We start from the raw sequence: 115,343 nt of genomic DNA on the forward strand, positions 1-115,343 counted from the left end.
CCAGCATCTCGTGCTCCCGGAGCATTTCCTGCCCTTCCGGCGCCCTGAGGAAATAGTCGAATATCGGGGCGGCATAGAGGTCGGCGAGCGACATGGTCTCGCCTGCGAGCCATGGCGCCGTTCCCATAATTTCGGAAATCGCCTTGAGGCAGGTCCTTGCTTTCGGCAGCGCAGCGGCGATTGCGTTCTCGTCAGCGGCCGCGCCGCTCGCCGGCTTTGAGACGCGTTCCACGTAGACTCCCCAGACCAGAGTGGGATAGGCGTAGTTGTCGGCGATACTCATCAGCTGGCTGCAGCGGGCGCGCTCCCGCGGATCGAGAGGTTGAAGCCTCCTCCCGTCGAACACGTCATCGACGTAGCGCGTTATCGCGCCGGTCTCGTAAAGCCTGAAGCCCTCATATTCGAAGGCAGGGATGCGACCGAAGGGATGCCGCTCCAGATAGTCCTGTGGCGGGCCATCGCTCGCGAAGATGTCTACGGGGACGAGTTCGTAGTCCGTTCCCTTCTCGGCCAGCGCCAGCCGCACGATCCGCACGTAAACGCTGTACTCCGCTCCGAACAGGCGCGGCCTTCCGGTCATTGCAGCCCTCCCCGTTGCCTGAAGATTTCGACCTGATGATGTAGCACCACTTCCAGGCATCAATGTGCGGACGCGGCAGCCGGCTGTCACTCCGAAAGGAAAAAGCAAAAGAGTCAATGTGAAAGCGATGGACGGGCGGCTCAGGATACCGCAATTTATGCGCGTCTGACGAAGCAGAATCGGAGAGTTCATGCCCCTCAAATATCTGACCGCCCTATTGGCGCTTGCCGTCCTGTCGGGGTGCACCAGCACCGGCGGAAACAACACGACCTATGCTCAGTGGTACGGGCCGAATCCCGTTCCCAATTTCAGCGCCGCGAGCCCCGGTGGTGTTCGCGTAGGCTATTAAGCACCCGGACCGGCCAAGGACGCTCGCGGAATTGCGCAGCGGCCGATGTTCTTCAAGGTGTGGGTGAACCGGTTCCCTGACGGAGGCGGCGCAGTCGCAGCGCCTCCGTTTTTGCCGTGCGAGCCGGCGCCGCCGTTTGGCTCGCAATGGAATTGGCCGCGCAGAGGTGACACTCACCTCGGGAGGTGACACTCACCTCGGGAGGTGACACTCACCTCGGAGGCGGCGATCACCTTGGAGGTGACGATCACCTCGGAGGTGACGATCACCTCGGCGGGACGAGACCTTGATAGTAATCCCCGTCACCGCCGACCACCCGGTCCCCGGTGTGCGAGCACGCCGCCAGCGTGGCGAGTGCGAGCAACAACACGATCTTGCGCATAGGCCCCCGTACCTTTTCTAACAGTTTGACGGCCATTGATATTCTGCCATTCGCGCAGGATCAATTCCCAACCGCGCAATCCACACGGTCCTGCGGCAGCGCTTCTTACACCATCCGGGCTCCTACATCGGTCCCGAGAAATCGGAACCGATTGTCGGAGGCGCGATGCCGCATGCAACGTCTCATCAGCGCTTCGGGGGTATCAAGCCGGGATAGTATTGCCCGTCCCCTCCATAATACCGTTCGGCGCTGGGCGTCGCCGTTTGTGAGCACGCGCTGAGAACGAAGACCGCCACCAACATTCCGATTGCCCGCATAGAGTATGTCCTTTCGCATATAGATTTCCGCAACCGGGTCGCGCCGACGCGCTGCATCGGCTCTCCGTTGCACCTGCAATTGTATATGCGATTCAACCGCCGATGAACACGATTCCGTGATCTCTACCATCAAGTGCAGCTCCCGTATTCCCCCAACCGGCCCACTTGGGTGTCGAACCGGTCAGGTACCGCAAGCCGGTCGCTATGATGGCTGCGCCCGGAGTGAGCGTTGCCGCAGCGGTGCCGACCGCCAGGACGTCACGGGCACGGTGCGCGGGCGCCTCTCGTGAGGCATGCAGCGACAGCCCTCTTGCGATGCGACGGAAGCGGGTTCGTGCGCCGCATTTGGGGCTTCGATTGATGCGTGTCGTTCTTAAAGCCGCTATAGACCTGAGCGACATGCTTCAGAGAGGCGTCGGGGGTACGACGCCGCTATAGTATTGGCCTTCTCCCGTATAGTACCGTTCGGCGCTGGGCCTTCCTGTTTGCGAGCACGCGCTGAGAGCAAAGATCGCCAACAACAATACGATCGCGCGCATAGACTTACGTCCTTTCGTGAGTGAACTTCTTCAATATGACTTTTATGAACTAGATTTTTTCCGGCGCAGAAGCCGCGCCGGTTCTCGGTTACGGCTGCGATTGTACATGCCGTTCAACCGACGGTACACAAAATTGCGCAATGTTCAGCCCCGCAGCCCTCGAATCGTTACGATTTTCCTAAAATCCGATCACCCGATTTCACCTGCTCGCAAGCGCAGTCTGGCACAGGAAAGGATTATCATGCCCGAGGACTGACAGGATGACCCAGGTCGTTACCATCTCCGCGACGACGGCGGCCTATGCGGCGGATGCATTGAAGCCGCCCACGCGCTTGCGTGGCGATGGACCTGCCGACGAGGCAATCACACTGCTTTGCGCGCGCGGCCAAGAGCAGGCGCCGGTCCCGAAGGTCAGAAGCGCGCTGCCGCTGCACCTCATGCTGATCGCTGCAGAGCGCCGTCTGCCGCAACAGACGCAGGCCGAAACGCTGCGCCGCTATCTCGAAAACGCCGAGAACGAGGACGAGGACGGGGGCGGAGGCGATCGCCGGCGGGAAGACAAGCCTGCCGGCGATGAACAGGAACTGGACGAAATCACCGAAATGCTCGACCGGCTCGTTCAGGGATCCTGAGCCGGTCGACGCGCTTTCCTGTCAGTGTTCTATTGATGGCTGTGGCCGGAGTGAGCGTTGCCCGCGGCGGTGCCGACCGGCAGGACATAGTCGACCTCCCCCGCCTTCTCGAAGGTGAGCGTCACGGGCACGGCATCGCCTTCGGCAAAGGGCTTCTTCACCTCCATGAACATGAGATGCAGGCCGCCGCTCTTCAGCTCGACGGTTCCGCCGGCGGGAACGGCAATGCCGTCCTCGAGCTTGCGCATTTTCATGACGTCGTTCTCCATCGTCATTTCATGGAGTTCGACCCGGCCCGCGGCCGGGCTCTCGACGGCAAGCAGCCGGTCGTCGGCACTGCCGCCGTTCCTGACCACGAATCCGCCGCCGCCGACCTTGGCGCCGGGCAGCATGGCCTTCACGGCTCCGCCCGAGATCTCGAGATCGCCGAGCCTCACCGTTTTGGGCGCGGACTGATGATGCCCTCCGTGACCGGAATGCTCGTCGCCCGCCGCCATGGTGACGGTGATCGTCGGCGCCGGATGCTCGAGGGAATGGGCGTCCTCGCCCTCCGCCGCCACCTGATCCCAGACCACCTTGCCGTCGGCGCCGCAAAGCTGCGTCGTCGGAAAGGCAAGCACGGTCTCCTTGTCGAAGCCCGCGAGTTTTCCGCGCACGACGAAGGTGTCGTAATGTTCGTCGGGAAGGTTGCCGCCTTTCCAGCGAATTTCCAAGGGACCGGAGGAAACCTTGGTGCCGTGATCGTCATAGGTTTTCCGGTAGTCGCCCTTGATGATCTCCAGCTCCCAGCCGGGCTTAGGCTGGGGCTTGGCAAAGACGAATCCCTCCGGCAGCTGCACCCGCACTTCGGTCGTCGCCTTGCCGTCGCAGCCATGCGGCACCTGAAGCGTGGCGTTGACGGTCGTTTCGGCCGGCGCGCTGCCCGTCTCGAATGTCGCATGCGCATGGGCGAGCCCTGTGGCGGCGAATGTGAGGCCGGTGGCAAGCAAGGAAAGTCTGATCGTGTTCATGTCGTAATCTCCGAACCACGTGCCGGAACGCGGCCTTCGTGGGTCAATGCCGCATAGCGGCGCAAGAAATTCTGGGTTGGATTCGAGGAGATTTACGGCTGGGCCGGCGGGCCGCGCGGTGGCGGCAGCAGGCGCAGGGGCAGAAGCACCGCCTCGGCGGCGACGATCGGCGTTCCGGCAGTCCAGTCGCCGTTTTCGGCCGGCAGGCTTTCATCGGGCGCCGCCGGCAGGAGCACGGAGGCGGCGAGCCGGCAGGCTTCGCAAACGGGAGCAGATGACGACGACTTGCCGTGGCCGGCGTCATGATCGACGCCGCCCGTGCCGAAGCAGATATCGGCGAAGGTGCCGTCGGGGAGAAGATATTCGCCGGAAATCGCCGGGCCGGCCGCTTTCGCAAGGGCTGGCTTATGGGCGAAGGACAGGAATAGGAGTGCGAAGGCTGCGAGCAGCCGCATCGCAATTCCCCATTTCCGCTCGCGCCCTGTCATGGCCACCTCTCTTCGGTCTTCCCTATCCGCTGCCCAAAGAAATTGCAAAGGCCGATTTTGCCGCACTTGTCGCGGAGGATGAAGTCAGGGCGACAAAAATATGTTTGGTCGCGACATAGGCCCTTGCCAAAATCCGGCCTTCGCCGTTATCTGGATTCGACCTCGTTGGGAGAAACCGGTTCGATCCGGTGCCGAAGGAGCAACCGCCCCGGAAACTCTCAGGCCAAAGGACCAGCAAGGTGCCGGTAGGACTCTGGAGAGAAGCGTTCGCGCTCGCCGAAGGGATAACAATCTCAGGCAAAGGGACAGAGGGGGCTCGAATTTGTCGGCGCATGACGCCGGTATTGTGAGCCGGCGCGAAAACGCGCCAGACCTGGAGGCCGGACTTGGAAGACGTTTCCACCTTGAAACACACGCCTTTGCACGCGCTGCACCTTTCGCTCGGTGCACGCATGGTGCCCTTCGCCGGTTACGACATGCCGGTCCAATACCCGGAAGGCGTATTGAAGGAGCACCTGCATACCCGCGCCGCCGCCGGCCTCTTCGACGTGTCCCACATGGGACAGATCGTCGTGCGGCCGAAATCGGGAAAAATCGAGGACGCGGCGCTGGCGCTGGAAAAGCTCGTGCCGGCGGATGTTCTCGGCCTCGCGGAAGGCCGACAGCGCTACGGCCTCTTCACCAATGCCGCAGGCGGCATTCTCGACGACCTGATGATCGTCAATCGCGGCGATCATCTCTTCCTCGTCGTCAACGCGGCCTGCAAGGATGCCGATCTTGCGCATCTCAAGGACGGTCTCGGCAGCGTCTGCGACGTGACCATGCTGACCGACCGTGCCCTGATCGCCCTTCAGGGACCCCGGGCCGGAGCGGTCCTCTGCGAACTCTGGGCGGACGTCTCGTCGATGCGCTTCATGGATGTCACCGAAGCCGACCTTCACGATGTGAGCTGCATCATCTCCCGCTCCGGCTACACCGGCGAGGATGGCTTCGAGATATCCATTCCCGCGGAAGCGGCTGTGGATGTGACGCAGCGCCTGCTCGAACATCCCGACGTTCTGCCCATCGGGCTCGGCGCGCGCGACTCGCTCCGCCTCGAAGCGGGGCTTTGTCTCTATGGCAACGATATCGACACGAATACGAGCCCCATCGAAGCAGGCCTCGAATGGGCGATCCAGAAAAGCCGCCGCGCCGGCGGTGAGCGCGCCGGCGGCTTTCCGGGCGCCGGCCGGATACTGGCCGAGCTAACCGACGGAGTTTCCAGGCGGCGTGTCGGCCTGAGGCCCGAAGGCCGGGCGCCGGTCCGCGGCAATGCCAATCTCTTCGCCGATGAGGAGGGCAGAACGGCGGCAGGAACCGTCACCTCCGGCGGCTTCGGTCCAAGCGTGGATGGACCGGTCGCCATGGGCTATGTCGACGCCGAGCACGCCGAAGTCGGCACCAGACTGTTCGCAGAGGTGCGCGGCAAATACCTGCCCATCGCCGTCACTGCCCTGCCCTTCATCAAACAAACCTACAAACGCTGATCAGGAGAACCTGCGTATGCTGAAATTCACCGAGGAACACGAATGGCTGAAGATCGATGGCGACGTCGCGACCGTCGGCATCACGGAGCATGCCGCTGGCCAGCTCGGCGATCTTGTCTTCGTGGAACTGCCGGAAGCGGGTGCCAGCTTCTCCAAGGGCGACTCGGCCGCGACGGTCGAGTCCGTCAAGGCGGCTTCGGACGTCTATTGTCCGCTTGATGGAGAAATCGTCGAGGTCAATCAGGCGATCGTCGACGATCCGTCGCTCGTCAACAGCGATCCGCAAGGCGCGGCCTGGTTCTTCAAGCTGAAGCTCGCCGATCCGGACGCTGCCAATGCGCTCCTGGACGAAGCGGCCTACAAGGAGTTCGTCGCCTGATGAGCATGCCCAAGGACTTTACCTTCACCGATTACAAGCCTTACGACTTCGCCAATCGACGTCACATCGGCCCTTCGCCGGCCGAGATGGACGAGATGCTGAAGGTCGTCGGCTATCCGAGCCTCGACGCGCTCATAGACGACACCGTGCCGCCGTCGATCCGCCAGCGGACGCCGCTTGCCTGGGGCGCGCCGATGACCGAGCGCGAGGCACTCGACAAGCTGCGCGAGACGGCGAACCGCAACCGGAAGCTCGTCTCCCTGATCGGTCAGGGCTACTACGGGACCATCACCCCGCCGGTCATCCAGCGCAATATCCTCGAGAATCCGGCCTGGTACACCGCCTATACGCCCTATCAGCCGGAAATCAGCCAGGGGCGGCTGGAAGCCCTGCTCAACTACCAGACCATGGTTTGCGATTTGACCGGCCTGGACGTCGCGAACGCCTCGTTGCTCGACGAGGCGACGGCGGCAGCCGAAGCAATGGCCATTGCCGAGCGCGTCGCAAAGTCCAAGGCGAAGGCGTTTTTCATCGATGAGAACTGCCATCCCCAGACGATTGCGCTCCTGAAGACCCGGGCGGAGCCGCTCGGCTGGCAGATCGTCCTCGGCGATCCGTTCGAGGATCTGGACGCTGCCGGCGTCTTCGGCGCGATTTTCCAGTACCCCGGTACCTACGGCCATGTCCGCGACTTCTCGGGCCTGATCGCCAAACTCCATGGGCAGGGGGCAATCGCCGCCGTAGCAGCCGATCCGCTGGCGCTGGCGCTTCTGAAGTCTCCGGGTGAAATGGGCGCCGACATCGCGATCGGTTCGACCCAGCGCTTCGGCGTTCCGGTCGGCTACGGCGGACCGCACGCCGCCTATATGGCGGTCAAGGATGCCTATAAGCGCTCCATGCCCGGCCGCCTCGTGGGCGTGTCGGTCGATGCGCGGGGCAACCGCGCCTACCGGCTGTCGCTCCAGACCCGTGAACAGCATATCCGGCGCGAAAAGGCGACATCGAACATCTGTACCGCGCAGGTGCTGCTTGCCGTCATGGCCTCCATGTATGCGGTCTTCCACGGTCCGGACGGAATAAAGGCGATCGCCCAGAGCGTGCACCAGAAGACGGTCCGGCTTGCCATGGGATTGGAGAAGCTCGGCTATACCGTCGAGCCGGATGTCTTCTTCGATACGATCACCGTCGAAGTCGGCAAGCTGCAAGGCATCATCCTCAAAGCCGCCGTGGCCGAGGAGGTAAACCTTCGCAAGATCGGCACGACCAGGATCGGCATCAGTCTCGACGAGCGTTCGAGGCCGGTCACGCTCGAGGCCGTCTGGCGCGCCTTCGGGGGCGATTTCAAGGTCGAGGAGTTCGAGCCGGACTACCGCCTGCCGCAGGAACTGCTGCGCACCAGCGCCTATCTCACCCATCCGATCTTCCATATGAACCGCGCCGAGAGCGAGATGACGCGTTACATGCGCCGCCTCGCCGATCGCGATCTTGCGCTCGACCGCGCGATGATCCCGCTCGGCTCCTGCACGATGAAGCTCAACGCGACCGCGGAGATGCTGCCGATCACCTGGCCGGAGTTCTCGGAAATCCATCCCTTCGTGCCGGCCGACCAGGCACTCGGCTATCAGCATCTCATCGAAGACCTGTCGCAAAAGCTCTGCGCGATCACCGGCTACGATGCGATCTCGATGCAGCCGAACTCGGGTGCCCAGGGTGAATATGCCGGTCTGCTCGCGATCCGCGCCTACCATATCGCCAACGGCAACGAGCATCGCGACGTCTGCCTGATACCGACCTCGGCGCACGGCACCAACCCGGCCTCGGCGCAGATGGCCGGCATGAAGGTGGTGGTCGTCAAGGTGAGCGACGCCGGCGAGATCGATATGGACGATTTCCGCGCCAAAGCGGAGCAGTATGCGGACACCCTCTCCTGCTGCATGATCACCTATCCCTCGACGCACGGCGTGTTCGAGGAGAACGTCCGCGAAGTCTGCGAGGTCGTGCATAAGCACGGTGGCCAGGTCTATCTGGACGGCGCCAACATGAATGCGATGGTTGGCCTTTCCCGCCCTGGCGACATCGGCTCGGATGTCAGCCATTTGAACCTGCACAAGACCTTCTGCATTCCGCATGGCGGCGGCGGTCCCGGCATGGGCCCGATCGGCGTCAAGTCGCATCTCGCCCCCTTCCTTCCGGGACACCCGCAGACCGACGGGCACGAGGGCGCCGTATCCGCCGCACCGTTCGGGTCGGCCTCGATCCTGCCGATCTCCTGGAGCTACTGCCTGATGATGGGCGGCGAAGGCCTGACGCAAGCGACCAAGGTGGCGATCCTCAACGCCAATTACGTCGCCGCCCGGCTGAAGGGTGCCTATGACGTGCTCTACAAGTCGGCGAAAGGCCGGGTCGCGCATGAATGCATCATCGATACCCGTCCGCTCGCCGAAAGCGCCGGCGTCACGGTCGATGACGTCGCCAAGCGCCTGATCGACTGCGGCTTCCATGCACCGACGATGAGCTGGCCGGTCGCGGGCACACTGATGATCGAACCCACGGAATCGGAAACGAAGGCCGAGCTCGACCGCTTCTGCGACGCCATGCTGGCAATCCGCGAAGAGGCCCGCGCCATCGAGGACGGCCGGATGGACAAGGTCAACAATCCGCTGAAGAACGCGCCGCATACGGTCGAGGACCTCGTCGGCGACTGGGACCGGCCCTATTCGCGCGAGCAGGCCTGCTTCCCACCGGGCGCCTTCCGCGTGGACAAATACTGGTCGCCGGTCAACCGTGTCGACAATGTCTATGGCGACCGCAATCTCGTCTGCACCTGCCCGCCGATCGAGAGCTACGCGGAAGCGGCGGAATGATGACGTGATCCGATCGGGCGCGGTTCAAGCGCCGCGCCTGCCTGCCACGTCCTGAAAGCAAAAAGCCCGGCTCCTAAGCCGGGCTTGGCCTACTGCATGTCTCCTTTAATCGTATCCGATTAAAGGACAAAAACATGCAGCAGATCAAAGTGCTGCAGCGACCTTTGCGCGTCTGATAAGACGCGCGGCGCTGTAAGCACTTCCCGGAGAAGTGCGGAGCAGCTTTCCCTCTGCAGAAAAGAAAAAGCCGCCCGGAGGCGGCCTCTTCGTGTCCTGAGAGATGCGGTTACTCGGCGCTCTCGTCCGCAGCCTTCTTCTTGGCCGGGGCCTTCTTCTTCGGCGCGGCGGCTTCTTCGCCCTCGCCGGCTTCGGCCTTGGCGGCTGCCTTCTTCTTGGAGGCCGTCTTCTTGGCCGGCTTTTCGTCGCCCTCGTCGTCAGCCGTCAGCTCTTCCTTCGAGACCTTCTTGTCGGTCACCGAAACCTCGGTGAGCAGGTGGTCGACAACCTTCTCTTCGAAAAGCGGTGCGCGCAGCGAGGCGGCAGCACCGGGCGTGTTGCGGAAATATTCGAGGATTTCCTTTTCCTGGCCGGGGAACTGGCGCAGCTGCTCGAACAGCGAACGCTGCATCTCGTCATCGCTGACCTGAACGCCGGCCTTTTCGCCGATCTCGGAGAGAACCAGACCGAGGCGGACGCGACGCTCGGCGAGCTTGCGATATTCGGCTCGCGCTTCCTCTTCCGTCGTGTCTTCATCGGCGAAGGTCTTGCCGGCCTGCTGCAGGTCGGTGTTGATCTGGCGCCAGATGTTCTCGAACTCGGCATCGACGAGGCGCTCGGGTGTATCGAACTGATAGAGTTCGTCGAGCTGGTCGAGAAGCTGACGCTTGACCTTCTGGCGGGTGATCGAGCCGAACTGGCTTTCGATCTGGCCGCGGACGATTTCCTTCAGCTTGTCGACGGATTCGAGGCCGAGCTTCGTTGCGAGCTCGTCGTTGATCTCGATCGGGGCAGCGGCAGCGACGTCCTTGACGGTGATGTCGAAGGTCGCTTCCTTGCCGGCAAGGTTGGCTGCCGGATAATCCGCCGGGAACGTGACCGTGATGGTCTTTTCATCGCCGGCCTTTACGCCGACAAGCTGCTCCTCGAAGCCCGGGATGAAGCGGTTGGACCCGAGCACGAGCTCAGCATCTTCGTCCTTGCCGCCGTCGAAGGCTTCGCCGTCGACCTTGCCGAGATAGTCGACCGTGACGCGGTCGCCATTGGCAGCCTTGCCCTTCTTCGATTCGTAGGTGCGGGCGCTCTCGGCGATGCGCTGGATCTGCTCGTTGACTTCATCCTCGCTGACGTCGACGACCTCACGGGTGACCTTGATGCCGCTTGCATCCTTGAGTTCGATCGGCGGAATGATTTCGTAGGCGACCGTGAATTCGAAATCGGCTTGGGCGTTCAGGATCTTGTCGGCTTCCGCCTCGTCCTCGGTCATCGCGATTTCGGGCTGGGTTGCCGACTTCTCGCCGCGGCTCGTGAGGATTTCCGTCGGCTTTTCACGAACGATCTCGTTGACGAGATCGGCCATGATCGACTTGCCGTAAACCTTCTTCAGGTGCGCAACCGGCACCTTGCCGGGACGGAAGCCATTGATGCGGACACGATCCTTCACCTCGACGAGGCGCTCGTTCATCCGAGCCTGCATTTCGTCGGCCGGGATAACGACCTTGAGTTCGCGCTTCAGCCCTTGAGCGAGCGTTTCGATAACCTGCATGTTAAAACCTTCACTTCACGTTGACAGTGCTCTTCCCTTGAAAGGCTAGGCGAGCACGTGAGCCGATCCATTTGCCGGGAGTGGCTTTACGCAATTCCGACCGCTTTGCAAGCAAAATGGCGCCTTGCCGGCCCTCCTCAGCGCCGAATACCGACGCGTGACTGCTATATCGTCCTGGTGCGGGTAGAGAGACTTGAACTCCCACGCCTTGCGGCACCAGAACCTAAATCTGGCGTGTCTACCAATTTCACCATACCCGCGTTCAGACGATCGCACCGCCCAAATCGCATTCCTCACAAGATTTCATCAGCGGAATGCCGCGGATATTCTTGGGCCATGCGAAAGGTTCAGGGCTCCCGAGCGCGGCGTCTCTATAACACTCGTTTTCAACGGATCAAAGGGAAAATGCTCGCGCCCATTGCCCGCTCGCAGCCCGCGCTTCGAACGGCAAGCTTGAGGCTCCTTAGCAGAGGATGCCGGCAGAAACGTGATGCCGCGTCCCGACGCGTAACAGCCACTGGATCCGCGCCATCCATTGTCGGGACGGCGGACGGCCATCCGCGTTGCGCAATCCGCATATCTTCCATGTGGACATTGCACTGCACAAATCGATTTGAGGCCACTATATTCCAATCATCGAGGCGCCGCGGTGATAGCCGGCCGGGCGCCGGCGGGAATGATCGCCCGCAGCGGGAAGTCCCGCAAAGATCCGGGCTTAAGCTCGACAGAATTCGAAGCAGCGCACTCCTCCTCCCATCGCCGCTTCGATGGATTGGCAACACTCCTCCTCCCGGTTGCCAATCGCCTTTATGACGCCCGCCGGTCCTCCTCCCCCGACGGGCGTCATTTTCCCTCAGATATCCCGGCGCATTTTGTATAACGATCCACTTGCCCATTATTTCGGCATTCTGTGATCATTCGGCGCCTGAGCCATGCATCACTTGCATAGGTGCCATTCGCGGCAGCCCCTGGTAAAATCCGGGGGTTCGGCCTATATTCCAATCATCGATCGGGCAGCGCACTCCTCCTCCCAGCGCGCCCGATACGGATTGGCGACACTCCTCCTCCCGGTTGCCAATCAGATCAAGCAACGCCCGCTGGACCTCCTCCCCCAGCGGGCGTTGTTTATTTCTGCCTCCCCCCATCGCAGTGAAACCGAGAACCGCACGGCGGCGCGCCGCGTTCTAAGGTCTGTTGAGATTCGGGATACCCGGGGCGGCTTGTTTGATTCCCTCATCCCTGTGCTCGTCACAGGGATCCAGCCAGACCAAGTCCTTGGGCTGAAACAACGCTTCCCGCGCCGCAGACGCGGCGCTGCTGGATCTCTGTGACAAGCACAGAGATGAGGAGAGGAGAGATTGCAGACCTCCGATACGTTGTTTCCTGGGCCATGCAGTCGGCAATCTTGTCCGCACCGCCCTGAACGCCGACAAACCCACGAGAGCCTCAACGCCATCATCTATCTCGCAGCAGCCGTCATAAACTCCAGATGAAATCTCAACAGGCCCTAAAAGACCGCCACGGTCCTTGGAACGGTCTGGAAATGCGCAGGAAGCCCGCATCGGCACCAAAAGGTTAAGCCGCGGTTAACGCCGTTGAAAAGCTTTGCACGTCGCGCATGGGTGCGATGCAGCATTATCTCTGTAATCCCGGCTCAAACCGATTATATTCCGGTTCATAAGATGATGGCCAGCAAGAGAGATAGAGCGCTGGCGAACGACCTAGAAAGGAATAGGATCATGAACCTCGCACGTTCTTTCAACAACTGGCGCAAGTATCGTCAGACCTGCAACGAACTCGGCCGCATGAGCGACCGTGAGCTGACCGATCTCGGCATCGGCCGCGCAGACATCCCCTACGTTGCCCGTCAGGCAATCAAGTAAGCATCAAAGCTTTCGCCAGATTGTGGCCTTTCAAACGCCTTCCGGCTCCGCCGGTGGGCGTTTTTTTATTCTGCTGGGCCGTTCTGATCTCGTGCAGTAGTCCCTGAGAAAGCAACTTAACCGATACTTGATCGATGGCGCATTTTCGAGCCGGGCGAAATGCATGCTCACGAAATGATCGATGCACTGCACAAATGCATAGCAGATGCATCTACTTTGCACTCCATCTCCCAGTTAGACAAGCGTATAAGAACCTCAACGACGCAGACAATCACTGTCGCGAGCGATCTTCTTGAGGAAACGACCATGAACCCGATTCGCATTGCAAAAAGCTGGATCAACTACCGCCGTACCGTTGCCGAGCTGGGCAGCCTTTCCAACCACGCTCTGAACGATATCGGCATTACCCGCTACGACATCCGCAACATCGCGGCTCGCTCCTTCCGCTAGTCGGATCGAGTATTGCTTGGCTTGAAGACGGCGCCCTCGGGCGCCGTTTTCGTTTCTTGGAAGCGACGGATGCCTGTGGTAGGAAGCCGCCCATGAACAAAACGACGTCCTCCCATTCGCCCATCCACGTCATCGGCGGCGGCCTCGCCGGGTCGGAAGCCGCCTGGCAGATCGCCGAAGCGGGCGTGCCGGTCATCCTGCATGAAATGCGCGGCGTGCGTGGCACCGATGCGCACAAGACCGAGAGCCTCGCCGAACTCGTCTGCTCAAATTCTTTCCGCTCCGACGATGCGACCAGCAATGCCGTCGGCGTGCTCCATGCGGAGATGCGTCTTGCGGGCTCCCTCATCATGCGATGCGCCGATCTCAACCAGGTGCCTGCAGGCGGTGCGCTCGCGGTCGACCGCGAAGGCTTTGCCGAGGCAGTCAGCGCAGCGATCGCAGACCATCCGCTGATCACGGTTCTTCGGGAAGAGATCCGGGGCCTGCCGCCGAAGGACTGGGATCTCGCCATCATTGCGACGGGCCCGCTGACAGCACCGGACCTCGCCGAGGCGATCCGCGCGGAGACCGGCGCCGATGCCCTCGCCTTCTTCGACGCCATCGCACCGATCGTCCATGCCGACACGATCGACATGGATATCTGCTGGCACCAGTCGCGCTACGACAAGGTCGGCCCGGGCGGCACGGGCAAGGATTATATCAACTGCCCGCTCACACAGGAGCAGTATGACGCCTTCGTCGATGCGCTCATTGCCGGCGACAAGGCCGGCTTCAAGGAATGGGAAGGCACGCCCTATTTCGACGGCTGCCTTCCGATCGAAGTGATGGCAGAGCGCGGCCGAGAGACCCTGCGTCACGGGCCGATGAAGCCGATGGGCCTCACCAATGCCCATAATCCGTCGGTCAAGCCCTATGCAGTAGTGCAGCTTAGGCAGGACAACGCGCTCGGCACGCTCTACAACATGGTCGGCTTCCAGACGAAACTGAAATACGGCGCGCAAGGCGAAGTCTTCCGGATGATTCCGGGGCTCCAGAATGCCGAGTTTGCGAGGCTCGGCGGCCTGCACCGCAACACCTATATCAACTCACCGACGCTCCTCGATCATTCGCTGACGCTCAAGTCACGTCCGGGACTGCGCTTTGCCGGCCAGATAACCGGCTGCGAGGGCTATGTGGAAAGCGCGAGCATCGGCCTCCTGGCGGGCCGCTTCGCCGCGGCGGAACGCAAAGGCGTGTCTCCCGTGCTACCGCCGGTGACCACGGCCTTCGGTGCTCTCCTCGATCACATCACCGGCGGCCACATCGTCTCCGACGACGAACCGGGCAAGCGCTCGTTCCAGCCGATGAATATCAATTTCGGGCTGTTTCCGCCGCTCGAGCCGGGCGCCCTGACAAGGCCGGAGGGTGCCAAACGCTTCCGGGGCAAGGAGAAGGCGCTCGCCAAGAAGCAGGCGATGGCATCGCGCGCGCTGAGCGATTGCGCAAGCTGGCTCGACCAAGCCGTCTGACGAGAGATGAGAACTCCGGTTTCAACCGGTCACTCCAGACCCTGCGCCGCGTCACCCGCTACTTCCAACTCCGATTTCGGACTGAAAGTGCCGAGCAGCCAGAGCGAAACCTCGGCTGCCTCGGCGGCCGTCCGAAACTCGAAAGCATTGTCCAGATAGGCGAAATCCGGGAAGTGGACGATTAGCCCCCGCCCACTCTCGGACGTGTTGACCCGCACCTTGCCGGGCTGAATGACGTGGCAGACATAATGCGTGCCGTGCGATTGTATGAACCCGGCCTTGCCATCGTGCAGCCGCAGGAAGATCGCCGTTCTGTCGACGGTCGAATGCAGCGCCCGGATCGCTTCGTCGGGGAATGCCCGGCCGAATTCCACGATCGCCGACCCGGCATCCGGATTGTCGGCATCGCGCTCTGCACGTGCGTTCATCCGAATATAGAACAGGCAGACGGCGGCGATCGCCACCAGGAGCAGTAACCAAAGCATTGCGTGGGTCCCTTGATAGCGACGGGATTCCGATTGAGGAGGGTCATATCCCGCGAGACTTGCGCCAGCGTGACGGCCGGGCGGCTAGCGAACGCTAAAACTCCCGGCGCCGGCTCGCCCGCCACATCCGCCATTGCCGCTGCCATTGCGGCGGCTGCAGTGACTGACGAAGGATTCGTGCTCCGGCGGCCTCCGCGCGATCGAACACCGGTTCGGCGAGGGCAACGGGAATGAACGCCGAGAAATTCCGGCCCGAGATCGCGCCTGCGCCTTCACGTGCCTTGGCGAGATGATCGCGGCCGAGGCCGCAGAAGGCGCGAACGGCCCTTTCGATCGCACTCTCGTCGGTCCCGGCAAGAAGCGTTTCCCTGTCGAGGCCCGTTGCGCTCAAAAGCTCGGCAGGAAGATAGACCTGGCCACGCCCGACATGAACCGGCAGAAGCAGCAGGAGACCGGCAACCGTCTGAGCAACCCCGGCATGGCCGGCTGCGTCTGCAGACCTCGCTGCGTTGTCGGGGTCCAGGATGAGAGATGAAAGCTGAATGAGTGCCGATGCGGTTTCGCCGGCATAACCCTCCAGCGCCGCCCTGTCCTGCATCGGGTCGTCGTAAAGATCGAAAATGCGTGCATCGATCATGTCCTGAAGGACGCGAACCGGAAGGTGATGCTCGCGAATGCAACGCAGGAGCGCTTCGGCCAGCGGATGCCCCGCGCCGTCGGACTGCTCGTTTTCGAGAGTGTCACGCCACCATTGCAGCCGGATCTCGCCCGGGAGCGGCTCCTTGACCATGTCGCGGACACGGGCGATTTCCGCGTAAAAGGCATAGAGCGCCGCGAGCGAGTGGCGCTTCTCTGCCGGAGAAAGCAGACAGGCCAGGTAGCGATCGCGGTCGGTGTCCCGCAAGGTTGCGAGAATCTGATCATCGGACTGTTGCACGCCGAGCTTCCTTCGAACGCCTCACACCGCGATCAATGCCGCGGCGACGGCGCGCGATTCCGCCAGCATCACGTTATAGGTCCGCACCGCCGCCCCGGTGCTCATCGGATCGGACGAGATGTTGGCGGCCCTGAGCGCTTCCTTCAGGTCTCCCGGCAAGGGACGGATTTCCCGGCCGGTGCCGACGAGCAGCACCTCGACGTCACGCGCCTCATCGAAGATGCGCTGGAATTTCGCGACCGCGAGCACGTCGCCTTCGGCAACGTCCCAGGCGTATATGCCGGAAGGCAGCATCAGAACCGACCCGCGATGCGACATATCGGCGAAGCGGAAGCCGCCATTGCCGTAGGCGTCGACAGGTGCGCGTCCTGGAAAGTGCGCTTCGCGCATTTCGATCCCTTTTGCCATGATCACACCGCACCCTTTGCTTCCGTCTCCGACGACGCATCCGGCTCCGCCGGGTCCTGCGTGCCTCCAAGACGATTGTTTCGGCGATTGAAGAGGATGAGCAGCGGTCCCGCGACATAGATCGAGGACACGGTGCCCACAAGCACACCGAATATGAGTGTCGCGCTGAAGGATTGGACGAGACCACTGCCTCCGAACAGATACAGCGCAACGAGAGCAAGGAGCGTCGTCACGGCGGTCAGGACGGTCCGCGACAGGGTCTGGTTGATCGACGTGTCGATCAGGACAGAGAGCGGCATTCTTCGATAGCGCACCAGATTCTCCCGGACTCGATCATAAATCACCATGGTGTCGCTCAGCGAGTAGCACACGATCGTCAGCAGCGCTGCGATGCTGGCGAGATTGAATTCGATGCCGGTCAGAACGAGGAACCCGAGCGTCAGCAGCACATCGTGCAACGTCGCGACGATGGCTCCGACGGCAAATCGCCGGCCGAACCGAAGCCACACGTAAAGCAGAACGGCCAGCACGGCTGCGGCAACGGCGAGCGACCCTGCCCGCGTCAACTCTCCGGAAACACCGGGGCCAACCACCTCGACACGCCGGAAGACATATTGATCCTCAAGTTCGGAGCGAACCAGCCCGACGGCCGTCTGCTCGGCATTGTCGCCGGCTTCCTGCGACGGGATACGGACGAGAACGTCTCGCGCCGATCCAAGTTCCTCGACTTGAACGTCTCCGAGGTTCAATTCGTCGAGACGGGCACGGATGTCGGCACCATCGGCGACGCCGGTCCGTGCTCTCAATTCGATGACGGAGCCGCCCCTGAAATCTGCTCCCATGTTGAGCCCGAGGCTCGTCAGGAGAACCAGCGAAGCAAGCGACAATGCTGTCATAAGAATAAAGACCGGATTGCGGATCGCCATGAAACGGAAATCCGCCCGGCTGAAAAATCCGGTCCGAATGCCGCGCGGCAGACGCTGCGGCAGCCGGCGGCGATACCATCCGCGAATAAGGCGGCGTGTCAGGCTGTGCGCCGTCAGAATGGTGGTGACGCTGCCGATGGCAAGCGTAACCGCAAAACCCCGAATAGCGCCCGACCCAAGATAGAGGAGGATGGCGCCGGCAATGAATATCGTCAGATTCGCGTCGACGATGCTCCTCAAGACGCGCTCGAATCCGTCGTCCAGCGCCCTTCGCAAGGGTTTGCCGCTGGTGCGCGCTTCTTCCCTGAGCCGCTCGTAGATGAGCACGTTCGAGTCGACCGCAATTCCGATCGTGAGGATGATCCCGGCAATTCCGGGCAGCGTCAGCGTGGCGCCGGTGACGGACAGGACCGCGATGATCAGCACGACGTTGACGATGACGGCAATGACGGCCACGACACCGAAGAAGCCGTAGAAGCCAATCATACAGGCTGCTACGGCAATGGCCGCGATCAGGCCCGCCGTGAGGCCGTTTGCAACGGCGTCAGCCCCGTCCTCGGGACCGACGGTGCGCTCCTCGATGACCGTCAGCGAAACGGGAAGCGGGCCGGCCCGCATCAGGGCGGCAAGATCGTTCGCCCCGTCCTCCGAGAGATTTCCGGAAATCCGGACGGCATCACCGGAAAGCGCGCCATCCAGAACGGACGTCGAGATAACCTGTCCGTCGAGCACGATCGCGAACTGCTTCCGCGGATCCGACTGCAGGAACGGCGCGACCCGCGCGGCAGCCCCGGCTGCAATCCTTGCATTGACGACAGGTTCGCTCGTTGCCGGATCGAAGCCCGGCTGTGCCTCGACGAAGTCCGGCGCCGCAGCAAAGGCGCGTCTCTCGACGAGGTAGGGTATCGGCGGATCGTCCAGCGAATAGAGGACCTCGGACCCCGCAGGCGGCCTCGTATCGACGGCCTGTTGTGCTGGCATCGAGGAATCCAGCCACTTCAGGGCGACATCTCCTCGCTGCCCGAGGAGATCCTTCAATCTTTGCGGCTCGTCCAGACCGGGGACCTGCACGCTCAGCCGGTCACCGCCGCGACGCTCTATGATCGGCACGACCGCGATGACTTCGCCGACACGCCGGCGTACGACCTCGATGGACTGGGCGACGGCATCTGAGACCCTCAGATCTATGCCCTCGTCCGTCAGGCGAAGCCGAAGCGTGTCGCTGGTCGCGCTTTCCTCGTAGACCAGTTCCTGGATGGAATTCCCGAAAAGCCCGCCCTGTCGAACGGGGGCGACCAACGCCTTCAGCGCGTCACGCGCCGCTGGTGCTTTCGTTGCATCGCGGAGACGAAACTGCAGACCCTGCCCGCTTCCGGACAGCCCCGTATAGCGGATATCCGCCTGTCTCAGCGCATCGGCGATCGTGTCGATGGTCGATTGCAGGCGCTCCGCGACGATGTCTTCGCGGCTGACCTTGAGGACGATATGGGAACCGCCCCTGAGATCGAGCCCGAGCGGCACCTGCCGATGCGGCAGCCAGGTCGGCCAGTCCGCGAGCTGCTCTCTGGAAAGGAGATTCGGCAGTGCGAAGGCGAGGCCCGCAAGGACGACCAGCCAGATGAGAATATTCTTGAACGGCGACAACCTGGGCATATTTCGAAATGCTCCATCCGCCGGTCTCTGCCGGTCGCGGCCCTTGCCCTAACCACGGTGATTTTGGCCTCGCGTCGCTCCAAAATCAAACCGTGATCAATGCCGATCGAAGGCGCGGTATGCGGGCGAAAACCGCGCACGCTTCTTCAAGTACCCGCGCCGGGGTTACTCCTTGACGGGCTCGCCCTTCACACGAACCTCGGAGACGCCGCTGCGCACGACGCGGACCTTGATGCCCTCGGCGATCTCCACTTCGAGCTCCGTATCGTCGACGACCTTGGTCACCTTGCCGACAATGCCGCCGCCGGTGACGACCTGGTCGCCGCGCCGGATGTTCTTCAGGAGCTCTTCGCGGCGCTTCATCTGCGCACGCTGCGGCCGGATGATCAGGAAATACATCACCACGAAGATCAGCAGGAATGGCAGGATGGACATCAGAATGTCGGCGCCGCCGCCCCCAGGGGCCGCCGTCTGCGCGAAAGCTTCGGTAATAAACATCGATCACTCCTTGAGTTCAAATTGCGCGCTTGCCCCCGCGGCAAACCTGCCGGAATATAGGCAAGCCGTCCCGTAACACAAATCGTCGGTACACTTCCCCGTTTCTCCTGCCTCTGGCACAAATTCCGCAGCAGGAGAACCCCCTGGTTGCAGGCTGCCGGTCTTTTCCAGCGCAAACCGCCGTGCTACCGAGAAAAACGCCGCCGGCGGCAGCTTCAACGGATTCGACCGGAGGATGAACGTCGCGGCGATTCAAGGATTTGGGTGGGCTGACGCACGCCCGTTATCGCGCGGGTCGGCCGCCCAGTTCGAAATTCAGCCTGCCGGAGATACATGAAATGCCCGAAAGCAAGATCGACGTCCTGCTCAACGAAATACAGAAGCTTTCGGCCGCGATGGAGCGCATCGCCGGACCGGCATATGCCGTCAACAATTGGCATGAGGCGGAGTGTTTCGTCTGGGCACCGGCCACGCGCCACCTGCAGCCCGTCCCGAGGCCGAATCGCATCGACCTCGCGCTCATCGCCGGCGTCGACCATGTCCGCGACATTCTCTTCGACAACACGCTCCGCTTCGCCGAAGGCTATCCGGCGAACAACGTGCTCCTGTGGGGCGCCCGCGGCATGGGCAAATCGTCACTGGTCAAGGCGGTCCACGCAAAGGTCGCCCACGACACCGGCAGCGCAATCAAGCTTGTCGAAGTACACCGGGAGGATATCGCCACCCTGCCCGTGCTGATGGAAATCCTGAAGGCGGCGCCGATGCCCGTGATCGTCTTCTGCGATGATCTCTCCTTCGATCACGACGATACCTCCTACAAGTCGCTGAAGGCGGTTCTCGACGGCGGCGTCGAGGGGCGCCCGGCAAACGTTCTGCTCTATGCGACGTCCAACCGCAGACACCTGCTTCCCCGCAACATGATGGAAAATGAACAATCCACCGCCATTAACCCCTCGGAGGCCGTCGAGGAAAAAGTGTCGCTATCCGACCGCTTCGGGCTATGGCTGGGTTTCTACAAGTGCAGCCAGGACGACTATCTGGCGATGGTCGACGGGTATGCGCAGTACTTCAAATTGCCTCTCGAGCCCGAAGCGCTGCATGCCGAGGCTCTTGAATGGGCGACGACGCGAGGATCGAGGTCCGGCCGCGTCGCCTGGCAATTCATTCAGGATCTGGCCGGTCGTCTGCGCAGACAGCTCGACACTCCTGCGTAATAGCACCTGCCGCCAGGTGGCGTGATCGCACAAGCGCCGCGCGTCTTGCCAGACACGCGGCGCTTTCGATTTGCCTACCAGCCGGACACAGCCGGTGCCATGGCTTATTCCAGATAGGTCGCAGGGTTGACCGGGGTCGCATTCTTGCGCACCTCGAAGTGAACTTGTGGCCGGGTCGCTCTGCCTGTCATGCCGGAGGATGCGAGCGTCTGGCCGCGCTGGACTTTCTGACCGCGTTGGACCTTGAGTTCGGCAGCGTTGCCGTAAACCGTCACCGTACCGTCGTCGTGGCGCACCAGAACGGCATTGCCGAGTTCTTTCAGGCTGCTGCCCGAGTAGATCACGACGCCGTTCTCGGCTGCCTTGATGGGGGTCCCCTCCGGCACCGAGATGTTGATGCCATCGTTTCGGTTGCCGTCGACATTGGCGCCATAGGCCGCGACGACCGCGCCACGGACCGGCCAACGGTACTTTCCGATGCCGGTCGATTTCGGAAGATCCTCGTTACCATCCGACCGGATGGCAACCTCCGACACGCTTTCCTTGGCGGCAGGCGCCTTGGTTTCAGTCAGCTTGCCCTGCTCCGTCGAAGCCGCCTGGGCCTCGTTCTTCTTGGCCGAAACAGAAGCCGTGACCACCGCATCGGTCGCCGGTGTTTTCGCCGAGGCACTCGGGATGTTGAGTTTTTGCCCGATGCGGATGGCTTCTGTCGAAAGCCCGTTTGCCTGCTTCAGGGCAGCGACCGAAACGCCGTTCGCCTTCGCGATACGGTTGAGCGAGTCGCCCGGCTTGACCGTATAGGCACCATTTCCACCGCCCTCGCCGGCGCTGTTGAGCTTGCCCGCCGCGACATCGCTGCGGCTTTCGCTCTTTTCACGCGATTGGGACTGGCCGGGGAGGATCGCCACCTCGCGCTGATCGGTCGGCAGCGGAGACGGACGCTTCTTGCCGCCCTCCACGTCGGCGATCGAACCCGATGCAGCCGCTTTCGCGGCGCTGCCTGCGGTACCGAATGTCGGAATAACGAGGCGTTGGCCCGGCTCTACCTGGCTTGCCGATTTTAGGCCATTCGCCTTCAGTATCTCCTTCTCGGGGACGCCGAACCGTCTGGCGAGGACCGTAACCGTGTCGCCTTGACGGACCATGATCGTCGGCGCGTTGGAGGCGCTCCAGCCCCCCTTGCCCGACATATCCTTGGCAGCCCCCGCCAGCGGCTCCGCCTTCGGGAGGGCCGCAGCCTGCGATTCGAGGGAAGCGGTCTGAACCTGCGGCTGCCGGGATGCGGCCGACGGCTCATCGAGGCTCGTTCGCTGAACGCTCATCGGCGTCGATGCGACACGGGCGCTGGATACCGGCGCGGCCGCCGTATTGTAGCCTCCGTTGCCGTCGCCGGAGGGATAGGATTGACCGAGCGCTGCGCTGTTCCCGTAGGAGGGCGCCGCACCGCCGCTCGCGACATCGCCTCGCGGTACCGTACTCGAGCCCTGCGGGATCGAACCCGTCATTATGTCGTCGGACCGCGAAAAGAGCCCGCCGAAGCGGCTGGCGTCAGAACTGCAACCGGTCGCTACACCCGCAAGCAGGATCGCCGCACAGAGACGGATCACGGACTTGCCTGCCTGGGGAGATACAAATTTACGCATGACGCTTTACCCACTCCGAACGCAACTCGCTGTAGAATGATTAAAGCGCATTAGAGTTACCGCCCGGTTAAAGGCGGCACCGTTTTGGCGAAATGCTAACCATAGCCGCGCCGGAGCGGGCGTTCTCCGGTCATACATCGGAGGTCTGCAAACTCTCCGCACCTCATCTCTGTGCTTGTCACAGAGATGAGAGCAGCGCCGCGTCTGCGGCGCGGGGAAGCGTTCTTTCAGCCCAAGGACTTGGCCTGACTGGATCCCTGTGACGAGCACAGGGATGAGGAGATCAAACAAGCCGCGGCGGGTATCCCGGATCTCAACAGGCCCTATAGCAGCTCGGAATAAAGCCGTTCGATTTCGGTCATCGGTCTCGGCTCGGGCGCATCTACCTCATAGCTGATGTTGGACGCATCCCAGGCGAAAAAGGCGCGCTCTGCCGGCGACATCGTGGTTGTGGCCGGCGAAGGGGCAATCTTGTCTTCCTCGAGAAAGACGCTGACCAGGTTCTCGAATTCGGCATCCATGTCGAGGCCGCTGTCGGCATCATAATCGAGCGACCGCAGGCCCGCGACCGCCGCTTCGCGCGTCCCGAAATAGCGCAGGCTGTTCTGATCCTCCGGGCGAAGGCCGTCATAATAGTCGATGAAGGCCCGGTAATATGCCCTGTAGTCACCGGTTTCGGCGAGCCTGCCGAACGCCTGGTGTTCGCGTGCCGCTAGTTGCGGCGAAAGACGATTGTTCCACTCGTCCTTCGTGAGAGGCGGCAATTTCTCAGGCGTTCTTTTGGCCCGGCCGAGATAGAGCAGCGCGTCGGCGGAAAGCGAAATGCGCGGTGTCGGATCGACGAAGCCCGTAGGCGGAACCGGCACCCCGCTCTCGCCCTTGTCTGCGGCACCGGTCGGGTCAGCCGAACGCCCGGCAAGATTGCCCAAGCCGTCGCCTGACGCAGCGGCAGCGTTCAACCTGTTCTCGATCTGCATATGCCGTCTCCGTCTATCGCACGACGACCGCGATGCGGAGCAAATGCACACTCCGCGCCATGTTCATGCTGTCCCGGCCTGGATCACGATGATTTCAGGTCGGGTACCTAAAGCGGGAAGCTTGCACGGGGCTGGAGCGGGTTAAAATTGTCTTAACGCACTCATCCCGCCCTAAAGGAACGACGCTACCTGTGGGACGATCGGGAGGTAAGGCGCGTCGAACAGATCTTCCCGGTCGAAGCGGCTACCGGTACGGTTGACGCGAACGATGCGGCAATGCGTTTCGCTCATCATGATCGGCACCAGCAGGGTGCCGCCCGAAACGAGATGATCGGAGAACGTCCGGGGAAGGCTGTTGAATGCGGCGGTAATGAGAATCCGGTCGAAGGTGCCCTCGCCCGGCACTCCTGCGCTGCCATCGGCCTGGCGGACGACGACGTTGCGCAGGCCCGCCTTCTCCAGGTTTTTCTGCGCCGATGCGACGAGTGTCTGATACCTGTCGATCGTCAGCACGCGCTCGGCGATCCGCCCCATCACGGCCGCGGTAAAGCCGCTGCCGGTTCCGACCTCGAGTATGCGCTGGCCAGGCTTGAGATTGAGACAGTGCAGGAGCCGGACGGCCATGTCGCAGCCCTCCATGAAGGAACCGCACTCGAGCGGAATGAGCCGTTTGGAGTAGACCTCGTCCTGGTATTGCGGCGGAGCGAAGAGCGTCCGCGGCGTCTGCTCCACAGCCTTCAGCAGCTCATGATTGACGATGCCGCCCGAGCGAAGCCGCAGCGCCATCGCTGCAAACCCCTCCTGCTGCGAAATTCGTCCGTTCAAGCGACACTTCCTTCCCGCAATGCCTGCGCGATGCGTTCCTGAGCGGCATGATCGGTCATGTCCAGTTTAAGCGGGGTTACCGAAATCCTGTTGTCGCGGAGAGCCCTGATGTCGGTGCCTGAACGGAAATCGCCGGCACGCTCGCCGAAACGGAGCCAGAAATAGGGAAAGCCGCGTCCGTCCGTGCGCTCGTCGATGCTGAGACCGAATTCGAGCTTGCCCTGCGATGTGACTTCAACGCCCGCAACGGCATCGACGGCGCAGTTCGGAAAGTTCAGGTTGATGAGCGTTCCGTCCGGCAAGTCGACACCCATCAATGTGCGGATGAGCGCCGGTGCGTGCGTCTCGGCTACATCCCAGGGAACGTCGCGGCCGACGGCATGTTGATAGGCCTGGCTGAGCGCGATCGAACGAATGCCCTGCAGCGTTCCCTCGATGGCGCCGGCCACCGTTCCGGAATAAGTGACATCGTCAGCAAGATTGGCGCCGACATTGACGCCGGAAAGGACGAGGTCGGGCTTGCGATCAAGGATCTTCTTGACCGCCATGATCACGCAATCGGTCGGCGTGCCCCGGAGCGCGAACCGCCGTTCGGAAACCGGGCGCAGACGCAGCGGCTCCGAAAGCGTCAGAGAATGAGCAAGCCCGCTCTGGTCCACTTCCGGCGCCACCACCCAGACGTCGTCCGATATCGTCCGGGCGATCCGTTCCAGCACGGAGAGGCCCTCGGCGTGAATGCCATCGTCATTCGTCAGCAGGATGCGCATTGCCGGTCTTCTTCCGCTTCTTCGTGCTTAGGCCGATTTCTCGATCCGCCGCAGGCCGCCCATATAGGGCACAAGGACGTCCGGCACCGTGATCGAGCCGTCATCATTCAGGTAATTCTCGATCACGGCAATCAGCGCCCGGCCGAGGGCGACGCCGGATCCGTTGAGCGTGTGGACGAACTTCGTCCCCTTCTCTTCTTTCCCGCGGTAACGTGCGTTCATCCGGCGGGCCTGGAAATCGCCGCAGACGGAGCAGGAGGAAATTTCGCGATAGGCGTCCTGGCCCGGCAGCCAGACCTCGAGATCATAGGTCTTGCGCGCGCCGAACCCCATATCGCCGGTGCAGAGCGTCATGACGCGGTAGTGCAGGCCGAGGCGCTTCAGCACCTCCTCGGCACAAGCGGTCATCCGCTCGTGCTCGTCTATCGAACTTTCGGCGTCGGTGATCGACACCAGTTCGACCTTGTTGAACTGATGCTGGCGCAACATGCCGCGGGTGTCACGACCTGCGGAACCGGCCTCGGAGCGGAAGCACGGGGTCAGCGCAGTGAAGCGCAACGGTAGTTTTTCACCGTCGAGAATCTGCTCCCGCACCATGTTCGTCAGCGGGACTTCCGCGGTCGGGATCAGCCAGCGCCCGTCGGTCGTACGGAAGAGATCGTCGGAGAATTTCGGCAACTGTCCGGTGCCGTACATCGCATCGTCGCGGACGAGCAATGGAGGCTGAACCTCGATGTAGCCATGCTCCCCGGTGTGCAGATCAAGCATGAACTGGCCGAGTGCCCGCTCGAGGCGTGCAAGCTGGCCCTTCAGGATGGTGAAGCGCGAGCCGGCAATCCGGGCCGCTCCTTCGAAGTCCATCAGTCCCAGCGCCTCGCCGATCTCGAAATGCTCGAGAGGCTTGTGGTTCCAGCCGGGCTTGGCGCCGACGACCCGGGTCACGACATTTGCGCTTTCGTCCGCACCGACGGGCACGTCGGCGAGCGGCGTGTTGGGGATGCGCGACAGCGCATCCGAGAGCTCGGCCTCGATCCGGCGGCTTTCCTCTTCGGCCGCCGGCAACGCATTCTTGAGGTCGGCGACTTCGGCCTTGAGCCTGTCGGCCAGCTCGCTGTTCTTCTGGGCCATCGCCGCGCCGATCTCCTTCGACGCAGCATTGCGCCGCGACTGCATGTCCTGCAACGACTGGAGGACTGCGCGGCGGCGTTCGTCAAGTGCGATCAGGGACGCCGACAATGGCTCCGCACCCCGTTTCGCCAGGGCTTCATCGAGCGCGTCTGCATTCTCACGGATCCATTTGATATCGAGCATAGTCGTTCCACGCGTTGGTTGCTGCATGACATCGGAGCCGTTGACGACGAAATCCTGCAGCGATTCAGAATGCCACAGCGCCCCTCGCGCGTCCGAAGAGCGCGGGCGCTGCAGTAACGGCGCAAGAACTCCGCGGTCAGCCCTTGGCGGGGTCAGCCGTCTCGGACGAACTTTCCTGCTCGGAGGCAGCCTCGCGCTCGAGGGCCTCGGCAGCCCTTCGCCTTTCGACGATTCGCGCCGTGTAGATTGAAATTTCGTAGAGAAGGATGGCTGGCAGCGCAAGGCCGATCTGGGAAACCGGATCCGGCGGCGTCAGAACCGCTGCGACCACGAAGGCGATCACGATCGCGTATTTGCGCTTTTCGGCAAGCCCCTGGGAGGTGACGAAGCCGACACGCGCGAGGAGCGTCGTGATGACCGGCAACTGGAACACCAGACCGAAGGCGAAGACCAGAGACATGATGAGGCTGAGATACTCGGACACCTTCGGCAGGAGCTGGATGGCGACCTGCCCTTCGCCGCCGCCCTGTTCCATGGCGAGGAAGAACCACATGACCATCGGCGTGAAGAAGAAATAGACCAGCGCGCCGCCAAGCAGGAACAGGAGTGGCGAAGCGACGAGGAACGGCAGGAAGGCAGCGCGTTCGTTCTTGTAAAGGCCGGGTGCAACGAACCTGTAGACCTGCGACGCGATGACCGGAAATGCGATCACCAGCGCACCGAACATCGCGACTTTGATCTGCGTGAAGAAGAACTCCTGCGGCGCCGTGTAGATGAGCTCGACGTTGCGGTGGCTGAGCCCGGCCCAGCTCACGGCCCACTTGAACGGCAGAACAAGAAGGTTGAACAGCTGCTTGGCAAAATAGAAGCAGACGAGGAACGCCACGAAGAATGCGCCCACCGCCCACATCAACCGCGTGCGCAGTTCGATCAGATGCTCGATAAGCGGCTGCGGCCGGTCCTCGATATCGCGGCTCATGCATCACCTTTCTTGCGCGAAGCCGCGCGCGTCTTCGACTTATTCGCAGCCGGCGCTTCGCCCGGCGCCTTGCGCGCCGGCGACTTCTTCGGCGCCGTTTCGCCCGCGGCCTTCTTCGTGACGGAAGTGCCTGGCTTCTTCGACTGCGCTCTGGGCTTGGGCGCAGGTTTCGGTTCGCTCGCCTTCGGCACGTCGGCGGCACGGTCCATCTGCCTCGATGCCGAGCTCACCGCTGCCGCCGCCACCTTTTCCGTGGCTTTTGCCGCCGTTTCGCCGACGGCGTCGGTATTGACCGGTTCGACCAGTGGTTCGGGCGTTGCGGAGGCTGGCGGTCTGTCGGGCGTGGTCGCCTTTTGCAGATCGGATTTGATCTCGTTTCCGAGCTGCCGCAGCGGGTTCATCGCATCCCGCAATGCCGCGGTCGGATTGAGACTTTGCGCATCGCTGATCGTCTTGCGCACGTCGTCGAGATCGGCTTCGCGCAGCGCCTCGTCGAACTGCCGCCGAAAATCGGACGCCATTCCGCGCATCTTGGACGTCATCCGTCCAAACGCGCGCAGCATCGGCGGCAGGTCCTTCGGACCGACGACGATGATCAAGACGATTGCGATAACAACAAGCTCGGTCCAGCCGATATCAAGCATCCGACGCGCCCTAAAAACCCGTGATGCGGGCTACCGGGTGCCTGTCGCACCCAGCCCCGTCAGCTTCCGACCGTCAGCGGACTTCGTCAGATTTGTGGTCGACGGTCTTGCCGTCGATCGATTTGTCGGCCGAAGCGACCTCGTCGTCGCCCATGCCCTTCTTGAAGTTCTTGATGCCTTTGGCAACGTCGCCCATCAACTCGGGGATCTTGCCGCGGCCGAACAGCAGCAGAACCACCGCCAGAACGATCAGCCAATGCCAGATACTAAAGGAACCCATCCACTTACTCCCTCGAGACCCTAAACAGATTAGAGCCCAGCACGTTGTCATTTTTCAGGCGCACCCCTCAGGGGACGCCTCCTCTTGGCGGACCCTAAGGTGTTGATGCGTCTTTTTCAAACACCAATATGTCGCGCTCGTTAACGGAAAGCGTGACGTCACGCAATCCTTGCGGCAGCAAATCGGCGCGGATGCGGGCGCGAACCGTGCGTTCGGACTGCGGCACGGCGAGTTCCAAAAGCTCCACGACGCCCAGGAAGCGCCGGGACACGATGCGCGCCGGAATTTCTCCACCGGTCTCGTCGAGCCGGATGCCGGAAAGACGCACGGCTACGCTCAGTGGCTGCCCCTCCGTATATTGCCCGGTTGCCACAACCCCCAGCGGCGTTTCGACATGACCGTCCCGCACGCGCGCATCGAAGACGTTTATTTCGGAGAAGAAGCCGGCAGTGAAGAGATCGCAGGGCCGGCGATAGAGCTCGTCCGCCGTGCCGACCTGCACCAGGCGGCCGTCCTTCAGGAGGGCGATCCGGTCAGCCATACGCATCGCCTCCTCGGCGTCGTGCGTTACGACGATGGCGGTCGCGCGCGTCTCGCGCAGTATGGCCAGCGTGTCGGCGCGGATAGAATCCTTCAGGCGGGAATCGAGGCCGGAAAAAGGCTCGTCCATCAGCAGCACCGCCGGCCGCGGCGCAAGTGCACGGGCCAGCGCCACGCGCTGCTGCTCGCCGCCGGAGAGCACATGCGGATACCGCTCGGCATAATGCAGAAGGCCGACCCGCTCCAGCGCGGCATCGGCCTGCAGCAATGCCTTCTTCTTCGGCAATTCGGTCAAGCCGAAACAGACGTTCTCACGGATGGTCATATGAGGAAAAAGGGCGAAGTCCTGGAACATCAGGCCGACGCCGCGTTGCTCGGGCGGAACGAAGATGGAAGGGCCGGATATTTCCTGTCCGTTCAGCAGAAGGCGCCCGCCCGTCTGCTTCTCGATGCCCGCGGCGATACGCAACAGCGTTGTCTTGCCGGAGCCGGACGGTCCGAGCAGGCAGAGCACTTCGCCGGCTTCGGCCTTGAGCGTTACGCCCTTGATCGTATCCTTGGAATGGTAACGATGGCTGATATTCTCGAATGCCAGGTTCGCTGCGAACGACACACCCGAGCGCCTCGTCATCGCGACGGCGCCGTTACGCGCATCTGAAACCATGCTTGCATTCCTCGACCCGAAGATCCCGTTCTATACCTAAAGCCGATATCCATACTCAGGATTTTTAATCGTCTTCTTCAGGCTTCGGTGTCAAGAGGCCCAGTTCTTCGAGGTCCATCTGGGTGATGGGATCCTCGTTTTCGGCAAACTCATCGTCGCCGATCGGAACCGGAATGTTCAGATGGGAAGGGACACGCCCGGACAGCAGGCCGGCCCCCTTCAGTTCCTCGATGCCGGGAAGATCGCGGATCTCTTCGAGGCCGAAATGATCGAGGAAGTCTCTCGTCGTGCCGAACGTCACCGGACGCCCGGGCGTGCGCCTGCGACCGCGGAACCGCACCCATCCTGCCTCCATGAGCACGTCGAGGGTACCCTTCGAAGTCTGGACGCCGCGGATATCCTCGATCTCTGCCCGTGTCACCGGCTGGTGATAGGCGATGATCGCCAGCACCTCCAGCGCCGCGCGCGACAGTTTGCGGACCTCCTGCTCGTCCGTATTGACGACGAAGGACAGATCCGCGGCAGTGCGGAAGGCCCAATGGTCGGCGACCTGAACAAGGTTGACGCCGCTGCCCGCATAACGGTTCTTGAGCCTCGCCATCACGCTTCCGACGTCCACACCGCGCGGCAGGCGCCCGGCGATATAGGCTTCTGAAACCGGTTGGGCGGAGGCAAATACGAGGGCCTCGGCGATCCGCTCGGCTTCCTGCTCGAGCCTCGGATCGAAAGAAAATTCTTCCTCGTAATCCTCGTCACCGGGCAGGAATTTCTGGGCTTCAGCCACGCGCCGCCTCCATCTCCGCCAAGGTTGCCGCATCGAACGGATTTGGCCCGCGCCGCAGATAGATCGGCGTGAAGGCCCCTTCCTGACGGATTTCCAACCGCCCTTCGCGCACCATTTCGAGTGACGCCGCAAAGGAGCTCGCAATCGCCGTCGCGCGCTCCTTCGGGCTTGTCATGTAGCGGATCAGGAAATGGTCGAGCGCCGTCCAGTCGTCAAGGCTCCCGACCATTCTCGCCAGGATCAAACGCGCATCGCCGAGCGACCAGACATGCCGCTTCTCGATCGTCACCTGGGTTATCGCCTGACGCTGCCTGAGCGTCGCATAAGCTGTCAGCAGGTCGTAGAGCGAGGCGTCATAATCGGACTTCCTCTCCGTGACGATGTGCTCGGGCGCACCGCGCACGAAGATGTCCCGGCCGAGGCGGTTCCTGTTCACGAGTTTCATCGCGGCGTCGCGCATCGCCTCCAGACGTTTCAGGCGGAACGCAAGCGCCGAGGCCATCTCCTCGCCCGATGGGCCTTCATCCTTTGCCGGCTGAGGGATGAGCAGGCGCGACTTGAGATAGGCCAGCCACGCCGCCATGACGAGATAGTCGGCTGCAAGCTCAATACGGATAGACCGTGCCCGCTCGACGAAGGCGATATATTGTTCCGCGAGCGCCAGCACCGAAATGCGGGAAAGATCGACGCGCTGGCTGCGCGCAAGGTGCAGCAGGAGGTCCAGCGGACCTTCGAAGCCGGCGATGTCAACGACGAGCTCGTCCTCGTGCAATCCGCGACGGGCAGACTCGTCCTGCCACAAAGGCTCCATCGGCGCCTTCGCGGAAGGCATTTCCTGCCTTTCGTCCGATTTGCTCACGACCCTGCCCTTTCAGCAACGGACCCGCCCGCCAGGCTCAAGAGCCTAGGCGAGCGCAAACATTGCGTTGAACTCCGCGCGCAGTGCAGCTTCGACTGCGTCGTCCGGTTCCCGGAAAGCGGCCTCGGCAGCCCTCGCCCGGCGGAGCCTCTCCCCGGAGAGAACCGGAACGACATCTGCCACGGCCTTCATTTCTTCCATAATGCCGTGACAATGCAAGACGAGATCAAGACCGGCGGCGATTATTCCGCCGGCACGTGCCGTCATGTCGCCGGCAAGCGCATTCATGGAGACGTCATCGGACATCAGCAGACCGTCGAAGCCGATGTGGCCCCGGATGATCTCGCGCACGACTTTCGCAGAGGTCGTCGCCGGGTTGTCCGGGTCGATAGCAGTGAAGACCATGTGCGCCGACATGGCCATCGCTTCGTCCTTCATTGCCGCGAAGGGCAGAAAATCGCTGCTCTTCAATTCATCGAGACCGGCGCTGACGACCGGCAGGTTGTGATGCGAGTCGACGAAGGTCCGGCCGTGACCGGGCATGTGCTTCATCACCGGCAGCATGCCGCCCGCCTTCAAACCTTCGCTCATCGCGCGACCGATCGCGGTTACCGTCGCCGGGTCATGCCCGTAGGCACGATTGCCGATCACGTCATGGCTGCCGGGTACCGGCACATCGAGTACCGGCAGGCAATCGACCGTAATGCCGAAGCGCATCAGGTCGAAGGCATGCAGACGCCCCATGAGCCATGCGGCACGCAGGCCGAGTTCCCTGTCCCGCCGATAGATTTCACCGATGGCCGCGCCGTTCGGATATTGCTGCACGAGCGGCGGGCGTATGCGCTGAACGCGACCGCCCTCCTGATCGATCAATACCGGGGCCCGGGGGCTGCCGATGCTGTCACGCAGGCTCGCCACCAGGTCGCGGATCTGCTCTTCCTCGCCGATATTGCGTCCGAACAGTATGAAGCCCCATGGGCGCTCGCCCGCAAAGAAGTCGCGTTCTTCCTGCGTCAGCGTGAGGCCCTTGCAGCCGGATATGAATGCTTTTGATTCGCTCATGCGAAAAGCATACTGCATGTTTCCCGGAGCGGGAAAAGTGTGTGCGGTTTCCGCTCACTTCCCGCTCCAGCCCTTTGCACAACGAGAACGGGCGCGGCATCCCTGCCGCGCCCGTTCTCGTTTCGGACTTTGCCGTGTTTATTTCGTTACCAGGCAGCTTCCGCCGGCGCTTTTGTAGCGAGAGCAAAGCGAATTGGCCTCCTCGCGCGAACCGACGGGGATCCTGACCCGGTAATACGTGCCCTTGCCGGCGATCTCTGCCTTGCGGATGTCCACCCCGCGACCGCCGATCACGCTCGCGAACTTCGAGGAGAGATTGTTGTAGCTCTTCTGCGCCTCGGCCTCCGAAGGCAGAGAGGCAATCTGGATCACGTAGCTGCCGGCGGGAACCGAAGCCGTCGCCAGCGGTGCGGCTGCCGTTTCGGTTGCCGGCTGGCTTTCCGCGGGGGCCGCGGCGGGAGCAGCCGCCTCCGGCTGAGCGGCCGGGCGTGCCTGCGGCAGCGCGGTCGTCTTTACGCTTCGAACGGGAGTGACTCCTTCGGACGCTGCAGCGAGCTGATCCGGCGGCGCGGCAGCGGTTGCTTCGGCTTGTGAACCGGCGGCAACCGCTTCACCGGACGCACGGGCCGGGATCGGCGCCGCACCGCCGGCTGCTACCGCCGCGCTTTCCGGTTGCGGAGCCGGTTCCTCACGGGGGACAAGCGTACCGTCCGGCTTGACGATCATGGTGCGGACCTTGCGCGGTGCAACGGCGGGAACCGCTTCCTCTTCATCAGTCGCATTGCCGGCATCAGCCCCCGGCAGCAAGCGGGCGACCTCGTCGTCGTCGGCGGGCGAAGCACCCGGCAACATCTCGACGTCTCCACGTCCCTCGAGCGGCAAAGTCTCCGGCGTCAGCGTCCGCTGCACCACGTCCATCGGCTCCTCCGTCGAGGAGACCAGGCTCTGCTGGAGCGGCGCCTTGCCCGAGACGCCGGCAACGCGGTCGTAAACCGCCTTGTCCTGGTTCGGCACAGTCTTGCCGCCCTTCTCCTCGGGTACGACCTTCACCGGCGCCTTGTCCGCCAGGATGATCTTCGGACCATCGCCGGAAAGCACCGCGTTGCTGCCGCCCATCCAAGCGTAGACGGCGGCGCCGCCGACGATGATGATCCCGGCAACGCTGGCGGCCAGCAGCATCGAGCGCTGAGACCGCCGGCCATAACCCTCTTCACGATATTCCTCGGCCCGAGCATGGGGCATCGCCGTCACGCGCTCGGCTTCCTGCGTTGCGCTCCGGCGCTCCGCCATCGAGCGCTGGAAGTCTTCCTCCATCGCCTTCTCGAACTCGTCGAAATCATCGGCCGGTGCGAGTGCAGGACCCGCCTTGTCCGCCGATACAGACACGGGCTCGAGGTCTGCTCCGTTCTTGGCAGCAGGCGTCGGCGCGCTGAACAGCTGCGCCATCTCGGCGTCGATATCCAGATCGTAATCGGCCGGATAAGCCGCTGCTTTTTCCTCGGTCTCGACCGGAGGGAGTTGTGGAACGTCCAGTTCGCCGATCGGTGCGACGCCGCTTTCGGTCTCGCCGATCATCGCCGGGTCGAAAGGCAAGGCTACGTCGGCGGATGGCTTTTCGGGCTCCACCGGCACAGACATGTCCCGCGCCGATACCGGCGCTTGATGGACGAATGTCTCCGGCTCGCGTGGCGCGGCCATAGCCTGCAGATACGGCTGCGCAGGCGTTTCCACGAGCGCCGGGTGCGCTACGGCGGCTTGCGTAGCGACAACGCTCGCCGGCGCCTCGGCAACCGGGCTGTCCGCAAGATCGAGGTCGAGCGCTATGTCGGCCAATTCGAGTTCGAAGTCCTCGATGTCGAAGCTCGGCTCGACTTCCGCTTCCGGCATCCTGTTTTCGGGGATCTGAGGCGCTGCTTCCGCACGCATCTCGGGCGCACGTTCAGGCGACACGCTCTGCGCGACGACCGCCGGGCTTGTGGCAGCCGCGCTTGCGACAGCGGTCTCGACGGTCGGTGTGGCAAAAGCCCGCTGCTGCGAAACGCCGCCTGACGACGCTACCGGAGTCGCGCGGCTGAACGTCGGAGTAAAGGGATAGTTGTTCTTCTTCACCGCCGCCGGAGCGGGCCGATCCTGAGTTTCGGCCACGGCCGGCGCAGCGGCTTCTGCGGCGGCAGGCACCGGAAAACGCTCGACATCGGTCAGGAGCCGGTCGGCGCCGGTGGAAGCTGACGGTTGCGACGGCAGTTCCGGGGGTGCGACGGCAATGTCCGCCAGCTCGTCGCTCTGGACCGCACCGGCGAGATCGCCGGCCATGTCGACATAGACGGGCTCTGCAAGCCCGGCCTGCTCGGCGAGTTTGCCGGCTACGGCCAGCTTGGCGGAAAGCGGCTCCTGCCAGTCGGAGAAGATAGGAACATCGCTTACGTCGGCAGGTACGGAACCCGGCTGGGCAGCGTCGGTCGCATCCGGCGACGCATCGTAGCCAAGCGACAATTCGAGCTCGCGCTCCAGGTCCACGGCCGGTTCGTCATGCGGCGCCGCGACCGCAGCCACATCGCCATTCGACGTCCATTCCACCGGGGTCTCGATCGAAGGCAACGCGGCGGCCTCGGCGACCTCCTCGGGGGCCGGAGCGACATCGGCGACGACTGCATTCTGAGCAGCCTGCTCGTCGAAGACAGAGTGCGGGCCATCGGTCGGCACTGCGGCAGACGGATGTTCGACAAGGCCGCTATCGGGCCGAACAGGCGCCGCATGGGGCGTATCGTAGCTATCGAAGGCGCGGAGGAGCTCCTCCTCGAGATCGAAGGCCGGCTCGCGCCGCATCGCCTCCTGATGGCGCTGAAGTTCCTGCAGTTGCTGAACGGCTGGCCGAGCATCGTAACCGACAATGCGGGCAAGTTCGCTCAACGGATCATCATCGGCCAATGGTTCGAATTCTGCCGGCCCGCTTCGTGCGAATTGTTTGTCTGCCATACTCTCCACTCACAACTGCCTGCGTTGAATTGCCAGTGCATTGTGGGGAATTGGTGACACGACTTACCGCATCTCATCCGGTGCAGAAGTGCCTGTGATCGACAGGCCTGACTTCAATACCGAGGCGACAGCATGCACCAGCCCGAGTCTGGCAATGCTTAATTCTCTATTCTTATCGTTAACAAAACGTAATTCCGGGTTTTCCTTACCTTTGTTCCAGTGTCCGTGGAAGACCGCGGCAAGATCATACAGGTAAAAAGCGATCCGGTGAGGCTCGTGCGAGAGTGCTGCCGCCTCCACCACACGGGGATATTCTGCAAGCTTGGCGACGAGCTGCATTTCGGTGGGATCGACGATCGCGCCGGCCGCGGCCGCGAAATCGACTGAGGACAGATCAAGATCCGGGAATGCTTCCGCAGCCTGGCGGAAAACGGAACGGCAGCGCGCATGGGCGTATTGAACGTAGAAGACCGGGTTGTCCTTCGACTGTTCCGTCACCTTTGCGAAGTCGAAGTCGAGCGGCTCGGAGCTCTTGCGGTAGAGCATCATGAACCGCACGGGATCGCGCCCGACTTCGTCGACGACGTCGCGCAGCGTCACGAAATCGCCCGAGCGCTTGGACATCTTCACGGGCTCGCCGTTGCGATAGAGCTTCACGAGCTGGCAGAGCAGCACCGTCAGCTTCGCCGTTCCGCCGGAGATCGCGCGCGCAAGCGCTTCCAGCCGCTTCACGTAGCCGCCATGGTCGGCGCCGAGGACATAGATCATCTCGTGGAAACCACGATCGAACTTGTCCTTGAAGTAAGCAACATCGGCCGCGAAGTAAGTATAGCTGCCATCGGACTTGATCAGCGGGCGATCGATGTCGTCGCCGACCTCGGTCGAGCGGAAGAGCGTCTGCTCCCTGTCCTCCCAATCTTCCGGCAGCTGCCCCTTCGGCGGCGGCAGCGTGCCCTTGTAGACGTGACCCTTGAAGGTCAAATCGTTGATGGCCGTGCGGATCCGCGCTGCACCGTTGTCGTGCAGGGCCCGCTCGGAAAAGAACACGTCATGGTTGACGTTGAGTGCCGCCAGATCCTCACGGATCATCGCCATCATCGCGTCGATGACTCGCTCCTTGACGAGCGGCACCCATTTGTCCTCCGGCATGATCCTGAGGCTCGTGCCGTACTCGTCCGCGAGCGCCTCGCCCACCGGCACGAGATAGTCACCGGGGTAGAGTCCCGCCGGGATTTCGGCGATATCCTCGCCGAGCGCCTGACGGTAGCGCAGGAATGCCGAGCGGGCGAGCACCTCGATCTGCGAACCCGCGTCGTTGATGTAGTATTCCTTGGTCACGTCATAGCCCGCAAAGGCCAGCAGGTTGGCGAGCGCGTCACCGACGACCGCACCGCGGCAATGGCCGACATGCATCGGACCCGTCGGATTGGCCGAGACATATTCCACGTTGATCTTGCGGCCGGCGCCGAACGTGCTGCGTCCGTAATCGACGCCGGCACGGGTGATGGCTGCCAGAAGCTTCTGCCAATAGGAAACCGACAGGCGGACATTGATGAAACCGGGACCGGCAACGGAGACGCCGGCAACCTCCGGATCCTGCCCGAGCTTGTCGACGATAAGGTCCGCAAGCGCGCGCGGGTTCATGCCCAGGGGCTTGGCGAGCACCATTGCGGCATTGGTCGCCACATCGCCGTGACTTGCATCACGCGGCGGCTCTACATTGATGCGCCCGAAGTCCAGCTCGGATCGCTTTTCACGAATAATCTCAATCGATTCCAGAATTCTGTTAATTCTTGCTTCGAAGTCTGTGAAAAGGTTCATCTAATCCGTCCGCTTTTTCCAGCCACACTGGAGAATGGCGCAAATTCAAAGGAGGCCGGGTCCATCGAGAACCTGCAGCCTCCACGCGGGGGCGTCACTAGCGCAAATCGGGCGTATGGTCAAACAAGCGCCTATGCACGCTTATCGCGAAAGTATCGGTCATACCGGCGAGATAATCCCCGACGTGACGCGCCCGGGCCGGCTCCGCCATACCGGCGATCTGGTCGATCCAGTAATGCTCCTTCATCAGCGACGGATCGTCCATGAAGGCCCGGTAGAGGTCCGTTACGATCGATGCCGCTCCCTGCCGTACCCGCATCACCTCCGGATGCCGATAGATGCGCGTCATCAGCAAATTCTTGATCTGGCGGTCCGTCTCGCTCATCTCATCCGAGAAGGTGGCCATGACCCTGCCCGCGCATCGCACGTCTTTCGCGCTTTCCGGCCGGACTTCACCAAGCCTTTTCTGCGCCACGGCGATGACGTCCTCCACCATGGCGGTGATCTGCCGCCGCATGATCTCATGCGTGAACCGGCTGCTTTCAAGGCCCGGATATCGGTCGTGGACCTCGCGCATCAACCGGGCGAGAAACGGTATCTCTTCCAGCATTTCGAAAGTGAGATAGCCGGCACGCAGACCGTCGTCGATATCGTGGGTATTATAGGCGATATCGTCGGCAATTGCCGCCACCTGCGCCTCGAGGCTCGCAAAGCTCGCAAGCTCGAGGTCGTGAAGCGCGCAGTAATCGAGAATCGGCTGCGGAACCGGGCCGCGGAGGCCCTGCCCGTCGGCCGTCATCAGCGGGCCGTTGTGTTTGACGAGCCCTTCGAGACTCTCCCAGGTGAGATTGAGGCCGTCGAACTCCGCATAGCGCCGTTCCAGCTTGGTGACGATGCGCAGCGACTGGGCGTTGTGATCGAAGCCGCCATAGGGCTCCAGCACCTCGTGCAGTGCGTCCTCGCCGGTGTGCCCGAACGGCGTATGGCCGAAATCGTGGACGAGCGCCACACCCTCGGCGAGATCCTCGTCCAGTTTCAGCGCCCTGGCGAGAGCGCGAGCGATCTGAGCGACTTCGATCGTATGCGTGAGCCGCGTGCGGTAGTGGTCTCCGTCGGCGGCAATGAAGACCTGCGTCTTGTGCTTCAGCCGCCGGAAGGCCGTGGTATGAACGATGCGGTCGCGGTCGCGCTGGAAATCGGAACGGGTCGGGCTCGATGCCTCGGGATAAAGTCTGCCGCGGGAAGCCCAGGGGTTCGATGCATAAGCTGCGTGTTCACCGTAACCGAAACCAAGGGCCTGCCTGTCGACTGTCATTTCACACCTGCGCGCGTCATCCCATTGACGGGACATTCAAGCCTTCATACCTATAGAAAGCGCTACAGGAAAGCGACGCCGGCCGGCGACTCCGTCCCCTCGGGGCGGAACAGCGGCTTGCGGCAAGCCTGAAGATCGCCTGTCATGGCATGCGATTATAGCGTCAGAGCGAAGACGAATCTCTCCGGTTCTTGACCCCGGCAGGAGGCAAATAAGATGCAGGAAACAGTTACGCTTTCGGATGCGGCGGCCAGACGCATTGCCGCCATTCTCCAGGCGGAGAAGGACAAGAGCGCGATGCGCGTCTCCGTCGAAGGCGGCGGGTGCTCGGGCTTCTCCTACAAGTTCGATTTGGTGGACGCGGCAAATGCCGACGATCTCATCCTCGAAAAGGACAACGCCAAGGTCCTGATCGACAGCCTGTCGCTGGTCTATATGGGCGGCTCGGAGATCGATTTCGTCGACAACCTCCTCGGGCAGTCCTTCCAGATCAACAATCCGAACGCCGTCGCAAGCTGCGGATGCGGAACAAGCTTTTCGATCTGACGCCTCGCGCTGTATAACGCCACAGCTAAAGGTAGGGCGATCCGAGCCAGAGCAATCGGTTTGCCAGACGGTTTACGAGCGGCTGCGCGCGGAGCCCTGCAAGGGTCACTTCATCCGCGGCCGCGCGTATGGCACAGACCTTTTCGCCGATTGCGCGTGCGAAGGCTTCGTCGAGTATTTCGAGGTCGAACTCGAAATTGAGGCGCAGGGAGCGGGGATCGAGATTGGTCGAACCGACATAGGCCCAGCGATCGTCGATGACCATCAGCTTGGAATGGTTGAAGGCGCCCTTTGCCCGCCAGACGCGGCAATGACCTTTCAGCACCTGGTCGAACTGTGCCGTCATCGCGCGGTCGACGAGTGTCAGATTGTTGACAGAGGGCACGACGATGTCGACTTCGACGCCCTTCCTCGCCGCCGTCACGAGCGCGCTGACCAATTCCTTGTCCGGGAGGAAATAGGGCGACATCAACCGGATATGTTTTCGCGCCATCGAAAAGGCGCCCATAAGCATCTTGTGATTTGTCTCGTTGGTATTGTCAGGACCTGAGGGAACGGCCCGCATCAGCACCGATCGCCCGTCCGGCTCCGCCGGAAGGTCGGCGAGCCGCCAGCCGTCGCCTGTCAGTACCTCCTTGCTCGAAAACTGCCAGTCTTCCGCGGCAACCTGAAAGATATCGGCGACAACGGGTCCGGTCACGCGGAAATGCGTGTCGAAAGAAGCAGCCTTGCCTGCGATTTCAGCGGCAAAGCCCGCGCGGATGTTCATGCCGCCGGCGAAAGCGACCGCGCCGTCGACAACCATGATCTTGCGGTGTGTCCTGAGATTGGCATAGGGCAGCCTCAGGCCCATGATGATATTGCCGTTGAAGACGGCGGTCGGCACGCCTCCTTCCTTCAGATAGCCCACAATGGACGGCACGGAATAGCGCGCACCCACGGCGTCGATCAGGACGCGCACGGCGACGCCGCGTTTCACTGCGGCGATCAGGGCATCGGCGAAACGCATGCCGATGGGATCGCGGTCGAAAATATAGCTCTCGATGAGAATGCTGCGACGGGCGGAGGAGATCTCGTCGAGCATCGCCGCATAGACCGCGTCGCCGCCCTCGAGCATGGTGATGTGGTTTCCCGCCGACATCGTGAAGCGCGCAACGCGGTCTCCAAGCATCTTCATTGCCGCGAAACGCTGTCCGAAACGGGCCACCACCTGATCATGCGTGACATCGAAGCGCCCGAAAGGGTCCCGCTCGGTCGAGCGCAGCAGCGAGCGCTGCAAGCCGATAGACGAGCGGCGCATCCGATTGATGCCGGCAACCGCGTAGATGACCGCACCGATGACCGGTGAGAGCAGCACAACCCCGACCCAGCCGGCGGCCGCCCGCACATCGTCTTTCGTCATCGCCGCATGGATGATTGCCGGGACGCCGAGGACGACCGAAAGCAGCGCCAGAAAATGCGGCCAGTAACTCTCTATGAACACGATCATGCGCGGGACTATAGACGGACGCGGTGCGGAATCAATTCGGCTACTTAAGGGTGAAATCTAGCGCGGGGAAGAAGCGGAAGATGCGCCGGAACGGCGGCCGCCTGATCCGGACCCATGTGGCGGATCCCGGATTTGTCAAAAGAATTTCCAGCGGCTAGAACGAACCGACCGAACGGACTCAAATCTCGTGAGATGCAAGGCTGCCCAATGAAGATTGCCACATGGAACATCAATGGCGTCAAAGCGCGTCTCGACGGCCTCGTTGGCTGGCTCAGGGAATCGAACCCCGACATCGCCTGTCTGCAGGAGATCAAATCCGTCGACGAAACATTTCCGAGAGGCGAGATCGAGGCGCTCGGCTACCATGTGGAGACGCATGGACAGAAAGGCTTCAATGGCGTCGCCCTGCTCTCCAAGGTGAGACCGGACGAGATCAATCGCGGATTGCCGGGAGACCCCGCCGACGAACAGTCGCGCTTCATCGAAGGCGTGTTCTCCGTCAATGGCGGAGCCCTTCGGGTCTGCTGCCTCTATCTGCCCAACGGAAATCCGGTAGAGACGGAAAAATACCCCTACAAGCTCGCATGGATGCGGCGCCTGGCCGCCTTTGCGGAACAGAGGCTCGTCCTCGAGGAACCGCTCATCCTGGCCGGCGACTACAACGTCATTCCGGAGGCGCACGACTGCTGGGACGTAAAGGTCTGGCGGAACGACGCTCTCTACCTGCCGGAGACACGTGCCGCCTTTCGGCGGCTGCGCAACCTTGGCTTCACCGACGCGGTGCGCGCGACCTCCGACGAGGCGCCGCTCTATTCATTCTGGGATTATCAGGCCGGCTGCTGGCAGAAGAATTTCGGCATCCGCATCGATCACCTGATGCTGTCGCCGGAGGCGGCAGACAAGCTCGTGTCGACCTCTATCGAAAAGCACGTCCGGGCCTGGGAAAAGCCGTCCGACCATGTGCCCGTAACGGCTGAATTCGCGTTCGAGACGGCCTGAGGCGAGCCGACCTTCCCTGCCCTAAGGTCGCCATCCTCGGGTCAGGCCGCACGGGACCTCAATCGTCGTCGTTCTGCAGATGCATGTTCTGGGACATCGTTATCGCTACCCGGCGGTCGTCTTCGGTGGCGAGCGAGAACGCCTGTTCCTGCATGGCCTGGAGCCAGGGCCGGTCCTTGGGGGAACATTGGCCGAGCGCCGCCGTCATGTATGCGAGACCGCGTGCGGTCTGACCTTCCTGGAAAATGACGTTGCCGAAAACGCCCATGGCGCCGGCATGACCATTCTTGCGCGCCCGGTTCAGCCATTTCTTGGCCTGCTGGACATTGACGCTTCCGCCCTCGCCCGAAAGCAGCATGCGCGCGAGCTGAAATTGCGCTTCCGCCACGCCGAAAGTGGAGGCCGCCTGGAAATACAACTGCCTGGCCTGCGACAGGTCGGACCTTACCGGGGTGTCGGGAATGCCGCGCCGGTAGTAGCCGGCAAGCGAAATCAATGCATTGACGAAGTAGCCGGTATCTTCCGAGCCGGGCTCGACGCCCTGTTGTGCGATTTCGCTGTAGATCTTGAACGCTTCGAGATCGTTCTCCGCGACCCCATCGCCATAGGCGTACATATTGGCGAGCGCCCAGCGAGAGCCCGTGTGCCCCTTTTCGGCCGCATACCGGTAGGCCTCTACCGCTTCGTCTTTCCGGCCGCTCTTATAGGCGGAAAAACCGAACTTGAAGAGCGCGAAGGGGCCCGACTCCTTGGTCACGCCGGCTCCGGGATCGAAAGCCCGTGCTGGCCCGGCCGCAGTTGCGCCAACCGCCAGCGACATGCCAAGCACCGCAACCCTAAGCGACTTCAATTCACCCGCGCGCATAACAATCAGTTTCTTTTGTTCGAGCCGGCCACGCCGACCCCATCACCGTCGCGAAGATGCTGTACGCACTGGCTCCTGCGCCCACCGGTGCTCCGGCTGCGTGCCTGAGGCCAATGCTAGGGAATATCATGACGGCACACAAACTCACTTCACCTCAACGCGGGCATGGAACTCGACTAGCCTTCGTCCCTATATCGCTGCTCTCATTTTGTGGCGGGAAATGGACATAATCGACCCGGTCCGGATAGTAGCAAACCGTAGCAGGAAATGTGTTGCTGAATCGTCACATTCACAACCGCTTATAAGCGTGGTTACCAGATACAAAAAAGGCCCGGGGAGACCGGGCCTTTTGGAGTAATTGCCGAGAGGTCAGAACCTGACCTTCAGAGAAGTTGAGATCGCCCCGACGAAGTCATTGCCAAAGTCGTAGGAGACGTCACCGCCAATCGTTTGTCCTTCGAAATCAACCGGACCGGAACTGCCGCTGGTCAGGATACCGACGACACCGGCGAGACGGATTTCCACATTTTCGGTCGGCGTATAGGAAACGCCTGTGCCGAGCGTCCAGGTATCGGTCTGCGCGCCGTATCCCTGGCTTGTTCCACGATCCCAGGTGAGGCTGACTGCACCGCTCCACTGATCGTTGAACTTGTGGCCGATGCCGCCGGTAACCGTCCAACCGTCCCGGTAAAGGAGGTCGAGGCTGGTGCACGGCGTAGTAGGCGATATCGTCGCAGGGCAGAATGTTACAACCTGCAGCTGACTCCAATCGGTCCATTTGATGGAGCCAAACGCCAACCAGCCGGGGGCGATGCCCGATTGAACCTTGAGTTCAAGCGAATCCGGCATCGAGGCCGAACCCTGAACGTCATATTTGGTGCCGGTGATCACCCGAGGTCCAACCGGAAAAGGGTTCGGAAACGCAAGCTGACGCAGATCGATGAAGCCCGATAGATCATCCAGATCCACAGCACTGTTATAAACTAAGCTCGCCCGCATCGCATATTCGGGAATTTCGTACGCGACGCCGGTGCGCCAGCCCCATCCGCTATCTTCCAGCTCGAGACGACCGACGCCGGAAAAGGTTGAAAACGGAAACGGCGCGAAGGTGTAATCCTGCACGAGCCGTTCTTTAAAGCCGCCCACTTCCTGATAGAACCCACCGCCAATAACACGGAAATAGCCGGGTCCCATTTGCCACTTATAGGAACAGGTGGCCGCATAGTTGTCGCTCTCCACCTTCGTCTCGATGTTGTTGTTGGCACCGGCCCAGTTTTTGCCGGGGTTGGTGTGGGCGCCCCAAGGCTGCGAGTAGTCCGCCATACAGTCAATACTGTCACCCAAGGCAGCCTTAATGCCGATGCGGGGCGCCCAATAGCTCTCGGTGTCGTCCGCGGTGCTTGGACGATAATTCAGGTTTCCGCCACCGAATGTCCCGCCGAGTATGTCCGTATCGGCGGTATCCGTATCCTCTACATTCTTCAGCTTACGCTGCGGATTGACATAGGTCGCCGTCGCTTCTGCCGCATAGTCCGACGGGTCGAACAAGAGATCGATATTATAGCCGCTGCGTTCAAGCCCTCCCGCCTGCGCAGCCGAGGCCACGAGCATTCCGGCAACCGCAGCCAGAATACCCTGCTTCAATCCAATTCGAGCCATCAAGCTCCTCCCCTGCATTCCAAATCATGCGACCACCCAGCTCGATGCCGCGCTTGAGGGAAGTATCCTCACGATTGCGTGAAATGGCAAACTGCAAACCCCGGGAAAGGCCCGGCGGGGACGGTCACCGGATTTACGTAAGAATTCCCATTTCTCGCCACAATTCGAGCTCCAGTAGAATTTCATTCCTTTAAGGCCAGGATTTTGATCGCCCGGAGGAACTAATTTCTATTTAAGGTGGCGTGTGTGACGCTGGAACAACAACATGGCTTTTTACGCGGAACCCTTGCGGAGCACTATTGAAACGCCGGCACGTAAAACCTAAGCGTGCATTGTCGGCCGCCCCCACCTCCCATTACCTCGCGCAGTGACCAAGCATCCGATTCGCGGCACGGGCGAGAAACTAGAAAATCCGCGGCATTGCTGCCGCGGATTCCATTTCACCGCGAACCTGCCGGGGCGATGAAGCTTCAGCCCGCTTCCGAAACGCGGGACAAAGCAACGCCGAGCGAGTCTCTTTGCAGGTCGAGTTCGACCAGCCGCTCGCGCTCGGCCTCGACCAGTTCAGGCTTGGCATTGGCGACGAATTTTTCGTTGGCGAGCTTGCCGAGGATCCGCTCCCGCTCGACGTCGACCTTTGCAATGGCCTTTTCCAGGCGCAGTTTCTCGGCTCCGAGATCGATGAGACTGCCGAGCGGAAGGCAAGCCGTCGCTTCGCCGACCACGATCTGAGCGCTGCCGCGGGGCGCCACTGACGCGTGCTCGATGTTTTCCACCCTCGCCAGACGCTTGATCGCGGAGGCGTGCCTGTCGAGCCGCTCGCTCGTCAGCGCCTTCGCCCCGACGATGACCAGTGGTGCCATCGCCGCCGGAGGGACGTTCATTTCGGCGCGAACCGAACGAATGCCGGAGACGAGGTCGATCAGCCAGTTGATTTCGTCCGCGGCCGCGTCATCCGCATAGAAGGCGGCAGGCCATTCGGCATGACAAAGGAGCGTCGTACGCTCTCGCCCGGGACCGGTCGTCTTTTCCCAAAGCTCTTCCGTCATGAAGGGCATGAACGGATGAAGCAGCTTATAGATCTCATCCAGGACATAGGCCGTGCAGGCCTGGGACTCGCGCTTGGCCGCCTCGTCGTCGCCGTTGAAGACAGGCTTCAGGAGTTCGAGATACCAGTCGCAGAACTGGTTCCAGACGAAGCGGTAAAGGGCTCCCGCCGCTTCGTTGAAGCGGTAATCCTCGATCGCCTCGCTCACGTCACGAATGGTGCGCGACAGTTCCGTCAGGATCCAGCGGTTGATCGTCAGCGACGCGGCCTCGGGGATGAAGCCTTCGCTGCTTATTGCCCCGTTCATCTCGGCAAAGCGGGTCGCATTCCACAGCTTGGTTCCGAAGTTGCGGTAGCCTGCTATCCGGGCCGGGTCGAGCTTCACGTCGCGCCCCTGAGCCGCCATGATCGCCAGCGTGAAGCGCAATGCGTCGGCGCCGTATTCGTCTATCAGCTCCAGCGGATCGATGACGTTGCCCTTGGACTTCGACATCTTCTGCCCGTTCTTGTCACGGACGAGCGCATGGACATAAACCGTATGGAACGGCTCGACTGGCGTGCCGTCCGCATCCTTCATGAAATGAAGGCCCATCATCATCATCCGGGCGACCCAGAAGAAAATGATGTCGAAACCGGTTACCAGCACATCGGTCTGATAGTATTTGTCGAGCTCGGGCGTCTCCTTCGGCCAACCGAGCGTCGAGAAGGGCCAGAGCGCCGAGGAGAACCAGGTGTCGAGGACGTCCTCGTCGCGTGTCAGGATCTCACCCGGCTTGAAGTTTTCGAGCAGGTCTTCGACATAGGCCTTCATCGGTCCTTCATGGGCGATGTAGTGCTGGATCGCCGCATGCAGCGCTTCCTCCTCGTTTCGCTCAACGAAGATCTGCCCATCGGGACCGTACCAGGCGGGAATCTGATGGCCCCACCAGAGCTGGCGGGAAATGCACCAGGGCTGAATGTTCTCCATCCATTCGAAAAAGGTCTTTTCCCAGTTCTTCGGGACGAAGTTCGTCCTGCCTTCCTTGACGGCCGCAATCGCCGGCTTCGCCAAAGTCTTGGCGTCGACATACCATTGCTCGGTCAGGCGCGGCTCGATCGGCACGCCGCCGCGGTCGCCATGGGGCACCATGTGCTTGTGGGGCTCGATATGATCCACGAGGCCGGCCTCTTCGAGCATCTCGACGATCAGCTTGCGGGCTTCGAAGCGATCCTTGCCTTCCAGCCGGTCCCAGGCGCCATGGAGCGCCGCCGGATGGTCGAGACCTTCGAGGAAATCCTCATTGTTCTTGATCGTTATCCGGCCGTCTGCCGTGAGAACGTTGACCTGCCTCAGTCCTTGGCGCTTGCCGACGTCGAAATCGTTGAAGTCATGGGCAGGCGTCATCTTTACCGCGCCGGTGCCGGTCGTCGGGTCCGGATACTCGTCGGCGACGATCGGGATGCGGCGCCCGACGATCGGCAGGATGACATGCTTGCCGACGATGCCTTTGTAGCGGACGTCATCCGGGTGCACGGCAACGCCGGTGTCGCCGAGCATGGTTTCCGGACGCGTGGTCGCGACGACGAGATAGTTGCGCGTCTCCCATTCCGTCGCATTGCCGTCCTCATCGAAGGCGACAGGATGCTGATAGGTCACGCCCTCTTCGAGCGGGTAGCGCAGATGCCAGAGATGGCCGTTGACCTCGACCGGCTCGACCTCGATGTCGGAAATCGCTGTCTGCAGCTTCGGGTCCCAGTTGACCAAGCGCGTGTCGCGATAGATCAGGCCTTCCTTGTAGAGGCTGACGAAGACCTCGATGACCGCCTCGGACAGGCCCTCGTCCATCGTGAAGCGCTCGCGCGACCAGTCGCAGGAGGCGCCGAGCCGCTTCAATTGATTGAAGATCAGGCCCCCGGACTCGGCCTTCCACTCCCAGACCCTCTCTATGAAGGCCTCGCGGCCCATGTCGCGGCGGCTCGGAAGCTGACGCTCCATGAGCTGTCGCTCGACGACCATCTGCGTCGCGATACCCGCATGGTCCATACCCGGCTGCCAGAGCACATCCTTGCCGCGCATGCGCTCGAAGCGGACCATGATGTCCTGCAGGGTGTTGTTGAGCGCGTGGCCCATGTGCAGCGATCCCGTCACGTTCGGCGGCGGGATCACGATCGTGAAGGTCTCCGCGTCCGGCTTCGCGTTGACACCGGCGCGAAAGGCGTCCGCCTCGTCCCAGGCCTTGGCGATCTTCGGTTCTACCGCTGCGGAATCGTAGGTTTTATCAAGCATTCTTTCGCCGATTTCTGGAGATTGATGTCAGCGTTTGTAAACCGGAAGGCCCGGGGCAAGTCAACCTGAACGGGGAAAAAGCCGCAGCCATCGTGCATGCGGCTTCCATCTTAGAGCACTTCCAGGAAAAGTGTGTAACGGTTTTCCGTTCGGAAGTGCGCAGGTTCAAAGACTTAGAGCACTTCCAGGAAAAGTGTGTAACGGTTTTCCGCCCGGAAGTGCGCAGATCAAAATCGCTTCGGGAAAAGTGCGCAGCGATTTTCCCGGGATTGCCACGACGGCAGAAGCAATTCCTGCCTGTCTGCCGTTTACGTCAGCGCCGGGGCCCGCGCGCAACGCGCTCGATCTCTTCGCGCACCAGTCTTTCGACCAATGTCGGCAAGTTGTCGTCCAGCCATTCCTGCAACATCGGACGCAGCATCGCCTCGGCGATCTCGTCGAACGAACGCCGGGGTCCGTTCTCGACGGCATGTGCCAACTCGTCGAAGGCGCGCGCGACCTGACGGCTGACAGCCGGGGAAACGATCGTTCCAGGCGTGCTTTCCGGCGCCGTCGCCTCGTCCGAGGCCGTCGCATGCGCGGCCGCCGGCACATCCCCGGCCACGGGAGCCGACTCGGCGTTCGCGGCCGCACTCGCCGGAATGGCCGACGAGGGGAAAGCAGCGATGCGGGACATCATCGCCGGGCTATCCGCTGGCGACCGCGCCTCCTCGGCTCCTGCTTGATCCCTCGGAACCGTATGCACCGCCTGCCGCTCCGAAGCTGCCCTCACCCTTGCCGCGACATCGGCAAGCGAAAGCGGCGCAGACGGCGGTACCGGCGCGTTGGTACGGGTGTCGACCGCGGATGGTGACGTCCGGACCGAGGAAAACTGGTCCTCGACGGATCCGAACGCATCCGCTTCGATCTCCGAATCTATCGACAGTTCGATATCGTCGCCGGCGTCGTCCTCGAAGGTCTGCCGCGCGGAGGTTCCGGCCGGACCAGGCTCGTTACTCTCTATGATCTTGCGAATGGATGCCAGAATCTCATCCATCGAAGGTTCACGTGCGACGTTGAGCTGCGCCATTTCAATCCCCGTTTGCTGCGGACGAACACGGAAAAAAGCCCTCCGTGTGCCGATTCGAACAAACCTTAAGTGAGTTCGCCGACGAAACAAACGCCGCGAATCAGCTCGGTAAATTCTTGCACAGATTTGTTTTTTTCGGCAGGGGCAATGCACTTGCGCTCTAACACAAAACGCCGCGGCCCTCAGGGCACGCGGCGTTTTGTGTCGAACTGGCTGAGGGCCGCTTAGCGCCCGTCGACGGTGCGCAGGCCGAACCACTTGTCCTTGACGGCCTCGTAATGTTCCTCGGCCCGGTATTCGGCCACCTGCAGGCCCTGGCTCCTGACTGTCAGGTGGCCCATTGCGGCGAGCAAGGCGTAGCTTGCAACCACGGCGTCGCGCTGCGCTCCGGCCAATGCCTCCTGCGCGTCGAGAACGTCCTGCTGCGAAATGAGAACGTCGAGAGTCGTGCGCTGGCCGACCTTGCGTTCTTCGACAACGCCTTCGAGCGCGAGATTGGCGGCGGCGATCTGCGACCGGCTGGCCCTGATTCTGGCGAGTGCGGACTCGAGCTGCGCATGGGCCGAAACCACGGTCTGCTGCACCGAGGCCCGCGCCGAGTCGACGAGGATTCGCTGCTGCCCCAGGATTTCCTTCGCCTGGCGAATCTGGCCGTATTCCGCACCGCCCTGATAGATCGGAACTTCGAGCCGAGCCGTGACGCTGGCCGTCGTGTCATCAAGCCCCTGACCGGCATTACCGGTGTTACGGCTCACGGCGCCCTGGAGAACGACGCCCGGCAGCATCGTGCCTTCCGCCGATTTCACCTGGTAACCGGCCGAATCGACGGCATATTGCGCCGCCAGGATCTGCGGGTTCTCCCGCAGCCCCGTCGCAACGGCCTGGTCGAGAGACCTTGGCATGGCCTTCGTGGCCGGTCCGGGCTGTCTGATGCCGGTCGGCGCTGCGCCGACGATCTGGACATAGACCGCTTCGCTCTGCTTCAGCTGCGCGATTGCAGCGACGAGCAGCGACTGTGCGTTGGCGAGTTCGGCTTCCGCCTGGCTCACATCCGTCCGCGTGCCTTCGCCCACTTCGAGGCGGGCCTGGGCGGCGCTCAACTGTTCCCGAAGGAAGGCCAGGTTCTGCCGGCGAATGGAAACGACCTGCTGATCGCGGGCTATGTTCGCATAGGACTGCGCGGCCGAAAGAAGGATCTGAATCTCATTGGCTTTCAGCGTCTCGCGGCTCGAAAACACGTCCGCTTGGGCCGCCCTGACATTGTTCAATGTCTGAAATCCATCGAAGATCGTCTGCGTGATGGAAATCCCGACCTGTCCGGAATGAAAGTCGCGGGTGCCGGTCCGTTCGGCGTCGACCCGTGAGAGCGTCCCCGTGGCGGACGCGGAAATCTGCGGCCGGTAGCCGGCCTTCGCAATCGGCACCCCTTCGTCGGTCGCGCGCAGGCCGGCGCGAGCGGCGTTGAGATCCGGGTTGTTCGCATAGGCCTTGGCCATTGCCCCGAAAATCGTCTCCGCGAGAACGGCGTGGGGCGCGAGCAGCACACTGGTCGAGACAGCCGCCCACAAGGCTGCTTTGCGGACAATCGACACCATCTTCCCTCCGATCAATCGGGGCAGCGTCGCCACCCCGCATTTTTCAGCAGACCGTTTGGCGGCCTGCACAAACACTGCAGTGAAGCCCAGCGCCACCCATGGCGGGCAAATCACCGCTTCCAGGCTCTTTTGAACTCCGGATTCGGTTCTACGACAACTGCGCACCGACCCTCTACACGGCCATTTCAAAAAGAAACAAATAATACGTTGCCGATTGGCAACATTGCAGTTTTAGCTTCAGCACTCATATGTTGAGCTACCTCAATAAGAGGCACATCAAAAAACAAAAGAACGGTCGCGGCGGAAGCCGGGAAGCGGCTTCACGGCGGTGTTGAAGTCAGCTCGCTCGGACGTCATGCCCGATTCGCGCACGTAAAGTTTCGCACGAGATGCGTTACCAAAACCTTCCACGGCCACGAGCCGGCCGCCGTCGCGAAGCTGCTCGAACAGCTCGGCAGGGAGCATCTCGACGGCACCGTCGATGAAGATGACGTCGTAGGGCGCTTCCGCCGCATATCCCTTGGTCAGATCGCCGCTCACCACGGCGACGTTGTCGTAACCGAGGCGTGTCAGCGTTGCCGTGGCCGTGGCGGCCAGGGCTTCGTCGCTCTCCAGCGCCACGACGGAACCGGCGAGAAGCGAAAGCAGGGCCGAGGCGTAACCTGTCCCGCAGCCGATCTCGAGGACCAGATCCGATTTGGAGATCTCCGCGAGCTGGAGGAGCTTTGCCAACGGCGACGGCTCCATCAGGTAACGCGGCTGGGAACCGCCGACGAGCTCGATATCGGTGTCGATATAGGCCAGCTCCCGCATCTTGGCAGGCACGAACTCCTCACGCGGGACCGACAGGAAAGCAGACAGGACTGAATGGGAGGTCACATCCGTGGTCCGGATCTGATTGTCCACCATCTTGATGCGGGCTGCTTCGAAGTTCATGATATTGCCTCGTGTCGGAATGGGCGCGGCGCCGGAAAGACCGTGCGATCTTGCGTCCGGCGGCGGCCAGCCTGTTGCCTGAAGCGCAACGCACCGATCGTATGCATGCGACGCGCCCTAGGTTGTTGTCTCTGTGCATGTCGTTGGCCCAAAACCGCTCCGCGCTTTCGGACGCATGCATAAAGCTCATAGATCGCCGCACGGCCGGTTTCAAGCGACTGCGCATCTGTGCACGCAAAAAGGCACCGCCAGCCCACATCGGGACTGACGGTCGGGACATGAGGAACCTGACGAGACGCGGGATGCGGTGGGGGGAACCGCACACACTTTTCCTCATCCCGCTCTAAGGCCTGTTGAGATTCATAGGCGAAGGTCAAGCCACTTGTCGTCTCCCCGCATGCGGGCTACGGCATACACATATCTCTTGCGCGCCGGTGCGGCGGATACTGCTCATGAAAGGGATCCCTCGGGAACCCAACCGCCTCAACGCCGCTCGGTCGGGATTGCCCCTCAACCGGCTGCCGCCACCTTCTCCCCGCAGGCGGGGAGAAGGGATATGTCGCGCCCGCTCGCTCCCTAGGGCGGACAGTGAATGCGGGGTTCAGTCGGCGCCGCTTGTCCCTTCTCCCCGCCTGCGGGGAGAAGGTGCCGGCAGGCGGATGAGGGGCGGGTGACCGCTAATGCCAATGTTAGCGCATACGGGTTTGATCCCGAGGACCCATCCGCAAGCCTCGCCACTGACGGAAATACAGATGCCGCCGCTCCGGAGTAAATCCGCGAAGGGCTGGACAACAAGAGATATGTGCATGCCGTAGCCCTTGTAGGGGAGAATATTTGGGGCGGGCTCTCGCCTCCACCTCTTCGTTCTGCCGTGGCATCGTTTTGGACATGCGAAGGTCTAGCCGTTTATCGTGCTCGTCCCAGGGATGAGGAGAGCAAACAAGCCGCTGCGGTTTGCCCGAATCTTAACAGGCCTTAGCGGGCAGGCGCGGCCTCCAGGCCGACGAGTGCGATCTTGCCGTAGCCGGCATTCTGAATGAGGTTCATGACCGTCATCAGTTCGCCGTAGTCGACCAGGCGATCCGCGCGCAGGAGCACGCGCGTTTCCGTGTTGCCGCCGGTTATCCGGTTGAGTTCGGCAACGAAAGCTTCGCGAGGCGCCTCTTCATTGCCGATGGCAAGCGTGAGGTCGGCCTTCAACGTCACGAAGACCGGCTTGTCGTCGCGCGGCGTCGGCTTTGCCACGGATTGCGGCAGATCGACCTTCATGTCGACCGTCGCGAGCGGCGCAGCCACCATGAAGATGATGAGCAGCACGAGCATGACGTCGATGAAGGGGGTGACGTTGATCTCGCTGTTCTCGTCGAGATCGCCGCTGCTCTCGGAAATTCTTCCAGCCATTTTCGCTTATCCGATTCTGGCGATCGAGTCGGGGGCGTGGGCGAAGCCGTCCTGGCGGCGCGGCGGCGCTCTGCGGGCGTGGCGATGATCGAGATCGCGGCTTACCAGTCTCTCGACGGCTGCAGCCGCATCTGCCAGGATGAGCTTGTAGCCCCCGACGGACCGGGCAAAATAGTTATAGATCACCACCGCCGGTATTGCCGCGACGAGGCCGATCGCAGTTGCCAGCAGCGCCTCGGCGATGCCCGGCGCGACGATGGCGAGGTTGGTCGTCTGCGCCTTGCTGATGCCGATGAAGGAATTCATGATTCCCCAGACGGTGCCGAAGAGGCCGACGAATGGACCGACGGACCCGATCGACGCCAGGATTCCCGTACCGGCGCTCATCCTCTTGCCGGCGCGAACCTCGATACGCGTGAGCAGAGAAGAGACGCGTTCCTTGACACCCACTGCCGGCGCAAGGTCCAGAACGGCTTCCGAGCGTGTCATTTCGTCGATCGCTGCGGCGACCATCTCCCCAGCCACGCCGGCGCGGCGCTCGAGCTTTGACTGCACCTCGGCGAGACCATTCGCGGAAACGAGCGCAGCCACGGCGCGCTTAAGGCGCGACTTGGCATAAATGAGTTCCAGCGTCTTCACGAGGAAGATCGCCCAGGTGGCGACGGAGGCGAGCGCCAGAGCGACCATCACCGCCTTTACGACGATATCGGCAGCGAGGAACATGCCGACCGGCGAAAGATCATGCGGAAGCACGGGGTTGACTTCCGTCGCGTCGCCCGCCGTTGCGTCGCCCGCTGCTGCCTCGAGCGGCGCCGGTTGCGCGCCCGGGTCATCGGCGCCGGGAACATCTGTCGCCGGCGGCTGCGCATCGACCGAAACGGACGACGGCTGTTGTACGGTCTGCGCGAGGCCGTTCGCGACCGGACCGGCAAGGAAAACAGCCAGCGTTGCCGCCAGCAACACGTTCAATTTCGGCCGGATCCGATCAGACATCTCGTTCCTCTTTTCCCGCATTCGCCCGAGCGTCACGGGCCTGCAATCGTTTTCAACCAACAGGTGGGCGCGGGATGCAAACCGCAGCCGCTTGCGCCTCCCTTGTCGGTGAAGCGCCTTCGCAACGCTCTTTACGACAAACAATGGCGGGATGACAAGATTGTGGAGTACAATAATCAAGAATATGCGGCAGATGGGGCGATGAGGAATGCGCGGGCCGTCAGGGGGGTGAACCTTGCGGCATAAAACTGCCCGTCCGCCAGTCGTAGCGGCGATGACGCTGCCAGGGGCGCTCAGTGGAGGAGAACGACGAGACGACGCGCATGCGAGGCGGCGCGCCCGGTTGTTCCTGCTCGGCATGGATCTCGACCGCCCCCGTCCGGCGCAGCGTCTCGGTGCTTATGACCAGCGATCCGCCGGGCGGGCAGCCTGCAGACGGGCGGCGGCTGGCGACGACGACCAGATCGACGCGACCGCACAGGAAGGAGAGCGATTCGGCCTTTTCGATAACAGCCACTGTCCATCCCTCTCGGCTGCGCCCGGCACACCCTGTTCCCTTTCTGCAGGCGAAGACGCCGGCTCGAGCCGAGGTCAGGAAAGCTGCTGTCCCGGCGGCGGTGTCCGGTTCCGCTGCAAGGTCGACCGGTGCCTTATGTGCGGCGATCGCAAGCGCGCGCTGCCATTGCGAGAAGATGAACTCCGGCGGACGGCTCCGATTGGTCGCGATTGCATCCGCGGTGATCAGGCCGACCAGTTGAGCATCCTCCGATATGGCGATCGATGGGCGCTCCTTCTGCGGCTCAAGCGCGATCGCGCATACACCGAGAGCGATCAGCCCCGCGCCGACGAGCGCCAGCCGCGTTCTCAGCACGCAGAGCAGGATGCCGCCGAAGGCAATAAGGAAGAACTGCACGTCGCCCATGCGACCGGTCGTCCACTCGCCGTCGAGGGATGCGACATATCTCGCGACGGTCAGCATCCAGTCCAGCCCCTGCCCCATGACCACGAGGGGGTAATATTCGAGCCCGAAGGGCATAAGCAGCATCGCGAACAGCGCGAACGGCATGATGAGCACGCTGATCAGAGGCGTCGTAAGAACGTTTGCGGCCAGTCCGTAACCGGGGAGCCGGTTGAAATGGGCAGCCGCGTAAACCGCCGTCGCCAACCCGCCGATGACGGAGGTGGCGACAGTACCGATGGCGAGGCCGGACACGACCCCCGCGCCCCCCCGGTTCCTCGGGGTTTCGCGATCCTTTCTCCTGTGGTCGCGCCAGCGGGAATAGCCCGCAACGAGGGCCAGCGTCGCCGCAAAGGACATTTGGAACCCTGGTCCGGCTGCCGCCGATGGCGTCCAGGCGAGGATGACGAGTGCGGCAAGCGCCACGTTGCGCAGGCTGATCGAAACGCGGTCGAAGAACAATGCGACGAGCATGATCGAGATCATGATCCAGGATCTGAGCGCCGAGACCGCGCCGCCGGAAATCAGGATATAGAAGAAGACCATGAGAAGAGCGCCGACGGCGGCGATCTTCTTGACGGAATATCTTTCGGCCAAGCCGGGAACGAAGCTCAGCAGGGTCCGGGCGCCGATGAGAAACGTGCCCGCCGCCAGCACCATGTTGAGGCCCGAGATCGCCAGGACGTGCGACAGGCCGGCGGCGCGCAGCATCTCGACGGCCTCGCGGCTGATCGCGCGCTCCTCGCCGGTCACCAGCGCCGCAGCGATTGCACCGGTATCGCCGCCGATCGCTGTCCGGATACGGTTGCCGATCGCCTCGCGGACCAGTGCCAGATATGCGGCCGCCTTCGCCGGCAGCGAGGCCTGGGACCGATCCGTGACAGCGCCGGCATCCACCGGCGCTCGCGGCGCGCCATAGAAATACCCGACCGCGCCTACGCCTTTGAAGTAGGCGCCGAACGCGAAGTCATTGAGACCCGGCAGAGCCGGCCCGGAGGGCGGCGACAAACGCGCCTTGCCTTCGATCGTCGCCCCGACCGGAAACGCCTCGTGACGGCTCCGCGCCAGGAGCGTCGCCCTTTCCGGAGCCCTGCGAAGACGCGGGCCGGAGGTTTCCTGGATGCGAACGAGATAGCGCCAGCGCCCCCTGTCGTCCGGATCCCGCGACAGCACGGTTCCGCGAACGGTCGTCGTAACGGGAGTATCGAGAATGACCGTGTCGCGCCTTGCTGTTTCGGCCGCGGCGAGCAGCATGCCGGCCGTAAAGAGAGCAGGCGCGATCAACAGCGGCCGCCAGTTTCGCAGGTCTCCCCGGCAAAGCACCGCAGATATGCCGAAAACGCAAAGCAGCGCTGCAAGTTTGGCAGTTCCGACGGTTTCGGGCAGCGCGAGCCATGCAAGCGAGCCGAGCGCAAGCACGACCGGGATCAGGACGAAGCCGTGGCCGTATTCCTGCTCTTCTGCAACTGCAGCGCCTATCCGGAGGGAAACCGCCGTGGCCGCCGAGCGTATCCGATGGCGAATGTGTGTCGCATGCCGGCCGGCAGGCGCCCGGCGGCCGGAGCCGATGACGGGCAAATCGCCAGTGAGAACCTGCGTCGCCTCGCTCTCGGGCCACGCGCTGCGTTCCCCATCGCGCACGACCGCTTGTGCCCCGCTCTCCCCCATTCCGCTCCGCCCGCGCCTGTTTTCGCGATCCTGCAGCCAACCATGCAATCTTGCAACTCGAAGGCTGATGCTCAAAAAAGAGGCAGACTAGATAGAATGGTACCGCATTATCAGCTTAGCGATCATTGATCTCTTCGAACGAATTGCCGTAACATGCGTTTGTTGCGTTGCCATATGCGTTTTCGCATCGCACAAGTTTGCCTTTGGTACTGCTTGGCAGTCGAAAATAAATCATATAGCAAATTCGCAACGCTCAAATTCGCGGCACAGAGCTATGCCACGATGTCACAAAAACGGAGGGTCCCATGTCAGAGAAAAGCGCGACAGTAACATTCGGCGGAAAATCCGCGGACCTGCCGGTGCGATCGGGATCAATCGGTCCGGACGTCGTGGACATCGGCTCGCTCTACAAGCAGACGACGATGTTCACCTACGATCCGGGCTTTACCTCCACGGCATCGTGTGAATCGAAGATCACCTATATCGATGGCGACGAGGGCGTCCTGCTTCACCGCGGATTTCCGATCGAGCAGCTTGCTGAGCACGGCGATTTTCTCGAAGTCTGCTACCTGCTTCTCTACGGCGAACTGCCGACAAAGGCTCAGAAGGCCGATTTCGATTATCGCGTCACGCATCACACCATGGTCCACGAGCAGATGTCGCGGTTTTTCACCGGCTTCCGCCGCGATGCCCATCCGATGGCCGTCATGTGCGGCTGCGTCGGTGCCCTTTCCGCCTTCTACCACGACTCGACCGACATCACCGATCCGCATCAGCGGATGGTCGCATCGTTGCGCATGATCGCCAAGATGCCGACGATCGCCGCGATGGCCTACAAGTACCATATCGGCCAGCCCTTCGTTTACCCGAAGAACGATCTCGACTACGCCTCGAACTTCCTGCGCATGTGTTTCGCCGTGCCTTGCGAGGAATATGTCGTCAATCCGGTCCTGGCGCGCGCCATGGACCGGATCTTCATCCTCCACGCCGACCATGAGCAGAACGCATCGACCTCGACCGTTCGCCTCGCCGGCTCGTCGGGTGCCAATCCCTTCGCCTGTATCGCTGCCGGTATCGCCTGCCTTTGGGGGCCCGCCCATGGCGGCGCCAACGAGGCGGCGCTCAACATGCTCGCCGAAATCGGCACGGTCGACCGCATTCCGGAATATATCACCAAGGCCAAAGACAAGAACGATCCGTTCCGTCTGATGGGCTTCGGCCACCGGGTCTACAAGAACTACGATCCGCGCGCGAAGATCATGCAGAAGACCACGCATGAGGTTCTCGCCGAACTCGGCCACAAGGACGACCCGCTCCTGGAAGTCGCGATGGAGCTCGAACGCATCGCCCTGACGGACGAGTACTTCATCGAGAAGAAGCTCTACCCGAACATCGACTTCTACTCCGGCATCACCCTGAAGGCCCTGGGCTTCCCCACCACGATGTTCACGGTGCTCTTCGCCCTTGCCCGCACCGTCGGCTGGATCGCCCAGTGGAACGAGATGATCGAAGATCCGGAACAGCGCATCGGCCGTCCGCGCCAGCTCTATGTCGGCGCACCGCTGCGCGACTATGTGCCAATCTCAAAGCGCTGAGCGGCGGACGAACTCGACAAGAAGCCCACCCCACCAACCGTCATCCTCGGGTCAAGCCCGAGGATGACATGTGGTGGGTTTGCGCGTAATGACTGCGGCGAGGTTCTTGCACGAACCGCAGATCGGCCTTGCGAAGGCTGAGGCCGTCTTTGAGGGGCATAGTAACGTCCCTCCCCAGTGTCACCCTCGACTCCTCCGCCGTCATCCTCGGGCTCGCCCCGAGGATCCAATCACGAGCGTCGTTGGTATCGGGAATGGAAGATCGAGCTCATCGAGAAGATGAACCCCGATTGGCGCGACCTGTATTTCCAGCTTTGATGAGCTCGCACATGGATCCTCGGGTCAAGCCCGAGGATGACATGTGGTAGGGGTTGCGCATAATGACTGCGGCGAGGGCTCTTGCACGAACCGCAGATCGGCCTTGCGAAGGCTGAGGCCGTCTTTAAGGATCATAGTAACGTCCCATCCCATCACTCTCGACTCCCCCCGTCATCCTCGGGCTTGACCCGAGGATCCAATCACGAGCATCGTCCGCATATGGCGGGCTATGTCTATATCGTCACGAACCACAAGCGCGGAACGCTCTATATCGGCGTTACGTCCGATCTCGAGCGCCGCATCTTCGAACACCGAGAAGGCTCGACGCCGGGCTTTGCGTCGAAATACGGGTGCAATCGACTGGTGTGGTATGAGGAGCACCTGCAGATCGGTACGGCCATTCAGCGCGAGAAATCGCTGAAGCGCTGGTATCGCGAATGGAAGATCGAGCTCATCGAGAAAATGAACCCCGACTGGCGCGACTTGTATTTCCAGCTTTGGTGAGCTCGCATATGGATCCTCGGGTCAAGCCCGAGGATGACATGCGGTAGGGTTCGTAAAAACTAGGGCGAGGTTCTTGCACGAACCGGCTGATCGGCTTTGCGAAGGCTGAGGTTAAGGGTCACAGCAACGTCCCTTCCCAGTCCCCTCGACTCCTCCCCGGTCATCCTCGGGCTTGACCCGAGGAAGCACTCGCCTCTCCTCATCCGGCCCGAAGGCAAGCGAGGACGATATCCGCCGCCTTTTCGCCGGGCGGCCGATCCGTTTCCATTCGCTGTTGAACGAGGGCGAAGCCGTCGAGCATCGCACGACGTTGCGCCGTATCGCTCGAAAGCCGTTCGAACCAGCGCGTCAGAACGGCCGGCCGGATCGACTTGTTGAAATATTCGGGCACGACCGGAAAATCCGCGATGAGGTTCGGAAGCGCCGCGGTCCATATCCGAATGCGGGAATGCAGGAGGCTGACGATCCAGTCGGCAGAGTAGGTGGACACGACCGGAACTCCGGCGAGCGCCAGTTCGAGGATCACCGTACCCGAGGCGGCAATGGCCGCGTCGGCTTGGGCAAAAGCCTCCCATTTCCTGTCCGCCGTTACGGTTATCTCGGGCTGGATCCTCCAGGATGCCGTCAACGCCCTCACACGCTCTTCCTGGCGCGGCACGGTCGGCAACAGGAAACGAATGCCTTCGTGCCGCTCCGCGAGTTCTTCGGCTGCTTCGCGGAAGATCGGAAGCAGGCGGCTGACCTCGCTCCCGCGCGATCCGGGCAGCAGGAGACAAGCCTTCGGCTCGCGCCGATCCTGCATCTGCTGTCTAAGCCGCTGCCGCTCCCGGACAGCGAGGACATTGCCGTCCGATGCGAGCCGGTGCCCGACATACGTCGTCGGCGGACCGCCGAGCTTCGCCATCGCTTCCGGCTCGAAGGGCAGAACCGCGAGCACGTGATCCACATATGCCCGCATGCGCGGCGCCCGCTCCGGCTTCCACGCCCAGACGCTCGGGCAGACGTAGTCGATCACGGGCAAGTCCGGCAATGCGGCGCGGACGCGTTGCGCCACGCGGTGGGTGAAGTCCGGGCTGTCGATGATCAACAAAGCATCCGGACGCGCAGCGGCGATCGCGCGGGCGGTCTGCCCAATCCGCAACAGAAGCTTCGGCAGGTTCGCCAGAACCTGCGAGAAACCCATGATCGACAGTTCGGAATAGTCGAAAAGCGACCGGAGCCCTTCGGCTTCCAGCCCCTCGCCACCAACGCCCACGAGTTCGAGCGGACCGCCCAGACGGTCACGCAGCGCCCGTACCAGGTCGGCGCCGAGCAGGTCTCCGGAAACTTCTCCGGCGATAACCGCCAGCCTGTAGGCCCTGCCCGTCATCTCCGGTCCCTGCGGCCGTCGCGCTCGATACCGAGAATGAACAGCCCGCTCCTGTCGGCCTCCTCCACGAGACGCGCGCGCTCGAGAACCAGCGCGCGTCCCGCCTCGACGGCGATGCCCGCGAGGCCGGCTGCATGCGCTCCTGCGACCGTCGACGGACCGATCGAGGGCAGGTCCGCCCGCTCGTCCTGTTGCGGCTTGCAGAGCTTGACGAGAACGCCGCGACGACGGATTGAAATCCGCCCGTCTTTCCTGAGGTCGGCCACTCTCGCCAACATGGCGTCCGTCCCTTCCGCCCCCTCCAGCGCCACCACCCTGCCGCCGACTGCAACGGCGCCCTGGCCCACATCCAGCGCCCCCAGCGCGTTGGCTGCGGCGATGCCGGCTTCGATGTCACGCCGGTCTTCGTCCGTCGGGGCATGGGCGCCGAGCCGACCGGTATCGGCAAGAAGCCCCGGAACGACCTCGTGCGCGCCGATCACATGGGCGCCACTTGCCTCGATCAATTCGATCACCATGCGCAGCACGGCGTCGTCCCCGCCGGATATCAAGGTGCGGAAAACCCGCGGCACCTTGGCCAGCGTCTTCAGCGTAGGACGGATATCGCGCCACTCCGGCCGTCGCCGCACCGCACCGGAAAGGACGACCCGGTCGATTCCCTCGGTCTCGAAAGTGCGGCTGATCGCGGCAAAGTCTCCGATTGCACAAACGGCATGGTCGAAGCCGGTCCAATCCGTATCGGCCTCACGCGAAAGCGCAATGATGAACGGGTCTTCACCCTGAAGGCGTGCGGCCTCGGCCACGTGATGGGGAAGCGTTCCGGCGCCGGCGATGATGGCGAGCCTGCCTTTTGACTGCGGCAGGCGATGAATCGCCACCGCCATCAGCCCTTGGCGCCGCGATTCGGCGACGACAGCGCGCGGTCGCTCTCCGCGGCGATGAAATCCAGGATCTCGATTGCCGGTGCGCAATCGAGATATTCGTTGCGGATAGCGGCTGCGTTCGCGCGGATCGAGCCGTCTCCTTCGAATATCTGCTTATAGCACCGCCGAACGCGATGAATCGCGGGACGATCGATCCCCGCACGGGTCATCCCGACCACGTTGAGTCCGCTCAAAACGCCGGGGTTGCCGTTGAGCATTCCATAGGGAATGACGTCATAGCTCACCGCCGACAGGCCCCCGATGAAGGCCTGACGCCCGATGCGGGTAAACTGGTGAACCGCGGAGCCGCCCCCGAGTATGGCTCGATCCTCGACGGTCACGTGCCCCGCAAGCATGACATTGTTGGAAAGGATGATGTTGTTGCCGAGGCGGCAGTCATGCGCCACGTGCGAATAGGCCAGGAACAGGTTGTTGTTGCCGACAATGGTTGCGCCGCCATGCTCCACCGTACCCGTATTCATGGTCACGCCTTCGCGGATGGTACAGTTTTCGCCAATCACCAGTTTCGTATTCAAGGCGCTGTGGTGCACACTCTGCGAATCGCCGCCGATGACGGCACCCGGAAAGAACTTCGTGCCCTTGCCGACGCTCGTATGGCCGATGACCGCGACGTGACTCAGAATTTCGACGTCATCCGCAAGAACGACATTCGGCCCGATGTGGCAGAACGGGCCGATCTTCACGTTTTCGCCGATTACCGCACCGTTCTCGATGGCCGAGGACGGGTGGATCTTCGCACTTGATGCTATCATTCTCAGGCGTCTTCCTTGCTGACAATCATCGCGCCGATATCAGCTTCCGCGACGAGTTGCCCGTCAACTTTTGCATCGCAGTGAAATTTCCAGATATTGCCGCGCTGCTTCTGCTTCACGACATGGAACTCCACCCGGTCGCCCGGCACGACGGGTTTGCGGAACCGTGCATTGTCGATCGTCATGAAATAGACGAGATTGCTTCCGATTCCCGTCTTGCGCGCACAGATCGCGCCGGCCGTCTGCGCCATGCCTTCGATCAGAAGAACGCCCGGCATGATCGGCTTCTCGGGAAAGTGCCCGGTGAAATGCGGCTCGTTGGCCGTCACGTTCTTGATCCCGATGGCCGAATTGTCGTCATCGATCTCGATGATGCGGTCCACCAGCAGGAAGGGGTAACGATGGGGAAGAAGCCTCAGGATTTCCTGTATGTCCGCCGTGCCGAGGACCGTTGCAGCCTCATTCATCCTTGCCACCCTTCTTCTTCTGCCTCTCGCTCGACCGCAGGGCCATTTCGGCGACATCGCGCAGGAAATCCCGCATCGGTCGCGCCGGAATCCCGCCATAGCGCTCGCCGGCCGGCACATCGCTCGCCACGCCGCTCATCGCGGCGATCTGCGCTCCGTCTCCAATGGTGATATGCCCGTTGACCCCGACGCCTCCGCCGATCATGACGCCGTCGCCGATCTGCGTGCTGCCGGCGATACCGACCTGGCTGACGATGCCGCAGTAGCGGCCGATGCGGACGTTATGGCCGATCTGCACGAGATTGTCGATTTTCGTCCCCTCGCCGATCACGGTGTCATCCATTGTGCCGCGGTCGATCGTCGTGTTCGCACCGATCTCGACGTGATCCTGGATGATCACCCGCCCGACCTGGACGATCTTGATCATTCCGCCCTTCGGGCCCGGTGCGTAGCCGAATCCGTCCTGGCCGATGCGTGCGCCCGGATGAATGATGACGTTGTTGCCGATCAACGCACAAAGGATGCTTGCACCGGCGGAAATGGTGCAATCCCGCCCGATCCGCACGCCCTGTCCGATCATTGCTCCCGCTGCGATGCGCGTTCCGCTTCCAATCTCGGCGCCGGCTCCGATCACAGCCATCGGCTCGACCTCGACGCCCGCCTCCAGGCGCGCCGTCGGATCGACGAAGGCTTCCGGCGCTACGCCCCTCTCGCTCGTATTATACGAGGGCCGCATGGCCCTTTCGTGAAGCAGGGTGCCGGCAAGCGCGAAGGCCGTGTGCGGCTTCGATGTCAGCAGCACGGGAATAGTGTCGGGGACGAGCGACGAAATTGCTTTGTCGCAGATGATCGCGGCGGCGCGACAGGTCTGCAACTCTTCGCGATTCTTGCGCGACAGCATATAACAGATGTCGCCCGGCTTGGCGCGATAAACAGGCGCGACCGCACGCACGGTGCGGTCGGCGGCGCTTATATCCAGCAACTCCGCCCCAATCTGATTCGCGAGGTCGCCCAGACGAATCCCCTGATGGGGCGGAAAAAACCAATTCTGTTCCATGGACACTCCAGAACGATTCTCTGGCAGTTCTGGACTGCTCTTTATCAGAACGACGAGTTGATACCGAACTTGAAGTTCTGGACCTCGTCGAAGTCTTCCTTCGCAACCGGCACGGCGTAGTCCACACGCAGCGGACCGAAGGGCGAAGCCCAGATCAAGCTGACGCCGACCGAGGCGCGCAGCGAGGCATTGTCCCCGCGTACCGATTCACCAGGACCGATCTCGACGTCGTTGCCATAGAGCGTGCCCGCATCGACGAAGAGCGCGCCGCGGAAACCGCTGTCACGCGGAAGACCCGGCAGCGGGAACGTCGCTTCCGCAGACGCCGTGAAATAGGTCGTACCGCCCAGTGCGTCGCCGTTGTTCATGCGCGGGCCGAGACCGTTGCGCTCGAAGCCGCGGATATCGTTGCTGTTCAGCTGGAACTGGTCGAAGACTTCCAGCGAACCGGACGTCTCGAACAGATGACCGGCGCTACCGGAAAGCGAACCGATGATGTCGGCCTCGTCATGCAGCGTGTAGTACCACTTGGCTTTACCCGTCAGCTTGTAGAAGTCCGACGTGCCGCCAAGGCCGGCAAACTCCTGCGTCACCGAAGCGAGGATGCCCTCGTGCGGCAGTTGAGCATCATCCAGCGTGTTGTAGGTGATGGACTGCGAGATGGACGAGCGCGTCCAGGGGCTGCCGTCGATTACACGGTCGTAGGGAGACGAGAGTTCGTCCCGGTCGCCGAAATATTCGAGCTCCGTGTAGTTATAGCGCAGCGTGGTCGACAGGTTCTCGGTGATCGGCGCGGTCACGCGCAGGCTGAAGCCCTGATCGTTGTAGCTGTAGTTGTCGTCGTCGAAGTCGTTTTCGTTCTTGAAGAGGTCGAAGCCTGCAGCGAGACGATAGCCGAGGAAATAGGGCTCGGTGAACGAAACATTGTAGGTCTGGCTGTCCTCGCCCTTGCCGGCGGCAAGACGAATATACTGGCCGCGGCCCAGGAAGTTCTTTTCCTCGATCGAAGCTTCGACGAGGAAGCCGCCGCCGTCGCCGGCGGAATAGCCGGCGCCGATGCCGAACGAACCGGTCGACTGATCCTGTACGTCGACGACGATGACTACACGGTCAGCCGCGCTGCCCGGCTGCGTCGAGATGTTGACCGAGGAGAAATAGCCGAGCGCCTCCAGGCGGCGCTTGGCGCGAGCAACCATTTCCTGGTTGAAGGCATCGCCTTCGCCGACATCGAACTCGCGACGGATAACGTAGTCACGCGTCCGGGTGTTGCCGCGAATCTCGATGCGCTCGACATAGGCGCGCTCGCCCTGGTCCACGAGATAGTCGACGGCGATCGTGTGGTTGGCGAGATCGCGGTTGCCGCGCGGCGTGACGCGCGCAAAGGGATAACCCTCCGACGCGACGCGCTTCGAAATCTCGCTCATCGTGCTCTGAATGTCCTTGGCCTTGTACACCGTGCCTTCGCGGCTCTGAACGAGACCCCTCAGTTCCTCGGCGTCGATGCCTTCGACCGTCGACTCGATATTGACCGGACCGAAGTCGTATCGAGGACCTTCCTCGATGGTGATCGTCACCGTGTATTCGTTGGTCGCCTCATTGAGCGCCGCTTCGGACGAGACCACCTGAAAATCGGCGTAGCCGCGGTTGTAATAAAACTGCCGCAGCAATTCCTCGTCGGCCCGCAACTTATCCGGATTGTAGACGTCCTTGCGCGTGAGGAACGAGAAGATGCCCGATTCCTTGGTCGCAATCACCGACTGCAGGCGGCCGTCGCTATAGACCTCGTTGCCTACGAAGTTGATCTGCGTGATCTTCGTGCGTTCGCCTTCATTGATGACGAAGGCCAGGTTGACACGGCCTTCGGCAATCGGAACGACCTGGGTCGTCACGGTCACGTCGCTCCGGCCGATGGCGGCATAGGCGTCCCTGATGGCCTGGATGTCGGTTTCGACGGTCGCCTCGCTATAGGGACCGAGCGGCTGGGTGCGAACGACACCCTGGAGCTTGTCATCCTTGATCTTGCGGTTGCCGTTGAAGACCACCTGGTTGACGAGCTGATTCTCGCTGACGGAAACGACAAGCGATCCGCCGGAAACCGTGATGCTGACATCGGAGAAATAGCCGGTGGCATAGAGCCGCTTCACGGATGCGTCGATATCGGCATTGCTGAAGCTCTTGCCGGGAACGATCGTGATATTGGCGCGAACGGTTTCCGCGCTGACGCGCGTTGCCCCACGCACTTCAACCCGATTGATGACCGCGGCTTGCGCGACTGAGGTACCAGCAACAAGTCCTACCCCGGTACCCGTGGCGACCATGCTTGCTGACAGAGCAAACGCCGACACCGCGTTCAAAAACCTTGAACCAGCTTTCATGTCAAAATCTTACCTTTTCCCAACGTCCCGCGGCAGTTTCGTGCCGACTCCGGTCACGGTTGCCGTTTTAACCGCTTTTCCCATACAAGCAAGTCAGCTCGTTAATTTCTGTTTACTTCAATTCCAACCGTGGCTTAACAGCCACTACGGCCTCTTATTATCGTAAACAAACCGTTATCGAGCAGCCGGCGAAACTCACTCGCTCCCCGAATCCTTAACGATGTCCGCTCCCGCCCAAGACTCCGCCCCTATCCGAAGAGCCAGTTGATATCGTTCCAGGCCGCAAAAACCGTCAGCATGAGCACCATGGCAAAGCCTATGCGGAATGCGAGATCCTGTGCGGCAGGACCGACCGGCCTGCCGCGCAACGCTTCGACCGCATAGAACATCAGATGGCCGCCATCAAGCACCGGCACGGGCATTAGGTTGAGCAATCCAATGGAAACCGAAAGCACGGCCGCGAAATTCAGCACCTCGGCAATGCCGAGCTTCGCCATCTGACCGGACATCTGGGCGATACGGATCGGCCCGCCGACCTGATCGGCGCTCATCCGGCCGACAAAGAGATTCGAAAGATAGTCGAGCGTGCCCGTTACGATCCGCCAGCTCTGCAGTGCCCCTTGCCCCACCGCTTCGAGAGGTCCGTAGGTCTCGACCCGGAAATTGCCGGCCTCCTGGTTCGTTCCGATGCCGATCTTGCCCTCTTCCATCTTGTTGCCGAGCGGGTCGACGGATTCGGTGCGTTGGGGCACCATCGGCAGGTCGATCGCAGCGCCCTCGCGCTCGATCCGAACGGTGATCGGCAGCTCGGGACGGACGCTAACATAGCGGCGCACGTCGTCGAAGGTGGCGATCGGCTTTCCGTCGATCGAAAGCAGCCGGTCTCCCGGCAGAACACCCGCCTTTTCCGCGGCACTGTCCGGCGCCACGAAAGCGACGACAGGATCGGCGACGGCACGGCCGTAAATGGAAAAGAGGACTGCGAAGATCGCAATCGCCAGAAGAAAATTCGCGATGGGACCGGCCGCGACCGTCGCCGCGCGTTTCCATAGCTTTGCGCCCAGGAATGTACGGCCCCGTTCTTCCGGCGCGATCGTCTCCAGCCGCCGGTAGTCGGGCGTGCTCGCCGCATCCTCGTCGCCGAAGAACTTCACGTAGCCGCCAAGCGGGACCGCGCAGAATTTCCAGCGGGTGCCGTGGCGATCGGTCCAGCCGAAGAGCTCGGGTCCGAAGCCGACGGAAAAGGCCAGGATGCGGATTCCCGACCAGCGCCCCACCAGGTAATGTCCCATCTCGTGAACGAAGACCAGCAACGTCAGGAGGAACAGGAAGGTGGGGATCGTGTACTGGAGATTGTCAAGCAGTAGGCTCATAGTCATTCCTAACGCGTCCGCTGCCACGTCCGCCAGTTCAAATTGCAAGGTCGGGGCCGTGCCGCCATAGTTCGCACCGCCGCATGATAGTCCCGCTTCGAGCCCGATATAAGGACTACACCGGCAGTCTTCAAAGACCCAGCAGAATCGCGCCGAAGGCGACTTCCCGGCCGCCCGCCAGCAGGAATTGCCCAAGCACCAGAGCCAGTGCGGCAATGCAGGCGAATATCAGCCCGTCCACCCGGTCCATGACGCCGCCGTGGCCCGGGATCAGTCTGCTCGAATCCTTGACGCCGAAGCGGCGCTTGACGAAGGACTCGAACAGATCGCCTATCTGGCTTGCGACGGACAGGACCAGCGCGATGACGGGGATGCGCAGGTCCTCGAGCGAAAAGTGAGCCATGAAAACGGTGACACCCGCAAGAACGCCGAAAATCGCGCCGCCGATCGCGCCCGACCAGGTCTTGCCCGGCGAGATTGCCGGCGCCAGCTTCGGCCCGCCGATCGCCCGCCCCGTGAAGTAGGCGAAAATATCCGTTGCCCATACGACGGCGAACACGAAAAGCATCGCCATCAGCCCGAGATAGTCCGCTCCGCGGATCGCCGCGAGCGAAATGCTCGTCAGGCCCGCATAGACGATCCCGCCCGGCAGCCACCAGCTGGTTCCCTTTATCAGTACCCAAAGCGCTGCCGCGAGCACACAGAGGGCAAGTCCCGGCAGGCTGATATGCATATAGTCGAGGAGGACGAGGCCGGCGATCACCACCTGCGCCAGCCAGCCGAGAGCATTGCCCTGAAAGTCCCGCTCGGGGAGCTTGGTGATGGTGGACCACTCGTAATAGACGAGCAGGCCGATCGCGACGGAGAGAAGCTGGAAGGCGAAGCCGCCGATCCAGGTTGCAGCAAGAACCACCGCAGCCAGAACCAACCCGGAGGCAATACGAAGTTTGAGTTCGGCCTGCATCAGGAGCCGACCGCCAGAGTCGGTTGGGTCAGTCCGCCGAATCGGCGCTCGCGGCAGGCATATTGTTCGATCGCCGCAAAGAATGTCTCGCGCGTGAAATCCGGCCAGAGGTCCGGAATGAACAGCAATTCGGAGTAGGCCCCCTGCCAAAGGAGAAAGTTGGAGAGACGCTCCTCGCCGCTCGTCCGGATGATGAGATCGGGATCGGGAATGCCCGCCGTATCGATCGTCGAGGATATCCGTTCCGCGGTAATCTCTTCCGGCCGCAGACGACCGGCAGCCACGTCCCCCGCCAGGCGGCGCATGGCTCTCGCCAGCTCGTCTCTGGCACCGTAATTGAACGCGATGACCACCGTGATGCCGGTGTTTGCGATCGTCGTCTCCTCCGCTTCGATGAGCAGAGGCAGGATATCGCCGCTCAGGTTCGAACGGTCGCCGATGACCCGGATGCGGACGTTCTCACGGTGGAGATCGGCGAGATCCCGTCGGATGAAAGCCTTGAGCAGGCCCATGAGGTCGCTGACCTCGTTTTCCGGCCGGTTCCAGTTCTCCGACGAGAATGCGAACAGCGTCAGGTAACGGATGCCGATCTCCGCCGCCGTCCTTACCGCCCCGCGGACCGCCTCTACGCCCTTGCGGTGGCCCATGGTACGGGGCAGTCCACGCGCATTCGCCCAACGACCGTTGCCGTCCATGATGATGGCGACGTGAGCCGGTACGTTAGCGGGATTGAATTCTTGCATGGGTTGTCCGGACAAAGAGACTCACCTATCCGCAGGTCAGACCTGCATGATTTCCTTTTCCTTCTCCGCGAGCAAGCGGTCGATTTCGGAAATTACGTCATCGGTCATTTTTTGGACCCGCTCGGACTGAGCACGGCTCTCGTCCTGGCCGATCTCGCCGTCCTTTTCGGCTTTTTTCAGGTCGTCCATACCGTCACGGCGAACGTGGCGGACGGCAACCTTGCTTTTTTCGGCATAGTCGTGCGCGACCTTGACCAGCGATTTGCGGCGCTCCTCGTTCAGTTCCGGCAGCGGAATGCGCAGGTTCTGCCCGTCGACGATCGGGTTGAGCCCCAGATTGGACTCCCGGATCGCCCGCTCCACGGCACCGACCATGGACTTGTCCCACACCGAAACCGAAAGCATCCGCGACTCCGGGACCGTGATGTTTGCCACCTGGTTCAGCGGCATGCGCGAACCGTAGGCTTCGACGGTCACCGGATCGAGTACGTTCGCCGAAGCGCGACCGGTCCGCAGCGACGCGATGTCGTGCTTGAAAGCAGCGATCGCCCCGTCCATCCGACGCTTGAGTTCCTTCAGATCCACACCTTCACTCATGGTTCAAGACTCCCGTTCCTATCAGCGGCCCTTGCGGGCCCCAGCAGCTTGTCAATTATCGGTCACGATGGTGGCACGGCCGCCACCCGTCAATATCTCCGTGAAGCCGCCCTTCTCGTGGATGGAGAAGACGACGATCGGAATGGCATTCTCCCGCGCAAGCGCCACGGCGGCAACATCCATAACCGCGAGGCCCTTTTCGAGAATCTCGCTATGGGTCAGGCGGTCGAAACGGGTGGCCGAGGGGTCCTTCTTCGGATCCGCGGAATAGATGCCGTCGACCTGTGTTCCCTTGAAGATCGCCTCGGCGCCCATCTCCGCCGCACGAAGCGCCGCAGCCGAATCCGTCGTGAAGAACGGATTGCCCGTGCCGCCGGCGAAGATCACGACACGGCCGAGCGAAAGATGATAGAGCGTCGCGCGCTGCGAGAAACTCTCGCAGATTTCCGGCATGGCGATGGCCGACAGGACGACGGTGTCGATATCGAGCTTGCGCAGCGACGTTGCCAGCGCAAGCGCGTTGATGACCGTCGCCAGCATTCCCATGTGGTCGCCGGTTACGCGGTCGCCGCCCTTGGACGCGACAGCGACACCGCGGAAGATGTTGCCGCCGCCGACGACGACGCCGACTTCGACACCCATCGCTCTCGCTTCCGCGATATCGGAGGCAATTCGGTCGGCTACGGCAACATCGATGCCGAACCCCTGGCTTCCCATAAGCGCTTCACCGGAGGCCTTGAGAAGAACGCGCTTGTAGATTGGCTTGGCCGACATTGTCACTCCTGAAATAGATCGGCGCGCGTGTGCAGGCATCTGGCGCACACCGGCGTAAAGGCAAAATCCGCTGCGTGGTATCAACCGCTCCGGCGGGTCCTACGCATCGACTGGAGCCGGATACACGAAGGGCACCGCGTTGTCACGCGATGCCCCCCCGTTTTCCCATTCGGGGTGAAGAAATCAACCCTTCGCGGCGGCTGCCACTTCAGCCGCGAAATCGCTCTCTTCCTTTTCGACGCCTTCGCCGAGCAGGAGACGAGCAATGCCGGCAACTTCGATCGGCGCGCCGACGGACTTTTCCGCTTCCTTGATCGCGGCTTCCACCGTCTGGTCAGGGTTCATGACGAAAGCCTGCGACAGAAGGGCGACCTCCTCGAAGAACTTGCGCATGCGGCCATCGACCATCTTTTCGATGATGTTGTCCGGCTTGCCGGAAGCGCGCGACTGCTCGATGAAGACGTTGCGCTCGCGCTCGGCGACCGCCGGGTCGATTTCGCTCGAACGGACGGCGAGCGGGTTGGTCGCGGCGACGTGCATGGCAACCTGCCGGCCGATCGCGTTCAGAGCTTCCTTGTCGCCGGTCGACTTCAACGCGACGAGCACGCCGAGCTTGCCGATACCTTCGCCTGCGGCATTGTGCACATAGGTCGCGACGACGCCGTCCTCGACCTCGAGCAGTGCCGAGCGGCGCAGCGTCATGTTCTCGCCGATCGTGGCAATGGCGTCCTTAATCGTGTCTTCAACGGACTTGCCTGTCGCCGGATAGGTCGCCTTGGAAACGGCTGCAACGCTGCCGTCGGTGCCAAGCGCGACGTTGGCGACGCCGCGGACGAGCTCCTGGAAGGCATCGTTGCGGGCAACGAAGTCGGTTTCCGAATTGATTTCGACGACGACGGCCTTGGTGCCGGAGCTGGCAATGCCGATGAGGCCTTCGGCAGCAGTGCGGCCGGACTTCTTGTCAGCCTTGGCGATGCCCTTGGCGCGCAGCCAGTCGATGGCGGCTTCCATGTCGCCATTGGTCTCGGCAAGCGCCTTCTTGCAGTCCATCATGCCTGCGCCGGTCTTTTCGCGCAGCTCCTTCACCATTGCGGCGGTAACAGTCATCTTTGTGCCTCTTGTCTGTTTGCTGGCGCGCCGACCGGGATTGGCGCAGTGCCAGAAGGGTTTGGCAGGAAATGGCCTTTCTGTGTGACATCGTGATGAAGCCACTTTAGCGATGTTCGCTGCCCACCGCGCGCGATCGGCCGGGCCATTTCCGGCTGATAAAGAACAAGGCCGTTCAGATTCTACATCACAAACGGCCTCGTCCCGATATTTCATGCGTACGGCAGCGCTTCGTCTGCCGGTCGGGCCGATCAGGCTTCGGACGCTTCCTCGAGAGCCGGCTCGACCGGAACCTCTTCGGATGCGCCGAGATCGCGGCCAGAGGCGCCCTGCTGACGGGCAATACCGTCAATGGCGGCGCGGGCGATGAGATCGCAGTAAAGGGCGATAGCGCGCGATGCGTCGTCGTTGCCCGGGATCGCGTAATCGATCTGGTCCGGATCGCAATTGGAGTCGATGACGGCAACCACCGGAATGCCAAGACGCTTGGCTTCGTCGATGGCGATCGATTCCTTGTTGGTGTCGATGATGAACATCAGATCCGGGGTACCGCCCATATCGCGGATGCCGCCGAGTGCGCGGTTGAGCTTCTCGCGCTCGCGCTCGAGGTTCAGGCGCTCCTTCTTCGTGAAGCCGGAAGCTTCCGAAGCCAAGATCTCATCGAGCTTGCGCAGGCGCTGGATCGAGTTGGAGATCGTCTTCCAGTTCGTCATCATGCCGCCGAGCCAGCGGGCATTGACGTAGTACTGGGCGGAACGCTTCGCTGCGTCCGCGATGATCTCGGAAGCCTGGCGCTTGGTGCCGACGAAAAGCACGCGGCCGCCGCTGGCGACGGTGTCGCTGACGACCTGAAGGGCGCGCGACAGCATCGGAACGGTCTGGGCGAGATCGATGATGTGAACGTTGTTACGGTCGCCGAAGATGTACGGCTTCATCTTCGGGTTCCAGCGGTGTGTCTGGTGGCCGAAGTGCACGCCCGCCTCGAGAAGCTGGCGCATAGTGAAATCAGGCAATGCCATGCCTTTGTCTCCTTTTCCGGTTGAACCTCCGCAAGGCGTCGAGCGCACCGCAATGCGCCCACCGGCGGAACGATCCGGATTTCTCCCGGAAAATCCCATGCCTTACGTGTGGAATGGCCAGCCCCTTAGCGGCAACCGCCCGAGAAATCAAGCCTTGATGTCGTTTTGGAGTCGTTTGCCGGCGCTTACTTGCACTCTTCGGTGTTGAAGACCTCGAGCTTGGCGAGTTTTCCGCTCAGGACGAAGTCTCCGTAGTCCATGGTGAGATCCCGCGTCACGCCGTTCTCGTAGAGCTTGAACGCCATGCGATAGACGGGCAGCGCGTCGCCGTTCGCTTCGTCGTTGAAATAGGTGATCGTCACCGGCCAATAGTTCTCGCCAGCAAGCTTTCCGGCCTTGCCGACATCCGCGTCGTCAGGAGCGGGCTTGCGCGGCTTGCCCACGAAGGTCGAGGTGATCAGCGTCTTGTCGCCCGAATCGGAACCATCGAAGATACGCGCCTCGAAAAAGCTCTCTCCTTTTTTCGCACGTTCGATGACTTCGAGCATGTGTTCGGTCGGAAACCGGCTGGCCGCAAGCGCCACCTGGCGCTTGTCCGGAGCGGTCAGCTCGACCTTGACGCCCGATTTATCGTCATGCGCGCTTCCGCGCACCTCCTTGTCCAGCTTCTCGTCGGTGAAGGAGCGGGTGAGGAAACGGAAATTGCCGTTCTTCATGTCCTCATAGGTGGTGGTCTGCTGATCGGTGAGGCGAACCTCCTCGCCCGTATCGACCTGGGTGACGAAGCGGAAGCTGACGGTATAGCCTTCGCAGGAGGAGCCGTTGAACTCATAGACCATGCGGCCATACATGCCGGAGATGCCGGACCGCTCAGAGGCGTCCTTCAGCTCCAGATCGTAGACGGCGCGATGGGGAACGAGGGCAGTCGCCTGTGCAGCGCCCGCCGTCATGACGACGACACAGACGCTTCCCAGAGTGACGAGACCGAAGCCTTTACGAAACATCCGTTTCCTCCTGTTGGACTCGCCGCCAATGCGATAAACAAGCTTTCGGCAGAAACAAGGCAGATCGGTTCTGGTCCACGCCTGTCACGATCTGCTTTGCATGCCGGATTTTAGCACAAAAGACAACAACGGAGCCTTTCCATGTCCGCAGAGATCGAAACCCGCCTCACCGAACTCGGCATCGTCCTTCCGCAGGCAGTTGCGCCTGTCGCGAACTACGTGCCTTACGTCGTCTCCGGGTCGATGCTCTACATTTCCGGGCAGCTGCCGATGGAAAACGGCAAGGTCGCCGTCACCGGCCATGTCGGCAAGGATGTCGATGTCGCCGGCGCGCAAAGAGCCGCCGAACTCTGCGCGATCAACATCCTGGCTCAGGCCAAGGCGGCTCTTGGCGAGCTCGGCCGTATCCGCCGCCTCGTCAAGATCAACGGCTTCGTCGCTTCCACGCCGGACTTCGTCGAACAGCACCTGGTGATCAACGGTGCCTCCAACCTGCTTGCCAATGTGCTCGGCGAGGCCGGCAAGCACGCTCGTGCGGCTGTCGGCATGGCTTCCCTTCCCTTCAACGCGGCTGTCGAGATCGACGCCGTGATCGAAATCGCGTGATCAGGGACGTCCAATGAAGGATATTTCCTGGCTCAAGGCCCAGCCGATCGCCCATCGCGGCTTCCATGACATGAATCGCGAAGTCTGGGAGAACACGCTCTCGGCCTTCGCCCGCGCGGCCGAAGCCGGTTTCGCGATCGAATGCGATCTTCAATTCGCGGCCGACAGCGTTCCGGTCGTTTTCCACGACCACGACCTGCAGCGTCTCTGCGGGATCAGAGGCGACGTGCGGGCGAAAACGTCCGCCGAGCTCGGGCTGTTGTCCATCGGCGGCACCAGGGACAAGGTGCCGACGCTCAAGCAGATGCTGCGCCTCGTCGCCGGCCGGGTCCCGCTCATCATTGAACTCAAGGGGCGGAAGGGCGACGACGAGGGCTTTGCCGCGGCCGTGCTCGAGACGCTGGAAGGCTATGACGGCCACGTTGCGCTGATGAGCTTCGACCATTGGCTGCTCAGGGACCTGAAGGAGCTGGACGCGCCCTACCCCCTCGGCCTGACTGCCGAAGGCTCCAATCCGGAGACCTTCTTCGTGCACGAGGAGGCGATGCATCTCGGGCTCGACTTCATTTCGTACCATTACGGCCACCTTCCAAACCCCTTCACGGAAAAGGAGCGCGCGCTCGGCCGCACGCTCATCACCTGGACGGTGCGGGACAGACAGGCTCAGGAGCACACATTCGCCAATGCCGACCAAATGACCTTCGAGGGTTTCGATCCGCGGGAGATCATGATTTCGTAGGCGCATGACAGACGCGATCACCATCCGCATAGAGCATTCGTTCACGTCGATACCGCCGGCGAGCTGGGACAGGCTTGCCGGCGCCTCGAAGGGGCATGCCGGCACGCCCTACAACCCCTTCGTCTCCCATGCCTACCTTTCCGCACTGGAAGAATCCGGATCGGCAACGGCGGAAACGGGATGGCTCGGGCAGCATCTCCTGATGGAGGACGCGGACGGTTCCCTGCGGGGGGCGCTTGTCTGCTACGTCAAGAGCCACAGCCAGGGGGAGTATGTTTTCGACCATGGATGGGCGGATGCCTTCGAGCGTGCCGGCGGCCGCTACTACCCGAAGCTGCAATGTTCCGTGCCCTTCACGCCGGCAACAGGGCCGCGGCTGCTTGCGGCCGAGGGGAGCGACCGGCAAACGGTCGGCAATGCGCTCGCGGCCGGTCTCAAGGAACTCACGCGCCGCCACGGTCTTTCCTCGGCCCACGTGACCTTCGTCCCGGTTGACGAGATGGCGGCCTTGGAGCAGGCGGGCTTCCTGCACCGTATGGACCAGCAGTTCCATTTCATCAATCAGGGCTATGGATCGCATGACGACTTTCTCGCCACGCTTGCCTCGCGAAAGCGCAAGGCACTGAAGAGAGAGCGCCGCGCAGCCGTCGAAAACGGCATAACCATCGACTGGCTGACCGGCAGCGACCTCACGGAAGAGATCTGGGACCAGTTCTTCGCCTTCTACATGGACACCGGCGGACGCAAATGGGGCCGCCCCTATCTGACCCGCGCCTTCTACTCACTCATCGGCGAGCGGATGGCCGACGACATCTTGCTGGTCATGGCCAAACGCGGCGGGCGCTACATCGCGGGTGCGATCAATTTCATCGGCGGCGATGCGCTGTATGGCCGGCACTGGGGCTGTATCGAGGACCACCCCTTCCTGCATTTCGAAGTCTGTTACCATCAGGCGATCGATTACGCGATCGCGAAGGGATTGAAACGCGTCGAGGCCGGCGCGCAGGGCGAGCACAAGCTCGCGCGGGGCTACATGCCGGTGACCACCCATTCCGCTCATTTCATCAGCCATCCGGGGCTTGCGCGCGCCGTAGCCGATTATCTGGAACGGGAGCGCCGGGATGTGGAAGAAACCGGCGAGTTTCTTGCGGAGCACGGGCCTTTCCGCAAAGGTGAGCGCCAGGACGACTGAGACACCGCGAACGCGTGCCAGGAAAAGGAAACGACATGAGTGCATATGACACAAACAATATCTTCGCCAAGATATTGCGCGGCGAGATACCCTCGCACCGCGTCTACGAGGACGAAGCTACGGTCGCCTTCATGGATGTGATGCCGCAGGCCGAGGGCCACGTTCTGGTGCTGCCGAAGGCACCGTCCCGCAACATTCTCGACGCCGACCCGGCCACCCTCACCAGCCTGATCGCAACTGTCCAGAAGATCGCCGTCGCCGCCAAGGCCGCTTTCGACGCCGACGGCGTCACGATCATGCAATTCAACGAGGCACCGGCCGGACAGTCGGTCTTCCACCTCCACTTCCACGTCGTCCCCCGCCGCGAGGGCGTTCCGCTGAAGCCGCATTCCGGCAAGATGGAAGACGGGGACGTGCTGGCCGCAAACGCAGAGAAGATCCGCCGGGCGCTTTAAGGCCCGTTGAGATTGGGGATTCCCGCGGCGGCTTGTTTGATTTCCTCATCGCTGTGCTCCTCACAGGGATGAGACGTTGGGAAGGCCCAGACATCGCTTCAGCCCGTAGAGATCGGGCTGTTTGCTATGTGCTCACCTGAAATCGCGGAGACGGCGTGCCGGCAGAGAAAGACTCAGGCAAAGGATCCTCATCTAATAAGGTAGCCTTGATTCAAACGTTTACGGCAATCTGTCATATCAATGCTTTAAATCGTCAAAACCCCCGCCACCAAAGACCAGCGGCCAGGGCGGCGATTGCCGTTGCAATGCCGGCGGCGGGCTTCTGGCGGGCGGCGAAAAACACGATCGCGCCTATCACGACGGAGCCCAGCCGAAGCCACAGTGGCGACTGCGCAAGAACGCCGGTCGGGTAAAGAATAAGCTTTGCGATGACCGCTGCGACCAGTGCCGTCGCCACCGCCCTCACCCAGTTCAGCGCCTCCGAATCGTCGCGCAGACGATTGCCGGCGAGGACCCCTAGCCATCGCCAGATATCGGTCGCGAGCCAGCCGGCTATCGCGATGAACGCATAGGCCCACCATCCGTCCATCCAGGTCACGCGCTCTTCTCCCGCCGCGCGCGCCATAGGCGCTCGCCCGCCCAGGCCAGCGTTCCGCCGCCAAGGCCGGCGAGCAGGATGTCGAACTCGGGTGCGATCCAGTAGCAGAGCGGCCCTGCGACGAGCCCGATGGCGAGGGCCGCGTAGACGACCGGATGGCGCGCGGAATTCCAGATCGAGGCGAGGAAATAGACCGGCGTCAGAAAGAAGAGACATCCGGCGACGATCGGCGGGAAATCGGCGACGAGCCGATAGACGATCCCGACCAGCGCCATGTTCGTGGCCACCAGCGTGATGCCGAAGCCGGCGAAGAAGGTCGCGCGATGCTGGCGCGGAACCGCATGCACGCGCTCCATCGCGAAGACCCAGGCGGTGATGGCGATGAAATGCGAAAGCACGAGAAGCAGCCATGTCGGCGTCTTCGGCGTGCGCAGTTCGGGAACGAGTGCGGCGACCATCGGCATCAAGCGCACCGACGAAAGCGTGACCGCCAGGAACGCCGTCGCAAGACTGGCGCCGCTGAGGATCGAACTCACGAGAATGACCTTTGCCGGCAGGGCCCAGACGATGCCGGTCATGAACACGACCTGCGCCGGCGGGATCCCGGCCTGAACCGTCAGCGAGCAGAAGCCCACGAAGGAAAGCATGAGGATTATGGCCGGAAGGCTGAATATCCCGCGCGCACCCGCCAGAAACCAGCCCAGAGGCGATCGCTCCTCTTCGATACGGTTTGTGGAATCCACCCGCTATGCTCCACGCTCACAAGAAAGTGCCGGGTAACTCACCCGGCACCGTCACGTCCAGTCGCGATCGCGTTATTTCTTGCGCGGCACCTTCGGAACCGTCCGCCCCCTGAGGGGAGCCGCCCCGGAGCTGCCGCCGCTCTTGTTCGAGGACTTGGCGGTCGTCTTCTTCGACTTGGCTTTCGCGCCATCTTCGGCTGCGGCTACGCTTTCCTTTTCGGCAGCCTTCTTGGGTTTCGCGCCCTTGCCGGCCGGACGCGAGACCTCGGCCTTGGGCTTTATCGGAGCAGTTTCCGGCACGGCTTCGAGCATGAGCCCCTTCGTGCCGTCTTCCTTGTTGCCGATCGTCACCTTGACGACACCGCCCTTCTTGAGCTTGCCGAAGAGGATCTCGTCCGCGAGGGGCTTCTTGATGTTTTCCTGGATGACGCGCGCCAGCGGCCGTGCACCCATCTTCTCATCATAGCCCCTCTCTGCAAGCCAGGCGATCGCATCAGGCGCAAGGTCGAAGGTGACATTGCGCTCCGCAAGCTGCGTTTCGAGCTGCATGACGAACTTCTGCACGACCTTGTGGATGACCGGGGTCGGCAGCGAGTTGAACGGAATGACGGAGTCCAGACGGTTGCGGAACTCCGGCGTGAAGAGGCGATTCAGCGCCTCCACGTCCTCGCCGGTTCGCTTGGAGGAACCGAAGCCGATCGCCGCCCGAGCCATGTCGGACGCGCCGGCATTGGTCGTCATGATCAGGATGACGTTCCGGAAATCGATCTTCTTGCCGTTATGGTCGGTCAGCGAACCGTGGTCCATGACCTGCAAGAGGATGTTGAAGAGATCCGGATGCGCCTTTTCGATTTCGTCGAGGAGCAGCACGCAATGCGGATGCTGGTCGACGCCATCGGTCAGGAGGCCGCCCTGATCGAAACCGACATAGCCGGGAGGCGCGCCGATCAGTCGGGAGACCGTGTGGCGTTCCATATATTCCGACATGTCGAAGCGCAGCAGCTCGACGCCGAGCGAGGTGGCGAGTTGCTTCGCCACTTCCGTCTTGCCGACGCCGGTCGGGCCGGAGAAGACGTAGCAGCCGATCGGCTTGTTGGGCTCGCGAAGGCCTGCGCGCGCCAGCTTGATCGACGAGGCGAGCGCCTCGATCGCCAGATCCTGGCCATAAACGACGGAACGCAGTTCCTGCTCGAGATTGGCGAGCACGGCCTCATCGTCCTTGGACACGGTCTTCGGCGGGATGCGTGCCATCGTTGCGACGGTCGCTTCGATCTCCCTTTCGGTGATCAGCTTGCGGCGTTTGCTGACGGGCAAAAGCATCTGAGCGGCACCCGACTCGTCGATGACGTCGATCGCCTTGTCCGGCAGCTTCCGGTCATTGATATAGCGTGCCGAAAGCTCCACCGCCGCCTTGATGGCATCGTTGGTGTATTTCAGCTGGTGGTAGTCCTCGAAATACGGCTTGAGGCCCTTCATGATCTCGATCGTGTCCGCGATCGTCGGCTCGTTGACGTCGATCTTCTGGAAGCGGCGAACGAGAGCCCGGTCCTTTTCGAAGAACTGGCGGTACTCCTTATAGGTGGTCGAGCCGATGCAGCGGATCGCGCCGGAAGAAAGCGCGGGCTTCAAGAGGTTCGACGCGTCCATGGCGCCGCCGGACGTGGCGCCGGCACCGATGACCGTGTGGATCTCGTCGATGAACAGCACTGCACCGGGATAGTCTTCGAGTTCCTTGACCACCTGCTTCAGGCGTTCCTCGAAGTCGCCGCGATAGCGGGTACCGGCCAGCAGGGTTCCCATGTCGAGCGCGAAGATCGTTGCGTCCTGCAACGCCTCGGGCACCTTCTTCTCGATGATGCGCTTGGCAAGGCCCTCGGCGATTGCCGTCTTGCCGACGCCCGGATCGCCCACGTAAAGCGGGTTGTTCTTGGACCTGCGGCAAAGCACCTGAATGGTCCGGTTCACTTCGGCGTGACGCCCGATCAACGGATCGATCTTGCCGGACTTGGCCTTTTCGTTGAGGTTCACGCAATAGGCCGTGAGCGCATCCTGCTGCTTCTTCGGGCCGGCCTCCTCGCTCTCGCGCGAAGCCTTCTGTTCGGAGTCCTGGTCTTCCGCCCCGCGCACCGGCCGCGCCTCGGAGCTCCCCGGCCGCTTGCCTATGCCGTGCGAGATGAAATTGACTGCATCATACCGTGTCATCTCCTGCTCCTGCAGGAAATAGGCAGCATGGCTCTCGCGCTCGGCGAAGATCGCCACGAGCACGTTGGCGCCGGTCACCTCCTCGCGGCCCGAAGACTGCACATGGATGACGGCTCGCTGGATCACGCGCTGGAAACCGGCCGTCGGCTTGGAGTCCTCGTCGTAACCGGTGACGAGGTTCGACAATTCGTTGTCGACGTAATCGGTCACGGTCTTGCGAAGCGTGTCGAGATTGACGTTGCACGCGCCCATCACAGCCGCCGCATCGGCATCATCGATCAATGCCAGCAGCAGGTGCTCGAGCGTCGCATATTCGTGATGGCGCTCGTTGGCAAAAGTCAGTGCCTGATGCAGCGCCTTTTCGAGGCTGGGCGAAAATGTTGGCACGTTAGTTCCTCATTTCTTTTCCATGACGCATTGCAACGGATGTTGATGCTGCCTGGCGAAATCCATCACCTGCGTCACCTTGGTTTCGGCGACCTCGTAGGTGAAGACGCCGCATTCTCCAACGCCGTGGTTGTGGACATGTAGCATTATGACGGTCGCCTCTTCGCGGTTCTTCTGAAAGAAGCGCTCGAGGATGTGAATGACGAATTCCATCGGTGTGTAATCGTCATTCAAAAGCAGAACGCGGTACAAACTCGGCTTCTTGGTCTTCGGCTTGGTGCGCGTGATGACGGACGTGCCACGACTGGGGCCGCCTCCGTCTCCTTCGCTTCCCTGCTGCATCCGGACCGGCATGGCGATCATTCTTGTTCATTCCTTTACAGCCGCGGATCCATTCGCATTCGGCCACGACATGCTTGCCTTTATCTAATGGTTCGTTCTTGGATTTTAAGACCGAACCCACGCACTGCAAACATATTCGCACGGCGAAACACAAGATTGATCAAATTTCTTCGGCGGCGGTGGCAACTTTCACGGGTTGCGGCGGGATCAATGAGCCGCGGCGCACGAACAGACGAAGGCCGGCCGCGGCATCCGCGACCGGCCTGTTCTGCAATAGCGATGAGGCTGATGGTCAGGCGGCGGCGGCTGTTTTGACCGCAGCGGTCGCCTTGGCAACCGGTGCCTCGTACGGCTTGTAGGCGTCCTTGGCGAGGTCGGCATACATCTCACCGATTTTCGTCGCCTCGGTGAAGAAGCCTTCGTAGCTTGCCTTCAGATAATTCGTCTGAAGCTCGAACGCTGCTTCGAGGCTTTTGGCGCTGGTAAGCTTTTCGAGATGAGCAACGCTATCCTCGAAGGACTTCTTCGAATAATCGGCCGCTTCGGTCGCAATAGCCTGGAAGCCTTTGGTCATGGCGGAGTAGCTCTTCACGGCCACGTCGAGGGCTTCCTTGCTCTTCTTGTTCGCATCGTCGAAGTTAAACATCGGGTGTCTCCTTGTGACGGCTCGGCTAGGAACTCGGTTTAGTCTATGTGCACTGCACAAAAAGTCAAGTTCAGTGTGCAATGCAATAAAACACAGTTCTTGCAACGACTTGATGAAGACCGGACGCCTCCGGACAAATTCTTCGAAAAGTATGATTTAACAGCAGAAAACCCGGCCTGATTGCTCAGAACCGGGTCTTGCAACGCGCGATTACCACCGATCCCGGTGGGATCGAGGGCTCTCAGAGATCGATGTCGAGGATCGCCATCGAGAAATTATAGGAGAGCTCGCCGTCCTCTTCGTCACGGAAGACGACACCGAGAAATTCGTCGCCGAGATAGACTTCAGCGGATTCGTCCTTCTTCGGGCGAGCCTTGACGACCATGGACTGGTTGAACGTGCGCTTAAGATAGGCCTCAAGCTTGCGGATTTCTTCGGGCTTCAAAACTCTTCTCCGTAGCCGATTGATTTGCCGCGCTTGTTGCACGGGCCATTGCCAGGTGTAAACCCATCAGAGCGCCAAGCGTTCGCCGAGAGGCGAAGAAATGCTCGCAACGCCTTGAATTTCTGCACTGAATTTTCGCGGCGTCGATGCCCGGCACAGCCGGGTTACAGGCGCCTTGATCAGATATCGAACGACGCCAGGATCTGGTCCATTTGACGCGACGGCTCGGAACAGCCGGCCTCGCCGACGACCTTCGCCGGCACCCCGGCAACCGTCGATTTGGGAGGGACCGCCTTCAGCACGACGGAACCGGCGGCCACGCGCGAGCAGTGGCCGATGTGGATGTTGCCGAGAATCTTTGCGCCGGCGCCGATCAGCACGCCGTTGCCGATCTTCGGATGACGGTCGCTGCCTTCCTTGCCGGTGCCGCCAAGCGTCACGCCATGCAAGATAGATACGTTGTCGCCGATGACCGCGGTTTCGCCGACGACGAGCCCCGTTGCATGATCGAGGAAGATGCCGCGCCCGATGCGGGCGGCCGGGTTGATGTCGGTTTGGAAAACACTGGAGGAGCGGCTCTGGAGATAGAGCGCAAAGTCTTTCCGGCCGCGGTTCCACAGCCAGTGAGCCAGACGGTGCGTCTGTATGGCATGGAAGCCCTTGAAATAAAGCACGGGCTCCATGAAGCGCGTGCAGGCCGGGTCGCGGTCGTAGACCGCCTGTATATCGACGCGCAGGACGGCGCCCCATTCGGGCCAGTCCTCGAGCATTTCGGCGAAGGTCTGGTGCAGGAGGCTCGCCTGTAGGTCGGGATGGTCCAGCCTCTCGCAGATCCGGTAGATGACGCAATCTTCCAGGGAATGCTGATTGACCACCGTCGAATAGAGAAAGGCCGCCAGCATCGGGTCGCGCTCGGCCGCCAGACGCGCCTCCTCGCGCAGGCTATCCCAGATCGGATCGATCGCTTCGAGCGATTCCGTATGACGAAGTTCTGTCTTGGCGACCATGGTCGCTCTCCTTCCTGGGCGGTCCCTCAGCGGGGTCGTCTTTGGCTTGCCTGTTTAGGACGGGTCGTTGTTCCGGCATATATAGGCCAATTCCCGGCCGACATAAATGGCCTGACCGGAATTCACCTCTCGTTACAGCGCCGCGCGTCTTATCAGACGCGCAAAGGCCGCTGTAGCACTTTGATCTGCTGCAGGTTTTTGTCCTTTAATCGGATACGATTAAAGGAAACATGCAGTAGTGGCACGGACGGGAGCAACTCGAGGAAAAGTGCGCAGGGTTTTCCGTCCGGACTGGCCTCACCCAACCCCGGCAAGGAACTCCAGAACCGCCTTCTTGAACACCCGGTCGCCGACCGCCAGCATGTGGTCGCGCCCGGGAATGTCGAGTGCCACGGCATGCTGCATCAGCGCGGCGAGCTCCTCAGCCGATCCGGCGATGTCATCCTTTGTCCCGACGCCGATCAGCACCGGCACGTCTATGCGGCCTACCTCGTCGGCGGTAAGCAGGTCCCGCGATGTCGATATGCATGCGGCGAGCGCCTGACGATCGCTTTTCGTCTGGTCTGCGAAGGCGCGGAACGTCCGGCCCCGCTCGTGCGTAACGTCCTCCAAAGAAGGCGCAAGCAGCGCGTCGGCGATCGGATCCCACTCCCCCACCCCCGTGATCATGCCTATCCCGAGACCGCCGAATACCAGCGAACGGACGCGATCCGGGTGCTGCAAGGCCAGGAATGCCGATATGCGCGCGCCCATCGAATAACCCATGACATGCGCTTCGCCGATGCCGAGATGCACCAGAAGTGCCGCCGCATCCCCCGCCATCTGCGGCGGGTGATAGAGCGAGGGATCATGGGGCTTGCTGCTTTGCCCGTGCCCGCGATTGTCGAGCGCGATGACGCGGTATCCGGCGTCGCCGAGCGTCTTCAGCCATCCGGGAAAAACCCAATTGACATTGGCGCTCGATGCAAAGCCGTGAATGAGCAGGATCGGGTCGCCCGAGGGGTCACCTTCGTCGAAATAGGCGATTTCCAGTCCGTCGTGCGCGAAGCGGGAAAATGGCGGAGGGTTCAAGTCCATCTGGTTTTCCTGGTATTGTCCTGTCGGCGCGGACGTTAGTTGGTAAAGCAACGGCCGGAAACCCCAACCGCTCCAAAAACCATAGGCGCGGCATGTTTGCCGCTACACATTTTCGCCAAAGCTCACTATGGTGCCGGCAAAATCGACACCCCAATCGACACCTAAGACTTGCATATATCGGAGTACGACATGGCCGGCCACAGCATCCCCCATTTTCAGAACGACGGCGGGCACCGGGTCATCGAGATCGGCGTCAAGGAATTCATGTGCACGGGCGCTTCCGTCCCGTTCGACCACCCTCACATCTTCGTCGACATGGGCGACGAGAACGAGAAAGTCTGTTCCTATTGCTCGACCCTCTACCGCTACAATCCTTCCCTGAAGGCGACGGAAACAATCCCTCCGGGCTGCCTTTTCACGACTAAAGCCGCCTGATCCTGCGCAGGCGACGGCGCGATATCCATGCAAAAGGCTGATCCGGTTGCGATCGTCGGTGCCGGCATCGCCGGGCTGACGGCTGCGCTCTGCCTTGCACGGAAGGGGTTCCGGACGGATATCTTCGAGCAGGCCGATGCATTGGAGGAAGCCGGTGCCGGGCTTCAGCTTTCGCCGAATGCATCGCGCATCCTCATCGAACTCGGGTTGCTGCCCGCTCTCGAACGCGTCTGGAATGAACCGGAAGCGATCTCGCTTACCGACGGCCGCTCGCTGCGGCCGCTTGCCAGCGTGCCTGCCGGCGCACGCGCCCGCGAGCGCTGGGGGGCGCCGTATGGCGTCCTGCATCGCGCCAGCCTGCAAACGATCCTTCTGGATGCCGTCCGGGCCGAGCCGCTCTGCCGCCTTCATCTGGGGAGGCGAATCGCGGACGATCCGCGAACAGTCATCACCGAGGCGAGCAAGCGCTCACCGGCCGCGATCATCGGCGCGGACGGGATCTGGTCGCGGATTCGCTCCTCCGTTGCCGGCGCCGGCACCGTCCGTTTTTCGGGCAATGTCGCCTGGCGCTTCACGCTGCCACGCACCCGGGTGCCCGCCTGCCTGTCGCAAGATCGCGTCACCGCCTTCCTCGCGCCGAAGGCCCATCTCGTCGCCTATCCGATCCGGAAGATCGACGGCTTCAACTTCGTTGCGATCGTTGCCGGAAGGGCGTCGGGCGAAACCTGGGAGGGGCGCGAATCCGGTGATCGCCGGCGCGAGTTCGAGGCGGCCTTCAGGGATTGGCATCCCGACCTGCGCTCGTCGCTCGGTCACGCCGGCTCGGCGACCTACTGGCCGCTCTGCACGGTTGAAGACGGGGCTTGGCACAATGGACGCGACACCATCCTCATCGGCGATGCTGCCCACGCCCTGACGCCATTTGCAGCCCAGGGCGCGGCGATGGCCATCGAGGACGCCCGGGAACTCGCCCGCTGTATGGCCGATTCTCCCGACCTTCCCTCCGCCTTCGCACGCTATGAAGACGCACGCAGGGTGCGGATCGGCCGCGTTCGCAAGCGCGCCGCCTTCAACAGCTTCGCCTACCACGCAGCAGGTCCGGTGCGGATCGCGCGCAATCTCGTTCTCTCTTTTAAAAAACCCGAGGCGCTCGCAGCCGATTTCGACTGGCTTTACGGCTACGGCTCTTAGTAAGCGCAGGAAGACGGGACCGAATTACCGCCTCCCTATCGCTTCGTTCGGACCTCAGACGGCGTTTGCCGCGGCGAGGCCCGCCTCGATATCCCGGCGGATGTCCGGTACATCCTCGAGTCCGATCTGCAGCCGGATGACCGGCCCTTCGGACGGTGCCTTCGCCACCTTGCGATCGGAGAGGTTCACGTGAACGGCGAGGCTTTCGAAGCCGCCCCAGGAGTAGCCGAGCCCGAACAGCGAGAGCGCATCCAGGAAGGCATGCGCCTTTGCCTTGCCGTCTTCCGGTTCCGCCTTGAGCACGAAGGAGAATATCCCGCTCGCGCCGCCGAAGTCGCGCTTCCACAATTCGTGTCCGGGAAAGCTCGGCAGTGCCGGATGAAGCACGCGCGCCACCTCGTCTCGGCCCTCCAGCCATTCAGCGATCGCGAGCGCGCTTGCCTGATGACGCACCAGGCGAACGCCCATCGTGCGCAGGCCGCGCAGGATCTGATAGCTGTCGTCCGGCGAAACGGAGACGCCGAGCGTGACCATCGCCTCGCTGAGTGCCGGCCAATGGGCCGCATTGGCCGAAACGGTTCCGAGAAGAACGTCCGAGTGACCGGAAGGGTACTTGGTCGCCGCATGGATCGACACGTCGACGCCGTGGTCGAGGGGCCGGAAGTAGACCGGCGTCGCCCAGGTATTGTCCATGGTCACGATACAGCCGTGCCGGTGCGCCGCGGCGGCGATTGCCGGAATATCCTGCATCTCGAACGTATTCGAGCCCGGGGCTTCCGTATGCACCAGCCGCGTGTTCGGCCTGATCAGGTTTTCGATGCCGGCGCCGATCGTCGGGTCATAATATTCGACCGTGACGCCGAGCCTGGAGAGCATCGTGTCGCAGAAGTGGCGGGTGGGGAAATAGACCGAATCGACAATGAGCACATGGTCGCCCGAGGAGAGATAGGCGAGGAACGGCACCGTGACCGCAGCGAGCCCGGAGGGAACGAGGATCGTGCCCGCTGCGCCCTCCAACTCGTTCACGGCCTCGCAGAGCGCGTCGGTCGTCGGTGTGCCGCGCGTCCCATAGGTATATTTCTGCGCCCGCGTCTCCATCGTCCTCGCATTCGGGAACAGCACGGTGGAGGCGTGAACCACCGGCGGATTGACGAAGCCATGGAAGTCGGAGGGGTTGTTGCCGGTGTGCGCGAGACGGGTATTGATGCCCTGCTCCGCCTTCCCGATCTTGTTGTCTGCCATTGAAACATCCGCTGTTGATTTTCGCTGCCGACTCATCGAACGGGCCACCGGCCGGGTCAAGGAAAAATTCAAGCCGGCCGCCCGTGAATCACGAAGGAGGCGCAACTGGCGGTTTTTTATTCATGACGGGCAATTCTGTCGCGAGACCTGCCTAAACTTCTGGCGAGCTTCACGTTTTTCACATGGAAGATCATAAAATCGGCAACGTCTCTTGACCCTTCCAGATTTTGAGCATGAGATAGTTTGTACTCAGGCCAGGAGGGTGGCCGAGGCTGCACGCGCCAAGAGAGCGCAACCGTGCAGACGCGAAAAACGACAACCGAAAAGGTTCAAAAAAATGGCAAGAAGAATTCTGACAGCTCTCGTTGGCGCTGCTGTCGTGGGGATTGGCACACATGCGGCATCCGCCGCGACGCTTGACGACGTGAAGGCCAAGGGCTTCGTCCAGTGCGGCGTGAATACCGGCCTCGCCGGTTTCGCAGCCCCTGACGCCTCGGGCAATTGGAGCGGATTCGACGTCGACTATTGCAAGGCGATTGCGGCCGCGATCTTCGGCGACGGCAGCAAGGTCAAGTATACGCCGCTCTCCGCCAAGGAGCGCTTTCCGGCGCTGCAGTCCGGCGAAGTCGACGTGCTCGCACGCAACACGACCTGGTCGATCAACCGCGACACGGCGCTTGGCTTCAACTTCCGTCCGGTCAACTACTACGACGGCCAGGGCTTCATGGTTCGCAAGGAACTCGACGTGAAGTCCGCCCTCGAGCTTTCCGGCGCCGCCGTCTGCGTTCAGACCGGCACGACGACCGAGCTGAACCTCGCCGACTACTTCAAGGCGAACAATCTGCAGTACAACCCGGTCGTCTTCGAGAAACTCGAGGAAGTGAACGCTGCCTACGACGCCGGCCGTTGCGATGTCTATACGACCGACCAGTCCGGCCTCTATTCGCTGCGCCTCACCCTCTCGAAGCCCGATGACCACATCGTTCTGCCGGAGATCATCTCCAAGGAGCCGCTCGCACCGGCGGTCCGCCAGGGTGACGATCAGTGGTTCGACATCGTCAGCTGGGTCCATTACGCCCTGGTCCAGGCCGAAGAGTTCGGCGTAACCCAGGCCAATCTCGAAGAAATGAAGAAGTCGACGAACCCCGACGTTCAACGCTTCCTGGGCGTCGAGGCCGACAGCAAGATCGGCACGGACCTCGGCCTCACCAACGAATGGGCGGTCAATATCGTCAAGGCAGTCGGAAACTACGGCGAAGTGTTCGACCGCAACATCGGCGCAGGCAGCCCGCTGAAGATCGAGCGCGGCCTCAACGCTCTCTGGAACAAGGGCGGTCTCCAATACGCACCGCCGGTCCGCTGATCGGACGCTATGTCGGGGGACGGCCGCGGCCGCTCCCCCGATCAACGATAAAAACCCGATAAGGGGAACATCCGAAAGGATGGACAAGGGGAAAGAGGCATTGCATGGCCATCGGCGTCACCAACGCGCCTGAACGAAGCAGGTCCTCAGGGTCGATCATCAACGATCCTCAGGTGCGCGGGATATTCTATCAGGCAATCACCATCATCATCCTCGCAGCGCTCATCTACTGGATCGTCGACAACACCGTCGACAACCTGAGACGCGCGAACATCGCATCCGGCTACGATTTCGTTAGAAGCCGCGCCGGCTTCGATGTCGGACAGTCGCTGATTTCATTCACCAGCGATTCCACCTATGGCCGCGCCTTGCTGGTCGGCTTCATCAATACGTTGCTCGTCGCAATTACCGGAATCATCACGGCGACGATCATCGGCTTTATCGTCGGCATCGGACGCCTTTCGCACAACTGGATCATCGCCAAGCTCTCGCTGGCCTATGTCGAAGTGTTCCGCAACATCCCGCCGCTGCTCGTTATATTCTTCTGGTACAGCGGGGTGCTGTCGATATTGCCGCAGGCACGAGATGCGCTTGCCCTGCCCTTTGATATCTTTCTGAGCAATCGCGGCGTCGCCTTTCCGACGCCGATTGCCGAAGAGGGTGCAGAATACACGCTCCTCGCGTTTGTTATCGCCGTCGCCGCAAGTGTGTTCTTTGCCCGTTACGCGCGCAAGCGGCAGTTGGCGACCGGCGAGCGCCTTCCCGTCCTGTGGACCGTGCTCGGGCTGATCATCGGTCTGCCGCTGGTCACATTTCTCGTGACCGGTGCGCCGATCACCTTCGACATTCCCGTGGCGGGCAAGTTCAACCTTACGGGCGGTTCGGTCGTCGGACCGGAGTTCATGTCGCTGTTCCTCGCGCTTTCCTTCTACACGGCAGCCTTCATCGCCGAAATCGTCCGGGCCGGCATCCGCGGCGTTTCCAAAGGCCAGACGGAGGCGGCACATGCGCTCGGCATACGCCCGGCGCTGACGACGCGCCTCGTGGTCGTGCCGCAGGCGATGCGCATCATCATTCCGCCGCTGACCAGCCAGTATCTCAACCTCACCAAGAACTCCTCGCTGGCGGTTGCCATCGGTTATGCCGACCTCGTTGCCGTCGGCGGCACCATCCTCAACCAGACCGGACAGTCGATCGAGATCGTAAGCATCTGGCTCATCGTCTATCTCAGCCTGAGCCTCGCGACGTCGCTGTTCATGAACTGGTACAACGCCCGAATGGCGCTGGTGGAGAGGTGAGATCATGAGCACGAATCAGGCCTCTTTCGTTCGCGCTTCGATGATCGAAGCTTCGCCTGCCCCGTCGCTGGAAAGCGGTGCCGTCTCCTGGCTGCGGAAAAATCTGTTCGCCACGCCCAAGGACACCGCCCTGACGATCATCAGCCTGCTCATCCTGGCATGGCTGGTGCCGCCCGCAATCCAGTGGCTCTTCATCGATGCCGCCTGGAGCGGCGGCGGCCGCGGCGTCTGCGCCACGCTCTCGCAAGGCGGCTCGCAGCCGGAAGGCTGGAGCGGCGCCTGCTGGGCCTTCGTCAATGCGAAGTTCGCCCAGTTTCTTTTTGGCCGCTATCCGCTCGACGAGCGCTGGCGTCCGGCGCTTGTCGGCATCCTCTTCGTGTTGCTCCTGGTGCCGATGCTGATACCGAGAATCCCGTACAAGGGATTGAACGCACTTCTGCTGCTGGTCGCCCTGCCTATCCTTTCGGCGATCCTCCTCCCAGGTGGCTGGTTCGGCCTCACCTATGTCGAAACGCCGCTCTGGGGCGGCCTGATGGTCACCCTGGTCCTGTCCTTTGTCGGAATCGCGGTTTCGCTGCCGCTCGGCATCCTGCTGGCGCTCGGGCGCCGGTCGAACATGCCGGTGATCAAGATGCTCTGCACCGTCTTCATCGAGGTCATCCGCGGCGTTCCATTGATCACGGTGCTTTTCATGGCCAGCGTCATGCTGCCGCTGTTCCTGCCGCAGGGCGTCACCTTCGACAAGTTCCTGCGCGCCCTGATCGGTGTGTCGCTGTTTGCCTCCGCCTACATGGCGGAAGTCGTGCGCGGCGGCCTGCAGGCAATTCCGAAGGGCCAGTATGAGGGCGCCGATTCGCTGGGGCTCAGCTTTTGGCAGAAAATGGGCTTCATCGTCCTGCCGCAGGCCCTGAAGCTGGTCATTCCCGGTATCGTCAACACATTCATAGGCCTGTTCAAGGACACATCGCTCGTGTCCATCATCGGCATGTTCGACCTGCTCGGCATCGTTCGCCTGAACTTCAGCGATACGAACTGGGCCACCGCCGTCACGCCACTGACCGGCCTTATCTTCGCGGGCTTCGTCTTTTGGCTTTTCTGCTTCGGCATGTCGCGCTATTCAGGCTTCATGGAACGCCTGCTCGACAGAAGCCAGCGGTAAAAAAGGGGAAAAAAGAAAATGGCAAATACCGCCACTGCACCGAAATTGGCCGTCTCGACGACGGATGTCGCGATCGAAATCACCAATATGAACAAATGGTACGGTGATTTCCATGTGCTGCGCGACATCAATCTCAGGGTCATGCGCGGCGAGCGCATCGTCGTCGCCGGCCCGTCGGGTTCCGGCAAGTCGACGATGATTCGCTGCATCAATCGGCTCGAGGAGCACCAGAAGGGCAAGATCGTCGTCGACGGCATCGAACTCACCAACGACCTGAAGAAGATCGATGAAGTGCGCCGGGAAGTCGGCATGGTCTTCCAGCACTTCAACCTCTTCCCGCATCTCACGATCCTGGAAAACTGCACGCTGGCGCCGATCTGGGTGCGCAAGATGCCGAAAAAGGAAGCCGAGCAAGTCGCGATGCACTTCCTGGAGCGCGTCAAGATTCCGGAGCAGGCGCTCAAATATCCGGGCCAGCTTTCGGGCGGTCAGCAGCAGCGCGTCGCCATCGCCCGCTCGCTTTGCATGCGGCCGAAAATCCTTCTCTTCGACGAGCCGACCTCTGCGCTCGACCCTGAAATGGTCAAGGAAGTGCTCGACACGATGGTCGGACTCGCCGAGGAAGGCATGACCATGATCTGCGTCACCCACGAAATGGGCTTCGCCCGCCAGGTCGCCAACCGCGTGATCTTCATGGACCAGGGCCAGATCGTCGAACAGAACTCGCCGGCCGAGTTCTTCGACAATCCTCAGCACGAGCGGACCAAGCTGTTCCTCAGCCAGATCCTGCACTGATCCGGAACAACTCGAAACGACGGCGGCCCGCCTTCATGGCGGGCCGTTTCGTTTTGTATTCCAAGCCAAAACCTCGCAGAAACTCTCCATTCTAAGGCCTGTTGAGATTCGGGTACCGCCGCGGCCTCGAATTCCTGCCGTCTGCTCGAAAGGAATGGGACAAGCTGGGCGCGACGATCCGGCAGCAGCTTGTAAAGAAGCTGCGTGAGCGTTTGGAGCGCCCCCGCATTCCGAGCGCCGCACTACACGGGATGCCCGACCACTACAAAATCAAACTGAGACAGCTTGGCTATCGTCTCGTCTACCGGGTCGATGACGGCTCTGTCACTGTGCTGGTCGTGGCAGTTGGAAAGCGAGAGCGGGTGACGTCTACAACTTGATGAGAGCACACGGGCGTTAGATCGCCGGACCGGGCATCATAGGCCACCTAAACGCTCCAGCCCGCACCCGGCGAGAGGGGACATGCCCTACGAAATGCTGGTGACTATGGCAGCCAAGGCGCCCGCCACGAGTCCCTTCGCCCCGCTCGCGGGGAGAAGGTGCCGGCAGGCGGATGAGGGGCGGCCGCAAATCGGCGTAAAATATCTTTAAGAGGACGCTATCGCCCTCGGCGCCATGGATCAGCCGACGAATGCACGTTCGATGACGAACTCTGCCGGCTTGTTGTTGGCGCCTTCCGTCAGGCCGGCGGCTTCGAGGATTTCCTTGGTATCCTTCAGCATGGCGGTGGAACCGCAGATCATTCCGCGGTCGATCTCGGGATCGAGCGGCGGCAGGCCGAGGTCTGCGAAGAACTTGCCGTTGGTCATCAGGTCGGTGATCCGGCCCTTGAAGGGATATTCTTCGCGCGTAACCGTGGCGTAGTGCCGAAGCTTGTCGCCGACGATCTCGTTCAGGAACTCGTGATTGCGGATTTCATCGACGAGATCGAAGCCATATTTCAGCTCCGCCACGTCGCGGCAGGTATGGGTAAGGATGACCTCCTCGAACTTCTCGAAGGTCTCCGGGTCGCGGATGAGGCTCGCAAAGGGCGCGATGCCCGTGCCCGTCGAGAACATATAGAGCCTGCGGCCGGGCACGAGCGCATCCAACACCAGCGTGCCGGTCGGCTTCTTGCGCATCAGCACCTGGTCACCGGGCTTGATCCCCTGCAGATGCGACGTCAGCGGCCCATCGGGCACTTTGATGGAGAAGAATTCCAGTTCCTCGTCCCAGGCCGGGCTCGCGATCGAATAGGCACGATAAACGGGCTTGTCGCCGACCATCAGTCCGATCATCGCAAATTCGCCCGAGCGGAAGCGGAACTCCTGCGGGCGTGTCATGCGGAAGCGGAAGAGCCGGTCGGTGTAGTGTTCGACGCTCGTCACCGTTTCAGCGAAGACGCCTGCCGGAGCCTGTACCGCGAAATCTTCTTTTTTTGCCGGAGCATTCATCGTGACCACAGTCCTGTAAATGGTGACGCTGTTTATCAACTACAAGCGGATATTCCAACCCATGCCGAATTGAAAGGAAATCCCTTCCAAATATAGTCGCTTTCGAGGATTTCGGCTTGCTTCACACTGTCGCGGCCTGCACCTTTCAAGAGACGCGGCGCCAGCTGTAGGAATTGATGTTGGCGGACGGCTTTGCCGTCGGCTGGTAGTGGTTGGAAATGCCTGGCAGCCGGCCCTCCGAAAGCCGTTTGATCGCCGTGGCGTTGGTTACGGCGAAGCTGTCGACGCCGCAACGCAGCATAAGCGGGATCGGGTCGATCAGCACGTCGCCGACGGCGCGGATTTCGCCCTGGTAGCCGAGCCGCGAACGCAGCAGCGAAGCATGGCTGAAGGACCGGCCGTCGCTGAAAGCCGGAAATGCCACCGCCACCAGCGCGATCCTTTCGAGATAGGGCTGAAGACGCATCACGTCGTCTGCGGGGTTGATCAGAACGCCAAGCTCCGAGGCATCGCTCTCCGCAACCGCCGCCAGGAAGCCGTCGATGTTCAGAATCGCCTTCTCGTTCGATCCGGCCTTGGTCTCGTCGGTTTCGATCACCCAGGGATCATCGTTCACGAAGCCGGTTTCTTTCCAGATTTTCGTCATCTTTTGCTGTCCTTGGATCACGCGGCTGCCTGGGCACCGCCGCCATAGAGCGCATCCTTGAAAGGCTGCGGCCCCACCCGGCGATAGGCTTCGAGGAAGGTCTCCGACTTGTCCCGGCGCAAGCCGAGATAGGTATCGACGATCGTCTCCACCGCGTCGGTCACTCTTTCCGGCTCGAAGCCGCGACCAATGATCTCGCCGATCGATGTATGTTCGTCGCCGGAGCCGCCGAGCGTGATCTGATAGAGCTCCGCGCCCTTCTTTTCGACGCCCAGAAGACCGATATGGCCGACGTGATGGTGCCCGCAGGCATTGATGCAGCCGGAAATCTTGATCTTGAGCTCGCCGATTTCGGCCTGCCGCTCGGGCGAGCCGAAACGGTTCGAAATCTCCTGCGCGACCGGAATCGAGCGTGCATTGGCAAGCGCACAGTAGTCGAGCCCCGGACAGGCAATGATGTCGGTGATCAGCCCCGCATTGGCAGTGGCGAGGCCGGCGGCGACCAGGGCGCGATAGACCGGCTCGAGGTCGGCAAGCGCCACATGCGGCAGGATCAGGTTCTGCTCATGGCTGACGCGGATCTCGTCGAAGGCATATTCCTCGGCGATATCGGCGACCGCATCCATCTGTTCGTGGCTCGCGTCGCCCGGAATGCCGCCGATCGGCTTCAGCGAGATCGTCACCATGCCGTAGTCGGGATGCTTGTGCGGCTGGACGTTCTGGTGCACCCAGCGGGCAAATTCCGGAGCGGCCTTCTTCCAGCGGGCGAGACTGCCCCAGCCCTCCGTCCGGTTCGGCAGTGTCGCGGGCGCAAAATAGGCAGCGATCGCCTGGATATCCGCGTCCGGCAGCTTCAGTTCCGTGTCCTTCAGATTGGCGAATTCGAGCTCCACCTGACGGGCCAGTTCCTCGGCACCGGTTTCATGAACCAGTATCTTGATGCGCGCCTTGTACTTGTTGTCGCGGCGACCATGGAGGTTGTAAACGCGCATGATCGCGGTCGTGTAGGAAAGCAGATCCTCTTCCGGCAGGAAGTCGCGGATCTTCTTGGCAATCAGCGGCGTGCGGCCCTGCCCGCCGCCGACATAGACGGCAAAGCCAAGCTTGCCATTCTCGTCCTTCTTCAGGTGCAGGCCGATGTCATGCACCTGAATGGCGGCGCGGTCGCGCTCGGCGCCGGTCACGGCGATCTTGAACTTGCGCGGCAGGAACGAGAACTCCGGATGGACGCTCGACCATTGCCTGAGGATTTCGGCATAGGGGCGCGGGTCGGCGACTTCGTCAGCCGCGGCACCGGCGAAATGGTCCGCCGTCACGTTGCGAATGCAGTTGCCGGAGGTCTGCAGCGCGTGCATCTCCACGCTTGCCAGTTCCTGAAGGATATCAGGCGTGTCGGAAAGGCGCGGCCAGTTGTACTGGATGTTCTGGCGGGTCGTGAAATGTCCGTAGCCGCGGTCATATTTGCGGGCGATATGGGCGAGCATCCGCATTTGCCGGCTCGAGAGCGTACCATAGGGAATGGCGACGCGGAGCATATAGGCATGGAGCTGCAGATAGACGCCGTTCATCAGGCGCAGCGGCTTGAACGCATCCTCCGCGAGTTCACCGGACAGTCGCCGCTGGACCTGGTCGCGGAACTGCTCGACGCGTGCGGAAACGAAGGCGTGGTCGAATTCGTCGTAACGATACATGGCTTCTCAGGTCCCTCAGGCAGCAACATTCTTCGGGCCCGCAAGCCCGCTGTATCCAGGAGCGTAGGGGATCGACGGCCCTTCGGCACGGATCCGCTCACGCATGCGCAACGGCCGCAGCGTACCGTCTACCTCCTCGACGTCGATAACGTTGACGTCCACCACTTTATTCTCGTCGAACGAGCGCTTTCCGGTCGCCTCCAGGGCCGCGACGGCCTCCGCATGGCGAGCGACGAAGGCATCCTGCAACGACTCCACCCAATTGCCGGAAGCGTCGAGCCAGACGGAGATGCCATCCGCCAGACGGTTTGCCGTCAGAACCTTTTCCACCATCGCGTCGTCCTCAATTCCAGATCTGTTCGGTGCGTTTCGCCGAAACTTTGCTGGCACCGCTATACTTGGTGCGGCCGGCCGCCAGCGGCTCGGACCGTTCGAAATTCGCGCCCGCAACCGCTTCGCCGATGATCACCATGACCGGCCCGTCCAGTTCCGTGCGGGCCTCGAGATCCGGCAGATCGCGGAGCGTTCCGTGCAGGAGACGGCGCTCGGCACGGCTCGCATTCTCGATCACCGCGACGGTCGTGTCCTGCGGCAGACCGGCCTGCATGAGCCGCGAGGCGACGGAGGCCGCAACGGTGCGGCCCATATAGACGGCAATCGTCGCGCCGGAAACCGCCAGTCGCGCCCAATCGGGAAGAACGCTGCCTGTCAGATCGTGCCCCGTCGTGAAAACCAGCGACGATGCCACGCCGCGCAGCGTCAGCGGCAGTTCGAAATCGGCGGCCGCGGCAAAGGCCGATGTGATCCCCGGCACCACCTCGTAGCTGATGCCGGCTTCACGCAGTGCCGCCATTTCCTCGCCTGCCCGGCCGTAGACCAGAGGGTCGCCGGACTTCAGCCGGACGACGCGCTTGCCTTCGCCGGCAAGCTTCACCAGCAACTGATTGATCTCGTCCTGCGACTTGGTATGGCAGCCCTTGCGCTTGCCGACCGAAAGCCGCTCGGCGTCGCGGCGGCCCATGTCGACGATCGCTTGCGGCACCAGCGCATCATAAACGATGGCATCCGCTTCCATCATCACGCGCTGCGCCCGGAGCGTCAGCAGGTCTTCGGCGCCCGGTCCGGCGCCGACCAGCCACACATGGCCGGCCACGCCCCCCGCGGCATCCAGAAGCCTCGAGGCCTCGCGGCGCGCGGATGCAAGATCGCCGAGCGCTACTTGATCCGCCACAGGGCCCGAGAAGAAGCGGCGCCAGAAGACACGCCGAGCGACGCCGCGCGGCACGAGGCGCTCGACGGCGTCGCGATAGTTCGCAGCCAAAGAGGCAACGATACCCAAGGACGGCGACAGCAATTGATCGATCTGCGCGCGGATCATCTGCGCCAGAACCGGCCCTGCCCCTTCGGTGCCGATCGCAACTGCGACGGGCGCCCGGTTGACGAGTGCCGGCGTGAGGAAATCGCAATAGTCCGGCTGATCCACGGCATTTGCGGGGATTTTCCGCTCGCGCGCCGCAGTCACGACAACGCGGTCAAGCGCCGCATCGCCGGTTGCGGCAAAGACGAGGACGGAGCCTTCGACCTGATGAGCCCCAAAGGGTTCGCGCACGGTCTCGATATTGTTGGCATCCAGAAAAGCATCGAATGCCGGTTCCGGGCGATCCGCATAGGCGACGATGCGCGCCTCGGTGTTCAGCAGCAACCGTAACTTGGCGAAGGCCTCGTCCCCATTGCCGAACACCGCCACGCTTTTCTGCGCGACGCGAAAGAATGCCGGAAAGACGGACAATTTCTGCGACATAACGAGGGGACGGCTCCTTTTGCAGGCTGCGGCGAATATCCCCTATAGGCCGCAACATTTGAAGGAACAGAAATTTCAATGCTTTTCCGGTCACGTATTGTTTTGCTCGACAGCCAATCTTTTTGAGCAAATATCTCCGGGACCCTGATCCGCCCGTTGGTTCGGCCATTGCGCCGATCGGCCGACCTCCGTTAAATGCCGGCTCAAAGCAGGAGACCGAGACATGAAAAAAACCCAACTGGCAGAGCGCCTGCTGACCGTCATCGAAGAGGACATACTGCCGCTCACCGAGAAGGGCGTAGCCGACGGCAACAAGGTGTTCGGCGCCGCTATCCTGCGCAAGTCCGATCTGTCGCTGGTGCTGGCCGAAACCAATAACGAGACCGAGAACCCGCTGTGGCATGGCGAGGTGCACACGCTCAAGCGCTTCTACGAGATGGCCGAGACGCCGGACACGCGCGAACTGATCTTCCTCTCGACGCATGAGCCCTGCTCCATGTGTCTCTCGGCGATCACCTGGGCAGGTTTCGATAACTTCTACTATTTCTTCAGCCACGAGGATTCGCGCGACAGCTTCGCTATCCCGCATGACCTGAAAATCCTGAAGGAGGTTTTTCGCCTCGAACCGGGCGGCTATGCCCGGCAGAATGCGTTCTGGAAATCGGCTTCCATCGCGGCACTGATGCAGGAGGCCGATCCGGAAACGCGGCAGCGGCTCAGCGGCCAGGACACCCGCATCCGGGCACGCTACGATCGTCTGTCCGATACCTATCAGGCGAGCAAAGACACCAACGCCATACCGCTGAATTGAGCCATGGAAGCTTCCCGCGACATTCAACGCCTGCTCGACATCATGGCCGCGCTCCGCGATCCGGAGACGGGCTGCCCCTGGGATATCGTGCAGACCTTCGAGACGATCCGGCCTTATACGATCGAAGAGGCCTATGAGGTCGCCGACGCGATCGAGCGTCATGATATGGACGACCTGTGCGACGAACTCGGCGACCTTTTGCTGCAGGTGGTCTTCCACGCACGCATGGCCGAGGAGGCCGGCGCGTTTTCCTTCGGTGACGTCGTCGAAGCCATCACGCGCAAGATGATCCGCCGCCATCCGCATGTCTTCGCCCGCTCCGACGCCGACACCGCCGAGGCGGTGAAGCTGCAATGGGAAGAGATCAAGCAGGCCGAGAAGGCCGACCGGCGGCAACGGCGCCTGCAGCGCGGCGTGTCGCAAGAGGAGCATGCTGGCCATCTCGGCTCGATCCAACGCAGCTTCCCGGCGCTGGTCGAGGCGCTGAAGCTGCAGGAACGGGCGGCAAAGGTCGGCTTCGACTGGTCCGAGCCTGAGCCGATCCTCGACAAGGTCGAGGAGGAAATCGGCGAGCTGCGGCAGGCACTTAAAGACGGTGACCTCGGGAAGGTCGCGGACGAGCTCGGCGACCTGATCTTCGCGCTCGTCAATATCGGCCGCCATGTCGGCACCGATCCGGAAATGGCGCTGCGCGGCACCAATACCAAGTTCCGGCGCCGCTTCGGCCACATCGAGAAGGAACTGGAAGCCGGAGGCGAAACGCTCGATGCGGCGTCGCTGGAGCGCATGGAAGAACTCTGGCAGGCGGCGAAGGCTATCGAAAGGCAGCTGACGTAGGCTCGTGCGTTACCCGCTGTGTCTATGCTATTCCTCATCCCTGCCCGTCAAGGAATCCAGCCGGGCGGAATCCTTGGGCTGAAAAGACTCACCCGCGCCGCAGACGCGGCGCTGCTGGATCCCTGTGACGAGCACAGGGATGAGGGTGGAACGGGTGAGGTCCCTCGGAATACTTCTCATAGGCCGTGGGAAATTAAGGAGATGGCGCGCACGTCCTTCGAGCGAAGATTGCCGTAGCGCCCGTGCATCCCCGCCTCCCTCATTCCTGTGCCTGTCACAGGAATCCAGCCAGGCCAAGTCATTGGGCTGGAAAGACTCTTCCGCGCCGCAGACGCGGCGCTGCTGGATCCCTGTGACGAGCACAGGGATGAGGGGAGAGAGGGTCCCGATCCCTCGGAATAGTTCTCATAGGTGCGCGGATATCGAGGAGATGGCGCGCAGTCCCCAAACGAGGTTGCGGCAGCGCCCGTGCATCCCCGCCTCCCTCATTCCTGTACCTGTCACAGGAATCCAGCCAGACCAAGTCCTTGGGCTGGAAAGACTCTTCCGCGCCGCAGACGCGGCGCTGCTCTCATCCCTGTGACGAGCACAGGGATGAGGGTGGAGCGGGTGCGGTCCTTCGGAATACTTCTCGTAGGCCGTGGGATATTAATGAGATGGCGCGCATGTCCTTCGGGCGAAGGTTACCGTAACGCCCGTGCATCCCCGCCTCCTCATTCCCGTGCTCGTCACAGGGATGAGGGGAGAGAGGGTCCCGGTCCCTCGGAATAGTTCTCATAGGTGCGCGGATATCGAGGAGATGGCGCGCAGTCCCCAAACGAGGTTGCGGGAGCGCCCGTGCTTCCCCGCCTCCCTCATTCCTGTGCTCGTCACAGGAATCCAGCCAGACCAAGTCCTTGGGCTGAAAAGACTCACCCGCGCCGCAGACGCGGCGCTGCTCTCATCCCTGTGACGAGCACAGGGATGAGGGGAGAGAGGGTCCGGTCCCTCGGAATACTTCTCATAGGCCGTGCGGAAGGAGATGGCGCGCAGTCCCCAAACGAGGTTGCGGCAGCGCCCGTGCATCCCCGCCCCCCTCATTCCTGTGCTCGTCACAGGAATCCAGCCAGACCAAGTCCTTGGGCTGGAAAGACTCAGCCGCGCCGCAGACGCAGCGCTGCTCTCATCCCTGTGACGAGTGTTTAGCCCGGGGACATAACTGACGGGTGTTCGGGGAGATGGCTGACACGTCATACTGGCATGGATTTGGCTTCGAAGGGGGTATTCCATGCCGTGGCGAGAGGTATCGACGATGGGAGAGCGGCGGGAGTTTGTGCGACTTGCGCTTGAGGAGGGTGTGAACCGGCGGGAATTGTGCCGGCGGTTCGGGATCAGCCCGGATATCGGTTATAAATGGCTGGCGCGGTGGGAAGCCGGCGACCGCGAGTTGGCGGATCGCTCACGGCGCCCGCATATAAGTCCGATGCGTTGCAACGAAGCGGTAGAGACCGAGGTGCTTGGGGTGCGCGATGCGCATCCGGCATGGGGGGCGCGCAAAATTGTGGGCTATCTGGAACGGCAGGGAACCCACCCGCCGGCGGTTTCGACCGTTCATGCCATCCTCAAGCGCCATGATCGGATCGTAGCACCGCCGGGCGGCGCGCCGGCGTTGCAGCGCTTCGAGAAGGAGGCGCCGAACCAGCTCTGGCAAATGGATTTCAAGGGCTGGGTGCAATTGGCCGACGCCACGCTCTGCCACCCGTTGACGGTGATCGATGACCATTCCCGCTTCGTGCCTTGTCTCATGGCCTGCGCCGATCAGCGAGGCGCGACCGTACGCGGCCATCTGGAGCGGACATTCCGGCGCTACGGGCTGCCGGACGCCATGTTCGTGGATAATGGCGCGCCATGGGGCGATCCGTCAGGCGAGGGCTGGACCGGCCTCGGCGTATGGCTTCTGAAGCTCGGCGTCGCCCTACTGCACAGTCGCCCCTACCATCCGCAGAGCCGTGGCAAGAATGAACGCTTCCATCGCACACTCAAGGCCGAGGTGTTCGCCTTTGACCGTTTCAGGGATCTTGCTGCCGTTCAGCGCGCCTTCGATGCCTGGCGCGAGCTTTACAATTTCGAGCGCCCGCATGGGGCACTCGATCATGACGTGCCGGCCAGCCGCTACCACCCCAGTCCGCGCGCCATGCCGGATCGCCTGCCCGAGCCCGTCTATGACGAGGGCGAGATCGTGCGCAAGGTTTCCGCCACCAAAGCCTATGTCAGCTTCAAAGGCCGGCTATGGAAAGTTCCCAAAGCTTTCTGCGGAGAACGCCTCGCCATCCGCCCGCTCGACCGCGACGGCCACTATGGCGCTTTCTTCGGTGCCCATCACATCGCAACAATCAACTTGACCAACAAGCAATCCGTCAGTGATGTATCCGAACAGGTGTCCGCCATGTCCCCGGGCTAAACAACGAGCACAGGGATGAGGGGAGAGAGGGTCCCGGTCCCTCGGAATACTTCTCATGGGCCGTGCGGAAGGAGATGGCGCGCAGTCCCCAAACGAGGTTGCGGGAGCGCCCGTGCATCCCCGCCTCCCTCATTCCTGTGCTCGTCACAGGAATCCAGCCAGACCAAGTCAGTGGGCTGGAAAGACTCTCCCGCGCCGCAGACGCAGCGCTGCTCTCATCCCTGTGACGAGCACAGGGATGAGGGTGGAGAGGGTGCGGTCCACTCTTATAACCTGTGCGGAAAGTCAGGAAATGGCGCAACACTCCTGGCTGCTACCAATCCTCTTCGACGGCCTTCGGGCCGTTGCCCAGCCGCCTCTCGAGCTCCGTGGCCTCTCCCTCCGTCAGACGCAGGTCAAGGCTCACGCGTCCATCCTCGAGGTCTTCGCGGCCATCGACGATCGCATGCTGGTAGACCCAAGGCAGCAACTGCAGCTGATCGAGACCCAGAACGACGGTGCACTCGGTCATGACGCCCGAAAGACGCCGGCCTATTTCAGTGAGAAGATCGTCGACACCTTCGCCGGTCATGGCCGAAACGGCGACCGTGTTGTCGGCGCTCGCGGCCTTCTTCACCAGCGCTTCGCGCACTTCCGGCTCGACCTTGTCGATCTTGTTCCAGACCTCGACAATGCGCTCGGCACCCTCCTTCTCGTCGATGCCGAGATCGGCCAGGATGCGCAGCACGTCGCTTGCCTGGGCCTGATTGTCCGGATCGGACAGGTCGCGCACATGCAGAACCAGGTCGGCCTCGAGTACCTCTTCCAGCGTCGCCCGGAAGGCGGCGACCAGATGCGTCGGCAGATCGGAAATGAAGCCGACGGTGTCGGAGAGGATGACCATACGCCCATGCGGCAGTTTCAGCCGCCTCAGCGTCGGATCCAGCGTCGCGAAGAGCATGTCTTCGGCGAGCACGCCGGCCCCGGTCATCCGGTTGAAGAGCGTCGATTTGCCCGCGTTCGTATAGCCTACGAGCGCGACGATCGGATGCGGCACCTTCTTGCGCTTCGACCGGTGAAGCTGGCGCGTGCGCCGCACCTGCTCCAACTCGCGCTCCAGCTTGACGATCCTGTCCTGCAGCAGCCGGCGGTCGGCCTCGATCTGCGTTTCGCCGGGCCCGCCCATGAAACCCGCGCCGCCACGCTGCCGTTCGAGGTGCGTCCAGCTGCGAACCAGGCGGCCCTTCTGATAATTGAGATGTGCGAGATCGACCTGCAGCGTGCCCTCCCTGGTGGAGGCACGCCGGCCGAAGATTTCCAGAATGAGGCCGGTGCGGTCGATGACCTTGGCGTTCCATTCCTTCTCGAGATTGCGCTGCTGGACAGGCGTCAGCGGGTGATCGACGATCACGAGCCCCGCATCCTTCTCGCTCAGGACGTGACCGATCTCCTCGATCTTGCCGGTGCCGAGCAGCGTGCCCGGTTTTGGCTGGGCGACGGAAACGATCATGCCGTGAACGACGTCCAGGTCGATGGCGAGCGCCAGGCCCGTCGCCTCCTCCAGCCGGCTTTCGTCCGAACGCGTAGCGGGCTGCGCAACGATGTCGGCAGAAGCCTTCCCGGTCTTTTTCAGGATCGGAACGACGACGACGGCACGCGAATCATCGCGGAGCCTCTCGAGCTCCGGAATGATCGACGACGATTTTGAATCACGCTTGGTAATGTTCCTCACATCCCGTCAGGAGGCAGCTTCCTCATTCTCGAACATCTGCAACGGCTGGCCCGGCATGATCGTCGAGATGGCGTGCTTGTAGACGAGCTGAGAATGACCGTCGCGGCGCAACAGCACACAGAAATTGTCAAACGATGTTACGACACCCGTCAGCTTGACGCCGTTGATGAGGAATATGGTCAAAGAAATCTTTTGCTTGCGGACCGTGTTGAGAAAGAGATCCTGCAAGTTTTGAGAACGTTCCGCCATCGCGCCGCTTCTTTCTTATTTGCCGGCGTTCTGGCGCCGGTGCATTTTGTTAATTTTTAAGGTGTCACGTACGATCCCGGCACCTCCGCAGGGTTTGGTATCAAATCACCGTCTTTTCCGCAATGTCGAAAAAGGCCTCGCGAATATTCTGTGCTATGCTTCCTGGATGACCGTTGCCGATCGTCTTTCCGTCGACGGAAACGACGGGAAAGCAGATGCTGGTAGCAGCGGTGATGAAGACCTCCCGCGCTGCGAGCATTTCTTCCACGGAGAAGGCCGTTTCCTCGATCGCAAGGCCCAGCGGCTTGGCCACGTCCATCAGGGTGGTGCGGGTCACGCCGCGCAGAATGCCACTTTCCGCCGGGCGGGTGCGTAACGTCCCTTCGCGGTCCACGATCCATACATTCGTCGCCGCCCCCTCTTTGACCATGCCGTCCACGTCGACGAAGATCGCCTCCTGCGCGCCCGCTTCCTTCGCCTGCTGACGGGCAAGCACATTCGGGAGAAGGCCGACGCTCTTGATATCGACGCGATCCCACCGGTTCTCCGGCACCGTTATCGCCGATATGCCCTCGGCATTCTTCCGGGCGATCGCCCCGGGATCCGTGCGTTTGGCGGTGACGACGATCGAAGGCGGCGTGTCCGCATCAGGGAAAACATGATCCCGCCGCGCGACGCCGCGGGTCACCTGCAGATAGAAGAGCCCGTTGCGGACCCTGTTTCGGCGCAGCACCTCCCGGATGACATGGATCAGCGCCGCACGACTCATCGGCCAGCCTATCCTGAGCTCGCCCAGGGATCGCCCTAGGCGATCGAGGTGTCGGGTCAGGTCGATGATGAAGCCGTGCCGCACCTCGCAGACCTCGTAGACGCCGTCGGCAAACTGGTAACCCCGGTCCTCGACGTGAATGGCGGCTTCGGCGTGCCGGACGTAAGTGCCGTTGACATAGGCGATTCTCGGCATGGCTGAGGCCCTCAGAAATATTGAATGCTGACGCGGAAGAGCTGTTCGACATCGCGGACGGTCTCGGCGGCCGCGAGGAGGACCACGCGGTCCTTCGCCTTGATCCGCGTGTTGCCGTCTGGGCGCACATAGGCCTTGTCGCGATAGAGCGCGCCGATGCGGATACCCTCCGGCAATTCGAGCTCGCGCAGCGCCTTGCCGACCAGCGGAGAGGTTTCGAGCGCCTCTGCCTCGATCACCTCCGCCATGCCGTTCTGCACCGCGTAGACCGACCGGATGCGGCCCTTTCGCACGTGCTGCAGCACACGCGAGATGGTGACGGCGCGCGGATTGATATAGGCGTCGACACCGGCGGCGCCGGCGAAGTCCTGATAGGCCGGTTCGTTGATCAGCACGAGGGTCGACTTCGCTCCAAGCCTCCTGGCAAGCATGCTCCCGAGGATGTTGATCTGGTCGTTATTCGTCAGCGCGACGACGAGATCCGCCTCCTGGACATCCGCTTGCGCCAGGATCCGCTGATCCATGGCCGAGCCGTGGAGGACCACCGTGCTGTTGAGCTTGTCGGCGACGAGCACGGCGCGATCCCGGTCGTTTTCGACGAGTTTCACCCGCATGCGCGGCTGCTGTTCCTCGATCGTTCGCGCGACGAAATAGCCGATATTGCCGGCGCCGAGGATGATGATCCGCCGCGCCTCCTGTTCTTCATGGCCGAAGAGCGCCAGCGTGCGGCGGGCATGGTCCCGGTCGCAGACCACATAGGCGAGATCGCCGGTCTTCAACTGGTCGGAGGAATGCGGAACGATCAGCTTACCGTCCCGGAAGATACCGGTCACGGTCGCGTGCAGATCGGGAAAGAGCTCGCTCAATTGCTGCAGCGGCGTGTCGACGACGGGGCAGTCTTCCATACATTCGATTGCAACCATCGCGATCCGATCGTCCGCGAAGCGCACCACGTCGGTGGCGCCGGGAAAGGATATGCGGCGAAGCACGAGCCGCCCTACCTCGATTTCCGGAGAGATCGTCACGTCGATCGGGACGTTCTCGCGCGAAAAGAGGTCGGAATATTCGGGCGCAAGATAGCTCTGCGCGCGGATGCGGGCGACCTTGGTCGGTACGTTGAAAATCGCATGGGCTACTTCGCAGGCGACGATGTTGACCTCATCGTACAGCGTTACCGCGATGAGCATGTCGGCCTGGTCGGCGCCCGCCTTCGCCAGTACATCCGGATGCGCCCCGTGGCCGACGTAACCGCGCACGTCCAGCGTCTCGGTTATGTAGGCAATCAGCGCGGCCGACGTGTCGATCACCGAAACGTCGTTATTCTCGCGCGACAGCCGCTCGGCGATGCCGTAACCGACCTGCCCTGCCCCGCATATGATCACCTTCATTGCTATTCCTTACGTCTGGGACGGATCTGCCGATGGCTCGTTATGGGTTTCTGATCACACGCCCAACGACTTCAGCTTGCGATGAAGGGCGGAGCGCTCCATTCCGACGAATTCGGCGGTGCGCGAGATATTGCCGCCGAAGCGATTGATCTGGGCGATCAGATAATCGCGTTCGAACATCTCGCGAGCCTCCCGCAGCGGCAGGGTCATGATGTGCTGATCGCCCTGCGCCGAGATCTTCGGCAGGGTGTCCCCAACCTCGTTCGGCAGCATGTCGGCGGTGATCGGCGTATCGGGACCGTCGCTGCGCGCGAGGATCATCAGGCGCTCGATGTTGTTGCGCAGTTGGCGGATATTGCCGGGCCAATCATGCGCCTGCAGTACGGCCAGCGCATCCTCGCCGATCTTGCGGGGACGGATGCCGGCCTGTTCGCTTACCTGTCGCATGAACATGTCGACCAGGAAAGGGATGTCCTCGCGCCGCTCCGCAAGAGCGGGAACGCGCACCGGAATGACGGCGAGCCGGTGATACAGGTCCTCGCGGAACAGGCCCTCGGTGATCATGTTCTCGAGATTGTAGGCGGTCGAGGAGATGATGCGGACATCGACCTTGACGCGCTTGGAGCCGCCGACCCGCTCGAACTGCTGGTCGACGAGGACGCGCAGGATCTTGTTCTGCGTTTCGCGCGGCATTTCGCCGACCTCGTCCAGGTAGAGGATGCCCCCGTGGGCCTCCTCGAGTGCACCCGTTCGACGCGGCTGCCCCGTCGTTCCTTCGGTACCGAAAAGCGCGATCTCCATTCTGTCGGGCGTGATCGCAGCCGCATTGAGAGCCACGAAAGGACCGTTGGCACGCGCGGACTTGCGATGGATCATCCGCGCGACGAGTTCCTTGCCGGAGCCGGACGGTCCCTGGATCATGATACGGCTGTTGGTGGGCGCCACTTTCTCGATCATCTGGCGCAGTTGCGACACGGCAACGGAGGTTCCGATCAGTTCCACCGGATCGCCCGACTTCCGTCTCAGCTCTGAGTTTTCCCGCTTGAGCTTGGAATTCTCGAGCGCCCGCTCGGCGATCAGGATCAGCCGGTCGGCCTTGAACGGCTTCTCGATGAAATCATAGGCTCCGCGCTTGATCGCGGAAACGGCGGTTTCGATGTTGCCGTGACCTGAGATCATCACCACCGGCAAATCGGGGTGCCGGTTCTTGATCTCGTCGAGCAGTGCCAGGCCGTCGAGCTTGCTTCCCTGCATCCAAATGTCCAGGAAGATCAGGCGCGGCACACGGTCGTTGATCGCCGCGAGAGCGCTCTCGCTGTCGAAAGCGGTCCGCGTTTCATGGCCCTCGTCCGAAAGGATTCCCGAGACGATCTCGCGAATATCCTCCTCGTCATCCACAACCAGAATATCAGCCGCCATTGGTATTACCCTTATCCTTCAAATTATCTTCGCCCCCGGTCTCGCCGGCGGGCGGCAGAACCACCCGGATCATCGCCCCGGCGCCACCGTCGAAGTCCGGCGGTGCGTCGTGCAGTTCCAGTTGCCCGCCGTGGTCCTCTATGATCTTCTTGACGATAGCGAGGCCGAGACCGGTGCCCTTATCCCGCATCGTCATGTACGGCTCCAGAATTCGGTGCCGGTTCTCGGTCGGAAGCCCCTTGCCGTTGTCGATGACGTCGACCACGAAGCGGCCGGTGGTATCATCGCGACGGGATCGGATGACGACTGTGGGCGCGCCTCGTGACGTTCCCGCGGGCACGGCTTCGATCGCCTCCACCGCGTTCTTGACGAGATTGCCGAATGCCTGACCCAGCATGCGGCCGTCGAACTGCCCCTCGAGCGGTTCGTCGCCGAAATCGCGGACGAAGTTGATGTGGCTGTTGCCCATCTCGCGCAGGAATACGGCGTCCTTCAGGATCGCCCGCAGGTCGGACTTCTCCTTCGTGGGCTTCGGCATCCGCGCGAAGGCGGAGAATTCGTCGACCATCCGGCCGATGTCCTCGACCTGGCGCACGATCGTTTCGGTGCACTGGTCGAAGACCGCACGGTCCTCCTGATCGATCTGCTTGCCGTAGCGGCGTTTCAGCCTCTCGGCCGAGAGCTGGATCGGCGTCAGCGGGTTCTTGATCTCGTGTGCGATGCGGCGAGCGACGTCCGCCCAGGCGGTGGAGCGCTGCGCGATTACCAGATCCGTGATGTCGTCGACGGTGATGACATAGGAGCCATGCGATTCGTCGCCCTCCTCTCGCGTCACCTGAACATTCATCGTGCGCTCGGTGCCGCCGCGCATGATATTGATCTGCTTGCGGTAATCGTTGCGGTAGCGGCTCTCGGCCTCGACCAGAACCGCTTCGATTTCCGGGGCCACGTCGCTGAGATTCGCTCCGATGAGCTCCGGCGCCGCCTTCTTGAGCATCCCTTCCGAAGACGGATTGAAGATGGTGATGCGGCGATCTCTGCCGACGCCGATGACTGCCGCCGTTACGCCGGAGAGCACTGCCTCGATGAAGCGGCGGCGTTGGTCGACCTCGTCCTTCGCCACCAGGATCTGATCCTGCTGGGTCCGAATTTCGCTCACCATCTTGTTGAACGTGCGCGACAGGTTGCCGACGTCGCCGTCGACGGCGCGCACGGGAACGACGACGTCGAGATTGCCGGAAGCGACGCTGTCGGCGGCGCCGATCAGCTGCCGGATCGGCCGGACGATGCGGTCGGCGACCGCAATGGCCGTCCAGATCGCCGCCAGCAGCACGATCAGGGCAAAACCGATGTAAAGGACGCCGAAGGCGATCTGCAGGGAGGTCCGCCCGGCCTCGAGCGTCTTGTATTCCGCAGTGTTCTCTTCCATCAGCCGCATCGATCGCATGACTTCCGGATCGACGTTTCGGACGGTGTAAAGATAGGTGCCCGGAATGTTTTCGAGCGGAATGACGGCTCCCACCAGATTGGTCACGCCCGGGGGGATAAGCGTCGGCTGACCGGCAATGGTGCTCTTCAGTGCGTCCTGCGGGATCGCCGGCAGCGGACGATCGGTCGAAATATTGGCCTGGAGTATGGCGCTGCCGTCAGCGCGCACGAGGAATGCGCCGAGCATGCCGCGCCCCCTCGCCTGCCGTGTCATCAGCTCGACGAAGCCGGTACGGTCGAGGCTATAGAGCTGGCGATTGCGCTCCAGGTCGTTGGCCATCGACACCGTCTGACCCTGAAGGTAGCTGGCATTCTCGAGGACGTAGGCCTGCGCGACGTTCAGGGAGGAACGGACGATCGCCTGCGTACGCAGCGAGAACCAGCGGTCGAGGCCGACATCGAGGGTGATGCTGGCGAAGATCGCGACGAGGATCGCCGGCGTGATCGCGACGATCGAGAAGAGCGCGACGATGCGCACATGCAGGCGCGCTGCGGCTCTTCCCTTGCTGCGCGCCCTGAGCAGTCTGAAGATCTCGCGAGCGATGAGATAGATCAGGCCCACGACGAAGAGGCCGTTGATGCCGGCACAGGCGATCACGATGTTTCTCTCGGGCCGGATCGGGGTCAGACCGAGGAGAACGAGCAGCGACAAGGTGGCGCAGATCAGGGCACCGGTGGCGAGCATAAGCCCCGGCAAGGCAAAGGAGGCTCGCCGATCCTGGGCAGCAGTGACTCCGTCCTCCGTGCCCAATGGCAAGGCCATTCCATCCACCATGAAAAGTGCTACCCCCAACCGGCGTACCGACGACACCGGCATACGCCTGCGTTCCGGACCGAGACATTGAACCTTAAAGCGCCGCGTCTCCTTTCGGATACGCAAAGCTCCCCGCCCGCACCCGTCTGATCGACCGGCTGCGACCGCGCGCCGGCGAATCGACGCTTATGCGAGGTTCAAGCAACGCATTGTGGCGAAAATGCAACGGTGTTGCATCTCAGTCAAGCGCTACGCGAGCTGCGGTACACCGAGACCCCGAGTTCGCGGATCTTCTTGCGCAGCGTATTGCGGTTGAGACCCAGGAGGTCGGCCGCCTTGATCTGGTTGCCGCGAGTCGCCGTCAGAGCCGCGAGGATCAGAGGATATTCCATTTCCGCAAGGACGCGATCGTAGAGGCCGGAGGGCGGTAAGGCATCGCCAAAGCTCGCGAAATACTGCCGCATGTTTTCCTCGACCGCCTGCGATATCGACAGCGAGCCCGAGCGCGCCGCGGCCTTCTCGATCGGGCTGTCCGGGATCTCCGAACGCAGTTCGTTCTCGATGATTTCGCGGGTAATGACATCCTGTGGATAAAGTGCCGTCAGACGGCGAACGAGGTTCTCGAGCTCGCGCACATTGCCCGGCCAGGGATGCGCCTTCATCAATTCGAGCGCCTCCTGATCGAAGCGCTTGACGTCGAGCCCTTCCTTTTCGGCCTGCTGGACGAAATGGCGGACAAGGTCCGGGATGTCTTCGGCGCGGTCTCTCAGGGGCGGCAGACGCAGGGGCACGACATTCAGGCGATAGTAGAGGTCTTCGCGGAAAAGGCCCTGATTGATCGATTGTTTCAGGTCCTTGTTGGTGGCAGCGACGATGCGGACATCCGAGCGGATCGGCGTGCGTCCGCCGACGGTCGTATACTCGCCCTGCTGCAGCACGCGCAGGAGACGCGTCTGCGCATCCATCGGCATGTCGCCGATTTCGTCGAGGAAGAGCGTCCCCCCTTCGGCCTGCTCGAAGCGCCCGGTGGAGCGCGTCTGGGCGCCGGTAAAAGCCCCCTTCTCATGACCGAACAGTTCCGACTCGATGAGGTCGCGCGGGATCGCCGCCATGTTGATGGCGACGAAGGGGCCATTTCTCCGCTTGCCATAGTCGTGCAGTGCACGGGCAACGAGTTCCTTGCCGGTGCCGGACTCGCCGGTGATCATCAGCGTGAGGTCGGTCTGCATCAGCCGCGCAAGCACGCGGTAGATTTCCTGCATGGCGGCGGAACGGCCGACCAGCGGCATCCCGTCCTGCGAATCGTCCTCGAGTTTGGAGGGCCGTCGCTTCGGTTCGGCGAGCGCCCGGCCGATGATGCCGATCAGCTCCGTCAGATCGAACGGCTTCGGCAGATAATCGTAAGCGCCCTTCTCCGAAGCCTTGATGGCCGTCATGAAGGTATTTTGAGCGCTCATCACGAGAACCGGCAGATCCGGCCGTGCCTTCTTGATCCGTGGCAGGAGATCGAAGGCGTTTTCATCCGGCATCACGACATCGGTCACGACCAGGTCGCCGTCGCCGGCTGCTATCCAGCGCCAGAGGGTTGCGGCATTGGAGGTGATGCGCACATCGTATCCGGCACGGCTGAGCGCCTGGTTCAGCACGGTGCGAATGGCTGCGTCGTCATCCGCGACGAGGATCGTTGCGCCCGTCATCCATTGGTTCCTTTTGTCATCGGAGTTTCTTCATCGGCCGCCAGCCCCTTGGATGCCGGCATGAGAACGCGGAAGGTCGTGCGGCTATGCTGGCTGTCGCATTCGACGATGCCGCCGTGGCCGCCGATGATCTTGGCCACAAGCGCCAGGCCGAGACCGGACCCGTTCGTCTTGGTGGTGATGAACGGGTCGAAAAGATGCGGCAGCAGATCGGGAGGGACGCCCGGACCGTTGTCATGCACGCAGAATTCCAGAGGCAGCGAGATCTTTTCGCGCGTTCCGGCGACCGAAAGGCGAATGCCCGGCCGATAGGCCGTCGTCAGCAAAATCTCGCCGTCCGCCCTGTCGCCGATCGCCTCGGCCGCGTTCTTGATCAGATTCAGGAAGACCTGAACCAACTGGTCGCGGTTCGCGAAAACCGGGGGAAGCGACGGATCGTAATGTTCCGATATCTTGATTCTCCGGGCAAAGCCGGCCTTGGCGATCGCCTTGACGTGGTCGAGCACCGCATGGATGTTGAGCGGCAGGCGGTCGACCGGGCGCTCGTCGGAGAAGACCTCCATCCGGTCTACGAGCGAGACGATGCGGTCCGTTTCGTCGCAGATCAGTCTCGTCAGGGCGCGATCCTCGTCATTGACGGAGGTTTCCAGGAGCTGCGCGGCGCCGCGAATGCCCGAAAGCGGATTCTTGATCTCGTGGGCGAGCATCGAAGCAAGGCCGGTAACGGACCGCGCTGCGGCACGGTGGGTGAGCTGGCGGTCGATCTTGTCCGCCATCGACCGTTCCTGAAAGACGATCACCACCGATCCGGGTTGCGACAGTACCGGGGCCACATAGAGGTCGACGAGCTTGTCGGCTCCAAGGCGCGGAGAGCTGAGGTCCACCCGGTACTCGTTGACCGCCGCCCGACGCTCGCGAACCTGCTCGATCAGCGTCAGGAGCGGGCTGCCGAATGGAATGAAAGCGCTGATATCGTGGCGCGCAAGATGGTTGGCGCTGGCCCCGAAGAAGGATTCGGCCTCCCAGTTCGCAAAGGCGACGAAGCCGTTCTCGTCCACCAGGATGACCGGATTCTGGATCGCGTTCAGCACGGCCATGGAAAGATCGTTGGCACCTTCCACCGGTGCCGTTGCCTTCTCGGTCATGCCGCAATCTCCTCCCTCGCCGCCGCCCCGCCGGAGCGAACAATGGCGGCTACCACGCTGTCGCGTACGAAACCCGTCTCGGTCGATGTCAGAATCGCGGCTTTCTCCGAAGCGGGAAGCTCGGGCGCGAAACGATCGAGATACCAGCCCGCATGTTTGCGGGCGGTCCGCAGCCCGACCTCCACGCCGTAGAATTCGAGCATCATCTCGTAATGCTCCGCGAATATGCGGGCGACGCCCGACGCATCCGGGTGAGCAGCAGCGCCGGCGAGAACGCCAGCATGCCACGGCCGTCCCTGGCACGATCGACCGACCATGACGGCGTCCGCGCCCGACCGACGCAGGATCTCATGCGCATCCGCAACCGAATCCACATCGCCATTGGCAATCAGCGGGATGGAGACCACCTCGCGGACGGCCCCGATCGCATCCCAATCGGCTTTGCCGTTGTAGAATTGCATGCGTGTTCGTCCGTGAATGGTGATCGCCTTCACGCCTGCCTCCTCGGCCCTTCGGGCAATCAGCGGCGCATTGATCGAATTCTCATCCCAGCCGAGGCGCATCTTGAGCGTTACCGGGACCGTGGCTGCTTTGACCGTCGCTTCGATCAGCGAAAGCGCATGATCCGGATCGCGCATCAGCGCAGATCCGGAATAGCCGCCGGTGACCTTCTTCGCGGGACAGCCCATGTTGATGTCGATGATATCGGCGCCATTGGCCTCGACGATCCTCGCCGCCTCGGCCATCCAGTGCGCTTCACGCCCGGCGAGTTGCACGATGTGCGGATCGATGCCGGAATTCTTCAGCCGCGCCCAGGATTCGGCGGCGTTACCGACCAGTTCGCGGCTCGCCACCATCTCGGTCACGACGAACCCCGCGCCGAAACGCCAGGCAAGCATGCGAAAGGGCAGATCCGTCACGCCGGACATCGGCGCGAGCGCTACGCGATTGCGGATTTCGACATTCCCGATCAGAAGCGAGGGTGAAAAAGCCGTCGAGGGCAAATGCATATCTTTCAGGCACATGAAAATCTTGCACTATTTTTAGACATTGTTCTTCTGCTTGCCAAGCCTTTTCGACGCGCGGGACAAAATTCCTCGCATGGCTGGCCATGGCAGGACCTTCGCGGTACATCACGGCGAATATTGGCGAATGCGGGACCACATACAGAAGATGCAAGGCGAAGAACAGTTCTCCTGCGGCGTCGTGATCGTTGCGGCCGGCCGCGGCGAGCGCGCCGGCCAGTCGGCCGAGGGACCGAAGCAATACCGCACGATCGGTGATCGGCCCGTTATCGCCCATACGCTTGACATTTTCGCGACATGGCCCGGAGCGGGACCTGTCGTCGTCGTGATCCACCCCGATGACGAAGAGCTGTTCGCGGCGGCCCGCAAGCGGATGGCCGGGGCCTTGGAGCTGACGGTGGTCCACGGCGGAGCGACGCGCCAGCTTTCGGTGCTCGCCGGGCTGGAAGCGGTCGCCGCTACCGGCGTGGAATACGTGATGATCCACGACGCGGTGCGCCCCTTTTTCGATCACACACTGCTCGATCGCTGCGGTGCGGCGCTTCGTGACGGCGCCCAGGCCCTCCTGCCGGCAATTGCGGTCGCCGACACGCTGAAGCGTACGAAGGCGGCCGGCCTCGTTGCCGAGACCGTTCCGCGAACCGATCTCTACGCCGCACAGACGCCGCAGTGCTTCCGCCTCGAGCCGATCCTCTCCGCTCACCGGCGAGCGGCGGCAAGCGGCAGGTCCGACTTTACGGACGACGCCTCTATCGCCGAATGGGCCGGCATCCCCGTCCTTCTGGTGGAAGGAGCCGTGGACAATTTCAAGTTGACACTCCGGAGGGACCTGTCGATGGCAGACGAGAAACTGACCCGCATGGCCATTCCCGATGTGCGCACCGGCAACGGATATGACGTGCATCAACTCGTGGACGGCGACGGCGTCACCCTCTGTGGTGTCTTCATCCCCCACGGCCGCAAACTCTCCGGCCATTCCGACGCGGACGTAGCCCTGCACGCCTTGACGGACGCCCTGCTCGCCACTTGCGGCGCCGGCGACATCGGCGACCACTTCCCGCCATCCGACCCGCAGTGGAAGGGCGCGCCTTCGCGCATCTTTCTCGAGCACGCTGCGCGGATCGTCCGCGAGCGCGGCGGCACTGTTACCAATGCCGACATATCGCTGATTGCCGAGGCGCCCAAGGTCGGGCCGCATCGTCAGCAGATGCGCGAAAACCTTGCGGCGATACTCGGTATTTCGCTCGACCGCTGTTCGATCAAGGCGACGACCAACGAGAAACTCGGCTTTGTCGGGCGGAACGAAGGAATTGCGGCGATCGCCACCGCGACCGTCGTCTATGCATCACGGAGCAAGCCCGATGTGGACGACCGATACTGAAGAGAAAGCGCGGGCCATAATCCAGGATTTCACCTCCCGCGGACTTAAACTGGCGACCGCGGAGTCCTGCACCGGCGGCCTGATCGCCGGCGCCTTGACGGGAATCGCAGGCTCGTCCTCCGTCGTCGACCGCGGCTTCGTCACCTATTCCAACGAAGCGAAGGTCGAGATGCTCGGCGTGAACCCCGCAACGCTTGCCGCACATGGCGCCGTCTCGCGTGAAACGGCGATGGAGATGGCGCGCGGCGCGGTTTTGCGCTCAGCCGCCGATATCGCCATAGCCGTCACGGGCATAGCCGGGCCGGGCGGCGGCTCCGCCGAGAAGCCCGTCGGCCTCGTTCACCTCGCCGCTGCCGCTCGCGACGGCGCGATGATTCACCGGGAAATGCGCTACGGCGACATCGGCCGGCCTGCGGTGCGGCTTGCCACCGTGCACACGGCGCTCGATCTGGTCGCAGAGCTGGCTCACGCTCCGTAGATCACATCCGCCCGCTTTTCGAATGCTTCGGAGAACATGCGGAAGGCGCGATCGAACATCGAGCCCATGAGCGCGCCCAGAAGGCGGCTCTTGAATTCATAGTCTATGCAGAAGTGTACGATCGACTGGCTTTCGTCCACGGGCTCGAAACGCCAGACATTGTCGAGGTACTTGAACGGACCCTCGATATAGTTGACGTCGATGATCCGCTCTTCCCGTTTGAGAAGCACCTGGGTCGTGAATGTTTCCCGGATCGCCTTGTAGCCGACCGTCATGTCGGCAAGCAGCAGCACCTTGCCGTCGCGCTCCTTGCGCGAGCGTACGCTCAGCGCTTCGCAAAGGGGCAGGAACTCCGGATAACGCTCGACATCGGCAACGAGAGCGAACATCTGCTCGGCCGAGTGCTTGACGACGTGGTTGGTTTCGAAATGCGGCATGAATTTGAGTTAAGGCCCCAGCGCCGGAAGATCAAGGAGGCGGCGCATTTGTGCCGGCTTGTTGCGGCAGACTGCTCATGCGAACGATATTCGACCTTGATGCTATATGTTCGCATGGCGCCCTATGCTGGCAAAGGAATTCGCCTTTCGTAACTCACCGCGTTTCCTCTATTCTGCGCGAGCTTCCTTTCGCACGAGATATTATGGACGAAGAGCAACAACTCGAAATTCTGTCGCCGGTCACCGATCTTGGCTTTGTCCGAATCCTCTTGGCCGACCTGCATGACGAGCTGCCTTCAAAGGTTGCTCGGTTCCGCCAATTGGCGGACCTCTCGACGTCCCTCGGCGCAAACGGCACGATGTTCACCGGAGGCGAGACGACATATCTTGCTTGGACAGAAGCCAGATCGAGCTTCGTTCATGGAAACTACATCGCGACCGTGATGTTATGCCAAGGGCTTGCAGAACATCTTTTGGCATCATACCTGGAACTCGGAATTGACGGGGAACAACTGCCGCCAAGGGTCAAATTTCCTATTACCCTCGAACGATGCTTGAGCCGGGGGATCATCGTCGACGCCGACGTCAAAGATCTTCACCGTCTCATGAAATTGCGCAACCCACTGTCGCATTATAGGAATATTGATGATCCCTCGAACTTGACGCACCGAGCCCTCGAAAATCAATCGCCAGCCGCCGACCACGTTAGGGGTGACGCAAGCTTTGCCTTGTCGGTAGCGGTCCGATTGCTTTCGCTGCCGGCATTCAGGGTCGATAAATGAGCGCCTCATGCGCGTCCTGCTCAAGTGATTGGTGCGCCGCACTTGTTGAATTTGGCAGCATGTCGCGAATGCCCCTCATCCGCCTGCCGGCACCTTCTCCCCATTATGATGGGGAGAAGGGACTCGCCGAGCCGTCCCGATCCTCATCGG

Annotated in this window: 102 protein-coding genes, 1 tRNA gene, 1 pseudogene and 1 riboswitch (1 of these 105 running past the window's edge); of the genes and pseudogenes, 31 read left to right on the forward strand and 73 right to left on the reverse strand. The window is 62.0% G+C overall.

Going from position 1 to position 115,343, the window contains the following annotated elements:
• Positions 1–580, reverse strand: partial view of a glutathione S-transferase family protein gene (locus JOH52_RS17060; protein WP_010969298.1) — the 5' portion only. It extends 59 nt beyond the left edge of the window; only the first 580 of its 639 coding nucleotides appear in the window; the start codon lies at positions 578–580; its stop codon lies beyond the left edge, outside the window.
• A gap of 190 nt (positions 581–770) precedes the next feature.
• Here JOH52_RS17060 and JOH52_RS17065 point away from each other — a divergent pair, with 190 nt between their 5' ends.
• Positions 771–929 carry a hypothetical protein gene (locus tag JOH52_RS17065; protein WP_010969297.1) on the forward strand — a complete coding sequence of 53 codons (159 nt, stop codon included), beginning with the start codon at positions 771–773 and terminating at the stop codon, positions 927–929.
• Positions 930–2,427: 1,498 nt separating this feature from the next.
• Positions 2,428–2,799, forward strand: coding sequence for a hypothetical protein (locus JOH52_RS17070; RefSeq protein WP_003529533.1), 372 nt, complete (start codon positions 2,428–2,430; stop codon positions 2,797–2,799).
• Between the two features lie 29 nt (positions 2,800–2,828).
• Here JOH52_RS17070 and JOH52_RS17075 read toward each other — a convergent pair whose 3' ends face one another.
• On the reverse strand, positions 2,829–3,809 hold the full coding sequence (locus JOH52_RS17075) for a DUF1775 domain-containing protein (RefSeq protein ID WP_010969295.1): 981 nt from the start codon (positions 3,807–3,809) through the stop codon (positions 2,829–2,831).
• Positions 3,810–3,901: 92 nt separating this feature from the next.
• Positions 3,902–4,297: a hypothetical protein gene (locus JOH52_RS17080; RefSeq protein WP_014526714.1), complete on the reverse strand. Its 396-nt coding sequence runs from the start codon at positions 4,295–4,297 to the stop codon at positions 3,902–3,904.
• Positions 4,298–4,453: 156 nt separating this feature from the next.
• Positions 4,454–4,541: riboswitch (glycine riboswitch) on the forward strand.
• Between the two features lie 142 nt (positions 4,542–4,683).
• Between JOH52_RS17080 and gcvT the strand changes: the two genes are divergently transcribed.
• From gcvT to gcvP, 3 genes are read left to right on the forward strand one after another with little or no spacing between them, the layout of a single operon-like run.
• Positions 4,684–5,823, forward strand: coding sequence for a glycine cleavage system aminomethyltransferase GcvT (gene gcvT, locus JOH52_RS17085; RefSeq protein WP_010969294.1), 1,140 nt, complete (start codon positions 4,684–4,686; stop codon positions 5,821–5,823).
• Between the two features lie 16 nt (positions 5,824–5,839).
• Positions 5,840–6,202, forward strand: coding sequence for a glycine cleavage system protein GcvH (gcvH, locus tag JOH52_RS17090; protein ID WP_003529528.1), 363 nt, complete (start codon positions 5,840–5,842; stop codon positions 6,200–6,202).
• Positions 6,202–9,066 carry an aminomethyl-transferring glycine dehydrogenase gene (gcvP, locus tag JOH52_RS17095; protein ID WP_010969293.1) on the forward strand — a complete coding sequence of 955 codons (2,865 nt, stop codon included), beginning with the start codon at positions 6,202–6,204 and terminating at the stop codon, positions 9,064–9,066. Before gcvH ends, gcvP begins: the two co-directional genes overlap by 1 nt.
• 286 nt (positions 9,067–9,352) lie before the next feature.
• Here the strand turns inward: gcvP and tig are convergent, their stop codons facing one another.
• Positions 9,353–10,828, reverse strand: a complete 1,476-nt coding sequence (tig, locus tag JOH52_RS17100) for a trigger factor (protein ID WP_010969292.1) — start codon at positions 10,826–10,828, stop codon at positions 9,353–9,355.
• Positions 10,829–11,003: 175 nt separating this feature from the next.
• Positions 11,004–11,088 (reverse strand) — tRNA-Leu (locus JOH52_RS17105).
• A 1,479-nt stretch (positions 11,089–12,567) separates the two neighbouring features.
• Here JOH52_RS17105 and JOH52_RS17110 point away from each other — a divergent pair.
• The 3 genes from JOH52_RS17110 (at position 12,568) to trmFO (ending at position 14,672) form a co-directional block, all read left to right on the forward strand.
• On the forward strand, positions 12,568–12,711 hold the full coding sequence (locus tag JOH52_RS17110) for a DUF1127 domain-containing protein (protein ID WP_003529522.1): 144 nt from the start codon (positions 12,568–12,570) through the stop codon (positions 12,709–12,711).
• A 306-nt stretch (positions 12,712–13,017) separates the two neighbouring features.
• Entirely contained in the window at positions 13,018–13,161 is a 144-nt protein-coding gene (locus JOH52_RS17115) for a DUF1127 domain-containing protein (protein ID WP_003529520.1), read from the forward strand.
• Positions 13,162–13,253: 92 nt separating this feature from the next.
• Positions 13,254–14,672, forward strand: a complete 1,419-nt coding sequence (gene trmFO / locus JOH52_RS17120; RefSeq protein WP_010969291.1) for a methylenetetrahydrofolate--tRNA-(uracil(54)-C(5))-methyltransferase (FADH(2)-oxidizing) TrmFO — start codon at positions 13,254–13,256, stop codon at positions 14,670–14,672.
• Between the two features lie 29 nt (positions 14,673–14,701).
• Here trmFO and JOH52_RS17125 read toward each other — a convergent pair whose 3' ends face one another.
• The 5 genes from JOH52_RS17125 to yajC form a co-directional block, all read right to left on the reverse strand.
• A complete protein-coding gene (locus tag JOH52_RS17125) occupies positions 14,702–15,157 on the reverse strand; it encodes a hypothetical protein (protein ID WP_010969290.1) in 456 nt (151 codons plus the stop codon).
• A 94-nt stretch (positions 15,158–15,251) separates the two neighbouring features.
• On the reverse strand, positions 15,252–16,094 hold the full coding sequence (locus JOH52_RS17130; RefSeq protein WP_003529514.1) for a phytoene/squalene synthase family protein: 843 nt from the start codon (positions 16,092–16,094) through the stop codon (positions 15,252–15,254).
• Between the two features lie 21 nt (positions 16,095–16,115).
• Positions 16,116–16,502 (reverse strand): Mth938-like domain-containing protein, encoded by a 387-nt coding sequence (locus JOH52_RS17135; protein WP_003529512.1) that lies wholly within the window; start codon positions 16,500–16,502, stop codon positions 16,116–16,118.
• A 2-nt stretch (positions 16,503–16,504) separates the two neighbouring features.
• A complete protein-coding gene (gene secDF / locus JOH52_RS17140; protein ID WP_010969288.1) occupies positions 16,505–19,081 on the reverse strand; it encodes a protein translocase subunit SecDF in 2,577 nt (858 codons plus the stop codon).
• A 165-nt stretch (positions 19,082–19,246) separates the two neighbouring features.
• A complete protein-coding gene (gene yajC / locus JOH52_RS17145) occupies positions 19,247–19,579 on the reverse strand; it encodes a preprotein translocase subunit YajC (RefSeq protein WP_003534584.1) in 333 nt (110 codons plus the stop codon).
• Between the two features lie 338 nt (positions 19,580–19,917).
• Between yajC and JOH52_RS17150 the strand changes: the two genes are divergently transcribed.
• Positions 19,918–20,793, forward strand: coding sequence for an ATP-binding protein (locus JOH52_RS17150; protein ID WP_010969287.1), 876 nt, complete (start codon positions 19,918–19,920; stop codon positions 20,791–20,793).
• Positions 20,794–20,897: 104 nt separating this feature from the next.
• On the opposite strand, the gene JOH52_RS17155 is transcribed toward JOH52_RS17150, so the two are convergent.
• From JOH52_RS17155 to JOH52_RS17225, 15 genes are all read right to left on the reverse strand, one after another.
• Entirely contained in the window at positions 20,898–22,436 is a 1,539-nt protein-coding gene (locus JOH52_RS17155; protein ID WP_010969286.1) for a LysM peptidoglycan-binding domain-containing protein, read from the reverse strand.
• A gap of 323 nt (positions 22,437–22,759) precedes the next feature.
• Positions 22,760–23,413, reverse strand: coding sequence for a biotin transport regulator (locus tag JOH52_RS17160; protein WP_010969285.1), 654 nt, complete (start codon positions 23,411–23,413; stop codon positions 22,760–22,762).
• 171 nt (positions 23,414–23,584) lie between these two features.
• Positions 23,585–24,238, reverse strand: a complete 654-nt coding sequence (locus tag JOH52_RS17165) for a protein-L-isoaspartate(D-aspartate) O-methyltransferase (RefSeq protein WP_014526709.1) — start codon at positions 24,236–24,238, stop codon at positions 23,585–23,587.
• Positions 24,235–25,005 (reverse strand): 5'/3'-nucleotidase SurE, encoded by a 771-nt coding sequence (gene surE / locus JOH52_RS17170; RefSeq protein WP_010969283.1) that lies wholly within the window; start codon positions 25,003–25,005, stop codon positions 24,235–24,237. The genes JOH52_RS17165 and surE overlap by 4 nt, the downstream gene beginning before the upstream one ends.
• A 27-nt stretch (positions 25,006–25,032) precedes the next feature.
• Positions 25,033–26,316, reverse strand: a complete 1,284-nt coding sequence (gene serS / locus JOH52_RS17175) for a serine--tRNA ligase (RefSeq protein ID WP_003534571.1) — start codon at positions 26,314–26,316, stop codon at positions 25,033–25,035.
• 136 nt (positions 26,317–26,452) lie between these two features.
• The gene (gene tatC / locus JOH52_RS17180) at positions 26,453–27,295 is read right to left on the reverse strand and encodes a twin-arginine translocase subunit TatC (RefSeq protein ID WP_003534569.1); all 843 of its coding nucleotides are present in this window, start codon (positions 27,293–27,295) and stop codon (positions 26,453–26,455) included.
• Positions 27,292–27,939 carry a Sec-independent protein translocase protein TatB gene (tatB, locus tag JOH52_RS17185; RefSeq protein WP_010969282.1) on the reverse strand — a complete coding sequence of 216 codons (648 nt, stop codon included), beginning with the start codon at positions 27,937–27,939 and terminating at the stop codon, positions 27,292–27,294. The genes tatC and tatB overlap by 4 nt, the downstream gene beginning before the upstream one ends.
• Before the next feature lie 73 nt (positions 27,940–28,012).
• On the reverse strand, positions 28,013–28,219 hold the full coding sequence (locus JOH52_RS17190) for a twin-arginine translocase TatA/TatE family subunit (RefSeq protein ID WP_003534564.1): 207 nt from the start codon (positions 28,217–28,219) through the stop codon (positions 28,013–28,015).
• Between the two features lie 94 nt (positions 28,220–28,313).
• Entirely contained in the window at positions 28,314–29,423 is a 1,110-nt protein-coding gene (locus tag JOH52_RS17195; RefSeq protein ID WP_010969280.1) for an ABC transporter ATP-binding protein, read from the reverse strand.
• 64 nt (positions 29,424–29,487) lie between these two features.
• Positions 29,488–30,207: an SMC-Scp complex subunit ScpB gene (gene scpB / locus JOH52_RS17200; protein WP_010969279.1), complete on the reverse strand. Its 720-nt coding sequence runs from the start codon at positions 30,205–30,207 to the stop codon at positions 29,488–29,490.
• On the reverse strand, positions 30,200–31,039 hold the full coding sequence (locus JOH52_RS17205) for a segregation and condensation protein A (protein WP_014526708.1): 840 nt from the start codon (positions 31,037–31,039) through the stop codon (positions 30,200–30,202). Before JOH52_RS17205 ends, scpB begins: the two co-directional genes overlap by 8 nt.
• A gap of 72 nt (positions 31,040–31,111) precedes the next feature.
• Complete coding sequence (gene nagZ, locus JOH52_RS17210) at positions 31,112–32,146, reverse strand: beta-N-acetylhexosaminidase (RefSeq protein WP_010969277.1); 1,035 nt, start codon at positions 32,144–32,146, stop codon at positions 31,112–31,114.
• Between the two features lie 120 nt (positions 32,147–32,266).
• Positions 32,267–35,104 carry an SPOR domain-containing protein gene (locus JOH52_RS17215; RefSeq protein WP_107010478.1) on the reverse strand — a complete coding sequence of 946 codons (2,838 nt, stop codon included), beginning with the start codon at positions 35,102–35,104 and terminating at the stop codon, positions 32,267–32,269.
• A gap of 63 nt (positions 35,105–35,167) precedes the next feature.
• Positions 35,168–36,925 carry an arginine--tRNA ligase gene (argS, locus tag JOH52_RS17220; RefSeq protein WP_010969275.1) on the reverse strand — a complete coding sequence of 586 codons (1,758 nt, stop codon included), beginning with the start codon at positions 36,923–36,925 and terminating at the stop codon, positions 35,168–35,170.
• Between the two features lie 97 nt (positions 36,926–37,022).
• Complete coding sequence (locus tag JOH52_RS17225) at positions 37,023–38,240, reverse strand: deoxyguanosinetriphosphate triphosphohydrolase (RefSeq protein ID WP_003534550.1); 1,218 nt, start codon at positions 38,238–38,240, stop codon at positions 37,023–37,025.
• A 216-nt stretch (positions 38,241–38,456) separates the two neighbouring features.
• On the opposite strand from JOH52_RS17225, the gene erpA reads away from it, so the two are divergent.
• Positions 38,457–38,786, forward strand: coding sequence for an iron-sulfur cluster insertion protein ErpA (gene erpA, locus JOH52_RS17230; RefSeq protein ID WP_003534548.1), 330 nt, complete (start codon positions 38,457–38,459; stop codon positions 38,784–38,786).
• A 25-nt stretch (positions 38,787–38,811) separates the two neighbouring features.
• On the opposite strand, the gene JOH52_RS17235 is transcribed toward erpA, so the two are convergent.
• Positions 38,812–40,275 (reverse strand): phospholipase D-like domain-containing protein, encoded by a 1,464-nt coding sequence (locus JOH52_RS17235; protein WP_010969274.1) that lies wholly within the window; start codon positions 40,273–40,275, stop codon positions 38,812–38,814.
• Between the two features lie 207 nt (positions 40,276–40,482).
• Here JOH52_RS17235 and xth point away from each other — a divergent pair, with 207 nt between their 5' ends.
• A complete protein-coding gene (gene xth / locus JOH52_RS17240) occupies positions 40,483–41,274 on the forward strand; it encodes an exodeoxyribonuclease III (RefSeq protein ID WP_003534544.1) in 792 nt (263 codons plus the stop codon).
• Between the two features lie 58 nt (positions 41,275–41,332).
• Here the strand turns inward: xth and exoR are convergent, their stop codons facing one another.
• From exoR to JOH52_RS17285, 9 genes are all read right to left on the reverse strand, one after another.
• Positions 41,333–42,139, reverse strand: coding sequence for a two-component system ChvIG regulator ExoR (gene exoR / locus JOH52_RS17245; RefSeq protein ID WP_003534542.1), 807 nt, complete (start codon positions 42,137–42,139; stop codon positions 41,333–41,335).
• Positions 42,140–42,508: 369 nt separating this feature from the next.
• A complete protein-coding gene (locus JOH52_RS17250) occupies positions 42,509–43,798 on the reverse strand; it encodes an OmpP1/FadL family transporter (RefSeq protein WP_010969273.1) in 1,290 nt (429 codons plus the stop codon).
• 470 nt (positions 43,799–44,268) lie between these two features.
• Positions 44,269–47,112 carry a valine--tRNA ligase gene (locus JOH52_RS17255; RefSeq protein WP_010969272.1) on the reverse strand — a complete coding sequence of 948 codons (2,844 nt, stop codon included), beginning with the start codon at positions 47,110–47,112 and terminating at the stop codon, positions 44,269–44,271.
• Positions 47,113–47,425: 313 nt separating this feature from the next.
• Positions 47,426–48,181: a PopZ family protein gene (locus JOH52_RS17260; RefSeq protein WP_010969271.1), complete on the reverse strand. Its 756-nt coding sequence runs from the start codon at positions 48,179–48,181 to the stop codon at positions 47,426–47,428.
• 224 nt (positions 48,182–48,405) lie between these two features.
• The gene (tolC, locus tag JOH52_RS17265) at positions 48,406–49,776 is read right to left on the reverse strand and encodes an outer membrane channel protein TolC (protein WP_010969270.1); all 1,371 of its coding nucleotides are present in this window, start codon (positions 49,774–49,776) and stop codon (positions 48,406–48,408) included.
• A 276-nt stretch (positions 49,777–50,052) separates the two neighbouring features.
• On the reverse strand, positions 50,053–50,712 hold the full coding sequence (locus JOH52_RS17270; protein ID WP_010969269.1) for a protein-L-isoaspartate O-methyltransferase family protein: 660 nt from the start codon (positions 50,710–50,712) through the stop codon (positions 50,053–50,055).
• Positions 50,713–51,687: 975 nt separating this feature from the next.
• A complete protein-coding gene (exbD, locus tag JOH52_RS17275; protein WP_010969268.1) occupies positions 51,688–52,113 on the reverse strand; it encodes a TonB system transport protein ExbD in 426 nt (141 codons plus the stop codon).
• Between the two features lie 6 nt (positions 52,114–52,119).
• Positions 52,120–53,106 carry a tonB-system energizer ExbB gene (gene exbB / locus JOH52_RS17280; RefSeq protein WP_010969267.1) on the reverse strand — a complete coding sequence of 329 codons (987 nt, stop codon included), beginning with the start codon at positions 53,104–53,106 and terminating at the stop codon, positions 52,120–52,122.
• A 220-nt stretch (positions 53,107–53,326) separates the two neighbouring features.
• Complete coding sequence (locus tag JOH52_RS17285; RefSeq protein WP_010969266.1) at positions 53,327–55,732, reverse strand: ComEC/Rec2 family competence protein; 2,406 nt, start codon at positions 55,730–55,732, stop codon at positions 53,327–53,329.
• 305 nt (positions 55,733–56,037) lie between these two features.
• Between JOH52_RS17285 and gltA the strand changes: the two genes are divergently transcribed.
• The 3 genes and pseudogenes from gltA to JOH52_RS17295 all read left to right on the forward strand — a co-directional run bounded on the left by gltA (position 56,038) and on the right by JOH52_RS17295 (position 58,149).
• Positions 56,038–57,327, forward strand: a complete 1,290-nt coding sequence (gltA, locus tag JOH52_RS17290) for a citrate synthase (protein ID WP_010969265.1) — start codon at positions 56,038–56,040, stop codon at positions 57,325–57,327.
• Between the two features lie 237 nt (positions 57,328–57,564).
• A pseudogene (locus tag JOH52_RS36160) lies at positions 57,565–57,645 on the forward strand (GIY-YIG nuclease family protein); the annotation flags it as partial.
• 219 nt (positions 57,646–57,864) lie between these two features.
• Positions 57,865–58,149 (forward strand): GIY-YIG nuclease family protein, encoded by a 285-nt coding sequence (locus JOH52_RS17295; protein WP_010969264.1) that lies wholly within the window; start codon positions 57,865–57,867, stop codon positions 58,147–58,149.
• 199 nt (positions 58,150–58,348) lie between these two features.
• Here the strand turns inward: JOH52_RS17295 and lpxB are convergent, their stop codons facing one another.
• From lpxB to JOH52_RS17365, 14 genes are all read right to left on the reverse strand, one after another.
• A complete protein-coding gene (gene lpxB, locus JOH52_RS17300; protein WP_010969263.1) occupies positions 58,349–59,518 on the reverse strand; it encodes a lipid-A-disaccharide synthase in 1,170 nt (389 codons plus the stop codon).
• Positions 59,515–60,402 (reverse strand): LpxI family protein, encoded by an 888-nt coding sequence (locus tag JOH52_RS17305; protein WP_010969262.1) that lies wholly within the window; start codon positions 60,400–60,402, stop codon positions 59,515–59,517. Before JOH52_RS17305 ends, lpxB begins: the two co-directional genes overlap by 4 nt.
• Complete coding sequence (lpxA, locus tag JOH52_RS17310) at positions 60,402–61,220, reverse strand: acyl-ACP--UDP-N-acetylglucosamine O-acyltransferase (protein WP_164855816.1); 819 nt, start codon at positions 61,218–61,220, stop codon at positions 60,402–60,404. The genes JOH52_RS17305 and lpxA overlap by 1 nt, the downstream gene beginning before the upstream one ends.
• Positions 61,217–61,681: a 3-hydroxyacyl-ACP dehydratase FabZ gene (gene fabZ, locus JOH52_RS17315; RefSeq protein ID WP_010969260.1), complete on the reverse strand. Its 465-nt coding sequence runs from the start codon at positions 61,679–61,681 to the stop codon at positions 61,217–61,219. The genes lpxA and fabZ overlap by 4 nt, the downstream gene beginning before the upstream one ends.
• Positions 61,674–62,738, reverse strand: coding sequence for a UDP-3-O-(3-hydroxymyristoyl)glucosamine N-acyltransferase (gene lpxD / locus JOH52_RS17320; protein WP_010969259.1), 1,065 nt, complete (start codon positions 62,736–62,738; stop codon positions 61,674–61,676). Before lpxD ends, fabZ begins: the two co-directional genes overlap by 8 nt.
• Before the next feature lie 44 nt (positions 62,739–62,782).
• Positions 62,783–65,113, reverse strand: coding sequence for an outer membrane protein assembly factor BamA (gene bamA, locus JOH52_RS17325; RefSeq protein WP_010969258.1), 2,331 nt, complete (start codon positions 65,111–65,113; stop codon positions 62,783–62,785).
• A 248-nt stretch (positions 65,114–65,361) separates the two neighbouring features.
• On the reverse strand, positions 65,362–66,486 hold the full coding sequence (rseP, locus tag JOH52_RS17330; protein WP_003534980.1) for an RIP metalloprotease RseP: 1,125 nt from the start codon (positions 66,484–66,486) through the stop codon (positions 65,362–65,364).
• A gap of 130 nt (positions 66,487–66,616) precedes the next feature.
• Entirely contained in the window at positions 66,617–67,450 is an 834-nt protein-coding gene (locus JOH52_RS17335) for a phosphatidate cytidylyltransferase (protein WP_014529665.1), read from the reverse strand.
• On the reverse strand, positions 67,450–68,193 hold the full coding sequence (locus JOH52_RS17340; RefSeq protein WP_003534985.1) for an isoprenyl transferase: 744 nt from the start codon (positions 68,191–68,193) through the stop codon (positions 67,450–67,452). Before JOH52_RS17340 ends, JOH52_RS17335 begins: the two co-directional genes overlap by 1 nt.
• Positions 68,194–68,229: 36 nt before the next feature.
• Positions 68,230–68,790 carry a ribosome recycling factor gene (frr, locus tag JOH52_RS17345; protein ID WP_003534987.1) on the reverse strand — a complete coding sequence of 187 codons (561 nt, stop codon included), beginning with the start codon at positions 68,788–68,790 and terminating at the stop codon, positions 68,230–68,232.
• A 51-nt stretch (positions 68,791–68,841) separates the two neighbouring features.
• Entirely contained in the window at positions 68,842–69,564 is a 723-nt protein-coding gene (gene pyrH, locus JOH52_RS17350) for a UMP kinase (RefSeq protein WP_003534989.1), read from the reverse strand.
• 183 nt (positions 69,565–69,747) lie between these two features.
• A complete protein-coding gene (gene tsf / locus JOH52_RS17355) occupies positions 69,748–70,671 on the reverse strand; it encodes a translation elongation factor Ts (RefSeq protein WP_003534991.1) in 924 nt (307 codons plus the stop codon).
• A 251-nt stretch (positions 70,672–70,922) separates the two neighbouring features.
• Positions 70,923–71,690 carry a 30S ribosomal protein S2 gene (gene rpsB, locus JOH52_RS17360; RefSeq protein ID WP_003534993.1) on the reverse strand — a complete coding sequence of 256 codons (768 nt, stop codon included), beginning with the start codon at positions 71,688–71,690 and terminating at the stop codon, positions 70,923–70,925.
• Between the two features lie 185 nt (positions 71,691–71,875).
• The gene (locus JOH52_RS17365; protein ID WP_003534995.1) at positions 71,876–72,694 is read right to left on the reverse strand and encodes a cell envelope integrity EipB family protein; all 819 of its coding nucleotides are present in this window, start codon (positions 72,692–72,694) and stop codon (positions 71,876–71,878) included.
• Between the two features lie 141 nt (positions 72,695–72,835).
• Between JOH52_RS17365 and JOH52_RS17370 the strand changes: the two genes are divergently transcribed.
• The 4 genes from JOH52_RS17370 to JOH52_RS17385 are packed head-to-tail and all read left to right on the forward strand — an operon-like array spanning position 72,836 to position 75,686.
• Positions 72,836–73,300: a RidA family protein gene (locus JOH52_RS17370; RefSeq protein ID WP_010969255.1), complete on the forward strand. Its 465-nt coding sequence runs from the start codon at positions 72,836–72,838 to the stop codon at positions 73,298–73,300.
• A 13-nt stretch (positions 73,301–73,313) separates the two neighbouring features.
• Positions 73,314–74,039 carry a glycerophosphodiester phosphodiesterase gene (locus JOH52_RS17375; protein ID WP_010969254.1) on the forward strand — a complete coding sequence of 242 codons (726 nt, stop codon included), beginning with the start codon at positions 73,314–73,316 and terminating at the stop codon, positions 74,037–74,039.
• A gap of 4 nt (positions 74,040–74,043) precedes the next feature.
• Positions 74,044–75,231: a GNAT family N-acetyltransferase gene (locus tag JOH52_RS17380; protein WP_010969253.1), complete on the forward strand. Its 1,188-nt coding sequence runs from the start codon at positions 74,044–74,046 to the stop codon at positions 75,229–75,231.
• A 35-nt stretch (positions 75,232–75,266) separates the two neighbouring features.
• The gene (locus JOH52_RS17385) at positions 75,267–75,686 is read left to right on the forward strand and encodes an HIT family protein (protein ID WP_003535003.1); all 420 of its coding nucleotides are present in this window, start codon (positions 75,267–75,269) and stop codon (positions 75,684–75,686) included.
• Between the two features lie 253 nt (positions 75,687–75,939).
• Here the strand turns inward: JOH52_RS17385 and JOH52_RS17390 are convergent, their stop codons facing one another.
• The 8 genes from JOH52_RS17390 to JOH52_RS17425 all read right to left on the reverse strand — a co-directional run bounded on the left by JOH52_RS17390 (position 75,940) and on the right by JOH52_RS17425 (position 83,133).
• The gene (locus tag JOH52_RS17390) at positions 75,940–76,311 is read right to left on the reverse strand and encodes an AzlD domain-containing protein (protein ID WP_003535005.1); all 372 of its coding nucleotides are present in this window, start codon (positions 76,309–76,311) and stop codon (positions 75,940–75,942) included.
• Positions 76,281–77,027: an AzlC family ABC transporter permease gene (locus tag JOH52_RS17395; protein WP_003535007.1), complete on the reverse strand. Its 747-nt coding sequence runs from the start codon at positions 77,025–77,027 to the stop codon at positions 76,281–76,283. The genes JOH52_RS17390 and JOH52_RS17395 overlap by 31 nt, the downstream gene beginning before the upstream one ends.
• Before the next feature lie 72 nt (positions 77,028–77,099).
• The gene (gene clpA, locus JOH52_RS17400) at positions 77,100–79,616 is read right to left on the reverse strand and encodes an ATP-dependent Clp protease ATP-binding subunit ClpA (RefSeq protein ID WP_010969251.1); all 2,517 of its coding nucleotides are present in this window, start codon (positions 79,614–79,616) and stop codon (positions 77,100–77,102) included.
• A gap of 9 nt (positions 79,617–79,625) precedes the next feature.
• The gene (gene clpS / locus JOH52_RS17405) at positions 79,626–79,979 is read right to left on the reverse strand and encodes an ATP-dependent Clp protease adapter ClpS (RefSeq protein ID WP_003535011.1); all 354 of its coding nucleotides are present in this window, start codon (positions 79,977–79,979) and stop codon (positions 79,626–79,628) included.
• A 271-nt stretch (positions 79,980–80,250) separates the two neighbouring features.
• A complete protein-coding gene (phaP2, locus tag JOH52_RS17410; RefSeq protein WP_010969250.1) occupies positions 80,251–80,604 on the reverse strand; it encodes a phasin PhaP2 in 354 nt (117 codons plus the stop codon).
• A 241-nt stretch (positions 80,605–80,845) separates the two neighbouring features.
• Entirely contained in the window at positions 80,846–81,049 is a 204-nt protein-coding gene (locus tag JOH52_RS17415) for a DUF3126 family protein (RefSeq protein WP_003535016.1), read from the reverse strand.
• A 179-nt stretch (positions 81,050–81,228) separates the two neighbouring features.
• Positions 81,229–82,056 carry a serine O-acetyltransferase gene (gene cysE / locus JOH52_RS17420; RefSeq protein ID WP_003535018.1) on the reverse strand — a complete coding sequence of 276 codons (828 nt, stop codon included), beginning with the start codon at positions 82,054–82,056 and terminating at the stop codon, positions 81,229–81,231.
• Between the two features lie 297 nt (positions 82,057–82,353).
• Complete coding sequence (locus JOH52_RS17425) at positions 82,354–83,133, reverse strand: alpha/beta fold hydrolase (RefSeq protein ID WP_003535020.1); 780 nt, start codon at positions 83,131–83,133, stop codon at positions 82,354–82,356.
• A gap of 189 nt (positions 83,134–83,322) precedes the next feature.
• Here JOH52_RS17425 and JOH52_RS17430 point away from each other — a divergent pair, with 189 nt between their 5' ends.
• Positions 83,323–83,568 (forward strand): zinc-finger domain-containing protein, encoded by a 246-nt coding sequence (locus JOH52_RS17430; protein WP_003535025.1) that lies wholly within the window; start codon positions 83,323–83,325, stop codon positions 83,566–83,568.
• A gap of 27 nt (positions 83,569–83,595) precedes the next feature.
• Complete coding sequence (locus tag JOH52_RS17435; protein WP_010969248.1) at positions 83,596–84,759, forward strand: FAD-dependent monooxygenase; 1,164 nt, start codon at positions 83,596–83,598, stop codon at positions 84,757–84,759.
• A gap of 54 nt (positions 84,760–84,813) precedes the next feature.
• Here JOH52_RS17435 and JOH52_RS17440 read toward each other — a convergent pair whose 3' ends face one another.
• Entirely contained in the window at positions 84,814–86,001 is a 1,188-nt protein-coding gene (locus tag JOH52_RS17440) for a cystathionine beta-lyase (RefSeq protein ID WP_010969247.1), read from the reverse strand.
• A gap of 337 nt (positions 86,002–86,338) precedes the next feature.
• Between JOH52_RS17440 and JOH52_RS17445 the strand changes: the two genes are divergently transcribed.
• The 5 genes from JOH52_RS17445 (at position 86,339) to JOH52_RS17465 (ending at position 90,996) form a co-directional block, all read left to right on the forward strand.
• Positions 86,339–87,364 (forward strand): amino acid ABC transporter substrate-binding protein, encoded by a 1,026-nt coding sequence (locus JOH52_RS17445; RefSeq protein WP_003535031.1) that lies wholly within the window; start codon positions 86,339–86,341, stop codon positions 87,362–87,364.
• Between the two features lie 104 nt (positions 87,365–87,468).
• Positions 87,469–88,662: an amino acid ABC transporter permease gene (locus JOH52_RS17450; protein ID WP_014529669.1), complete on the forward strand. Its 1,194-nt coding sequence runs from the start codon at positions 87,469–87,471 to the stop codon at positions 88,660–88,662.
• Between the two features lie 4 nt (positions 88,663–88,666).
• Complete coding sequence (locus tag JOH52_RS17455; protein ID WP_010969245.1) at positions 88,667–89,821, forward strand: amino acid ABC transporter permease; 1,155 nt, start codon at positions 88,667–88,669, stop codon at positions 89,819–89,821.
• 18 nt (positions 89,822–89,839) lie between these two features.
• Positions 89,840–90,616, forward strand: a complete 777-nt coding sequence (locus JOH52_RS17460; RefSeq protein WP_003535037.1) for an amino acid ABC transporter ATP-binding protein — start codon at positions 89,840–89,842, stop codon at positions 90,614–90,616.
• A 101-nt stretch (positions 90,617–90,717) separates the two neighbouring features.
• Positions 90,718–90,996, forward strand: coding sequence for a type II toxin-antitoxin system RelE family toxin (locus JOH52_RS17465; protein WP_010969244.1), 279 nt, complete (start codon positions 90,718–90,720; stop codon positions 90,994–90,996).
• 240 nt (positions 90,997–91,236) lie between these two features.
• Here the strand turns inward: JOH52_RS17465 and JOH52_RS17470 are convergent, their stop codons facing one another.
• The 5 genes from JOH52_RS17470 to cysG all read right to left on the reverse strand — a co-directional run bounded on the left by JOH52_RS17470 (position 91,237) and on the right by cysG (position 96,187).
• On the reverse strand, positions 91,237–92,049 hold the full coding sequence (locus tag JOH52_RS17470) for a ferredoxin--NADP reductase (RefSeq protein ID WP_003537440.1): 813 nt from the start codon (positions 92,047–92,049) through the stop codon (positions 91,237–91,239).
• Positions 92,050–92,194: 145 nt separating this feature from the next.
• On the reverse strand, positions 92,195–92,695 hold the full coding sequence (locus tag JOH52_RS17475) for a DUF934 domain-containing protein (RefSeq protein ID WP_010969243.1): 501 nt from the start codon (positions 92,693–92,695) through the stop codon (positions 92,195–92,197).
• Positions 92,696–92,712: 17 nt separating this feature from the next.
• Positions 92,713–94,386: a nitrite/sulfite reductase gene (locus JOH52_RS17480; protein ID WP_014529670.1), complete on the reverse strand. Its 1,674-nt coding sequence runs from the start codon at positions 94,384–94,386 to the stop codon at positions 92,713–92,715.
• Between the two features lie 15 nt (positions 94,387–94,401).
• The gene (locus JOH52_RS17485; protein WP_003537445.1) at positions 94,402–94,719 is read right to left on the reverse strand and encodes a DUF2849 domain-containing protein; all 318 of its coding nucleotides are present in this window, start codon (positions 94,717–94,719) and stop codon (positions 94,402–94,404) included.
• Positions 94,720–94,729: 10 nt separating this feature from the next.
• Complete coding sequence (gene cysG, locus JOH52_RS17490) at positions 94,730–96,187, reverse strand: siroheme synthase CysG (protein WP_010969241.1); 1,458 nt, start codon at positions 96,185–96,187, stop codon at positions 94,730–94,732.
• A 223-nt stretch (positions 96,188–96,410) separates the two neighbouring features.
• Here cysG and JOH52_RS17495 point away from each other — a divergent pair, with 223 nt between their 5' ends.
• The 3 genes from JOH52_RS17495 to JOH52_RS17505 all read left to right on the forward strand — a co-directional run bounded on the left by JOH52_RS17495 (position 96,411) and on the right by JOH52_RS17505 (position 100,275).
• Entirely contained in the window at positions 96,411–96,998 is a 588-nt protein-coding gene (locus JOH52_RS17495) for a deaminase (RefSeq protein WP_010969240.1), read from the forward strand.
• Positions 96,999–97,001: 3 nt separating this feature from the next.
• On the forward strand, positions 97,002–97,835 hold the full coding sequence (gene mazG / locus JOH52_RS17500) for a nucleoside triphosphate pyrophosphohydrolase (RefSeq protein ID WP_003537451.1): 834 nt from the start codon (positions 97,002–97,004) through the stop codon (positions 97,833–97,835).
• A gap of 1,267 nt (positions 97,836–99,102) precedes the next feature.
• Complete coding sequence (locus JOH52_RS17505; RefSeq protein ID WP_010968459.1) at positions 99,103–100,275, forward strand: IS481-like element ISRm20 family transposase; 1,173 nt, start codon at positions 99,103–99,105, stop codon at positions 100,273–100,275.
• Between the two features lie 313 nt (positions 100,276–100,588).
• Here the strand turns inward: JOH52_RS17505 and hflX are convergent, their stop codons facing one another.
• The 9 genes from hflX to dusB all read right to left on the reverse strand — a co-directional run bounded on the left by hflX (position 100,589) and on the right by dusB (position 112,115).
• Positions 100,589–101,986, reverse strand: a complete 1,398-nt coding sequence (gene hflX, locus JOH52_RS17510) for a GTPase HflX (protein ID WP_003535430.1) — start codon at positions 101,984–101,986, stop codon at positions 100,589–100,591.
• Between the two features lie 6 nt (positions 101,987–101,992).
• Positions 101,993–102,235 carry an RNA chaperone Hfq gene (gene hfq, locus JOH52_RS17515; protein ID WP_003535434.1) on the reverse strand — a complete coding sequence of 81 codons (243 nt, stop codon included), beginning with the start codon at positions 102,233–102,235 and terminating at the stop codon, positions 101,993–101,995.
• A 100-nt stretch (positions 102,236–102,335) separates the two neighbouring features.
• Entirely contained in the window at positions 102,336–103,199 is an 864-nt protein-coding gene (locus JOH52_RS17520) for a D-amino-acid transaminase (protein ID WP_003535436.1), read from the reverse strand.
• Between the two features lie 11 nt (positions 103,200–103,210).
• Positions 103,211–104,587 carry a Trk system potassium transporter TrkA gene (gene trkA, locus JOH52_RS17525; RefSeq protein WP_003535437.1) on the reverse strand — a complete coding sequence of 459 codons (1,377 nt, stop codon included), beginning with the start codon at positions 104,585–104,587 and terminating at the stop codon, positions 103,211–103,213.
• 54 nt (positions 104,588–104,641) lie between these two features.
• Entirely contained in the window at positions 104,642–106,006 is a 1,365-nt protein-coding gene (ntrX, locus tag JOH52_RS17530) for a two-component system response regulator NtrX (RefSeq protein ID WP_003535439.1), read from the reverse strand.
• A complete protein-coding gene (gene ntrY, locus JOH52_RS17535) occupies positions 105,996–108,311 on the reverse strand; it encodes a two-component system sensor histidine kinase NtrY (protein ID WP_013844315.1) in 2,316 nt (771 codons plus the stop codon). The genes ntrX and ntrY overlap by 11 nt, the downstream gene beginning before the upstream one ends.
• Positions 108,312–108,490: 179 nt before the next feature.
• Positions 108,491–109,945: a nitrogen regulation protein NR(I) gene (gene ntrC / locus JOH52_RS17540; RefSeq protein ID WP_003535443.1), complete on the reverse strand. Its 1,455-nt coding sequence runs from the start codon at positions 109,943–109,945 to the stop codon at positions 108,491–108,493.
• A complete protein-coding gene (locus JOH52_RS17545) occupies positions 109,942–111,090 on the reverse strand; it encodes a two-component system sensor histidine kinase NtrB (protein WP_003535444.1) in 1,149 nt (382 codons plus the stop codon). The genes ntrC and JOH52_RS17545 overlap by 4 nt, the downstream gene beginning before the upstream one ends.
• Positions 111,087–112,115, reverse strand: a complete 1,029-nt coding sequence (gene dusB, locus JOH52_RS17550) for a tRNA dihydrouridine synthase DusB (protein ID WP_017265679.1) — start codon at positions 112,113–112,115, stop codon at positions 111,087–111,089. The genes JOH52_RS17545 and dusB overlap by 4 nt, the downstream gene beginning before the upstream one ends.
• A 148-nt stretch (positions 112,116–112,263) precedes the next feature.
• Between dusB and JOH52_RS17555 the strand changes: the two genes are divergently transcribed.
• Positions 112,264–113,496: a bifunctional 2-C-methyl-D-erythritol 4-phosphate cytidylyltransferase/2-C-methyl-D-erythritol 2,4-cyclodiphosphate synthase gene (locus JOH52_RS17555; RefSeq protein ID WP_014529672.1), complete on the forward strand. Its 1,233-nt coding sequence runs from the start codon at positions 112,264–112,266 to the stop codon at positions 113,494–113,496.
• Positions 113,477–113,974, forward strand: a complete 498-nt coding sequence (locus JOH52_RS17560; protein WP_010969234.1) for a CinA family protein — start codon at positions 113,477–113,479, stop codon at positions 113,972–113,974. The genes JOH52_RS17555 and JOH52_RS17560 overlap by 20 nt, the downstream gene beginning before the upstream one ends.
• On the opposite strand, the gene JOH52_RS17565 is transcribed toward JOH52_RS17560, so the two are convergent.
• Complete coding sequence (locus JOH52_RS17565) at positions 113,962–114,411, reverse strand: type II toxin-antitoxin system RatA family toxin (RefSeq protein WP_003535455.1); 450 nt, start codon at positions 114,409–114,411, stop codon at positions 113,962–113,964. The genes JOH52_RS17560 and JOH52_RS17565 overlap by 13 nt on opposite strands.
• Before the next feature lie 203 nt (positions 114,412–114,614).
• On the opposite strand from JOH52_RS17565, the gene JOH52_RS17570 reads away from it, so the two are divergent.
• Positions 114,615–115,193 carry a hypothetical protein gene (locus JOH52_RS17570; RefSeq protein WP_164854503.1) on the forward strand — a complete coding sequence of 193 codons (579 nt, stop codon included), beginning with the start codon at positions 114,615–114,617 and terminating at the stop codon, positions 115,191–115,193.
• Positions 115,194–115,343: the final 150 nt, after the last annotated feature.

The sequence above is a fragment of the Sinorhizobium meliloti genome, from assembly GCF_017876815.1.
Taxonomy (GTDB): domain Bacteria; phylum Pseudomonadota; class Alphaproteobacteria; order Rhizobiales; family Rhizobiaceae; genus Sinorhizobium; species Sinorhizobium meliloti.

Coding starts and splice junctions, on each gene's coding strand:
- JOH52_RS17125 (WP_010969290.1), bottom strand. CDS start 15,157: ATGCTTTGGTTACTGCTCCTGGTGGCGATCGCCGCCGTCTGCCTGTTC.
- JOH52_RS17295 (WP_010969264.1), top strand. CDS start 57,865: ATGGCGGGCTATGTCTATATCGTCACGAACCACAAGCGCGGAACGCTC.
- JOH52_RS17260 (WP_010969271.1), bottom strand. CDS start 48,181: ATGGCGCAGCTCAACGTCGCACGTGAACCTTCGATGGATGAGATTCTG.
- trkA (WP_003535437.1), bottom strand. CDS start 104,587: ATGAAGGTGATCATATGCGGGGCAGGGCAGGTCGGTTACGGCATCGCC.
- JOH52_RS17215 (WP_107010478.1), bottom strand. CDS start 35,104: ATGGCAGACAAACAATTCGCACGAAGCGGGCCGGCAGAATTCGAACCA.
- exbD (WP_010969268.1), bottom strand. CDS start 52,113: ATGGCTGGAAGAATTTCCGAGAGCAGCGGCGATCTCGACGAGAACAGC.
- secDF (WP_010969288.1), bottom strand. CDS start 19,081: ATGCCCAGGTTGTCGCCGTTCAAGAATATTCTCATCTGGCTGGTCGTC.
- JOH52_RS17190 (WP_003534564.1), bottom strand. CDS start 28,219: ATGGGTTCCTTTAGTATCTGGCATTGGCTGATCGTTCTGGCGGTGGTT.
- JOH52_RS17155 (WP_010969286.1), bottom strand. CDS start 22,436: ATGCGTAAATTTGTATCTCCCCAGGCAGGCAAGTCCGTGATCCGTCTC.
- JOH52_RS17485 (WP_003537445.1), bottom strand. CDS start 94,719: ATGGTGGAAAAGGTTCTGACGGCAAACCGTCTGGCGGATGGCATCTCC.
- tatC (WP_003534569.1), bottom strand. CDS start 27,295: ATGAGCCGCGATATCGAGGACCGGCCGCAGCCGCTTATCGAGCATCTG.
- JOH52_RS17110 (WP_003529522.1), top strand. CDS start 12,568: ATGAACCTCGCACGTTCTTTCAACAACTGGCGCAAGTATCGTCAGACC.
- JOH52_RS17565 (WP_003535455.1), bottom strand. CDS start 114,411: ATGCCGCATTTCGAAACCAACCACGTCGTCAAGCACTCGGCCGAGCAG.
- argS (WP_010969275.1), bottom strand. CDS start 36,925: ATGAACCTTTTCACAGACTTCGAAGCAAGAATTAACAGAATTCTGGAA.
- exbB (WP_010969267.1), bottom strand. CDS start 53,106: ATGTCTGATCGGATCCGGCCGAAATTGAACGTGTTGCTGGCGGCAACG.
- pyrH (WP_003534989.1), bottom strand. CDS start 69,564: ATGTCGGCCAAGCCAATCTACAAGCGCGTTCTTCTCAAGGCCTCCGGT.
- JOH52_RS17075 (WP_010969295.1), bottom strand. CDS start 3,809: ATGAACACGATCAGACTTTCCTTGCTTGCCACCGGCCTCACATTCGCC.
- JOH52_RS17435 (WP_010969248.1), top strand. CDS start 83,596: ATGCAAAAGGCTGATCCGGTTGCGATCGTCGGTGCCGGCATCGCCGGG.
- hfq (WP_003535434.1), bottom strand. CDS start 102,235: ATGGCGGAACGTTCTCAAAACTTGCAGGATCTCTTTCTCAACACGGTC.
- tig (WP_010969292.1), bottom strand. CDS start 10,828: ATGCAGGTTATCGAAACGCTCGCTCAAGGGCTGAAGCGCGAACTCAAG.
- gcvH (WP_003529528.1), top strand. CDS start 5,840: ATGCTGAAATTCACCGAGGAACACGAATGGCTGAAGATCGATGGCGAC.
- JOH52_RS17160 (WP_010969285.1), bottom strand. CDS start 23,413: ATGCAGATCGAGAACAGGTTGAACGCTGCCGCTGCGTCAGGCGACGGC.
- JOH52_RS17335 (WP_014529665.1), bottom strand. CDS start 67,450: ATGCAGGCCGAACTCAAACTTCGTATTGCCTCCGGGTTGGTTCTGGCT.
- JOH52_RS17235 (WP_010969274.1), bottom strand. CDS start 40,275: ATGATCGTGTTCATAGAGAGTTACTGGCCGCATTTTCTGGCGCTGCTT.
- phaP2 (WP_010969250.1), bottom strand. CDS start 80,604: ATGTTTAACTTCGACGATGCGAACAAGAAGAGCAAGGAAGCCCTCGAC.
- JOH52_RS17560 (WP_010969234.1), top strand. CDS start 113,477: ATGTGGACGACCGATACTGAAGAGAAAGCGCGGGCCATAATCCAGGAT.
- JOH52_RS17285 (WP_010969266.1), bottom strand. CDS start 55,732: ATGGGGGAGAGCGGGGCACAAGCGGTCGTGCGCGATGGGGAACGCAGC.
- JOH52_RS17375 (WP_010969254.1), top strand. CDS start 73,314: ATGAAGGATATTTCCTGGCTCAAGGCCCAGCCGATCGCCCATCGCGGC.
- JOH52_RS17520 (WP_003535436.1), bottom strand. CDS start 103,199: ATGCCGAGAATCGCCTATGTCAACGGCACTTACGTCCGGCACGCCGAA.
- lpxB (WP_010969263.1), bottom strand. CDS start 59,518: ATGACGGGCAGGGCCTACAGGCTGGCGGTTATCGCCGGAGAAGTTTCC.
- xth (WP_003534544.1), top strand. CDS start 40,483: ATGAAGATTGCCACATGGAACATCAATGGCGTCAAAGCGCGTCTCGAC.
- JOH52_RS17115 (WP_003529520.1), top strand. CDS start 13,018: ATGAACCCGATTCGCATTGCAAAAAGCTGGATCAACTACCGCCGTACC.
- JOH52_RS17430 (WP_003535025.1), top strand. CDS start 83,323: ATGGCCGGCCACAGCATCCCCCATTTTCAGAACGACGGCGGGCACCGG.
- exoR (WP_003534542.1), bottom strand. CDS start 42,139: ATGCGCGCGGGTGAATTGAAGTCGCTTAGGGTTGCGGTGCTTGGCATG.
- JOH52_RS17555 (WP_014529672.1), top strand. CDS start 112,264: ATGCAAGGCGAAGAACAGTTCTCCTGCGGCGTCGTGATCGTTGCGGCC.
- cysE (WP_003535018.1), bottom strand. CDS start 82,056: ATGGTCGCCAAGACAGAACTTCGTCATACGGAATCGCTCGAAGCGATC.
- erpA (WP_003534548.1), top strand. CDS start 38,457: ATGCAGGAAACAGTTACGCTTTCGGATGCGGCGGCCAGACGCATTGCC.
- JOH52_RS17250 (WP_010969273.1), bottom strand. CDS start 43,798: ATGGCTCGAATTGGATTGAAGCAGGGTATTCTGGCTGCGGTTGCCGGA.
- JOH52_RS17195 (WP_010969280.1), bottom strand. CDS start 29,423: ATGGTTTCAGATGCGCGTAACGGCGCCGTCGCGATGACGAGGCGCTCG.
- JOH52_RS17460 (WP_003535037.1), top strand. CDS start 89,840: ATGGCAAATACCGCCACTGCACCGAAATTGGCCGTCTCGACGACGGAT.
- JOH52_RS17505 (WP_010968459.1), top strand. CDS start 99,103: ATGCCGTGGCGAGAGGTATCGACGATGGGAGAGCGGCGGGAGTTTGTG.
- cysG (WP_010969241.1), bottom strand. CDS start 96,187: ATGTCGCAGAAATTGTCCGTCTTTCCGGCATTCTTTCGCGTCGCGCAG.
- ntrX (WP_003535439.1), bottom strand. CDS start 106,006: ATGGCGGCTGATATTCTGGTTGTGGATGACGAGGAGGATATTCGCGAG.
- JOH52_RS17370 (WP_010969255.1), top strand. CDS start 72,836: ATGTCCGCAGAGATCGAAACCCGCCTCACCGAACTCGGCATCGTCCTT.
- JOH52_RS17365 (WP_003534995.1), bottom strand. CDS start 72,694: ATGTTTCGTAAAGGCTTCGGTCTCGTCACTCTGGGAAGCGTCTGTGTC.
- JOH52_RS17475 (WP_010969243.1), bottom strand. CDS start 92,695: ATGACGAAAATCTGGAAAGAAACCGGCTTCGTGAACGATGATCCCTGG.
- JOH52_RS17440 (WP_010969247.1), bottom strand. CDS start 86,001: ATGGCAGACAACAAGATCGGGAAGGCGGAGCAGGGCATCAATACCCGT.
- JOH52_RS17390 (WP_003535005.1), bottom strand. CDS start 76,311: ATGGCGCGCGCGGCGGGAGAAGAGCGCGTGACCTGGATGGACGGATGG.
- JOH52_RS17080 (WP_014526714.1), bottom strand. CDS start 4,297: ATGACAGGGCGCGAGCGGAAATGGGGAATTGCGATGCGGCTGCTCGCA.
- ntrC (WP_003535443.1), bottom strand. CDS start 109,945: ATGACGGGCGCAACGATCCTCGTCGCGGATGACGACGCAGCCATTCGC.
- tsf (WP_003534991.1), bottom strand. CDS start 70,671: ATGACTGTTACCGCCGCAATGGTGAAGGAGCTGCGCGAAAAGACCGGC.
- JOH52_RS17270 (WP_010969269.1), bottom strand. CDS start 50,712: ATGAACTTCGAAGCAGCCCGCATCAAGATGGTGGACAATCAGATCCGG.
- dusB (WP_017265679.1), bottom strand. CDS start 112,115: ATGTGCCTGAAAGATATGCATTTGCCCTCGACGGCTTTTTCACCCTCG.
- JOH52_RS17070 (WP_003529533.1), top strand. CDS start 2,428: ATGACCCAGGTCGTTACCATCTCCGCGACGACGGCGGCCTATGCGGCG.
- clpS (WP_003535011.1), bottom strand. CDS start 79,979: ATGATCGCCATGCCGGTCCGGATGCAGCAGGGAAGCGAAGGAGACGGA.
- JOH52_RS17340 (WP_003534985.1), bottom strand. CDS start 68,193: ATGCAAGAATTCAATCCCGCTAACGTACCGGCTCACGTCGCCATCATC.
- JOH52_RS17470 (WP_003537440.1), bottom strand. CDS start 92,049: ATGAATGCTCCGGCAAAAAAAGAAGATTTCGCGGTACAGGCTCCGGCA.
- JOH52_RS17455 (WP_010969245.1), top strand. CDS start 88,667: ATGAGCACGAATCAGGCCTCTTTCGTTCGCGCTTCGATGATCGAAGCT.
- lpxD (WP_010969259.1), bottom strand. CDS start 62,738: ATGGAACAGAATTGGTTTTTTCCGCCCCATCAGGGGATTCGTCTGGGC.
- ntrY (WP_013844315.1), bottom strand. CDS start 108,311: ATGCCGGTGTCGTCGGTACGCCGGTTGGGGGTAGCACTTTTCATGGTG.
- JOH52_RS17150 (WP_010969287.1), top strand. CDS start 19,918: ATGCCCGAAAGCAAGATCGACGTCCTGCTCAACGAAATACAGAAGCTT.
- trmFO (WP_010969291.1), top strand. CDS start 13,254: ATGAACAAAACGACGTCCTCCCATTCGCCCATCCACGTCATCGGCGGC.
- rseP (WP_003534980.1), bottom strand. CDS start 66,486: ATGAGCCTACTGCTTGACAATCTCCAGTACACGATCCCCACCTTCCTG.
- bamA (WP_010969258.1), bottom strand. CDS start 65,113: ATGAAAGCTGGTTCAAGGTTTTTGAACGCGGTGTCGGCGTTTGCTCTG.
- frr (WP_003534987.1), bottom strand. CDS start 68,790: ATGAGTGAAGGTGTGGATCTGAAGGAACTCAAGCGTCGGATGGACGGG.
- mazG (WP_003537451.1), top strand. CDS start 97,002: ATGGAAGCTTCCCGCGACATTCAACGCCTGCTCGACATCATGGCCGCG.
- JOH52_RS17380 (WP_010969253.1), top strand. CDS start 74,044: ATGACAGACGCGATCACCATCCGCATAGAGCATTCGTTCACGTCGATA.
- JOH52_RS17225 (WP_003534550.1), bottom strand. CDS start 38,240: ATGACAGTCGACAGGCAGGCCCTTGGTTTCGGTTACGGTGAACACGCA.
- JOH52_RS17065 (WP_010969297.1), top strand. CDS start 771: ATGCCCCTCAAATATCTGACCGCCCTATTGGCGCTTGCCGTCCTGTCG.
- JOH52_RS17545 (WP_003535444.1), bottom strand. CDS start 111,090: ATGACCGAGAAGGCAACGGCACCGGTGGAAGGTGCCAACGATCTTTCC.
- JOH52_RS17425 (WP_003535020.1), bottom strand. CDS start 83,133: ATGGACTTGAACCCTCCGCCATTTTCCCGCTTCGCGCACGACGGACTG.
- tolC (WP_010969270.1), bottom strand. CDS start 49,776: ATGGTGTCGATTGTCCGCAAAGCAGCCTTGTGGGCGGCTGTCTCGACC.
- JOH52_RS17255 (WP_010969272.1), bottom strand. CDS start 47,112: ATGCTTGATAAAACCTACGATTCCGCAGCGGTAGAACCGAAGATCGCC.
- fabZ (WP_010969260.1), bottom strand. CDS start 61,681: ATGAATGAGGCTGCAACGGTCCTCGGCACGGCGGACATACAGGAAATC.
- JOH52_RS17305 (WP_010969262.1), bottom strand. CDS start 60,402: ATGGCGGTGGCGATTCATCGCCTGCCGCAGTCAAAAGGCAGGCTCGCC.
- yajC (WP_003534584.1), bottom strand. CDS start 19,579: ATGTTTATTACCGAAGCTTTCGCGCAGACGGCGGCCCCTGGGGGCGGC.
- JOH52_RS17480 (WP_014529670.1), bottom strand. CDS start 94,386: ATGTATCGTTACGACGAATTCGACCACGCCTTCGTTTCCGCACGCGTC.
- JOH52_RS17445 (WP_003535031.1), top strand. CDS start 86,339: ATGGCAAGAAGAATTCTGACAGCTCTCGTTGGCGCTGCTGTCGTGGGG.
- surE (WP_010969283.1), bottom strand. CDS start 25,005: ATGCGCATCCTGCTGACGAATGACGATGGCATTCACGCCGAGGGCCTC.
- JOH52_RS17495 (WP_010969240.1), top strand. CDS start 96,411: ATGAAAAAAACCCAACTGGCAGAGCGCCTGCTGACCGTCATCGAAGAG.
- gltA (WP_010969265.1), top strand. CDS start 56,038: ATGTCAGAGAAAAGCGCGACAGTAACATTCGGCGGAAAATCCGCGGAC.
- rpsB (WP_003534993.1), bottom strand. CDS start 71,690: ATGGCATTGCCTGATTTCACTATGCGCCAGCTTCTCGAGGCGGGCGTG.
- tatB (WP_010969282.1), bottom strand. CDS start 27,939: ATGCTTGATATCGGCTGGACCGAGCTTGTTGTTATCGCAATCGTCTTG.
- nagZ (WP_010969277.1), bottom strand. CDS start 32,146: ATGCAGTATGCTTTTCGCATGAGCGAATCAAAAGCATTCATATCCGGC.
- JOH52_RS17450 (WP_014529669.1), top strand. CDS start 87,469: ATGGCCATCGGCGTCACCAACGCGCCTGAACGAAGCAGGTCCTCAGGG.
- JOH52_RS17570 (WP_164854503.1), top strand. CDS start 114,615: ATGGACGAAGAGCAACAACTCGAAATTCTGTCGCCGGTCACCGATCTT.
- serS (WP_003534571.1), bottom strand. CDS start 26,316: ATGCTCGATATCAAATGGATCCGTGAGAATGCAGACGCGCTCGATGAA.
- JOH52_RS17205 (WP_014526708.1), bottom strand. CDS start 31,039: ATGCCTTCCGCGAAGGCGCCGATGGAGCCTTTGTGGCAGGACGAGTCT.
- JOH52_RS17135 (WP_003529512.1), bottom strand. CDS start 16,502: ATGGCAAAAGGGATCGAAATGCGCGAAGCGCACTTTCCAGGACGCGCA.
- gcvP (WP_010969293.1), top strand. CDS start 6,202: ATGAGCATGCCCAAGGACTTTACCTTCACCGATTACAAGCCTTACGAC.
- JOH52_RS17385 (WP_003535003.1), top strand. CDS start 75,267: ATGAGTGCATATGACACAAACAATATCTTCGCCAAGATATTGCGCGGC.